General features: G+C 56.8%; 116 protein-coding genes, 1 tRNA gene and 3 pseudogenes (2 of these 120 running past the window's edge). 66 read left to right on the forward strand and 54 right to left on the reverse strand.

Annotation, left to right across the window (positions count from 1 at the left end):
- From mnmG to SynA1560_RS12870, 4 genes are all read left to right on the forward strand, one after another.
- Positions 1 to 53, forward strand: partial view of a tRNA uridine-5-carboxymethylaminomethyl(34) synthesis enzyme MnmG gene (gene mnmG / locus SynA1560_RS12855; protein ID WP_186500740.1) — the 3' end only. 1,924 nt of this gene lie to the left of the window's left edge; 53 of the gene's 1,977 nt are visible here — the last part of the coding sequence; its start codon lies beyond the left edge, outside the window; the stop codon is at positions 51 to 53.
- Between the two features lie 24 nt (positions 54 to 77).
- On the forward strand, positions 78 to 815 hold the full coding sequence (locus SynA1560_RS12860; protein ID WP_186500741.1) for a hypothetical protein: 738 nt from the start codon (positions 78 to 80) through the stop codon (positions 813 to 815).
- 32 nt (positions 816 to 847) lie between these two features.
- Positions 848 to 1,423, forward strand: a complete 576-nt coding sequence (locus SynA1560_RS12865) for a chorismate lyase (RefSeq protein WP_370523246.1) — start codon at positions 848 to 850, stop codon at positions 1,421 to 1,423.
- 87 nt (positions 1,424 to 1,510) lie between these two features.
- Positions 1,511 to 1,942: a hypothetical protein gene (locus SynA1560_RS12870; protein WP_186500742.1), complete on the forward strand. Its 432-nt coding sequence runs from the start codon at positions 1,511 to 1,513 to the stop codon at positions 1,940 to 1,942.
- Positions 1,943 to 1,972: 30 nt separating this feature from the next.
- On the opposite strand, the gene SynA1560_RS12875 is transcribed toward SynA1560_RS12870, so the two are convergent.
- The 3 genes from SynA1560_RS12875 to SynA1560_RS12885 all read right to left on the reverse strand — a co-directional run bounded on the left by SynA1560_RS12875 (position 1,973) and on the right by SynA1560_RS12885 (position 3,440).
- A complete protein-coding gene (locus SynA1560_RS12875) occupies positions 1,973 to 2,122 on the reverse strand; it encodes a hypothetical protein (RefSeq protein WP_186469625.1) in 150 nt (49 codons plus the stop codon).
- 50 nt (positions 2,123 to 2,172) lie between these two features.
- Complete coding sequence (locus SynA1560_RS12880; protein WP_186500743.1) at positions 2,173 to 2,781, reverse strand: RNA helicase; 609 nt, start codon at positions 2,779 to 2,781, stop codon at positions 2,173 to 2,175.
- 110 nt (positions 2,782 to 2,891) lie between these two features.
- On the reverse strand, positions 2,892 to 3,440 hold the full coding sequence (locus SynA1560_RS12885; protein WP_186469627.1) for a SprT family zinc-dependent metalloprotease: 549 nt from the start codon (positions 3,438 to 3,440) through the stop codon (positions 2,892 to 2,894).
- 92 nt (positions 3,441 to 3,532) lie between these two features.
- Here SynA1560_RS12885 and SynA1560_RS12890 point away from each other — a divergent pair, with 92 nt between their 5' ends.
- From SynA1560_RS12890 to SynA1560_RS12905, 4 genes are read left to right on the forward strand one after another with little or no spacing between them, the layout of a single operon-like run.
- Positions 3,533 to 3,952 (forward strand): hypothetical protein, encoded by a 420-nt coding sequence (locus SynA1560_RS12890; protein ID WP_186469628.1) that lies wholly within the window; start codon positions 3,533 to 3,535, stop codon positions 3,950 to 3,952.
- Positions 3,953 to 3,964: 12 nt separating this feature from the next.
- The gene (ligA, locus tag SynA1560_RS12895; protein ID WP_186500744.1) at positions 3,965 to 6,064 is read left to right on the forward strand and encodes an NAD-dependent DNA ligase LigA; all 2,100 of its coding nucleotides are present in this window, start codon (positions 3,965 to 3,967) and stop codon (positions 6,062 to 6,064) included.
- A 13-nt stretch (positions 6,065 to 6,077) separates the two neighbouring features.
- The gene (locus SynA1560_RS12900; protein ID WP_186500745.1) at positions 6,078 to 7,193 is read left to right on the forward strand and encodes a TIGR00341 family protein; all 1,116 of its coding nucleotides are present in this window, start codon (positions 6,078 to 6,080) and stop codon (positions 7,191 to 7,193) included.
- Positions 7,190 to 7,360, forward strand: a complete 171-nt coding sequence (locus tag SynA1560_RS12905; protein ID WP_186469631.1) for a hypothetical protein — start codon at positions 7,190 to 7,192, stop codon at positions 7,358 to 7,360. Before SynA1560_RS12900 ends, SynA1560_RS12905 begins: the two co-directional genes overlap by 4 nt.
- On the opposite strand, the gene SynA1560_RS12910 is transcribed toward SynA1560_RS12905, so the two are convergent.
- Positions 7,345 to 7,968 (reverse strand): TVP38/TMEM64 family protein, encoded by a 624-nt coding sequence (locus SynA1560_RS12910; RefSeq protein WP_186500746.1) that lies wholly within the window; start codon positions 7,966 to 7,968, stop codon positions 7,345 to 7,347. The genes SynA1560_RS12905 and SynA1560_RS12910 overlap by 16 nt on opposite strands.
- Before the next feature lie 250 nt (positions 7,969 to 8,218).
- On the opposite strand from SynA1560_RS12910, the gene SynA1560_RS12915 reads away from it, so the two are divergent.
- The 3 genes from SynA1560_RS12915 to SynA1560_RS12925 all read left to right on the forward strand — a co-directional run bounded on the left by SynA1560_RS12915 (position 8,219) and on the right by SynA1560_RS12925 (position 11,942).
- Positions 8,219 to 9,451 (forward strand): extracellular solute-binding protein, encoded by a 1,233-nt coding sequence (locus SynA1560_RS12915; protein WP_186500747.1) that lies wholly within the window; start codon positions 8,219 to 8,221, stop codon positions 9,449 to 9,451.
- Complete coding sequence (locus tag SynA1560_RS12920; RefSeq protein ID WP_186469634.1) at positions 9,448 to 10,806, forward strand: mechanosensitive ion channel family protein; 1,359 nt, start codon at positions 9,448 to 9,450, stop codon at positions 10,804 to 10,806. The genes SynA1560_RS12915 and SynA1560_RS12920 overlap by 4 nt, the downstream gene beginning before the upstream one ends.
- Positions 10,807 to 10,898: 92 nt before the next feature.
- Complete coding sequence (locus SynA1560_RS12925; RefSeq protein WP_186501686.1) at positions 10,899 to 11,942, forward strand: mechanosensitive ion channel family protein; 1,044 nt, start codon at positions 10,899 to 10,901, stop codon at positions 11,940 to 11,942.
- A gap of 89 nt (positions 11,943 to 12,031) precedes the next feature.
- On the opposite strand, the gene SynA1560_RS12930 is transcribed toward SynA1560_RS12925, so the two are convergent.
- The 4 genes from SynA1560_RS12930 to SynA1560_RS12945 are packed head-to-tail and all read right to left on the reverse strand — an operon-like array spanning position 12,032 to position 17,340.
- Positions 12,032 to 12,820 carry an ABC transporter permease gene (locus SynA1560_RS12930; RefSeq protein WP_186500748.1) on the reverse strand — a complete coding sequence of 263 codons (789 nt, stop codon included), beginning with the start codon at positions 12,818 to 12,820 and terminating at the stop codon, positions 12,032 to 12,034.
- A complete protein-coding gene (locus tag SynA1560_RS12935) occupies positions 12,820 to 13,617 on the reverse strand; it encodes an ABC-2 family transporter protein (RefSeq protein WP_186500749.1) in 798 nt (265 codons plus the stop codon). The genes SynA1560_RS12930 and SynA1560_RS12935 overlap by 1 nt, the downstream gene beginning before the upstream one ends.
- Positions 13,617 to 14,591: an ATP-binding cassette domain-containing protein gene (locus tag SynA1560_RS12940; RefSeq protein WP_186469637.1), complete on the reverse strand. Its 975-nt coding sequence runs from the start codon at positions 14,589 to 14,591 to the stop codon at positions 13,617 to 13,619. Before SynA1560_RS12940 ends, SynA1560_RS12935 begins: the two co-directional genes overlap by 1 nt.
- Positions 14,592 to 14,595: 4 nt before the next feature.
- Positions 14,596 to 17,340 carry a valine--tRNA ligase gene (locus tag SynA1560_RS12945; RefSeq protein ID WP_186501687.1) on the reverse strand — a complete coding sequence of 915 codons (2,745 nt, stop codon included), beginning with the start codon at positions 17,338 to 17,340 and terminating at the stop codon, positions 14,596 to 14,598.
- A gap of 327 nt (positions 17,341 to 17,667) precedes the next feature.
- On the opposite strand from SynA1560_RS12945, the gene SynA1560_RS12950 reads away from it, so the two are divergent.
- Complete coding sequence (locus SynA1560_RS12950) at positions 17,668 to 18,897, forward strand: ABC transporter substrate-binding protein (protein WP_186500750.1); 1,230 nt, start codon at positions 17,668 to 17,670, stop codon at positions 18,895 to 18,897.
- Positions 18,894 to 20,162, forward strand: a complete 1,269-nt coding sequence (locus tag SynA1560_RS12955) for a mechanosensitive ion channel family protein (protein WP_186500751.1) — start codon at positions 18,894 to 18,896, stop codon at positions 20,160 to 20,162. The genes SynA1560_RS12950 and SynA1560_RS12955 overlap by 4 nt, the downstream gene beginning before the upstream one ends.
- Before the next feature lie 18 nt (positions 20,163 to 20,180).
- Here SynA1560_RS12955 and SynA1560_RS12960 read toward each other — a convergent pair whose 3' ends face one another.
- Both SynA1560_RS12960 and SynA1560_RS12965 read right to left on the reverse strand, forming a co-directional pair.
- A complete protein-coding gene (locus SynA1560_RS12960) occupies positions 20,181 to 20,825 on the reverse strand; it encodes a 2OG-Fe(II) oxygenase (RefSeq protein WP_255476978.1) in 645 nt (214 codons plus the stop codon).
- A gap of 5 nt (positions 20,826 to 20,830) precedes the next feature.
- Positions 20,831 to 21,286, reverse strand: a complete 456-nt coding sequence (locus SynA1560_RS12965) for a protein phosphatase (RefSeq protein ID WP_186500752.1) — start codon at positions 21,284 to 21,286, stop codon at positions 20,831 to 20,833.
- A 68-nt stretch (positions 21,287 to 21,354) separates the two neighbouring features.
- On the opposite strand from SynA1560_RS12965, the gene SynA1560_RS12970 reads away from it, so the two are divergent.
- The 6 genes from SynA1560_RS12970 (at position 21,355) to SynA1560_RS12995 (ending at position 25,115) form a co-directional block, all read left to right on the forward strand.
- Positions 21,355 to 21,612: a hypothetical protein gene (locus SynA1560_RS12970; RefSeq protein ID WP_186471219.1), complete on the forward strand. Its 258-nt coding sequence runs from the start codon at positions 21,355 to 21,357 to the stop codon at positions 21,610 to 21,612.
- A 38-nt stretch (positions 21,613 to 21,650) separates the two neighbouring features.
- Complete coding sequence (locus SynA1560_RS12975; RefSeq protein WP_186500753.1) at positions 21,651 to 22,571, forward strand: oxidoreductase; 921 nt, start codon at positions 21,651 to 21,653, stop codon at positions 22,569 to 22,571.
- A gap of 7 nt (positions 22,572 to 22,578) precedes the next feature.
- Positions 22,579 to 22,974, forward strand: a complete 396-nt coding sequence (locus SynA1560_RS12980; RefSeq protein ID WP_186469643.1) for a transcriptional repressor — start codon at positions 22,579 to 22,581, stop codon at positions 22,972 to 22,974.
- A gap of 133 nt (positions 22,975 to 23,107) precedes the next feature.
- Positions 23,108 to 23,311: a hypothetical protein gene (locus SynA1560_RS12985; RefSeq protein ID WP_186469644.1), complete on the forward strand. Its 204-nt coding sequence runs from the start codon at positions 23,108 to 23,110 to the stop codon at positions 23,309 to 23,311.
- 629 nt (positions 23,312 to 23,940) lie between these two features.
- The gene (locus tag SynA1560_RS12990; protein ID WP_186469645.1) at positions 23,941 to 24,183 is read left to right on the forward strand and encodes a hypothetical protein; all 243 of its coding nucleotides are present in this window, start codon (positions 23,941 to 23,943) and stop codon (positions 24,181 to 24,183) included.
- A gap of 644 nt (positions 24,184 to 24,827) precedes the next feature.
- Entirely contained in the window at positions 24,828 to 25,115 is a 288-nt protein-coding gene (locus SynA1560_RS12995; RefSeq protein ID WP_186500754.1) for a hypothetical protein, read from the forward strand.
- Positions 25,116 to 25,278: 163 nt separating this feature from the next.
- Here SynA1560_RS12995 and SynA1560_RS13000 read toward each other — a convergent pair whose 3' ends face one another.
- Complete coding sequence (locus SynA1560_RS13000; RefSeq protein ID WP_186500755.1) at positions 25,279 to 25,584, reverse strand: Nif11-like leader peptide family natural product precursor; 306 nt, start codon at positions 25,582 to 25,584, stop codon at positions 25,279 to 25,281.
- Between the two features lie 71 nt (positions 25,585 to 25,655).
- Positions 25,656 to 26,246 (reverse strand): pentapeptide repeat-containing protein, encoded by a 591-nt coding sequence (locus SynA1560_RS13005; RefSeq protein WP_186501689.1) that lies wholly within the window; start codon positions 26,244 to 26,246, stop codon positions 25,656 to 25,658.
- A 365-nt stretch (positions 26,247 to 26,611) separates the two neighbouring features.
- Here SynA1560_RS13005 and SynA1560_RS13010 point away from each other — a divergent pair, with 365 nt between their 5' ends.
- On the forward strand, positions 26,612 to 27,040 hold the full coding sequence (locus SynA1560_RS13010) for a DUF3110 domain-containing protein (protein ID WP_255476979.1): 429 nt from the start codon (positions 26,612 to 26,614) through the stop codon (positions 27,038 to 27,040).
- A gap of 79 nt (positions 27,041 to 27,119) precedes the next feature.
- On the opposite strand, the gene SynA1560_RS13015 is transcribed toward SynA1560_RS13010, so the two are convergent.
- The 6 genes from SynA1560_RS13015 to SynA1560_RS13040 all read right to left on the reverse strand — a co-directional run bounded on the left by SynA1560_RS13015 (position 27,120) and on the right by SynA1560_RS13040 (position 30,330).
- Positions 27,120 to 27,485: a hypothetical protein gene (locus SynA1560_RS13015; protein WP_186500756.1), complete on the reverse strand. Its 366-nt coding sequence runs from the start codon at positions 27,483 to 27,485 to the stop codon at positions 27,120 to 27,122.
- Positions 27,485 to 27,754: a hypothetical protein gene (locus tag SynA1560_RS13020; protein WP_186500757.1), complete on the reverse strand. Its 270-nt coding sequence runs from the start codon at positions 27,752 to 27,754 to the stop codon at positions 27,485 to 27,487. Before SynA1560_RS13020 ends, SynA1560_RS13015 begins: the two co-directional genes overlap by 1 nt.
- 3 nt (positions 27,755 to 27,757) lie before the next feature.
- On the reverse strand, positions 27,758 to 28,027 hold the full coding sequence (locus SynA1560_RS13025; RefSeq protein ID WP_186500758.1) for a DUF1456 family protein: 270 nt from the start codon (positions 28,025 to 28,027) through the stop codon (positions 27,758 to 27,760).
- A 523-nt stretch (positions 28,028 to 28,550) separates the two neighbouring features.
- Positions 28,551 to 28,691 carry a hypothetical protein gene (locus SynA1560_RS13890; RefSeq protein ID WP_255476980.1) on the reverse strand — a complete coding sequence of 47 codons (141 nt, stop codon included), beginning with the start codon at positions 28,689 to 28,691 and terminating at the stop codon, positions 28,551 to 28,553.
- 163 nt (positions 28,692 to 28,854) lie between these two features.
- On the reverse strand, positions 28,855 to 29,214 hold the full coding sequence (locus SynA1560_RS13035) for a hypothetical protein (RefSeq protein ID WP_186500759.1): 360 nt from the start codon (positions 29,212 to 29,214) through the stop codon (positions 28,855 to 28,857).
- A gap of 1,044 nt (positions 29,215 to 30,258) precedes the next feature.
- Positions 30,259 to 30,330 (reverse strand) — tRNA-Val (locus tag SynA1560_RS13040).
- Between the two features lie 42 nt (positions 30,331 to 30,372).
- Between SynA1560_RS13040 and SynA1560_RS13045 the strand changes: the two genes are divergently transcribed.
- On the forward strand, positions 30,373 to 30,900 hold the full coding sequence (locus tag SynA1560_RS13045; protein ID WP_370523163.1) for a metal-binding protein: 528 nt from the start codon (positions 30,373 to 30,375) through the stop codon (positions 30,898 to 30,900).
- A 28-nt stretch (positions 30,901 to 30,928) separates the two neighbouring features.
- Positions 30,929 to 31,762 carry a nucleoside triphosphate pyrophosphohydrolase gene (gene mazG, locus SynA1560_RS13050; protein ID WP_255477151.1) on the forward strand — a complete coding sequence of 278 codons (834 nt, stop codon included), beginning with the start codon at positions 30,929 to 30,931 and terminating at the stop codon, positions 31,760 to 31,762.
- Positions 31,763 to 31,828: 66 nt separating this feature from the next.
- Here the strand turns inward: mazG and SynA1560_RS13895 are convergent, their stop codons facing one another.
- The 3 genes from SynA1560_RS13895 to SynA1560_RS13060 form a co-directional block, all read right to left on the reverse strand.
- Positions 31,829 to 31,957 carry a hypothetical protein gene (locus tag SynA1560_RS13895; protein WP_255476981.1) on the reverse strand — a complete coding sequence of 43 codons (129 nt, stop codon included), beginning with the start codon at positions 31,955 to 31,957 and terminating at the stop codon, positions 31,829 to 31,831.
- 126 nt (positions 31,958 to 32,083) lie between these two features.
- Positions 32,084 to 32,518, reverse strand: a complete 435-nt coding sequence (arfB, locus tag SynA1560_RS13055) for an alternative ribosome rescue aminoacyl-tRNA hydrolase ArfB (RefSeq protein ID WP_186469652.1) — start codon at positions 32,516 to 32,518, stop codon at positions 32,084 to 32,086.
- A gap of 21 nt (positions 32,519 to 32,539) precedes the next feature.
- Entirely contained in the window at positions 32,540 to 33,226 is a 687-nt protein-coding gene (locus SynA1560_RS13060) for a hypothetical protein (RefSeq protein ID WP_186500761.1), read from the reverse strand.
- A gap of 122 nt (positions 33,227 to 33,348) precedes the next feature.
- On the opposite strand from SynA1560_RS13060, the gene speE reads away from it, so the two are divergent.
- On the forward strand, positions 33,349 to 34,212 hold the full coding sequence (gene speE, locus SynA1560_RS13065; protein ID WP_186500762.1) for a polyamine aminopropyltransferase: 864 nt from the start codon (positions 33,349 to 33,351) through the stop codon (positions 34,210 to 34,212).
- Positions 34,209 to 35,075 (forward strand): agmatinase, encoded by an 867-nt coding sequence (speB, locus tag SynA1560_RS13070; RefSeq protein ID WP_186500763.1) that lies wholly within the window; start codon positions 34,209 to 34,211, stop codon positions 35,073 to 35,075. The genes speE and speB overlap by 4 nt, the downstream gene beginning before the upstream one ends.
- Here the strand turns inward: speB and SynA1560_RS13075 are convergent.
- Both SynA1560_RS13075 and SynA1560_RS13080 read right to left on the reverse strand, forming a co-directional pair.
- Positions 35,069 to 35,449 carry a cyclic nucleotide-binding domain-containing protein gene (locus tag SynA1560_RS13075; RefSeq protein WP_186469656.1) on the reverse strand — a complete coding sequence of 127 codons (381 nt, stop codon included), beginning with the start codon at positions 35,447 to 35,449 and terminating at the stop codon, positions 35,069 to 35,071. The two genes, speB and SynA1560_RS13075, sit on opposite strands and share 7 nt — an antisense overlap.
- Positions 35,450 to 35,544: 95 nt before the next feature.
- A complete protein-coding gene (locus SynA1560_RS13080) occupies positions 35,545 to 35,754 on the reverse strand; it encodes a hypothetical protein (RefSeq protein ID WP_186469657.1) in 210 nt (69 codons plus the stop codon).
- Positions 35,755 to 35,950: 196 nt separating this feature from the next.
- On the opposite strand from SynA1560_RS13080, the gene gcvT reads away from it, so the two are divergent.
- The gene (gcvT, locus tag SynA1560_RS13085) at positions 35,951 to 37,060 is read left to right on the forward strand and encodes a glycine cleavage system aminomethyltransferase GcvT (protein WP_186500764.1); all 1,110 of its coding nucleotides are present in this window, start codon (positions 35,951 to 35,953) and stop codon (positions 37,058 to 37,060) included.
- Between the two features lie 19 nt (positions 37,061 to 37,079).
- On the opposite strand, the gene SynA1560_RS13090 is transcribed toward gcvT, so the two are convergent.
- A complete protein-coding gene (locus SynA1560_RS13090; RefSeq protein ID WP_186500765.1) occupies positions 37,080 to 39,200 on the reverse strand; it encodes a PP2C family protein-serine/threonine phosphatase in 2,121 nt (706 codons plus the stop codon).
- Between the two features lie 85 nt (positions 39,201 to 39,285).
- The gene (locus SynA1560_RS13095) at positions 39,286 to 41,139 is read right to left on the reverse strand and encodes an alpha-amylase family glycosyl hydrolase (RefSeq protein WP_186469660.1); all 1,854 of its coding nucleotides are present in this window, start codon (positions 41,137 to 41,139) and stop codon (positions 39,286 to 39,288) included.
- Positions 41,140 to 41,548: 409 nt separating this feature from the next.
- Here SynA1560_RS13095 and SynA1560_RS13100 point away from each other — a divergent pair, with 409 nt between their 5' ends.
- The 7 genes from SynA1560_RS13100 (at position 41,549) to SynA1560_RS13130 (ending at position 49,707) form a co-directional block, all read left to right on the forward strand.
- Positions 41,549 to 42,145 (forward strand): DJ-1/PfpI family protein, encoded by a 597-nt coding sequence (locus SynA1560_RS13100; RefSeq protein WP_186500766.1) that lies wholly within the window; start codon positions 41,549 to 41,551, stop codon positions 42,143 to 42,145.
- A 39-nt stretch (positions 42,146 to 42,184) separates the two neighbouring features.
- Positions 42,185 to 44,014: an AGE family epimerase/isomerase gene (locus SynA1560_RS13105; RefSeq protein WP_186500767.1), complete on the forward strand. Its 1,830-nt coding sequence runs from the start codon at positions 42,185 to 42,187 to the stop codon at positions 44,012 to 44,014.
- Positions 44,015 to 44,027: 13 nt separating this feature from the next.
- Positions 44,028 to 44,354 (forward strand): STAS domain-containing protein, encoded by a 327-nt coding sequence (locus SynA1560_RS13110; protein WP_186469663.1) that lies wholly within the window; start codon positions 44,028 to 44,030, stop codon positions 44,352 to 44,354.
- 5 nt (positions 44,355 to 44,359) lie between these two features.
- The gene (gene glgX / locus SynA1560_RS13115) at positions 44,360 to 46,468 is read left to right on the forward strand and encodes a glycogen debranching protein GlgX (RefSeq protein ID WP_186500768.1); all 2,109 of its coding nucleotides are present in this window, start codon (positions 44,360 to 44,362) and stop codon (positions 46,466 to 46,468) included.
- A gap of 40 nt (positions 46,469 to 46,508) precedes the next feature.
- Complete coding sequence (locus SynA1560_RS13120) at positions 46,509 to 46,835, forward strand: STAS domain-containing protein (protein WP_186500769.1); 327 nt, start codon at positions 46,509 to 46,511, stop codon at positions 46,833 to 46,835.
- Between the two features lies 1 nt (position 46,836).
- Positions 46,837 to 47,307 (forward strand): ATP-binding protein, encoded by a 471-nt coding sequence (locus SynA1560_RS13125; RefSeq protein WP_186500770.1) that lies wholly within the window; start codon positions 46,837 to 46,839, stop codon positions 47,305 to 47,307.
- A gap of 294 nt (positions 47,308 to 47,601) precedes the next feature.
- Positions 47,602 to 49,707, forward strand: a complete 2,106-nt coding sequence (locus tag SynA1560_RS13130) for a PP2C family protein-serine/threonine phosphatase (protein WP_186500771.1) — start codon at positions 47,602 to 47,604, stop codon at positions 49,705 to 49,707.
- 136 nt (positions 49,708 to 49,843) lie between these two features.
- Here the strand turns inward: SynA1560_RS13130 and SynA1560_RS13135 are convergent, their stop codons facing one another.
- On the reverse strand, positions 49,844 to 51,469 hold the full coding sequence (locus tag SynA1560_RS13135; RefSeq protein WP_186500772.1) for a carbohydrate porin: 1,626 nt from the start codon (positions 51,467 to 51,469) through the stop codon (positions 49,844 to 49,846).
- Between the two features lie 241 nt (positions 51,470 to 51,710).
- On the opposite strand from SynA1560_RS13135, the gene aspS reads away from it, so the two are divergent.
- From aspS to SynA1560_RS13180, 9 genes are all read left to right on the forward strand, one after another.
- Positions 51,711 to 53,546, forward strand: coding sequence for an aspartate--tRNA ligase (aspS, locus tag SynA1560_RS13140; RefSeq protein WP_186500773.1), 1,836 nt, complete (start codon positions 51,711 to 51,713; stop codon positions 53,544 to 53,546).
- Positions 53,547 to 53,628: 82 nt separating this feature from the next.
- Positions 53,629 to 54,759 (forward strand): RNA polymerase sigma factor, RpoD/SigA family, encoded by a 1,131-nt coding sequence (locus SynA1560_RS13145; protein WP_186469670.1) that lies wholly within the window; start codon positions 53,629 to 53,631, stop codon positions 54,757 to 54,759.
- Positions 54,760 to 54,802: 43 nt separating this feature from the next.
- Positions 54,803 to 55,285: a Dps family protein gene (locus tag SynA1560_RS13150; RefSeq protein WP_186469671.1), complete on the forward strand. Its 483-nt coding sequence runs from the start codon at positions 54,803 to 54,805 to the stop codon at positions 55,283 to 55,285.
- 106 nt (positions 55,286 to 55,391) lie between these two features.
- Positions 55,392 to 57,071, forward strand: coding sequence for a CTP synthase (locus tag SynA1560_RS13155; protein WP_186469672.1), 1,680 nt, complete (start codon positions 55,392 to 55,394; stop codon positions 57,069 to 57,071).
- Positions 57,072 to 57,085: 14 nt separating this feature from the next.
- Positions 57,086 to 57,691 carry a 7-carboxy-7-deazaguanine synthase QueE gene (locus tag SynA1560_RS13160; protein ID WP_186469673.1) on the forward strand — a complete coding sequence of 202 codons (606 nt, stop codon included), beginning with the start codon at positions 57,086 to 57,088 and terminating at the stop codon, positions 57,689 to 57,691.
- A 34-nt stretch (positions 57,692 to 57,725) separates the two neighbouring features.
- Positions 57,726 to 58,373: a M23 family metallopeptidase gene (locus tag SynA1560_RS13165; protein WP_255476982.1), complete on the forward strand. Its 648-nt coding sequence runs from the start codon at positions 57,726 to 57,728 to the stop codon at positions 58,371 to 58,373.
- 9 nt (positions 58,374 to 58,382) lie between these two features.
- A complete protein-coding gene (locus SynA1560_RS13170) occupies positions 58,383 to 59,126 on the forward strand; it encodes a peptidylprolyl isomerase (RefSeq protein ID WP_186500774.1) in 744 nt (247 codons plus the stop codon).
- Positions 59,127 to 59,592: 466 nt separating this feature from the next.
- Positions 59,593 to 62,097, forward strand: coding sequence for a peptidase domain-containing ABC transporter (locus SynA1560_RS13175; RefSeq protein ID WP_255477152.1), 2,505 nt, complete (start codon positions 59,593 to 59,595; stop codon positions 62,095 to 62,097).
- A gap of 1 nt (position 62,098) precedes the next feature.
- Positions 62,099 to 63,379 carry an HlyD family secretion protein gene (locus SynA1560_RS13180; protein ID WP_186500775.1) on the forward strand — a complete coding sequence of 427 codons (1,281 nt, stop codon included), beginning with the start codon at positions 62,099 to 62,101 and terminating at the stop codon, positions 63,377 to 63,379.
- Between the two features lie 28 nt (positions 63,380 to 63,407).
- Here the strand turns inward: SynA1560_RS13180 and SynA1560_RS13185 are convergent, their stop codons facing one another.
- On the reverse strand, positions 63,408 to 63,953 hold the full coding sequence (locus SynA1560_RS13185) for an ecotin family protein (RefSeq protein ID WP_370523164.1): 546 nt from the start codon (positions 63,951 to 63,953) through the stop codon (positions 63,408 to 63,410).
- A 27-nt stretch (positions 63,954 to 63,980) separates the two neighbouring features.
- On the opposite strand from SynA1560_RS13185, the gene queC reads away from it, so the two are divergent.
- Genes queC through SynA1560_RS13200 form a run of 3 tightly spaced genes read left to right on the forward strand, consistent with a single transcriptional unit; the run spans position 63,981 to position 66,804 of the window.
- Entirely contained in the window at positions 63,981 to 64,661 is a 681-nt protein-coding gene (queC, locus tag SynA1560_RS13190; protein ID WP_186469676.1) for a 7-cyano-7-deazaguanine synthase QueC, read from the forward strand.
- Positions 64,658 to 65,971, forward strand: a complete 1,314-nt coding sequence (locus SynA1560_RS13195) for an anthranilate synthase component I family protein (RefSeq protein ID WP_186501694.1) — start codon at positions 64,658 to 64,660, stop codon at positions 65,969 to 65,971. Before queC ends, SynA1560_RS13195 begins: the two co-directional genes overlap by 4 nt.
- Complete coding sequence (locus SynA1560_RS13200; RefSeq protein WP_186469677.1) at positions 65,968 to 66,804, forward strand: aminotransferase class IV; 837 nt, start codon at positions 65,968 to 65,970, stop codon at positions 66,802 to 66,804. Before SynA1560_RS13195 ends, SynA1560_RS13200 begins: the two co-directional genes overlap by 4 nt.
- A gap of 98 nt (positions 66,805 to 66,902) precedes the next feature.
- Here the strand turns inward: SynA1560_RS13200 and SynA1560_RS13205 are convergent, their stop codons facing one another.
- From SynA1560_RS13205 to SynA1560_RS13215, 3 genes are read right to left on the reverse strand one after another with little or no spacing between them, the layout of a single operon-like run.
- Positions 66,903 to 68,561, reverse strand: a complete 1,659-nt coding sequence (locus SynA1560_RS13205; protein ID WP_255476983.1) for an alpha/beta hydrolase — start codon at positions 68,559 to 68,561, stop codon at positions 66,903 to 66,905.
- A 31-nt stretch (positions 68,562 to 68,592) separates the two neighbouring features.
- Positions 68,593 to 69,390 (reverse strand): HAD-IIB family hydrolase, encoded by a 798-nt coding sequence (locus SynA1560_RS13210; protein ID WP_186469678.1) that lies wholly within the window; start codon positions 69,388 to 69,390, stop codon positions 68,593 to 68,595.
- Complete coding sequence (locus tag SynA1560_RS13215) at positions 69,390 to 71,117, reverse strand: alpha-amylase family glycosyl hydrolase (RefSeq protein WP_186500776.1); 1,728 nt, start codon at positions 71,115 to 71,117, stop codon at positions 69,390 to 69,392. The genes SynA1560_RS13210 and SynA1560_RS13215 overlap by 1 nt, the downstream gene beginning before the upstream one ends.
- Before the next feature lie 69 nt (positions 71,118 to 71,186).
- Here SynA1560_RS13215 and SynA1560_RS13220 point away from each other — a divergent pair, with 69 nt between their 5' ends.
- Together SynA1560_RS13220 and SynA1560_RS13225 are read left to right on the forward strand one after the other, a co-directional pair.
- Positions 71,187 to 72,488 (forward strand): glycosyl transferase, encoded by a 1,302-nt coding sequence (locus SynA1560_RS13220; protein WP_186471229.1) that lies wholly within the window; start codon positions 71,187 to 71,189, stop codon positions 72,486 to 72,488.
- 163 nt (positions 72,489 to 72,651) lie between these two features.
- Entirely contained in the window at positions 72,652 to 72,891 is a 240-nt protein-coding gene (locus SynA1560_RS13225; protein WP_186469679.1) for a DUF1830 domain-containing protein, read from the forward strand.
- A 96-nt stretch (positions 72,892 to 72,987) separates the two neighbouring features.
- On the opposite strand, the gene urtE is transcribed toward SynA1560_RS13225, so the two are convergent.
- The 8 genes from urtE to ureE all read right to left on the reverse strand — a co-directional run bounded on the left by urtE (position 72,988) and on the right by ureE (position 80,114).
- Positions 72,988 to 73,698, reverse strand: coding sequence for an urea ABC transporter ATP-binding subunit UrtE (gene urtE / locus SynA1560_RS13230; protein ID WP_186500777.1), 711 nt, complete (start codon positions 73,696 to 73,698; stop codon positions 72,988 to 72,990).
- Positions 73,695 to 74,450 (reverse strand): urea ABC transporter ATP-binding protein UrtD, encoded by a 756-nt coding sequence (urtD, locus tag SynA1560_RS13235; RefSeq protein ID WP_186469681.1) that lies wholly within the window; start codon positions 74,448 to 74,450, stop codon positions 73,695 to 73,697. Before urtD ends, urtE begins: the two co-directional genes overlap by 4 nt.
- A complete protein-coding gene (gene urtC, locus SynA1560_RS13240; RefSeq protein WP_255476984.1) occupies positions 74,447 to 75,709 on the reverse strand; it encodes an urea ABC transporter permease subunit UrtC in 1,263 nt (420 codons plus the stop codon). Before urtC ends, urtD begins: the two co-directional genes overlap by 4 nt.
- A 4-nt stretch (positions 75,710 to 75,713) precedes the next feature.
- Positions 75,714 to 76,868 (reverse strand): branched-chain amino acid ABC transporter permease, encoded by a 1,155-nt coding sequence (locus SynA1560_RS13245; RefSeq protein ID WP_186469682.1) that lies wholly within the window; start codon positions 76,866 to 76,868, stop codon positions 75,714 to 75,716.
- Between the two features lie 93 nt (positions 76,869 to 76,961).
- Positions 76,962 to 78,272, reverse strand: coding sequence for an urea ABC transporter substrate-binding protein (urtA, locus tag SynA1560_RS13250; protein ID WP_186469683.1), 1,311 nt, complete (start codon positions 78,270 to 78,272; stop codon positions 76,962 to 76,964).
- A gap of 119 nt (positions 78,273 to 78,391) precedes the next feature.
- Positions 78,392 to 78,997 carry an urease accessory protein UreG gene (ureG, locus tag SynA1560_RS13255; RefSeq protein WP_186500778.1) on the reverse strand — a complete coding sequence of 202 codons (606 nt, stop codon included), beginning with the start codon at positions 78,995 to 78,997 and terminating at the stop codon, positions 78,392 to 78,394.
- Positions 78,997 to 79,665, reverse strand: a complete 669-nt coding sequence (locus SynA1560_RS13260) for an urease accessory protein UreF (RefSeq protein ID WP_186469685.1) — start codon at positions 79,663 to 79,665, stop codon at positions 78,997 to 78,999. Before SynA1560_RS13260 ends, ureG begins: the two co-directional genes overlap by 1 nt.
- The gene (gene ureE, locus SynA1560_RS13265) at positions 79,662 to 80,114 is read right to left on the reverse strand and encodes an urease accessory protein UreE (protein WP_186469686.1); all 453 of its coding nucleotides are present in this window, start codon (positions 80,112 to 80,114) and stop codon (positions 79,662 to 79,664) included. The genes SynA1560_RS13260 and ureE overlap by 4 nt, the downstream gene beginning before the upstream one ends.
- Before the next feature lie 99 nt (positions 80,115 to 80,213).
- Here ureE and SynA1560_RS13270 point away from each other — a divergent pair, with 99 nt between their 5' ends.
- The 7 genes from SynA1560_RS13270 to SynA1560_RS13300 all read left to right on the forward strand — a co-directional run bounded on the left by SynA1560_RS13270 (position 80,214) and on the right by SynA1560_RS13300 (position 84,940).
- A complete protein-coding gene (locus SynA1560_RS13270; RefSeq protein ID WP_186471230.1) occupies positions 80,214 to 81,152 on the forward strand; it encodes an urease accessory protein UreD in 939 nt (312 codons plus the stop codon).
- Between the two features lie 18 nt (positions 81,153 to 81,170).
- Positions 81,171 to 81,473 (forward strand): urease subunit gamma, encoded by a 303-nt coding sequence (locus SynA1560_RS13275; RefSeq protein WP_038552166.1) that lies wholly within the window; start codon positions 81,171 to 81,173, stop codon positions 81,471 to 81,473.
- 10 nt (positions 81,474 to 81,483) lie between these two features.
- Positions 81,484 to 81,804 (forward strand): urease subunit beta, encoded by a 321-nt coding sequence (locus SynA1560_RS13280; RefSeq protein ID WP_186469687.1) that lies wholly within the window; start codon positions 81,484 to 81,486, stop codon positions 81,802 to 81,804.
- Between the two features lie 3 nt (positions 81,805 to 81,807).
- Positions 81,808 to 83,517 carry an urease subunit alpha gene (ureC, locus tag SynA1560_RS13285; RefSeq protein ID WP_186469688.1) on the forward strand — a complete coding sequence of 570 codons (1,710 nt, stop codon included), beginning with the start codon at positions 81,808 to 81,810 and terminating at the stop codon, positions 83,515 to 83,517.
- Between the two features lie 14 nt (positions 83,518 to 83,531).
- A complete protein-coding gene (locus tag SynA1560_RS13290) occupies positions 83,532 to 84,284 on the forward strand; it encodes a type 1 glutamine amidotransferase (protein ID WP_255476985.1) in 753 nt (250 codons plus the stop codon).
- 188 nt (positions 84,285 to 84,472) lie between these two features.
- The gene (locus tag SynA1560_RS13295) at positions 84,473 to 84,640 is read left to right on the forward strand and encodes a DUF4278 domain-containing protein (RefSeq protein ID WP_186469690.1); all 168 of its coding nucleotides are present in this window, start codon (positions 84,473 to 84,475) and stop codon (positions 84,638 to 84,640) included.
- An 81-nt stretch (positions 84,641 to 84,721) separates the two neighbouring features.
- Positions 84,722 to 84,940 (forward strand): hypothetical protein, encoded by a 219-nt coding sequence (locus SynA1560_RS13300; protein ID WP_186500780.1) that lies wholly within the window; start codon positions 84,722 to 84,724, stop codon positions 84,938 to 84,940.
- 3 nt (positions 84,941 to 84,943) lie between these two features.
- Here SynA1560_RS13300 and SynA1560_RS13305 read toward each other — a convergent pair whose 3' ends face one another.
- From SynA1560_RS13305 to SynA1560_RS13330, 6 genes are all read right to left on the reverse strand, one after another.
- Positions 84,944 to 85,621, reverse strand: a complete 678-nt coding sequence (locus tag SynA1560_RS13305) for a DUF1028 domain-containing protein (protein WP_186469692.1) — start codon at positions 85,619 to 85,621, stop codon at positions 84,944 to 84,946.
- Positions 85,618 to 86,907 (reverse strand): Zn-dependent hydrolase, encoded by a 1,290-nt coding sequence (locus SynA1560_RS13310; RefSeq protein WP_370523165.1) that lies wholly within the window; start codon positions 86,905 to 86,907, stop codon positions 85,618 to 85,620. The genes SynA1560_RS13305 and SynA1560_RS13310 overlap by 4 nt, the downstream gene beginning before the upstream one ends.
- 95 nt (positions 86,908 to 87,002) lie before the next feature.
- Positions 87,003 to 89,027 carry an asparagine synthase (glutamine-hydrolyzing) gene (asnB, locus tag SynA1560_RS13315; RefSeq protein WP_186469694.1) on the reverse strand — a complete coding sequence of 675 codons (2,025 nt, stop codon included), beginning with the start codon at positions 89,025 to 89,027 and terminating at the stop codon, positions 87,003 to 87,005.
- A gap of 9 nt (positions 89,028 to 89,036) precedes the next feature.
- On the reverse strand, positions 89,037 to 90,107 hold the full coding sequence (locus tag SynA1560_RS13320; RefSeq protein WP_222930016.1) for an aspartate carbamoyltransferase: 1,071 nt from the start codon (positions 90,105 to 90,107) through the stop codon (positions 89,037 to 89,039).
- 188 nt (positions 90,108 to 90,295) lie between these two features.
- Positions 90,296 to 90,439 carry a hypothetical protein gene (locus tag SynA1560_RS13325; RefSeq protein ID WP_186469696.1) on the reverse strand — a complete coding sequence of 48 codons (144 nt, stop codon included), beginning with the start codon at positions 90,437 to 90,439 and terminating at the stop codon, positions 90,296 to 90,298.
- Positions 90,436 to 91,863, reverse strand: a complete 1,428-nt coding sequence (locus SynA1560_RS13330) for a sodium:solute symporter family protein (protein ID WP_186500781.1) — start codon at positions 91,861 to 91,863, stop codon at positions 90,436 to 90,438. Before SynA1560_RS13330 ends, SynA1560_RS13325 begins: the two co-directional genes overlap by 4 nt.
- A 318-nt stretch (positions 91,864 to 92,181) precedes the next feature.
- On the opposite strand from SynA1560_RS13330, the gene SynA1560_RS13335 reads away from it, so the two are divergent.
- The 3 genes from SynA1560_RS13335 to SynA1560_RS13345 are packed head-to-tail and all read left to right on the forward strand — an operon-like array spanning position 92,182 to position 95,512.
- Positions 92,182 to 93,657 (forward strand): circularly permuted type 2 ATP-grasp protein, encoded by a 1,476-nt coding sequence (locus tag SynA1560_RS13335; RefSeq protein WP_186501696.1) that lies wholly within the window; start codon positions 92,182 to 92,184, stop codon positions 93,655 to 93,657.
- Entirely contained in the window at positions 93,651 to 94,646 is a 996-nt protein-coding gene (locus tag SynA1560_RS13340) for an alpha-E domain-containing protein (protein WP_186469698.1), read from the forward strand. The genes SynA1560_RS13335 and SynA1560_RS13340 overlap by 7 nt, the downstream gene beginning before the upstream one ends.
- Positions 94,619 to 95,512 (forward strand): transglutaminase family protein, encoded by an 894-nt coding sequence (locus tag SynA1560_RS13345; RefSeq protein ID WP_186500782.1) that lies wholly within the window; start codon positions 94,619 to 94,621, stop codon positions 95,510 to 95,512. Before SynA1560_RS13340 ends, SynA1560_RS13345 begins: the two co-directional genes overlap by 28 nt.
- Here the strand turns inward: SynA1560_RS13345 and SynA1560_RS13350 are convergent.
- Positions 95,500 to 95,991: a redox protein gene (locus tag SynA1560_RS13350; RefSeq protein ID WP_186500783.1), complete on the reverse strand. Its 492-nt coding sequence runs from the start codon at positions 95,989 to 95,991 to the stop codon at positions 95,500 to 95,502. The two genes, SynA1560_RS13345 and SynA1560_RS13350, sit on opposite strands and share 13 nt — an antisense overlap.
- Positions 95,992 to 96,073: 82 nt before the next feature.
- Positions 96,074 to 96,658, reverse strand: a pseudogene (locus SynA1560_RS13355) (cyclic pyranopterin phosphate synthase MoaA); the annotation flags it as partial.
- Between the two features lie 104 nt (positions 96,659 to 96,762).
- Between SynA1560_RS13355 and SynA1560_RS13360 the strand changes: the two are divergent.
- Positions 96,763 to 97,602: a hypothetical protein gene (locus SynA1560_RS13360; RefSeq protein WP_186500784.1), complete on the forward strand. Its 840-nt coding sequence runs from the start codon at positions 96,763 to 96,765 to the stop codon at positions 97,600 to 97,602.
- Positions 97,603 to 97,612: 10 nt separating this feature from the next.
- Here SynA1560_RS13360 and SynA1560_RS13995 read toward each other — a convergent pair.
- Together SynA1560_RS13995 and SynA1560_RS13375 are read right to left on the reverse strand one after the other, a co-directional pair.
- Positions 97,613 to 98,765, reverse strand: a pseudogene (locus SynA1560_RS13995) (GTP 3',8-cyclase MoaA).
- The gene (locus SynA1560_RS13375; RefSeq protein ID WP_255476986.1) at positions 98,762 to 99,349 is read right to left on the reverse strand and encodes a molybdenum cofactor guanylyltransferase; all 588 of its coding nucleotides are present in this window, start codon (positions 99,347 to 99,349) and stop codon (positions 98,762 to 98,764) included. The pseudogene SynA1560_RS13995 and the gene SynA1560_RS13375 overlap by 4 nt, the downstream one beginning before the upstream one ends.
- A gap of 249 nt (positions 99,350 to 99,598) precedes the next feature.
- On the opposite strand from SynA1560_RS13375, the pseudogene SynA1560_RS13380 reads away from it, so the two are divergent.
- Positions 99,599 to 101,153, forward strand: a pseudogene (locus SynA1560_RS13380) (MFS transporter).
- A gap of 97 nt (positions 101,154 to 101,250) precedes the next feature.
- A complete protein-coding gene (locus tag SynA1560_RS13385; RefSeq protein ID WP_186469704.1) occupies positions 101,251 to 103,479 on the forward strand; it encodes a molybdopterin oxidoreductase family protein in 2,229 nt (742 codons plus the stop codon).
- Here SynA1560_RS13385 and SynA1560_RS13390 read toward each other — a convergent pair.
- On the reverse strand, positions 103,460 to 103,927 hold the full coding sequence (locus SynA1560_RS13390; RefSeq protein WP_186469705.1) for a nitrate reductase associated protein: 468 nt from the start codon (positions 103,925 to 103,927) through the stop codon (positions 103,460 to 103,462). The genes SynA1560_RS13385 and SynA1560_RS13390 overlap by 20 nt on opposite strands.
- Before the next feature lie 295 nt (positions 103,928 to 104,222).
- On the opposite strand from SynA1560_RS13390, the gene SynA1560_RS13395 reads away from it, so the two are divergent.
- Genes SynA1560_RS13395 through glp form a run of 3 tightly spaced genes read left to right on the forward strand, consistent with a single transcriptional unit; the run spans position 104,223 to position 106,182 of the window.
- Entirely contained in the window at positions 104,223 to 104,438 is a 216-nt protein-coding gene (locus SynA1560_RS13395; protein WP_186469706.1) for a hypothetical protein, read from the forward strand.
- Between the two features lie 33 nt (positions 104,439 to 104,471).
- A complete protein-coding gene (gene moaC, locus SynA1560_RS13400) occupies positions 104,472 to 104,948 on the forward strand; it encodes a cyclic pyranopterin monophosphate synthase MoaC (protein ID WP_186469707.1) in 477 nt (158 codons plus the stop codon).
- Positions 104,929 to 106,182, forward strand: a complete 1,254-nt coding sequence (gene glp, locus SynA1560_RS13405) for a gephyrin-like molybdotransferase Glp (RefSeq protein WP_186500787.1) — start codon at positions 104,929 to 104,931, stop codon at positions 106,180 to 106,182. Before moaC ends, glp begins: the two co-directional genes overlap by 20 nt.
- A gap of 9 nt (positions 106,183 to 106,191) precedes the next feature.
- On the opposite strand, the gene SynA1560_RS13410 is transcribed toward glp, so the two are convergent.
- A complete protein-coding gene (locus tag SynA1560_RS13410; protein ID WP_255476987.1) occupies positions 106,192 to 106,902 on the reverse strand; it encodes a hypothetical protein in 711 nt (236 codons plus the stop codon).
- A gap of 149 nt (positions 106,903 to 107,051) precedes the next feature.
- Between SynA1560_RS13410 and SynA1560_RS13415 the strand changes: the two genes are divergently transcribed.
- Entirely contained in the window at positions 107,052 to 107,915 is an 864-nt protein-coding gene (locus SynA1560_RS13415) for an NAD-dependent epimerase/dehydratase family protein (protein ID WP_186500789.1), read from the forward strand.
- Here SynA1560_RS13415 and SynA1560_RS13420 read toward each other — a convergent pair.
- Together SynA1560_RS13420 and SynA1560_RS13425 are read right to left on the reverse strand one after the other, a co-directional pair.
- Entirely contained in the window at positions 107,879 to 108,307 is a 429-nt protein-coding gene (locus SynA1560_RS13420) for a molybdenum cofactor biosynthesis protein MoaE (protein WP_186469711.1), read from the reverse strand. The two genes, SynA1560_RS13415 and SynA1560_RS13420, sit on opposite strands and share 37 nt — an antisense overlap.
- A 3-nt stretch (positions 108,308 to 108,310) precedes the next feature.
- Entirely contained in the window at positions 108,311 to 108,580 is a 270-nt protein-coding gene (locus SynA1560_RS13425; RefSeq protein WP_255476988.1) for a MoaD/ThiS family protein, read from the reverse strand.
- A gap of 12 nt (positions 108,581 to 108,592) precedes the next feature.
- Here SynA1560_RS13425 and moaB point away from each other — a divergent pair, with 12 nt between their 5' ends.
- Positions 108,593 to 109,090 carry a molybdenum cofactor biosynthesis protein B gene (gene moaB, locus SynA1560_RS13430; RefSeq protein ID WP_186500791.1) on the forward strand — a complete coding sequence of 166 codons (498 nt, stop codon included), beginning with the start codon at positions 108,593 to 108,595 and terminating at the stop codon, positions 109,088 to 109,090.
- 8 nt (positions 109,091 to 109,098) lie between these two features.
- Here the strand turns inward: moaB and cobA are convergent, their stop codons facing one another.
- Together cobA and SynA1560_RS13440 are read right to left on the reverse strand one after the other, a co-directional pair.
- The gene (gene cobA, locus SynA1560_RS13435) at positions 109,099 to 109,887 is read right to left on the reverse strand and encodes a uroporphyrinogen-III C-methyltransferase (RefSeq protein WP_186500792.1); all 789 of its coding nucleotides are present in this window, start codon (positions 109,885 to 109,887) and stop codon (positions 109,099 to 109,101) included.
- Positions 109,884 to 110,489 carry a DNA mismatch repair protein MutS gene (locus SynA1560_RS13440; RefSeq protein WP_370523166.1) on the reverse strand — a complete coding sequence of 202 codons (606 nt, stop codon included), beginning with the start codon at positions 110,487 to 110,489 and terminating at the stop codon, positions 109,884 to 109,886. The genes cobA and SynA1560_RS13440 overlap by 4 nt, the downstream gene beginning before the upstream one ends.
- An 81-nt stretch (positions 110,490 to 110,570) precedes the next feature.
- Between SynA1560_RS13440 and SynA1560_RS13445 the strand changes: the two genes are divergently transcribed.
- Together SynA1560_RS13445 and SynA1560_RS13450 are read left to right on the forward strand one after the other, a co-directional pair.
- Positions 110,571 to 110,819 (forward strand): hypothetical protein, encoded by a 249-nt coding sequence (locus SynA1560_RS13445; RefSeq protein WP_255476989.1) that lies wholly within the window; start codon positions 110,571 to 110,573, stop codon positions 110,817 to 110,819.
- Between the two features lie 252 nt (positions 110,820 to 111,071).
- Positions 111,072 to 111,699 carry the 5' end (the start) of a ferredoxin--nitrite reductase gene (locus SynA1560_RS13450; protein ID WP_186500793.1) on the forward strand. 914 nt of this gene lie beyond the right edge of the window, so the window shows 628 of its 1,542 coding nt (coding positions 1–628); it begins with the start codon at positions 111,072 to 111,074; the stop codon falls past the right edge of the window.

The raw sequence follows: 111,699 nt of genomic DNA on the forward strand, positions 1-111,699 counted from the left end.
AACGGCACGATCCTTCCGCAGCGGCCCTCGCTTCCAACGCCAGCGCTCGATAGCGTTGGGCGACTGCACAGGCTCTGGTGCCACCTCGCCTCTCCACTTCAAACGCCTACTGGAACCTGCGTGCGGAACAGGTGATGGATCGCGTCTTCACCGATGAGGACCTAACGCTCGAAGCCGTGCAAGTGCAGGTGGAGCCAACGGCTTCAGCACCAACAGCCCGCACCCCAACGAGCCAGATCAGATCCTTGACATGGCCGCAGGTGTGCTTATCAGCGGTTGGCGTAGTGGCCGTGCTGGGAAGCGCAAGCCTCACGCTGAACTGGCGACACAGCCAACAGGTTCTGGAACGCGACCGCAACCTTGCTCTGATCGAGCGATTGCAACAGCCGCCATCCACAACAACAGACGCCAGCACCATCGCTAGCCAGCCAAGCGTCGGGAAGCTCCCTGACGCTTCGAGCAGCGACGCTGACGTCGATCCTGAACACGCCCAGAGCAGCCTCACCATCACTCCCCTGCCCGGTACGCCACGGGCTCAGTTGGAGCCCATTACGCTCCCCATTCCAGTGGCTGCACTCGCGCCATCGACAACCGAGCCAGCGCCCATAGCCACAGAACCACTACTCGTCGGCGTCGTCCACAGTGGCAATGGCGGCGGATCAGCCATTTTTCAACTTGGAGACCTCTCGGTCTCGTCCTTCCCCGGCGAACCCATTGGCAACAGTGGCTGGACCCTGCGCAGCGTTAATGCCAATGGCGTTGTGATGGAACGCGAGGGATCCCAACGTTCCCTGAGTATTGGAGGTGCCTTCTGAGCCGTTCGAGCACGCTGACGCCATCACCAACCATCCTCTGGGAAGCACCCACGGCCTCGGTGCTGGCAGGAGAAGAACCGGGATGGCTGCCGGGACCGTGGCGATTGATGCTGCTCGGGGATGGCAGCCCGACCCGTCACCTGCGCCTGCTCACCGGGCACAGCGTGCAGGTGCGCCTCGTGGCCATGGCTGCAGACAACACAAGCGACGCAACGATCGGTGGCGCACGACCCATGGAAGTGCAGGAACTGAACCCGCCGCTGCTGCGCCGTCAGGTCTGGTTGGACTGCGGCGGCACCACCCTGGCCTGGGCCGAAAGCTGGTGGAATCAAGCCGAAGCCGAACAGAATCTGCGCAACAAAGAACAGCCCATCTGGCTGAGCCTCACCCAGGGCCGCTCAGAACTGTTTCGAGAAGTGGATGGATTAGCGCTTGTGAACGATCCCTGGCTGGAGGAAGGCTTCGGGGAACGCGGACCGTTCTGGAGCCGCCACTACCGCTTTTTCCGCCAAGGCCGCGAACTCACCGTGATCCGCGAGGTGTTCAGTCCGGCGCTAGAGCGCTGGCTGGGGGAAGCGCCGAGACGGCCGCTTCATGCAGCGTCATGAAGAAAACCAGCATTTGATGCGGATTCGCACTTGACAGCTTGCGGGGTGTTGTGCTCTGGCAATCATGATCGCATCGGCAACGGTTCTATGGCGAACTCCACCTGGGTGACCCTCCACGATTTGGGCCGCCGTTTCGGCATCTCTTCAATCCAATGCGGACGCACTCTCGAGCAGGAAGGCTGGAGAGACCGGCACGGCCAACCGACACCCGCAGCCCTTTTGGCCGGCGCGGTCGAACAGCGCACACCCCACAGCTACGGGCGCAGCTTCCTCTGGAATGCCGACGTCTGCGCACTAGCACTAGAGAGGCGTGGCTATCAGCCTGTGCCTCGCGCCGAGCACGTGGGGCAGTGGGTCGACTTGTTGGAGGCGATGGACCATGGGTCTCCGTCCATCACTACGACCGCTGATCAGATGGCGGAGGAGCTGCCACAGGAGCTGGTGGAGGACGTCAACCGTCAACTGAGCCGCCGCGGTTGCCGCTACCAGGTGAACCGGCCGCTCAGCGGCAGGCACTGAGAGGGATCAGCACAAGCACTATCAGCCCAATCACAGGTCTTCTGCCTGCTTGCGCACCCGCTTTAGCTGCTGTTTGAGCGTCTCTTCATCCCGATGACTGAGCTTCATCTGGATCAGCCGGGGGTGGGGTGCGTGAGGGCGCACCTCCTGGGCCTCTTCCACCGTGGGGGATCCCCCCACCAACCTGTAGTGGGGGGTGTTGCAGACAGCCGAGTTGAGCCAACAGCCGATCAGTCGCGGCGACGGCTGGAGCGCGGCAACGGTCGCCGGGCAGTGGTGCGTGGCGAAGCCGGAGACGCAGGGTCAGCCGACGCTGGACCCGATGGTCCGCGCCCCGAGCGCTTCCAGCGATCCACGCGGAAACTGTCATCGTCCGGCCAGGCATCATCCGCCTCGACCGCGACTGGATCAACGGGATCGGGCTCCATCCTTGGTGCAGGCTCCACTGCTGGCGGTGGTGGGAGCACAGGCTGCCGTCGCGAAAGGGCCTCGAGAGGACGCTTGCGGCCATCAGCCACGGGCCGCTCCATTCGACTGGAAGACGCCGACCTGGCCGACACAGATGGGCGCGATGGCGGCCGTGGGCTGTCCCAGCGCGAGGAAGGTTCGGGCGGTTCCCGCCAGTCGTCGTCTTCGTCCAACAACCAATCGATGCGGTCACCCACCCAGCGACCCACCGCATCCAATCGAGAGGCTCCATCAAAACGATCGACACTGCGTCGTCCAGGGCGAGCCCCAGACACGCCATCAACAAGCTGGCGGCCCGTGTCCAGCCATCGATCCAAGCGTCGATCGAAGGGATCAGGACTGCGCTGTGAGCGTGGTCGACGTGAATCCATGGACCGACGTTACCGACGCCTGTGCTGCAGCCAACGCTCCCGTTGCAGGCCGATCAAAACGATCGAGACTCCACTCAACTCCAGCACCCAGAAAAAAACCTCCATCGGGCTCAGCTCTGCTCCGGTGCCGGCTCGTAGCGAAGCAGACAACTGGCATGCCATCGACCCCCATGGTGCTGATTGCAACAGGTGCGGCATGCCGCCTGTCGCATCCGGCGGCGATAGGGCGTCCGCTTGCCGCATGAGGGGCAGACAGCCACCCAACGCGGGGGGCTCTGCGGCACTGGAAAGCGGTGGCGCACGCTCACTTCAAAACGCGACTGCGATGCGTTGATCGCTGCCATCCGCTCTCTGAAATGAGGACCATGCCCCTCGTCACGTTGGAGCACCAGATCCACCCAGGCATGAATCATTTCGTGGCACAGCGTGCTTTCTGTGGCTTCCCGGGGCAATGGATCCAGCAATGGCTTCGAGAGAACAATCTCCCTGCCAAAGGGTGGGGCGATCGCGGGCCCTCGGCGATAGAAACCCGCTGTCCTCCGTAGGCGTCCATCACTCCAGCGCACAGCCAACAAAGGCTGATGTCCGCTGGTGAGCGACCCCTCAAAATGCTCTCGGTTCAGGCGATGGAACAAAGGCAGCAGGGGCTCAAGCGGCATGGCTGGCTCAGGCCTTGCACAAAAACGTCGGCCCAGTCTGCCTCCATCCCGCAGTCCGTCAGTCAGACTCAGCACTCACTTGGAAGCGGCTGATGGATCTGGGTCTGGTACGAGAGATTGGAAGCAAGGCACTGCTGGCCGGTGGTGGCGCCCTGCTCCTGTATTGGACGATCACGGCCGTGAAGCTGGTGCTCAGCGCTCGCGGCATCAATCCGCTGATCAAACAGTTCTTCACGCAGGTGGCGGCAGGCCGCGTTGACGCTGCCTACCTGCTCACCACCAAAAACTACCGGCAGCATGTGAATCGCCAGCAGTTCATCCGCTATCTGGCTGGCCTGAAGCTCAACCGCTTCAGCAACCTCAAATCCGGACGTCCTCGCCTCCAGGAAGGCAGCATGATCCTCACCGTGAAGCTGATCGCGGAAAACAAAGAGGAAATGCCTCTCGACTTCACCTTCACCAAGGTCGAAGACAACTGGAAGATCGAGCGAATCGCCACTGTCCAGAGCTGAAACTGCTGACTTGTGAACGCATCAGCTCCGCCACCTGCCTCGCCCGACGATGACCAACGCGCCGCCGAGCTCAGGCGTTTGCTGACCAACGCAGCCCACGCGTATTACGTGCTGGATGCACCGGAGATGGAAGACGCGGTCTATGACCGCCTCTACCGCGAGCTGCTGGAGCTGGAGACAGCCCACCCTGAGCTGATCCTTGCCGAGAGTCCGACCCAGCGCGTGGGTGCGGCTCCGGCAGAGGGATTCAGCAGCATCGCCCATCGCATTCCCCTCTTCAGCCTCGATAACGCCTTCAGCACCGACGAGCTGCGCCATTGGTACGGGCGTCTTCTCAAAGTGCTCGATCGCGAGCCCGCAGCAGGCATGACGCCAGCGGCCCTGGCGATGGTCGGTGAACTGAAAATCGACGGCAACGCCTTAGCCCTGAGCTACGAAAACGGCGTCCTCGTCAGAGGAACCACGCGAGGCGATGGCGAACAGGGGGAAGACATCACCTCCAACGTGCGCACGATCACGTCGATTCCGCTCAAGCTGCACCTTGACGAACCGCCGGCCTGGGTGGAAGTGCGCGGCGAGGCCTTGATCCCGGACAGCACCTTTGCAGCCATCAACGCAGAGCGAGCTGCCAGGGATGAGGCGTTGTTCGCCAATCCACGCAACGCCTGTGCGGGAACCCTGCGACAACTCGACCCCAAAGTAGTCGCCGCGCGACGCCTCGATTTCTTCGCCTACACCTTGCATCTCCCCGATGACTGGCAGGGGGAACGACCGAAGGGTCAGTGGGAGTGCCTCATCTGGCTTCGCGACGCTGGCTTCCGCGTCAATCCCAACGCAGCGCTCCTGCCGGATCTCCAGGCGGTGGAAACCTTCTTCACCGATTGGGACAACCGCCGCCATAACCTCAATTACGCCACCGATGGCGTGGTGGTGAAACTGAACGACCTGCGCCTGCAGGATGCGGCCGGCTTCACCCAGAAAGCACCCCGCTGGGCCATCGCTCTCAAATACCCAGCCGAGGAAGCACCCAGCAAATTGCTACGACTCACCTGTCAGGTGGGACGCACGGGCGTGATTACACCCGTGGCCGAATTTGAACCGGTAGCGCTAGCCGGCACCAGCGTCAGTCGTGCCACGTTGCACAACGCCGACCGACTGGCGGAACTGGATCTGCACAGCGGCGACACCATCGTGGTGCGCAAGGCGGGGGAAATCATTCCCGAAGTGCTGCGGGTGCTGCCTGAACTCCGGCCTGCCGACGCGCAGAGACTGGAACTGCCACACCAATGCCCCAGCTGCGGCTCAGAACTGGTGCGCGAGCGCGGGGAGGCCGCCACTCGCTGCATCAATAGCAGCTGCCCGGCAATCCTCCGCGGAGCCTTACGCCATTGGGTGAGCAAAGGCGCCCTGGATGTGGATGGACTGGGGGGGAAGTTGATCGAACAATTGGTCGATCGCGGCTTGGTGCAATCGATTGCCGACCTCTACCGACTCGACGCGGCGCTGCTCAGCAGCCTCGAACGCATGGGTGAAAAGAGCGCAGAAAATCTGATCGTCGCCCTGGAGGCCTCCCGTCAACAGGGCTGGGCCCGTCAGCTCTACGGACTCGGAATTCATCACATCGGTGAGGTGAATGCCAAGGCTCTGGCCACCAGCTTTCCGGATGCGAGTGCTCTGCAAACCGCTGCCTGCAACGCGCCGGAGTCCATCACCGAGGTGTTCGGCATCGGCGCTGAAATTGCGCAAAGCCTTCAGCAATGGTTTGCCAACCCCTCCAACCTCCACTTGCTGGACGGTTTGCGCGACTGCGGCTTCAGCCTGGCCCTCAACGATGAAGAACTCAACCTTGTGGAAGCCAAGACCAGCGATCGACCGTTGAGCGGCAGCACCTTCGTGCTCACAGGGACCTTGCCGAACCTCACCCGCTCTCAGGCCAAGCAGCTGATCGAAGCCGCAGGTGGCAAGGTCAGTGGATCCGTGAGCAAAAAAACCAGCTACGTCGTTGCTGGTGATGAAGCCGGGAGCAAGCTGGCCAAAGCGGAGAGCCTGGGAGTGACAATTCTGGATGAAGCGGCGCTGCAGAATTTGGTGAACGCGCCACAATCGCGATAGCCAGATTCACCTCATGAGCGCCCTGCTCAGGCGTGCCCTCAACAACGTCACCGGCGAGTGGAAGCTAAACCTGGACAACCGGGTCCCACCAAAAGAGCTCTACGCAGCACGGATCGCCTCCTCGAAGCCTTCCCTTGGCTTTTTTGTGTTGCTGATCTGCTCAGCGGAAATCGCCACCCTTGGACTGATCTCTAACAGCACCGCAGTAGTGATCGGCGCCATGATCGTGGCCCCTCTGATGGACCCGATCCTTAGCCTCGCCTTTGGACTTTCGATTGCCGATAACCGCTTGGTGAAGCGATCGGCCATCACGGTTGTCATCGGCGTCGCCACCGTGGTGTTCACGTCATGGCTGTTGGCGATGGTGCTCGGCGCCAGCGAAGTGAACCGTGAGATGACGGCTCGGACGGCACCCAACCTGATCGATCTCATGATTGCGGTGGCGGCCGCCATCGCCGGTTCCTTCACGATCACTCGAGACAAGTTGTCGAACTCGATCGCTGGAGTTGCGATCGCAGTGGCTTTAGTGCCACCCCTCTGCGTGAGTGGCATCGGTCTCAGCCTCGGCCCCGAACTCGTCGCCGTGTTCGGAAGGGGCACAGTCGCTGGACTCACCAATCAGGTGGCAGAGGGTTCCTTTCTGCTCTTCCTGGCCAATCTGATCGGCATCACTGTTGCCAGCTTGGTGGTGTTCATGGTGCAGCGCTACGGCAGCATTCAAAAGGCCTGGCGCCATCTCCTCGTGTGGTTAGGTCTGCTGGGGTTGCTCTGCATTCCGTTGTCTTCAGCGCTGCACGATTTCAGCGTGCGTCAGCAGATCAACAGCAGATTCACCAATTTCAAAGCCGGCCTCATTCAGGAAAGCCGTTATTCAGGTCTCAATCTGAACAGCTTGCGACGGATTCGCATGCTCTACAGCAATGTGCGCGTGGTCAATAACCGCGCCACCATCGAAGTCGTGCTGAACGTTCCCACCAAGCTTGTTGGGAAAATTGAACTGACCGAATTTCAAAGGGAATTCCGCCGCGATGCCATCAAGGACTATGGCCTCGATGAGGTGGAAATCAATATCAGCGTGATTCCCACCCAGATCCTTCGCTACGACCCTGCAGCTAGCACCATCCCATGACTCAACAGCCCATCCACTCCTGGATCAAAACGGAATGCGGCCGTGCCAAATATCAAGAGCTTTCAGCCAAGCCCGGCGCGATCGCCAAGCTTCGCCTGCTTTGGTTTGTGTTGATCGCTGCTCTCCGCGACGCCCCCTTACCCAATCCCGATCAGCACTCAAGCTGATTCGATTCAGCCTCCAAGGCCCGCCGGGCCGCCCGGCCGACAAGCCACACCACAGCCACAGTGGCCAGAATCCCCACGACCCGCAAGGCCCATCCAGCGGGGCTCGTCTCGCCACTCAGCACGTCGCCGAAACGGGCCACATCCCCTGCCAAGGCACCAAGGGCACAAAACAGAATCGTTCCGGGGATGATGCCAATCAAACCCAGGTTGTAATCGCGCAAGCTCACCTCGCTCAGGCCATAGGCGAGGTTGAGTAGTGAGAAAGGAAACGCCGGTGACAGGCGCGTCAGCAGCACAAGTTTGAAACCTTCACGGCTGACCGCCCGTTCGATCGCCAACAATCTGGGAAACCCAACGAGACGGCGCCGGGACCAGTCTCTGATCCCGTATCGCCCAAGCAGAAAGGCTGCTTCAGCACCAAGACTCGCCCCAACAAACACGATCAGGCTTCCCCACCAGGTGCCGTACAAGACTCCAGCCAGCATGGAGGCCCAGATTCCCGGCAGCAGCAGAGTGACCCAGATCGCATATAGCGGCACGAACAGAACGGCCCCCAGAGGAGATGCCAACCAGACGATGAGCTCACTGGATCCCAGCCAATCCAACACGGTTCCGTTTCGGCTTGGGATCGTTTCTACTTCGGATGGTTGACCACCGAGTGCGCAGTCACCAGCTATCTGCTGCCTCTGCAGAAACCCACAAGCCAACCCTGGCGATCCTCAGAGTGCGGGTCTAAGCCGAGTTGGTTGCACTTCACGGCCAGTGCCCTAGACAACGGCAACGCTTTGCTCAGTGCCTGAGCATCCTCACGACTGGTCCATGCGTTGTCGAAGCCGTGATTCGAAATCTTCTCGGGCCTTGCGACGGATCGGACTCCTTGCCCTCGGCGTTCTTCTGACGGCATGCAGCAACAGAAACCGTCAGCAACCGACCTCGCTGCTGCGGGTGGCGCGGACATTGCCAAGCAGCAAAACCGTAACAACGGCCGACAGCGAACGGGATCGCACACTCCTGCGCCAATTCCAGACCAGTGTGCGCGAAGTGGTGCCAGGGCTACAGCTTCAGCCATCGCTCTACACCGAATCATCAATCGAAGCAGAACTACGTCGTCAGACCAACAGTGGACTCGGTCCCGATCTGGTCATCAGCGATGCACGCACGATTCACGCGCTATTCGAAGCCCGGTTGCTTGACCCCGTTCCTCTCACCAAGGACCAGCGGCAGGCCGTCGCTCCAACACTGCTCAAACGACTCACCAACGACCAAGGCCAGATCACAGGTCTGCCCGTGTCCCAATCGCTGCAACTGGCCTGCTACGACAAAAGCAAACTGAAAACTCCACCGGCTTCACTGTCAGAGCTCGCCAAAGCCAGCAGCGGTGAGTCCGTGTTCGGCATCGCGCAGAACTTCGAAGATCTCTACTGGAGCATGGGCAGCTTCGAGGCGGGGCCAGCCCTCGTGACGTCCTTGCGCGGACACACACCAACAGCTCCAGAAACGCATCAATTAGTGCGCTGGCTTGGCTGGCTGCAGGACACCAGCTTTCAGCAGAACGTGATCTTTCTACGCGATCAACCCACGCTAAGACGCCAACTGATCCAAGGCCGACTCAACTGGATCAGCTGCTGGAGCACGCAGCTGCCGCAGCTCAGAGAGGCCATGAAAGAGAAACTCGGGGTGAGTGTGTTGCCGGCTGGGCCTGTCGGTCAAGCCACTCCCGTCAGCAAACTGCAGGTGTGGGGCTTGGGTCGCAACTCCAGCCAGCGCCAACGCGCCAGCAGCGAAGAACTGATGCAATTCATCGTTCAACCCTGGGCTCAGAAAACCTGGTCACTGCGCTACCGAACCAGCTACCCGGTCAACCCCGTGGCAGCGGCGATCGTGAACAGTCAAATCCCGGGAACCGATGATCTTTATCTGATGAAATCCAGGGAAGGCATCCTGATTGGCGATGAAATCATGGCCAGCCTGGATGCCAATCCGGAACTGAACGAAGGCCTGCAAGACATCATCAATGACGTGATCTTCGGGACGGAATCGCCCGCACAAGCAGCCGGAAAGATCCACCAACTGCTGAAGCAAGCCTCATGAATTTCGTTCGTCCCACACACTTTGGAACCGTCTCTCCTGACGAGATTCTGGTGGAAATCCTGAGCTGGATGGCCTTCCTGCAGCGCTGGACCGTGCTGATCCAATTGCTGGTGGTCTTGGTGGTGATCGTGATCGCAAGAACCCGCAGCATGCAACTTGCGATCAGTCGCTATCGCTTTCATCAGCTGGTCCCTGAAGCGCTGCGCGTGCTGATTGGACCGGTCCTCATCTTGATCACAGCAGGTGGTTTCGCCCTGGCAAACGTCCCTTTTGGCCTGTTGCGTTATTTCGGACTTCTGTGGCTGGGATGGAACCTATTCACACCTCTCAAGCTGCTCGTGGAGCGGGTGAGCCCCCGCTTTCCAATTGGGGAAGTGGAGACCACGCTGTTCAAGCCGATTTATGTGTTCAGTGCCACCTTGTCTTTGCTGAGCCTGCTGGGAAGTAGGGAGAACCTCGCCAGAATTGGAGTCGCCAATTTATTTGGTGTAGAGATCACTCTGGGCAAGATTTATACCGCCATTGTTGCGATCTATCTGATCGTGACCGTTGCTTCAAGACCGGCGGCTCTGATGGCTTGGCTCAGCGGTGTGGTGTTCGGCGTCAAGCAACGGAACCAGCGCGGCCTCGAGTTGCTGTTCCGGTACAGCGTGATCGGCATCGGTGTGATCAGCGTCGCCTACTACATCGGGATCAATGGCAACGCTTTTATCGCCATCGCCGGTGGTTTGTCAGTGGGCATCGGCTTCGGGATCAAAGAAATCATCTCCAACTTCATCAGCAGCATCTGGCTGCTATTTGAAGGATCCGTGCGACCAGGAGAAATCCTGATGATCAACGGCGATCCTTGCACCGTGCGCAAACTCGGACTGCGCGCCACACAACTGCGTCGTGGGCGCGACGGCGCCGAGCTGTTGATTCCCAACCAAAACTTTTTCACCCAGGAGGCGGCGTCCTACACGGCAACTGAAACTTCACGCCGCGACAGCGTTGAGGTCGGTGCTGCCTATGACCACGACCCCGATCGCGTAATTGATGTACTGCTTCAAGTCGCAGCAGAACATTCAAAGGTGAAGACTTATCCACCGGCATCGGCCTTTGTCACCGAATTTGCCGACTCCTCGATCAACTACAAAATGCTGTTCTGGGTTGCCGATCCCCTCGATGCCTTTGCTGTTGGTAGCGATCTTCGTCGCGCCATCTGGAAACGCTTTGAGAAGGAGAGCATCACCATTCCTTTCCCACAGCGTCAGGTGTATCCCATGGAATGGCCGCCGAGCAATCAGCAGAGCTTGCGTCCCCAGCTACAGGCAGAGCTGAACATTGATGGAGATCTGGCAGACGACATGAGCTAGGTTCAAAAGGTCGGCAAGTGAGTCTCATACCTGGTCCTCATTCCGCCAACGGCTTCAACCTGGAGTTCCTGCAAACAAACATCGGTTTGCTGATGGGAACCCTGGCGCTTTTGGGTGCCTGGCTGTTGCTGCAACTGTTGAGCCGCCATGGGCGCAACATGGGCAGCCAACTTGCAGCGGCACTCAGGCGGCCTGTGCTGATTGGATTCGGCGTGTCGCTATACGCCAGCTGGATCATCCATCAGCTCAACAAAGACCTCCGACTCGGTCTGCTCGTGCAGGCGGAAGTCAACCGGATCTCCACCACTTTGGTTATCGCCAGCATCACCTGGGCCGTGATGAATGTCGGCCAGACGGTGTTGATGTCTGCATCCATGAAGCGATGGATTCAGATCAAGGATCAGCAGGATGAATCCATGCTGATTAATGTGTTGAGCAGGCTATACACCATCTCTGTACTGCTCATTGCGACAGCAGCACTGATGGTGAACTTTGGCGTTCCCTCCGGCGCCATTGCCACGATGCTTGGGGGCGCCGGAATTGGCTTCTCATTCGCAACACAGCAGATCAGCCAAAATTTTCTTTCCGGCTTCATGTTGTTTTTCAACCGCCCCTTCAGGGAAGGCGACTGGATCAACGCAAACAACTTGGAGGGGACTGTGGAAAAAATTGGCTGGTATTACACTCGAATTCGCACCTTTGATCGACGACCTCTCTACATTCCTAATTCAGTTTTTGCAATCAATCCGATTGAAAACCCTGGGGAAATGTACAACCGAAGAATCTTTGCCAATATCGGTCTTCGTTATGAAGATTTAAGCAAGATTGGCAATATCACGCAAGAAGTGCGCACCTATCTTGAGCAGCATCCAGACATCGACCAAAATCAAAGCATTGTTGTCAGTTTTAATGAATGGGATTCTTCATCAATCAACATGATGGTTTACTGCTTTACAAAAACAACTATCTGGAAAGATTGGCTCGAGATACAACAAGCTATCTTTCTTGAGATCGCTGGAATTGTTCAGCGCAGCGGTGCTGATTTTGCCTTTAATTGCACCACTCTCTATCCAGCACCTAATGCCAACGCAGACACACTCATCAAGTCACTCAATCAAGGTAAGCCTGCGTCTTAATAGACAAAGAATCTCACTACATTTTGGTTGTTTTCAAAACACACGGCAAAGTCATTCGAAGTACAAGTCATACCGGACGCCATAGCAGTTCAACTGGACGCGGATGTGTAAAAGCGCAGGGCAAACAACCAGAAAGTACGGGCAATCGCAAAGAACATCAGCGCCAGAGCCAAACCCGCCAGCAACATCGGCACCGCCGCCTCACCCAGCAACACCTGAGCGGGAACCGTCGTGAGAAAGGCCACCGGCAGCACGAAGGTGAACAACAGGCGCAGGGTCGGCGGATAGGCACTGAGCGGATAACGACCGGAGGCCAGCAGCGCCCGCAACACCTCAGTGGCATTCCAGGTTTTGACGAACCAAATACTGGTGGCAGCGATCAGAAACCAGAGCGAATAGAGGATCAGGCCACCGGCTATCAACATCACCAACACGGCGAAAAGGGCAGGCAAGCTGACCACCACACCGGCCTGATGACTGCCCCAGGCCAAAAGCCCCAGTCCCAGACCGATCTCCGGCAGCCCCGCTGGCGACAACGTGCGCAACGACAACCAGAACTGGCTGTCGATCGGTTTGAGCAGGACGAAATCCAAGGTGCCCTCGCGCACATGGGTGACGATCGCCCCGAGGTTGGGACGGAGCCAGGTGGTGGCCATGCCGTCGAACACCGTGTAGAGGCCCTGCACCATCAGCGCCTGAGCCCAGCTCCAGCCCCCCAACGTCTGATCGGGGCCATAAAACAGCGAGAGCAGCAGCAGGCTGCCACTGAGGCTCATCGCCACCGCCAGCAGCTCGATCAACACATTGGCTTGATATTCCAGTTGCACGGCCACGGCCGTGCCCCAGAAGCGTCGCAGGGTTCGCCAGTACCGTCCCATCAGGCCCCCATGGCGCTGTAACGCCGCACGCCAGCCCGCCAGAGCAGCAGCACCAGCGGCAACAACAAGGCGATCCAGGCCAATTGGGCCCCAAAGCCCGCCAACAGATCCACCGGTTGGCCCGCCAGCACCCTGGCCGGGAAATCGATCAGATAGGGGAACGGCGTCCACTCGGCGACGGCCCGAACCGCAGGCGGAAAGGCCGTGAGCGGCGCCAGCAGCCCAGACAGGAACAGAAAGGGAATGAACTGGAGACGCTCCAGGGCACTGGCCTTCTCACTCCAGAAACAGAGGGCTGCAATCAGGCTCTGAAACAGGAAGGCGATGGCAAAGGCCATCCAGGTGGCCAACCAGGCCATCAGGAACCCCCCGAACGACGGCAACCAGAAGGCCTGGGGCTGCACCGCAAAAAACACGGCCGCGATCAGGGCCGCGAAGGGCAGACGCGTGAGCTGCTCGCCGAGGTGGGCCGCCACATAACGCCAGAGCGGATGCAGTGGCTGCAGCAGATAGGGCGAGAGCCGGCCGAGCAGTGCGTCTTCCTCGAAGGCGTAGACAACCCACACCACCGAAAATTGGCGCACCAGAAAGGCACTGAGGAAATAGCGATCCAGGGCCACACCATCGAGACCAAGACCCGAGCGCGCATCGCTGCCGCTCCAGACGCTGAGCATGATGAACGGCAGCACTCCAGAGAGGGCCCAGAGGGCGATCTCAGCGCGGTACTCGAGCATGTGGGCGTACTGGGAGCCCAACAGCACCCGGATAATCCGCCGGTTCAAGCCGAAGATCCGCATCAGACACGCCCCTGGCGGAACAGACCACCGATCAGTTCTTCGATCGGAGGATCGGTCACGTCCAGATCGCGCACCGCAAAACGATCCAGCAGCTGCGCCACCACGGCAGTGAGCTGATCGCGGGGCACCAACAGCCGCACGTCACACCCCTCCACCAGCTCCAACCGCCCCAGACCGGCCAAAGCTTCCGGCGCCACAGGCGACTCCAACTCCAGCCGCACCTCTCGCTCCGGCGCCAGCTGATCCGCCAGAGCCTCGAGCGGACCGTCATGAAACAACCGACCCTGGTGGATCAGCAGCACTCGGGGGCACAAGGCCGTGATGTCGGCCATGTAATGGCTGGTGAGCAACACCGTTGCCCCCGTCCTGCGGTTGTATTCCGCCAGGAACTGGCGCACCCGTGCCTGAGCATTCACGTCCAACCCCAGAGTCGGTTCATCCAGGAACAACACATCCGGCTCGTGCAGTAGCGCCGCCAAAAGTTCGGCTTTCATCCGCTGGCCCAGGGAAAGCTTGCGCACCGGCCGGGTGAGCTCCTCCCCCAGCTCCAGCAGATCAGCCAGCTCCTTGATCCGCCTCCGGGCCACACCATCGGAGATGCCATACACCGCCGCGTTCACCCGCAGCGAATCCATGGGCGGCAGGTCCCAGAGCAGCTGCTGTTTCTGGCCCATCACCAAAGTGATCCGGCGCAGGAACTCCGCCTGACGCCGCTGGGGCCGGTGCCCCGCCACCTGCACCTCGCCAGCGCTGGGGTGGATCAAGCCGCAGAGCATCTTCAAGGTGGTGGTCTTGCCGGCGCCATTAGCGCCAAGAAAGCCCACCATCTCCCCCGGCTCAATCGCAAACGACACATCCTGCACCGCCGTCACATCCCGAGTGCGCCGGCGAATGAAATGGCGCAATGTGCCGGCCAGCCCAGGCTGCTTCTCGGCAACCCGGTAGGTCTTGCTCAGCCCCTCAACCTGTATCACTGCTTCAGCTCAGATCCACCAGGCGCTTGCGCGCCAGATCCGCCTGAGCCTGCTTCTCTGCCAGGTTGGCCTTGCATTCCGCCACCACCTCCGGGGGTGCCTTGTCGGCGAAGTTGGGATTGCCCAGCCGGCCCGCCAGGCCCTTGATTTCCTTCTCGGCCTTGGCAATGTCTTTTTCCAGGCGGCCCTTGAGCGCATCGAGATCGACGAGGCCTTCGATCGGCAGCAGCACCTGCAGCTCACCGCTCACCCCCGCCAGGGCCTTGGCCACCGGAGCCGCATCAGCTTCCGCCGGCGCCATCACCGCCACCGACTCCGCCCGAGTCAAGGCCGTGATGTCGGCCGTGGCCTGGTTGAGCACAGCTGCCAGCTCGCCGCGGCCGGTGACAAAGCGCACTGGCACCGATTGCGAGGGCTTCAGGCCCGCCACCGCGCGCAGGTTGCGCACCACACGGATGGCACCGATCAGCTCAGTAAAGGAGGCTTCCAACGCATCATCCAGAGCGCTCTCATCCAGTGCCGGCCAGGGCTGCAGGGCGAGGAAAGTGGTCTCCCGCTCGTTAGTGACGCTGTGCCAGAGCTCTTCGGTGAGGTGGGGCATCAACGGGTGCAGCATCAGATGCATCTGGCTAATCACCTTGGCCAGCACCTGCTTGGCCACCCGCTGATCAGCCAGGGCCTCCGCTGAAGGGTTCTCACCGGGATTAAGCCGGCGCTTGCTCAACTCCAAATACCAATCGCAAACGTCGTTCCAGGCGAACTCGTAAAGCCCCTTGGCCGCCTCACCCAGGCCATAGTTGCTGTAGCGCTCGGCCGTTTCCCGGTTCACCCGGGCCAGGCGGGAGAGGATCCAGCGGTCCGCCAGCTGCAGGGCAGCGGGATCGGTGTCACCGAGTTGGTCCGGCGTTTCACCGCCCAGGTTCATCAGGGCGAAACGGGTGGCGTTCCAGAGCTTGTTGGCGAAGTTGCGCGAGGCCTCCACCGTGGCGGAAGTGTCCTTCTTGCGGTCGTAGTCCAGGCGGATGTCCTGACCCGCACCGGCCACCTCCCGCACCAACGCAAAACGCAGGGCATCGGTGCCGTAACGGTCGATCAGCAGCAGCGGATCGATGCCGTTGCCGGCGCTCTTGCTCATCTTGCGGTTCTGCTCATCCCGCACCAGGCCGTGGATGTAGACGTCCTGGAAGGGCATCTCGCCGGTGAAGGCGCCGGCCATCATCGTCATCCGGGCCACCCAGAAAAAGATGATGTCGAAGCCCGTCACCAGGGTGCTGGTGGGGTACCAGCGCTGCAAGTCAGCGCTATCTGCATCCGGCCAACCCAGGGTGGAGAAGGGCCAGAGGCCGCTGGAGAACCAGGTGTCGAGCACGTCTTCGTCCTGCTCGATCTCCGCCGCCGCGCCGTACTCCGCCTTGGCCTTCTCCAGGGCTTCGGCTTCGTTGCGGGCCACCACATAGGGCGTGGTGTCGGTGTACTTGCCGCCGGTCTCGCTGATCACGAACCAGGCGGGGATGCGATGGCCCCACCAGAGCTGACGGCTGATGCACCAGTCGCGGATGTCGGTGAGCCAATCGCGGTAGACCTTTTCCCAGCGCTCCGGGATGAAGCGGGGATCCTTCTTCTCCAGAGCCTCGCGGCAGCGAGCCGCCAAAGGCTCGGTTTTGACAAACCACTGGGTGGAGAGCAGCGGCTCCACCGGCACCTTGCCGCGGTCGGAATAGGGAACGCTGTGGCGGTAGTCCTCCACCTTCACCAGCAGCCCCAGCTCCTCCAGGCCTGCCACCACGGCCTTGCGGGCCTCGAAGCGATCCAGCCCCTCGAACTGACCGGCCTCATTATTCATTGTGCCGTTCTTGCGCATCACCGTGATCTGGGGCAGACCGTGGCGCTGGCCGATGGCAAAGTCGTTGGGGTCGTGGGCCGGCGTCACCTTGACGCAGCCGGTGCCGAAGTCCTTCTCCACGTGGTCGTCGGCCACGATCGGAATCTCCCGCCCCACGAACGGCAGCGTGAGGGTCTGGCCCACCAGGTGGGCGTAGCGCTCGTCGGTGGGATTCACCGCCACCGCCGTATCGCCCAGCATCGTTTCGGGCCGGGTGGTGGCCACCTCCAGGTGACCGTCGCCGCTGCTGAGCGGATAGCGGAAATGCCAGAGGTGGCCATCCACCTCCTTCATCTCCACCTCCAGATCGCTGACCGCCGAACCGGAGGCGGGGCACCAGTTCACCAGGTATTCCCCGCGGTAGATCAGCCCCTGCTCATGCAGACGCACGAAGGCTTCCTTCACCGCCTCACTCAGGCCCTCATCGAGGGTGAAGCGCTGTCGCTTCCAATCCACGGAATAACCCAGGCGCCGCAGCTGGCCCACGATCCGGCCCCCGCTTTCGGCCTTCCACTGCCAGGCCCGCTCCAGGAAGGCTTCGCGGCCAAGGTCGTAGCGGGTCTTGCCCTCCTGCTTGAGCTGCTTCTCGAGAATCGTCTGCACCGCGATCGAAGCGTGGTCGGTGCCGGGCAGACAGAGCACGTTCTTTCCCGCTAAGCGCTGGTAGCGCACGATCGTGTCGATCAGGGCCGTATTGAAGGCATGGCCCATGTGCAGGCTGCCGGTCACGTTCGGCGGCGGGATCACCACCGAGAACGGTTCACCGGGGGCCTTCGGGTCGGGATGGAACGCTCCCAGGTCCTCCCAGGCCTGCTGCCAGCGGGCCTCCGTGCCAACCGGGTCGTAGGTCTTGGCCAGTTCGGGCACGGGAGGCATGCGCACACAGCCGCCCATGCTCGCAAAGGGGCGGAAGAGCGCATAACAACGAGGCACCAACCTCAATCCCCACAATCAACGCACTCACAAACACCGACTGGTGATTGATGGCATCGGCGTTGGTCGTCTGCTGAAGCGCCTGCTTCGTGACTGCAGTTTTCGGAAGTCGCGATGACCGGTGCTGCTGTGTTCCGCAAGATGCATTAGCGACAGCACATCCCGCCAACACAACGCCGAACTGGACAGTGGATTTGTTGCATCGATCAACTCACACCAAGAAAAAGAAATCACAATGTCTGCAAAGACGATCTCTGTCGCTTGATCCGAAAGCTCGCTGTCAGCCTGCTGATCACGTCGTGGCTTCTCACAAGCTGCGGGCGCATTGGCAGCGAGATGCCGGTGTTGCTTTATCTAGCCATCGCAATCGACAAGGACGCCAACATCGAGACCAGCACGCAGGCTGACTTCCGCAGAAGAGTCGAGCTCATTGCTGACGACTACCGCAAGATTCATCCGCATGTTCAATTGCAATTTGAGCTGTACGAGCACAGCAAGCTCCTCAGAGAGCTCAAACGTCGCGATGCCTCAGACCTGGGACCGGATCTGATCATCACCGACACACTGCAAGCCCATCAACTGTTCGCAGCTGGGCTCACAGATGCCGTTCCGTTGTCTGAAGCCAAACGTCTCGACACCGAAACCTCACTCTGGGAACGGGTGATGCTCAGCAATGGAGAGATCGTGGCGCAACCGATCGTGATTTTTCCCCAAATCGCCTGCTTCAACAAAACCGCCATCAACACTGCACCCGCCACGTTGAGCGCTTTGCAGCAATTAGGAACGGCCGGTGCGCGCGTCGGGCTGCCGGTGACCTTCACCGAATTGCTTTGGACCGCAGGCAGCCTTGGTGCCTTATCAAGCCTGGCGCGTGCCGGAGACGGAGACACCCTTTCCACGCAAAACATCCAATCGATCCAGAACTGGATCCAATGGCTGGAAAATGCCAGTGCGCAAAACAACATCACCTTCTTCAAAGATCAGGGCCAACTGGAAAAGCTGCTGAAAGAAGAGGAGCTGGACTGGGTGACCTGCAATGCCAACAGCCTCCCCCGACTTCGAGAAGTTTTAGGCGACAAGCTCGCCGTGTCTGCACTACCCGAGGGGCCAAGCGGTGCAGCAAGCCCGGTGAACGATGTGAGGGTGCTCGCACTGGGCTCCAACTCAAGCCCCCGGCAACGTGCCGTTGCCATCAACCTGACTTACTACATCACCAACGCCATGATCCAGCGCAATCTCTCTCTGCGCTCCTTGGCATTTCTTCCCGTCAATCCAAACGTCGACGTCACCGACTCAACCTCCACCACCCTGACAACACTCGCGGCTTCTAAAAAAGCAGCCACGCAGCATGAAGAGGATCTTGCCGGCCTCGTCCACCAAGTCGATCTGTCCAGCCAGATCAATCCAACCCTGATCCCCTTGATCTTCGGCGACTCCACGCCGCAATCGAGCGCCGATGCCCTGATTCAGAGCCTGCAACGCCGACCATGAACGAACTGCTCTGGGAAATCGTCGGGTGGTTCGGCTATTTGCAGCGAGGTGCTGTGATCAGCCAAGTCCTGCTCATCGCAGGCATCAGCGTGGCCTGGCGCCTTACCGCGCATCAACGATGGCGAGTCAAAGCACATCGCTCACTTCGCTTGATGGTGGGTCCGGTGGCCGTCTTGCTCACGGCATGGCTGATTGGAGCAGGTGGCGGCAAAACCGGATTGATCAGCTATGCCGGTTTCTGCTGGCTGGGCTGGAATCTACTGAGCCTGCTCAGAAAGGGATTGCAGCGATTTATCCCTACCGAACAAGTGCGTTCGCTGGAAAGCCGTTTACTCAGGCCTCTTTATCTTGTCGTCGCTGGCCTCAATCTGATCAGTCAATTCGATAACCCTGCCGATCTCGGCGTCATCAAACTTGGCAACTTATTCGGCGTTGCAATCAACTTAAACACGTTTGTCCTTTCTTTGTTGGTGACTTACTTGCTCTTAGTTGCCAACAAACCGCCCGCTGCTGGCCTGGCCTGGTTGCTCAAACAACTACTCGGTTATACAGAAAATAGCCGCAAAGCCGTCGAACTTATCATCCGCTACATGCTTGTGGGCATCGGCGCTTTAGCCGTGAGTTTTCAAATCGGATTGAACAGCACGGCTCTACTCACGATCGCCGGAGGGTTGTCCGTAGGCCTTGGCTTTGGCGTGAAAGAAGTATTCTCGAACTTCATCAGCGGAATCTGGCTGCTGTTCGAAGGATCCGTACGACCTGGAGAGATTCTTGTAGTCGATGGAGACCTTTGCGAGGTCCGCAAATTGGGCTTGCGCGCCACCTTGCTTTGGCGGGGAAAAGACAATGCCGAACTGCTGATTCCCAATCAGCAGTTCTTCACCGATCAAGCCACCAGTTACACCGCCACCGACCGCATGCGGCGGAGCCAAATCAGAGTGGGCGCGGCTTACCACCACGACCCTGAAAAGGTGATCGCCATCTTGGAACAATCGGCTCTTGGCATCACAAAGCTGCTGGACTACCCAAAACCCATGGCACGCCTCGTGAACTACGGGGAGTCCGCCATCGAATACTCCCTGAGCTTCTGGATGGAAGACCCCATGAGCAATGCGGGGATCAAAAGCGATCTCAATCGTGCGATCTGGGCAGCATTCCAACGCGAACAGATTGAGATCCCACTCCCGCAGCGCGTGGACTACATCCGAGAATGGCCACCTGGAGATCCTGCTGATCAACAGATGGACGATCAGCACGCGAGCTAAACGAACGCAAAACAGAATTCAGGTGTGCGAGAGCCGCTGAAGGTATCCCTCACGCGTGCCAGCATTGATCCAGCCCGTCGCGATGGTTTTGCTGAATTGGTGGTTCACACGACCACGATGAATATGGCTAGGTCCGGCGGGGAAAATCACTAATTTCCCGCGCTCAGCCTCTTCATGGTGCTGCTGCCAGTGAAACTCGGTACCGGCTTCTTCTACGGAGTTGCAATACAAAATCCAAGCCAGCACGCGATGCACAGGCTCCGTTGCTTCATCACTGATGGTCCAATCGCAATGCCATTGGCGAAAGCCCTCCCCGGGGGCGTAACGCTGGAGGTTGAAGATCGGCAGCACAAATAAGTCCCGGTCGGGACACACCTCGCGAAACAAAGGGCGCTCCTGCAGATAACGCTCCAGCCCAGCCGAGATGCCACGCATGATCACTTCAGAAAGAGCACAGGCTTCCGGATCACTACGGTCGATCGCTACGAGACTGATATCCGTGCTGACTTTGGCGGGCTCCTGGTCGTCGGCAGAGCCAAAGGCAATACCAGGACGCTGGAGATCCTGGCGACGATCAAAAAACGCCATCACGCCATCGGCCACGGAGACATAACCAGCATTGCTGTAGCGCCCGATCAAATTGGAACCATCCATCTCAGACATCGGTTTCAGGCTTCAGTCGAACTCCAGGGAATCGCGATCACCCCCTCCAGCTGTTGCCAGCGAGTGCGCTCCACCACGCGTCCACTCAAGCCCACCCGCTCCAGTGCCTTGGCCACCTGATCAGAGCTGAGCACGGAAGCATCCTGGGGCGCCTGCGACAGCACCAACACCTGCTGCTCAGCAGGATCCGCCAGCACCTGAAGCTCGAGATCTCCGAATTCGCGCTCAAAGAACACGCGCCTCAAGCGAGACCTCAGGGGGTCACCCAGCGCCTTGGCAAACCTCTCCAGGCTGTCGCGTTCGCCAGACAAACCGCAATTGAGCGCCAGCCAGATCAGCAATTTCGCCCAGCTATCGACCGTCCAAAGCGGTTGGAAACTCTCCCGATGCTGACGGATCAGCTCCATGAGAGCGAAATCAACCAACGTGCCCTGCAGCTGATCGGGATCGGGATGGCTCATGCTGATCCTTGCTTGAAGACATCCTCACCCCTGGGGGGCAGACTGTTGCTGCGCTTGTTCGCCTGACCATGACCCTGGATCTCAATGATCCCGAACTCGAGTTCTCCGATCTGGTGTACGCCTATCAGAGCTGGGTGATGGCGATCATCAACGACGAGAAGCTCGAGGGCGAGGACATTCTTCTCACCGATGAGATCGCTGAAGACGCTCTCAATGCAATGCGCTTCCTTCCCGGGGAGGTCACCAGCGCCATCGAAACCTCACTCGCACGCGTTTACGACGTGGATGCTGATGAGCTGGCTGCTTTGCTCTTCCCCGAAGACTGAGCTCACGCGCGAAACTGCACACGAGCTGCCATCGCCGCATGGGCTGGACCATCGACGACATGCCTGACCAACGGGGGCGAATCGCCCTTGTGACAGGAGCCAACAGCGGACTGGGCCTGGAGACAACCCGGGCCCTGCTCAAAGCTGGTGCCACGGTGTTGATGGCCTGCCGAAGCCGCCGGAAAGGGGAAGCAGCCCGCTCTCAATTGCTGGAACTGGGCTCCTCTGGCATTGACCTACTCCATCTGGATCTTGCAGACCTGTCCAACGTGGACGCCTGCAGCGACGAGGTGAAATCGCGTTACGGTCGGCTGGATTTGCTGATCAACAACGCGGGGGTCATGGCACCACCGCGCTTGCTGAGCCAACAGGGGCATGAGATGCAATGGGCTGTCAATCACCTCGGACACTTCGCGCTCACCAACGCCCTGTTGCCCCTGATGGAAGGCCGAGAGCAAGCGAGGGTGGTGACAGTCACGTCTGGGGCGCAGTATTTCGGCACGATTGGCTGGGATGACCTCAACGGTGAACGCCGCTACGACCGCTGGAAGGCTTACTGCCAGAGCAAACTTGCCAATGTGATGTTCGCGATCCAGCTGAACGAACGCCTGGAACAACGCGGGAGCTGCGTTCGCTCTCTGGCTGCCCATCCAGGACTCGCCAGAACAAATCTGCAACCCATGTCGGTGGCGGCGTCAGGTGCTTGGCAGGAAGCGATGGCCTATCGCCTCATGGATCCGTTGTTCCAGAGCGCTGCACAAGGTGCCTTACCTCAGTTGCATGCAGCGACAAGCCCCTCGGCGAAGGGAGGCGAGCACTACGGACCCGGACAGTTCGGCGGCATGCGTGGCGCTCCCAAACAACAACCCATCGCACCCAGCGCACGCAAGGCACAGGATCGCGAACGCCTTTGGCAAATCAGCGAAACGCTGATTGGAACCCGCAGCACTGCGGCCTGAGATGACCATGGAGCAGCAAGGATCCACAGCCACCCAGCGTCAGCAGCTGCTGCTGAACGAGCTGCGGCGCAGTGACAATGAGATGAGCGGGCAACAACTGCATCGGCAGCTGGAAGGCCGCCCCGGAGCGATGGGCCTGGCAACCGTTTACCGAAACCTGCGCAAGCTTCAACAATGCGGGAAGGTGAGGTGTCGACATTTGCCAAACGGCGAAGCGTTGTATGCGCCGGTGGATCGCGACGAGCACCATCTCACCTGTGTGAACTGCGGATCCACGCAAACACTTGAGCACTGCCCCATCCATGGCATTCGCGTGAACGCGCCGGAAACGAGCAATTTTCAACTGCTCTTTCACACCCTTGAATTTTTTGGACTGTGCGATGCCTGCCGCCAGGATCGCTAAAGCACACACCCACCGGGGAAGCCAGAACACACAACCGAGAAGCAGAACGAGACAAAACCGAGAAGCGTGAGATTAGATACGACATGGATTGCGCTTGATGGGCCATGACTAGGGGAACTTCCACCTCTCCCCGATGGCTTCTCAACCTGAACTGATCGCGCTGACACCACGAGGCTCCTCCATCCACAAACTTGAAAGCGGCGGATACAAAGCCTGCGATCAAGAGCACCACTGCCATTTCACCAACAGCCTTTACCGAGCCGAAGAAGTGGTTCGCGAGATGGAACAGGGTTACGACTACCCCTACGCAACGAGCTTTCATGAAATCGCGCACTGAAGACGCTGCTGCGAATTGATTTCTGCAGACAACCGTGCCCGCACGCTGGCTTCAAAGTGACTGCGGGCAACCGATATTGGCCGAGCGGCAGAGCGTTTTTGCCATGAAGGCAAGATTCAGCAGAGATTGGCAGGCAAGCCATTCATGAACGACTGTTGCATTTACGCAACAAGCCACTGGTTAAAGAAGGCATTCGCAGCCAACGGCGGCTGGCTACTGCGAAACAGAGAAGCCATGCATTGACCCGAATCTTGCCAGTGATGTAACTGAAGCTATTTGGCGAATAAAAGCTGCATCCAACCATCCGGTCGATGAAGAGCTAACAATGAAGAACTCCGCCTCAGCAGCTTTGCTGCAGAAGAGCCCGACGCCTCACTCGGTCGGCTCGCCCCGCCGCCAGAACAAGCAACAACCAAATCACCAACAAACCGAAAACGATGAGCGTTTTCATGTTCAGAAACAAGAGGCCTAAACCTTAAACATTCATCTGAAAAGGCAGGTTGAGATCATTTCAACATCTGACTAAGACCGGGTAATCACAGCGACCACGCCAGCCCACAAGTCGGTAGTCCAGAAGACCAAACCAGTGGTCATGCGCAGATAAAATAAGTTCACATGAGCACAAAACAATGTCCAAGGCTTCCAAGCTCATTAAAGCAATCGATGAGGCGTTGAACCGGTTTGACACCTTTGGCGACGACCCAGATGCTTTTGTGATCAACCTCATTCTTGAGCTTGAAGTGGAGATTGAAGAGGTTTTAAATAATGGAAAACCCAAACAGTTTCAAGCCATCTATGTTGAGCGTGACCGCGCAAGTATCAAAGAAAAAATTCTGAACCACGTGATGGCGCAAAACCATCCATCGAGCTAGTCATCTCTTAGGCCACCATATTTACCTGAACGAGAAGTGAGCTGGGTGCACGAGCCTCGACTCAACGTCAAATCAAAGTTCTCTAAAAAGTAGGCAAGGGAGGTTGACTGAGCATCCTTCTCATCGCCAGCGAGCATGACTTAAGCCAACGACGAACCCTCATTTAGGAGGCGAGACAGTTGGCACGTGGCCATAGAGCTTAACCCTGTGTTGACGTTGGTTTTCGAGGACCCTGCATCCCCGAAAGAGACCCAAATCAGGAACAAGAGGGCACATGTTGGAAAGCAGTTGTCCGCATCAACTCAGCCACCGTTGCAGGCAGCAGCTCCAGATTCGAAGGATCATGCGGGCAAGCGAGCTGCACCGATGTCAGGGCTCGAACCAACCATGGTGGTCTGCACCTGCCTGATCAAGCCAATTAAATCTAGATTGCAAACAACAGCTTCAATGCGTTGCGGCATCGCTTAGCAAGCCGCTGGGTGGCAGGTGAGGTTCGGCCAAGAAGTCTTGTCGTGACAGATAGGTGATCCTGGGATCGAACCAGTGACAATCTCCTTGTAAGTGAGGTGTCTGCTCTAGTTAGGGACTGAGTTCTCAGCGATTTCGAAGGGTGCTGTGCGCAAATGTGTGCGCAAATGTGACCCATGGCCATCTCTTTGCGTGCGCACAGTCCAGATCTCGACCAGCAGATCCCGCTGCAGGTGGAAAAGGCATCGCCCCATCGCGGTGGTGGCCTGCCCCAGGTCGTGCTCTCCGATCAGGGCTACGCATCGGGCCAGGTCGAGATGATCAGCCCAATGGTTCGGCATGCCGTAGCAGCTGCAGCGCTCAGTCTGATCAGGGTGCTCGCCAGAATTGTGGCATGCCCAACAAGGACCGCCCCCTCGTTGATCGTCATCCGCCCAAGCCTGGCGGAGAGGGCTGGCTGGTGAACGCTCAGGAGCAGCTTGTGGTGCAGTTCAAACCCGACAACCCATCGCCTCATGCGGAGTGGGTGTCAGTGCGCTAATTGATATTTAATGCAGGCAATGGTGCCAGGTATTGACTGCTGATTGATGGGGTTAGTCAGACGATTGAAGCAATAAATAGCTCATGTCAACACAGGGGAAGAGGCTTTATTGAGGGCGTAGGCTTAATACACACCGCCCCAGTATTCACAATCACTGGTCCTCTATGGTCAAAACACCGACCGTAACCGCCAGCTGCACTTTCCAGCTCCTCGTCTGACAATTCTGCCGTTGCCGATTGCTTTGATTGAATATCTTCTGCGGTAATTGCAAAGCCTGCGTCTTTAGCGATATCAAGAGCAGCTTCATTGGAGCGTGCTGCATTGAGCTTTACCTGAAGGCTGGTGTCACCTTGGACCTTCTCTAGAAAGGCTTTGAGTTGCTCTTCTGACATTGGAGTGACTGGAGCTACAGCCTGGTCATAGCAATGGTCGGCAGCAGTATTCAGTCCTAGTGCGTCAATGCTCAGGCAGGAATTAGCTGATCTCCAAAACAAGGTGAAGAGCCGATATTCATGCTGCCGTCCGGGCAGGTTGTTCGGAACCAAAACGCCCCGTTCACATTCCGTGCCGAATCCAAATTGATTGCTCCTGTCAGGTCCGCACGCAACAGGTCCGCACGCTGCAGGTCCGCACGCAACAGGTCCGCACCCCTCAGGTCCGCGTCCCTCAGGTCCGCACGCCTCAGGACCGCATCCCTCAGGACCGCATCCCTCAGGTCCGCACGCAACAAGACCGCATCCCTCAGGTCCGCACGCAACAGGTCCGTATCCCTCAGGTCCGCATCCCTCAGGTATGCATCAACGAGATTTCTCCCTCTGCCATCAGGAAACCATTCAGGGCGCCATCTCACACCCCATCCTTGAGGAGTTCTCGGAAGGCTTTCGGCGCCAATGATCTCGTCGTCTTGTGCCTCTTTGCCAAAGAAGCTTTCGAGAGACCCGATCAGAGAGTCGGTGAGGGTCCCTGGCTTATCGCAATCACAATCTTCTGGTTTCTCTATTGGCGTCTCCCAAGGGGACAAAAGGAGGTAGTCGTACCAGTTGGCATTTGCCATAACAGGCAACAGGCAATCAATAGCGATTTGATAGCAGTGTTGGATGACTGCTGAAGCCGATTGTCAGCTAACGGGCTTGGGTCTGGCTGGCAGCGGCATCGACTGCTCAAACGCTCTGGGGTGAGCCACCAAACAGCCACTTGCGCATGGGTCGCATGCCAGGTGCATGCAGTATCAATGATTGAACCAAGGTCTGGAAAGGTAGAGAGTGGCTTTACTGTTGTACCAACACTTGCTTTTGAATGCGAAAAGGGATATGCGAAAAGCCTCTGCGATGAGAGCGAGCAAGACCAAAAAATTTATGGACAACGCACTTCTTTATTGCCTGAATGAATTACGCTCTTGAAATGGAATAAAATGAACAAGTGAAACTACCCCTTTTTCTTATTGCTCTGACTCTCTCGTCAACACCAGCCGTTTCCGCAAATTCACTTAATTGGCATAAAATATATTTACCAAAGACGGCGCCAAGCCTGGCTCAAGAATATTCCAGCGAAATTGTATTCGTTCTTTTATACAATCCTGGGACTAATCAAGAAGGTATTCACAGCTTGGAGTATGACAGCGCAAGAACTGTAATTCTTTTATTTGAGAGTGAGAAGGACGCCTTGATTTATGCCAGCAGGCTTGAAAACCAGAACTTTCCTTCCCCAACCGTTGTGCAATTTTCAAGGCTTGATATTGAACAATTTATTATTGCAAATAACTATTTACGTCTCTTTGTTGAGTCGGGAAGTGGGATTGATGCGCCAATAGGGGCAGGAAGTCGCCTGCCCTCAAACCACATTTATTGATCGTAAAATCTCCATATCAGTTGACGTATTGAGGCCGCAAACTCCGCCTTGCGATGTGGCGAGCATCTTGTCGAAGTGATCAACTCTGAGCGACAGGCTGCCGACCGAATAACCACTTGCGCATTGGACGCATGCCAGGGCAACGACCCCATGGCTCGTCATGCGCTTCCTCTTGGCAGCAGTTGGCACGACGATGTTGTCCCCCAGCAACAGCCGCCAAAGCGACCAAATCCAGCTCAATATCGTCAAACTCACTCTCCTCATCCATCTGCTTGAGGAAGCCCTTCACCTCATCCACTGTGAGGGTGACGTCTTTCTCAGCAGCGAGTTCCACCATCCGCTGAAATGACGCTTCAGGGTCTGAGGTGAACAGTGAATACAGCTCGGTTTGCGTCTCAGCAGGCACTGAGGCGCGCAGCTGTTTGAAGTCGTTAAGGGTTGTCATCAGCAAGCAGCTGCGCCTGACCTACCACCAGCAATGGCAGCGAGAGCCACGGCATCCAGCTCGATGTCATCAAATTCGCTGTCCTCATTCATCTGCGTGAGGAACGTACGAACTTGATCAACGGTGAGCGTCACACCCTTTTCCGCTGCCAACTCGACCATCTTTTGACGGGCGGCGTCAGGGTCTGAGGAGAAGAGCGAATACAGCTCTTTCTGCACCTCAGCAGGAACTGAAGCGCGAAGAGCTTTGAACTCGTTGAGGGTTGTCATGGCTCAGCAACCCTTGAACCTGTCATAACCACCAGCAATGGCAGCGAGGGCAACCGCATCCAGCTCGAAATCATCGAATTCATCGTCGTCATCCATCTGACGCAGAAAGCCACGAACCTCTTCTGAGGTCACCGTCATCCCTTTCTCTGCTGCGATCTCCACCATGCGCTGGATCGAGGCATCAGGGTCTGAAGTCATCAGCTTGAACAGCTCCCCTTGCACCGCAGCGGGCACCGCATCACGCATTGCCTTGAACTCTTCCAGCGTTGCCATCAGGGGAATTGCAGCGTGACTCCGTTGTAGCCCTGATGCAACAACAGTTCAGCCAGCCGGTTCAACGCACTTGCACCTGAAGACCTTCCTCGATGCGGTTTAGAGATGTTTGCTCGGAGTGAGTCGCGAGCATGCCAATGACGGTGAAGGCGATAACAAGAGCGCAAGCCATGAGCTGAGAAGTGTGTGGTTTGGGGTCTCCCCCGTGTGTCCTCACCTTCTCGGCAATCCAAGCCTCTGCTGATGACCAGCATCAGTTCGACCTGTGATTTTGGTCACTGTTCAATCAGTGCTCTGACCCTCTGCCAGAAGCTTCGACCCTTTCTCGCGTTCCAAACGTGATGGGTTGAACAATGCGCAAACGAGCGAGCTAAGCCTTCTTTCCACAGGGAAGGGAGGCCTTCCTCTTGTGCAGTCATTGATCTCTCCAGAGCACGACAATTAGCCAAACCCACACTGCTACAGCCTCGGAATACCCCTCATCCGTTGTGATCGAGCAATCTTGTTAGCTGTGCTTGAAGCTTCAAAGCACCCACAGCATTGCTGTGTTGCTGCTTTCGATGCTGGCCTGAATGATCTTGTCGAGCAGGGCCAGGCGTGAGCCGAGGAAGTCAGATCGTTCGACTGGGTAGTCAGCCTTGATGATCTCTCGGGCACGTTTCATGTATCGCTCTGCTGTTGCCTGACTCACCCCCATTCATCCTGCGCGTAACTGCAGACGTAACTAGATGTCTTCGCAGACGACAACAGTTTCACGACGGTGTGAACCCGACGATCAATCTCTGCTTTGTCGCTCTTTCCCATATTCATATCTTAGGTGCTGCTAATCAATGAGCCTCTCCCCACGTCTCAGCGACGTTGCAATCCGCTTCGAGGGGAATGTCCCCCAGATATTGCTTTTGCAGCCTGTGCGAGGTCATGCAGGCCAATGCAATCTCTCTGACTTGATCCACTAAATCCCTGGGAACCTCGAGGAGGATCTCGTCATGGATCAGGCCAACGATGTGAACACCGGGGAACGGATCTAAGGCAGGCCAGAGGTCACCAAAAGCAGCAGCGCCAGAGCCGGCGCTTTGCGGACGAACTCCAGCAGCTGGGTGGACTTCACCGGTGCCCTCCATGGCCAAGCGCCTCAGTAGTCGGGAGGAAACCTTGAGAACGGAGTACCAGCGCCTCAGAGTGCTCATGGTGATGGAGTGGGTTTAAGCGTCGAGCTGCCCACTGGTTAGGGGATCGAGGACCATCTGGACTCTCCCCTGCAACCTCGGGGGATTGAGGGCCATCTGGACTCTCCCCCAAGGCTTTGAAAAGTGACCGACTGCTCTGCAAGCGACTGGTCTTCAGGGAAAGAAGCTGCTTGATCACAGGGCTTCCTCCTCCGCTGTGGAAGCTCACTTGCAGATTCACTTGCAATCGGGCTGATTTCGGCATCGATCACCGATGCCACCGACAGAACGTGGCTTTGCTGATTCCCAGCTTTGTGATGACCTCGCCCTTGCGATAACCCGCCACTAGGAGGTCAACGGCTACTCGCTGCTTCCTCGTCAGCGGCCGGAGCTTCAGATCGGGCTGGATCCTGGCCAAGCGGAGAATTATTGCGACTTGTTCGCATTAATTCTGGTTCTGCTTTTTGTTCGTGGCGGGTAGCTACAAACAGATCGATGAGGCGGCTCGATGAAAGTTTCCAGTAAATCTTTAGCGCTCTCGGTCTTTGCGTCGCTGTCCGCTTTCCTGGTGCCCCAGGCTCAAGCTGGTTGTGGTCCTGCGGAAGGATTAATGCAGGTCTGTTATCGGGACCGATGTGAGGTTCAGAAGCTTGTTAGGCAATGCTCCAGCGTTGTCGCAGGTAATCACTACGAATCAGATCTAGGCTGGTTTTACGGATACTCGGAATACATCGATGGCTATGCGACTCAAATGATCGTCAGATTTCAACCTCACAATAAAATCTTGTATCAGGGCCATCCTGAAGACTCCCCCTACACATTCGATATTTGTGGAGGCCGCATGACAGGTGGGCCCTGTTCAGAGAAGCCTTGGGCTAAGTGAATCCTGATCTAGTGAGCGTCACCCCAGTTGTCCGCCACCGAGGCATCCGCATTAAGAGGAACATCACCCATGTAGGTGTCCCGCAGCCGCTGTGACGTCATGGCCTCAAGCGCCACGGGCAGTTCTTATCAGGAACTTTCAAAAGCCTTTCCACAACTGCAGAAATGAGCTGTGGGCCGGAATGGGCGATACTGGGATCGAACCAGTGACAATCTCCTTGTAAGGGAGGTGCTCTACCGCTGAGCTAATCGCCCGTCGGGCTAATTCTGCCTGATCGCGGCAATCTGGATCTGTTGTTGATCGCTGCGTCAGTGGCCTGCGGCCGTGACCATGACCGCGCCACTGCGGCTTTCTGCATTCCCATCGGGATGATCATCAGCTGGTGGCTGGGCTGGAGGACTGGGAGCATCACTGCTGTCTCATTTCTGGTGGGCGGCCTCTGGCTGTCGCCGGATCTTGACGTTCAATCCCGTGCCTTGAAGCGCTGGGGCCTGCTGGCCTGGATCTGGTGGCCCTACCGGCGGCTAGTCCCGCATCGCTCCTTGTGGTCGCATGGTCCGTTGATCGGCATGACGGTGCGCCTGGCCTGGGTCCTGCTGCTGCTGGGGCTGGCATGGACTGGACTGGCTTGGTTCCTGCAACCCACCATCCCGACACCCCTGCAGGCATGGCCAGAACTTCTTGATGCCGCACGGCAACACCCGCGCGCACTGTGGGGAACCTTGCTGGGACTAGAGGCCAGCGTGTGGCTGCACTTGCTGCTCGATGGCGACCCTTTGCCCCCTGAATGGCCCAAACGATGGCGCCGGCGTCGCCAACGGTGAGAGGGTGGCGGCAACCTTTGGCTTCACCATGGCCCACGACGTGCCAGTCCCCGAACCCACGGATCCTCTACGCCGCCTTGAAGCCGTGGTGGCTCGCCTGCGCGATCCCAATGGTGGCTGCCCGTGGGACCTGGAACAGACCCATGCATCGTTGACGCCCTACGTGCTGGAGGAAGCCCACGAGGTAGCCGACGCCATCCGCCATGGCGATGACCAGCAGCTGCGGGAAGAACTGGGGGACCTGTTGCTGCAAGTGGTGCTGCATGCCCAGATCGCCACGGAACGCCAGGCCTTCAACCTGGATGCCGTCGCCGACGCCATCAGCGAGAAACTGATCCGTCGCCATCCCCATGTGTTTGCGGATGAAACAGCAGAAGACAGCGCAGCGGTTCGCGCCAGCTGGGAAGCGATCAAAGCGCAGGAGCGGGCCCAGAGCTCGGGGGTTACCAAGTCTGCAAGCCCACTGAGCGATCAACTCGGCAGCAAAGTTCGTGGTCAGCCCGCGTTGGCCGGCGCCATGACCATTTCCAAAAAAGCAGCCAAAGCCGGCTTCGAATGGGACGACATGGCCGGAGTGTGGGAGAAGGTGCACGAGGAGCTCGATGAACTCAAGGAGGCAGTCGCATCGGGAGACCGATCCCACGCCCAGGAGGAACTGGGGGATGTGTTGTTCACGCTTGTGAATGTGGCCCGGTGGTGCGAGATCGACCCTGAAGACGGATTGGCCGGCACCAACCACCGCTTTCTTGATCGCTTTTCCAGAGTGGAAGCCGCCCTGGGTGGAGACATTCAGGGCAAAAGCATTCGCGAGCTGGAAGCCCTCTGGCAACAGGCCAAAGCGGCAATCCGCGCAGAGTCCTGAACGCAAGCATCAAATCAGCGCAGATGCGGAGAGCACCGTGATCAGGAGATCACGCCAATCGCAGCATCACTCGTGGGAGACGATCGTGCCCTCAGTGGTGCCCCACAGGTGGCGCTTGACCTGATCGGCCTGACGGATGAATGCCCGCGCCTGCTCTCGCGATGTGCAACGACGAGCACCTTCCTCCAGACGCATCAGAGCAACAAGCTCTTCAGTTGGCGAATGCCAAGGCCTTGACGGGTTTTGCTTCATCACTCCACCTCCATGACACACTTGAATTAAACCTACCTTAACCAAAACTTCCACCCTTCTTAGTAATGGCTAATCGTCCAAAGAGGGGCGGCCCTGTCGACGTCGCTTGAGCTCGCTACGGCGACCTTTGGCATCCAGCCGTCGTTTCACAGCACCGCGTCCAGGACGGGTGGGTTTGCGTTTGGGCGGCGGTGATTTCAAGCCCTCCCTCAGCAGATCAGCCAGACGCGCCAAGGCCCGCTGGCGGTTCTGCCACTGCGAGCGTTCCTCCGCCGCGACCACCCGCAGACAGCCGCTCTGCAGACGCGTTGCCAGTTGTTCCCGCAACAGCCGTTGCCGAAACGGGCCAAGCGCCTTGGACTGCTCCAGATCGAAAAGCAGCTCAACGCGGGAGTCAGTGGTATTCACCCCCTGCCCGCCTGGACCAGAAGCCCGTGAGAACCGCCACTGCAGCTCAGCCGCAGGAATCACCAGCCGGTCATTGATGTGGAGATCTTGAACCATGACAACGCTCCGGCCGTTCTCCTAGCGGAAGAGATTCATGCCCAGCAGCTGCTGCTTGGCGTTGGGCGTCTGCAGATGCTCAGGAAGCCGCAGATCAATGGCATCCCAGATCGGCACCTCCAGATACGCAGCCAGGGTTCGGGCATCGTCACGAATGGCATGAAGCGAGCCGTGGTCCGTCACATTCAGCCGCCGGCCATCGCGACACACCAAATTGAGTTCAAAGCTGTCGTAAGAGCTTTTGTGGCCACGCACAAACTCCCGCAGCAACTGCAGGGCATGCACCTCCCGCAACGGCGTCGCGCGATCCCGCTGCACAAACACTCCCTTGGATTGATCGAAGCAAACCTGCTGACGACGGAGGTGCCAAAAGAACAATCCCCCCATCCCTGAAAACACCAGTGGCGCCAACGCCATCAGCGGAGCCTGAGCGACTGAGGGCGTGAACAACAGATGGCTGACGCTAACGACAACACCGAACAGCACGAGTGCGCCACATCCAAACGTCACCAGCGGCGTGACCACAAAAGTCAGCGTCGAAGCCATCAAGCCCTTACGCAGCTGCGCACGATGGGTGCAGACATTGGTGCCGCCGCGCACCAGCGGTGTCCAATCGACCTGCAAGGCCAAGGGATCGTCAAAGCAGGCAGGATCCAGCAGCTCCCGCTTGTCTGCGAACACCGACAAGGCCGATTGGATCCAGCCCATAGAAGCTCTGCAGGGATGGGTCCAGTCTGCTCCGAACAACAAACGCCGAACAGCAGCCGCCGATCAACAGAGCAGGTGAACCGACGCTGGTCTTAGCTGGAGGAGAACCCAAGCGTCCAGCCATGACCCAACCATCTCCAGCCGCGACAGGCTGGATTGATGAACCCCACCAGGGGGTGCGCTACGGCCTCGAGGGTCGCGTGCTGGTGGAAGAGCAGAGCGACTTCCAGCGCATCACCGTGATCGAAAGCACGCGCTACGGCAAAGGGCTGCTGCTCGACGGCTGCTGGATGACGGCTGAACGACAGGAACGCCACTACCACGAATCCCTGGTGCACCCGGCCCTCTGTGGTGCGGAAGGCATCGCCAAAGTGCTGGTGATCGGAGGTGGCGATGGCGGCACCGCACGCGAATGCCTGCGACACCCCGGTGTGCAACACCTCGACATGGTGGAGATCGACGGGCGAGTTGTGGCGCTCAGTCAGGAACATCTGAGCTCAATCGGCGGCGGCTGCTGGAACGACCCCCGCTTTCACCTCACCGTGGGCGACGGGATCGCCTGGGCAGCAGCCGCACCAGATGCCAGCTACGACGTGGTGATCGTGGACGGCTCTGACCCAACAGGCCCCGCCGAAGGCCTCTTCAACCGCACCTTCTTCCAGCACTGCCAACGCATTCTTAGACCGGGTGGTGTGTTTGCCACGCAGAGCGAATCACCGGAGGCCTTTCGGCACGTGCATATCGACCTGGTGCGACTGCTGCGGGAGGTGTTTGACCATGCCGATCCTCTCTATGGATGGGTTCCGATGTATCCCAGCGGTTGGTGGAGCTGGACCTTCGCTGCTCAGGGACAACCCCGCTACCGGCAAGCTGATCCCGCCCGTGTCGCAGCCATTGCAGCGGACTGCAAGATCTGGAGCCCCCGGTGGCAGTCGGGCGCCTTTGAAGCCATGCCCGTGTTCATGGAGCGGGAGCTGACGCCATGACGGACGAGCACAACAGCCTGTTTGACAAGGAGGGCGCCATCTTTATGGGAGCGCGGCGCGAACCAAAGAACTGCCAGGTCGGACTTTTTGGGGTGCCCTATGACGGCACCACATCATTCCGTCCTGGCACCCGCTTCGGGCCTGCCGCCGTGCGGGAGGTGAGCACAGGACTCGAGACCTATTGCCCGCAACTGGACCGTGACCTCGAAGCCATGGCCTACGCGGACCTGGGCGCTGTGGAGATTCCCTTTGGAGCACCGGAGCCAGTCGTGGACGCCGTGAGAAGGGCCACCGCCTTCATCCTCAGCCAGGGCCTCAAACCACTGATGCTGGGAGGGGAACACTCAATCACGTCCGGAGCCGTCGCTGCCGTTGCAACCCATCACGCCGATCTGGTGATGGTGCAGCTGGATGCCCATGCCGATCTGCGCGATGAATGGCTGGGGGCCCAGCACAGCCATGCCTGCGCCATGCGCCGCTGCCTGGAGGTGCTGCCCAGCCAAACGCTGCTGCAAATCGCCATTCGCAGTGGCACCAAGCAGGAGTTTTCAGAACTGACCTCCAGTGGGCGGTTCACCCCCTTCGAGCAGATCGCGCAACGACTCCATCCCCTCCGCGGCCAACCCCTCTATCTCACCGTGGATCTCGACTGGTTTGATCCAGCGGTGATGCCTGGAACGGGGACGCCCGAACCAGGGGGCTATCTCTGGCAGCACTTTGCGGAACTGGTCGATGAACTAAAACACCACAAGCTCGTTGGAGCGGATGTGGTGGAGCTGGCGCCTCAGCTCGACCCCAGCGGCATCAGCAGTGTGTTGGCGGCCAAGGTGACGCGAACCTTGCTGCTCCTGCTTGGTCAATAGAAATGTGTTGCATCCAGACGCTGCTCACGAAGACGACGGTGCTGAGTACTCAACAACGTCAGAACAAGCGTGGGATGCGAGTGGATCAGCTCAAGAAAACTCTTGCGGTCCAAACGCAACGCATGCACCGGTGTGATGGCCTTGGCAGTGCGGCTGTGACGCGCATTGTCCGCCACCAGATCCTCATAGAAAAACACCTCTCCGTCTTGATAGCGGAGGCGATCACGGCCATCAGAAGTCAACTCCACCAGGCCGCGCTGAATGGCGTACAGCGCATTCGCCGTCTCGCCGCGAGCAAACAGGATGCTTCCTGTGGGCAGCAACAGCTGATCCACGTTGCGATGTTCAGCGATCAGCTGGACAGCGGTCGGCATGGACGTCTGGGCCGGCAACGCGAGAAACCAAAGAACAACCTCATTGTTGCCAACGCGTCAACGCTCTGATGTGTTCAGAACAACGAGGTCAGGGGTTACAACAACCGGGCGGGTTCAGCCTGGGAATGAACAGATTCCACTGGATCGCCGAGATCCAACTGCCGGTCACCGCCAAGTAAGGCCTGATCGGTCGCTACCAGCGGAGGTAGCGCCGGTGAGCGGGGCATCCAGTGATGGCAAAAGAGAGCCCGTGCGAGCTCAGGGTGCACCTGCAAACGCCGCAGGCGACACCATCCGCCCGCCATCGCTGATGACGAGGCTACGCAGTGAAGGCAAGAGTGGCAGGAAGCCTGGGACAGAACTCTGATTTTGAGAGACTCTCAAGCTAAGAACGCCTGCCAACGCGGTCGAGACCAAAATCGCAATCTGCGGCTTTGCTTCCACTTCCAACAAAAAACTGAGAGACATTCATAGGATCCCGATCCAAGCAGACGTTCCGCCATGGGCAAACGAAAAACACCACTCCATGGCCGCTGCCTAGAAGCAGGCGCAAAAATGGTTGAGTTTGCTGGATGGGAAATGCCCATTCAGTTTGATGGGGTGCTACAAGAACACAAAGCAGTCCGACAGTCCTGCGGACTGTTTGACATCTCCCATATGGGTGTCATTACTTTGCGCGGTGAGCAAGCAAAAGAAGCCCTCCAAAATTTAGTCCCGTCAGACCTCTTCAGAATTGGGGCTGGCCAAGCCTGCTACACAGTACTAACCAATGAAAAGGGTGGAATCATCGACGATTTAATCGTTTACGACAACGGTTTCAACCAAGAGAACGTTCAAGAACTCCATCTTGTGATCAACGCAGCAACGGCCCAAAAAGATATTGAATGGATTACAGATCATTCAAGGAAATACAAAGCAGACGTAGTTGACAAGAAAGGAAATGGGGTTTTACTTGCACTTCAAGGCCCTGGGAGCGAACTAAAATTAGAAGCGGTCATAAAAAAGAACCTTAAAGAACTACCGTCATTTGGACATCAGACATTCATCACTGATCACTGTGGCGAGGTGATGATCAGCAGAACTGGATACACAGGTGAGGATGGATTTGAGTTGCTCATGGGAGAAGAAGAAGGAAAACATTTCTGGGATCTATGCCAGGCATCAGAAGTCCAACTTTGTGGACTAGCCGCTCGAGACATCCTGAGGCTAGAAGCAGGGATGCATCTTTATGGCAACGACATAACAGAAGAAACAACACCGTTCGAAGCAGGGTTAGGGTGGCTTGTTCACCTAGAAATGCCAAAAGACTTTATCGGTAGAAAATGCTTAGAAGAACAAGCAGAGGGGACGATCCAACAAAAACTTATCTGTATCAAAATGGACGAAAGGGCCATACCCCGCAGGGGCCATAACATCCAAGACAGTAACGGAAACGTGGTCGGGGAAGTCACAAGCGGAGGCTGGTCACCAACATTAGAAGCTGGAATCGCGTTTGCGTTCGTGAACCAACGAGAGAGCAAATGTGGAACCAGGTTGAGCGTAGACATTAGAGGTCAACAGATCCCCTGCAAGATTGTTAAACGACCATTTGTCAGAGGCCACAGGCTTTAAGAAAAGACAACCGCAAACCTTACGGACCAAGCCATTTCCAGACCATCACAGTAAGATCATCGAACTGCTCTTGTAGACCTTTGTATTGATCAACCGCACTGAGAATCGTACTCATAAGTGTGGATGCACTTTCGTCAGAGAAACGAATCAGTAATTGCTGAAGACGTTCACAACCCCAACCCTCCTCTGATGTTCCACGAGCATCAACAAGACCATCACTATAAATCACCAATGAGTCGCGGGGCTGAAGCTGTAAGGTGGACACAGAATATTGAGCAGAATCAAATAAACCAATCGCAGGACCACCCATTGAATCTAATTTAGACAGCTCAGATGTGCCAATTATCAGGGGTGGCTCATGACCTGCACTAATATATGAAACATATCCACTTGAAGTATTAATTGCCGCAATAAAGACTGTCGCAAACATCATTGATGAATTCTGGTTTAAAGCCATATATTGATTCGTTTGTTCAATCGCTAAACGAATACATTCAGAAGCAATCTGGTCAGCTTGAGGATCAGGAATACTGTTTAAAGTCTCATGATCGTCAAGACGAGATGAAAGATCAATCAACTTCGAACGAATTAAGCTTCGAAAAACAGACATGTACAAAGCCGAAGGGACTCCTTTATCACAAACATCAGCAACAACAATAAAAACATATTGACCAACTTTAACCATATCGTACCAATCAGCACCAATGGTTAATGCAGGACGTGAATACGCCTCGACTTCGTAAAGGGATGAATTGGGTAGATCAGTAAGCAAAAAGTCAGCCTGAATCGCCTTTGCCGTCTCAAGCTGCTTTTCTGTTACAGCAAAGGACGTCGCTTGCGCAAGAAAACGTTTCAGACGATTCGCCGCACTTTGAATATCATGAACAAGCCCTCCCATCTCATCATTACCTCCATCTGGCAACTCTAAATCAAAATCACCATCACTAATACGATGCAGAGCATTAGCAGCTAGCGATATGGGGGATGAAATTGCACATGCCATTGATCGTACAATAAAAACAGCCAACAAAATACTAATAACTCCTATTAACACGAACAGAAACCCCAGCTGACGTATAGTAGTCAAGGGACGATTTTCATTCAAAAGAAGAACAATTGACCAAGCAGAATCGACTTTATTCGTGAGCACAAAATATCGATCATCCGCGATATCAATCCTTCGATAAGATTTTGCACCTTCCATGGCACTGGAGATAACAGGATAAAGACTGGCATATTTTGAAAATTTTATATCGTCTATATTGGGAATTGAGTAAGAACTTGCTTTGTCACCAGGAAAAAGAAGTTGGCCGGTATTACTAACTAAAAACAATGCACTCTCCACACCGGAGGGATCATTGAGAAAATCATTCTGCTGAGTCTGGCCTGCCAACAACTCAAAACGTTGATCTGAAAACAATTCATCAAGACCAGTATCTTCAGCAAGTTTGTCAAGTGGAATACACATGACAAGAATACCTGCCAGATCAGTCCTGACAGGAACAGACAGAACAGATGTATGGTCAATAAGATCCTGGGCAGATGTAATGACAACTGAATTTTTTTGAACTGTGCCATACTTAAACACAGGCTTGGAAACGTTTAGGCATCCCTGATCTGTGGTTCGTGACAAAACACTCTGGTAAGTGGGATAGCCACGCAATGCAGCTTGAAAATAATAACGATTCAACTGATTCGCTTCAGCAGCAAGCTTTTGCTTTGATCTGATCGAAGCTGTATGAGCGAGCAATTCAGGTGCTTCTGAGCTTGCAGACCAGAAACGCCAAAACCGACCAGGCTCAGAAACGTTTAAACGATTAAAAATTTTCTGGATTTCATCGATATTGCCTTGACGAAGTGCAGGAGCCTGAGAAAGATAATTCAGCGAATAAGAAACGCCAATCCCCCATTCACGCAAACCATAAGAAATCAACTCTGCTTCAGCCTGGAGTCGACGCTCAACTGATTTATAAACTCTGGAAAAAACAACCTGGTTTAAAACAACAAAGCCAATTCCTAACGTGGGAACAAGAGCAATCGCAATTCCTAAAGTCAGCTGATCACGAACGGACAAAACGTGAAGCCGAGCAAAGAGACGATCAAGGAATCGAATAGATTTTTCTGACTGGGACTTTGTCATCCTCAGATTTTAAGAGGTGAACAAAAAGCACGCAATAGTTCCGTGTCATTATCACAGCATGAAAACAGAATGAAACGGCTCATCATTAACGATTCGACCAAAGTGCATCAAACTTCTGTCGACCTGATTCTGCAAGCAAAAAGCGCCTTGGAAGAATGCCCTCATATCTAGGCTGTGAGTATTCACTGATCACGACAAATTTAAATTGAATTTGCCGACCAACACTCTCATCAAATGCAACTTCACAGATCCAAGTATTTAGATTGACATATTCCATCCCATAAGCCTGATTAAGATCCCAATTGCCAAGTTCAAAACAATCGCCCAACAAAACGACAGATTGACCGGGTGACGTCTCCAGTCCATTAAGTTGAAATGTGACGACAAGGGTGCCAGCCACCCGTTCACCAGTCGAACTTAAAAGAAAAGCACCAGAACTAGGCACATTGAGATGAAGCTGCCCATCCACATCAAAGAATTCTTGATTAGTTAATGCACAACACAAAGACTTGGTGTGAAGAGATCCTGGCAAATCCAACGTTAGTGAGGTTTGGGGACCATTGTTCAAGACGCAGATCGCAAAAGAGTCTCGATAGGAGCGGAGAAAAGCGTAAATATTTTCTGAGACATAAAGCTGACGGTGTGACCCAAAAGTAAGGGCTTGGTTACCTCGTCGTGTCGTAATAAGTTTTTCAAGCAACGTGAAGCATGAACACGTCAGGTCCCAGGTTTCCATCATTGGTCTGTTGTATGGATCACCACCACCATCGGTTTGATTCACAAGATATTGCTCTGTGCCATAAAAAACGCAAGGAACACCTCGAAGGCAAAAAAGCAGTATCAATGCCTGATCCAATGCTTGTTGAGAATCACAGATAGATAGAAATCGCGGCATATCATGGTTATCGATAAAGGTCACAAGCTCATTCGCCCTGTGATAAACATGGTCATACGCCAAAACAGATTCAACTAAGTGGAAACCACCCGGCTCTTGTCCAGAAAACGCAAATCGAATTGCATCGCATAGACCAAAATCGAGAATAGACATCCCCGATTGGTTTGCATAATCAACAGTTCGCTGCTCCCAGGGCTTACCGAACCCGTATTCACCAAACATGAACAATTCTGGCTTATGAGCTTTCATATCAGCTGTAAATTCCTGCCAGAACCAAATTGGCATGTGTTTGATTGTGTCAATCCGCAAAGCATCAACTCCAACATCCAACCAATCAATAATTGCTGATTTTATATATTTCCGATAGCCAGGATTGCGCTCATTAAAAGTTGCAAGACCACACATTTCACCGTTAATTAATTGAAACTCATCCTCCCAATCGGTTATCTCAGCATTGTGATGGTAAAAGCCATGAACATCATCGTTAAAATCACACAGAAGTTTGCCATCATCAAACACCACTCCTTTTGATCCGTTCAAATCAGGAGAGCTATGATTGCAAACAACATCTAAAATGAGCTTGATATCATTAGCATGGAGTGAATCAACGAGTTGGCGCAATGTAGGGGAAGAATTAAGGCTATTAGGCTCATTGGTCGGCAAGAATCTTGGGTTAATACGCTTAAAGTCTTTTGTCCAGTAACCGTGCATTGGTGCACGATCATATTGCATATCATCAACCTGTTCAAACAAAGGGGAAAGCCACACTGCCGTAATGCCAAGCTGTTTAAGATACGGTATTTTTTCAATGATTCCCTGCAGATTACCACCCCAATACTTACCCCATTGGGTCCAAGTTTTGTCGTATAAACCTTGCTTAGAACCCCGATCCCAAACTCCTTGTCTCTCTTCTTCATCGCTCAATGCATCATAAAATCGATCAACAATGAGAAAGTAAATTACTTCCTCGCGAAATTCACGCTCTGTGATTGACCAACCGCGGGTCAACGGATCAGACTCAAGTGTTAAAAGATTAGGATTCATATCTACCGAGAATCAGTCGTGCAGTGGACAAAAATAAAAAGAAATCACAGATACAGGGCGATTCAAATCATGATGATGATGATGAAGGCCAAATTCATAGGTACAACGCCAAAGGAGATGAGAAGCAGGAAATCATCAGGACTAGTCAGACATCGGATGTGGGATGACAAACGAAAAAAGCGTAGCCCCCATAAAATTGCAGATGGTTTGATAGCTGCATAGTTACCAAAGCCATAGACATAAAACCAAAGACGGATGGATCTTGCTCTACTTTTTTTTAGATTCAAACAATCGAAACAACAACTTTGTATCGAAAAGAACACAGAAAGCAAGCACGATCATATCTATTAATTTTTCTTGCAATCAAGCGCGCGGGTAATGCCGTGGCTATGTTGACTCAGGATTGGTCATGCGGAGTATCAAATTGACCCAAAAGATTTTGGTGCTAATTGAAGAGCATTATGATGAAACTGAATACAATGTCTTCAATGACTTTTTCCCAAGCAACGGCATAGACGTTGAATATGCATCCTACCTATGGGGCAATGATTGCTTAACCTTCGAAGGGAACGACAAAACGAGCAAGGTTACGGTCAGCAAGTGCGTTAGTCAAACAAATTTGAACGATTACCAAGGCTTGATACTCATTGGCGGATACGCCATGGATCGACTCCGTTATGAAGAAACTTGCAGTGAAGTGAGTCAAGCGCCGGCTGTCGTTCTACTGCGCAAGGCTGTCGCTTTGATGGATCAAGGGTCCATCGCGATTGGAACAATTTGCCATTCACTATGGCTGTTTTGTGCTGATCCAAACCTGATCCAAGGAAGAGAGGTGACATGCGCACACAACATTATTTGCGATGTTGAAAATGCAGGTGCAAAAGTCATCAAGCAGTCTGGTGTCAACGTTGAACTTCATCAACAAGGTTTGCTCGTTACTGGAAAACATCCTGGATGCGTTGATGTCTTTGTTAGCGCATTTAAAAATGCACTCAACAAACTTTAATTTTAGTCAAGACGTCCAAACCTACTATCAACCAAAACCATGAACAACCTTACTTTCACATTCTCAGATCTAATCTCTGGATACGTAACCTCATACAACGAGGCCGAAAAGCTTATTGGTATCAAAACTTCTGACGGGAGAGAATTTGAAGCAAAACTAACAGGCAATACGTATGCCAAACTGAGCCAAAATCTTGGAGAAGACTGGCCAGACCGATCAGGTGAACTTCATAAGCTCTTAGTTCCAGGGCAGATGATCTTCGTCTATGGAACGTTTTTCCCGGAAAACAAAGTCAAGTTTGAAGTCAATTACATTGTATTCGCTGGTGATGGAAAAGATCAATACCGCTACGCTGATGAACCAGGCTGGTGGATCAAACAAATTGACCAAATTGCTTCGTCTTATTGTGAGTGGCAATTCAATGCTCCAACACAAGATATTGACTACAACAATTACCGAACAATCATTAACCTGACAGGGGGGAAAGAGCAGGAAGACTATCTCCAAGAAACTGACACAATTTCTAGGATGGTCTATGGAATGGCATGCGCGTACATGCTAACGGGTAAGGATTTATATCTAGATGCTGCTGAAAAGGGAACCGAATATTTACGGGATAAAATGCGATTCACAGATACTGATACAGGCTTGATTTACTGGTACCACGGTCAAAAAGTTGGCAGTGGTGGAGAAGAGCAAAAGCTATTAGTGTCAGAGTTCGGCGATGATTATGATTGCATTCCCGCCTATGAACAAATTTATGCATTAGCTGGCCCTGTTCAAACCTATCGAATCACAGGAGATCCTCAAATTCTCCATGACGCTGAAAAAACGGTGGATTTGTTCGACGAATGTTTTAAAGATAACGAAAAAGGGGGATATTACTCACATATTCATGCTGTGACCCTTAACGCGCATGAAGCAAGCCTTGGACGTAACCAAGCGAAAAAGAACTGGAATTCCGTAGGAGATCACGCTCCAGCCTACCTCATTAATCTTTGGCTCGCGACAGGAGAAGAACGATATAGGACAATGTTGGAGGACACATTCGATACAATTACAAGCCACTTTCCAGATTATGAGGAAAGCCCCTTTGTACAAGAAAAATTCTTTGACGATTGGAGTAAAGATCAAACTTGGGGGTGGCAACAAAATCGAGCCGTCGTGGGACACAATCTCAAAATCGCCTGGAATTTGATGAGATTTTATGCTGAGATGGGAAAAGACAAATACATCGATATCGCAAAAAAAATTGCTTCACTAATGCCTAAAGTGGGATACGACAGCCAAAGATTTGGATGGTATGACGTTGTCGAACGGGTGCTTGGAAAAGACGAAAAATATCATCGATATGCATGGCATGACCGGAAAGCATGGTGGCAGCAAGAACAGGGAATCCTTGCTTACTTGATTCTTCAAGGACATATGCCAGACAATCAGGAATACAAAAAATATGCAGAAGAGTCAGCGGCTTTCTACAACGCCTTTTTCTTGGACAATAACGATGGTGGCGTCTATTTTAATGTTCTTGCGAATGGTGTGCCCTATCTAGTTGGCACAGAAAGATACAAAGGTAGCCATTCAATGAGTGCTTATCACTCCACTGAGCTTTGCTTCCTTTCAACAATATATATCGATCTCATGATTAAGAAACGACCTCTTAATCTCTATTTCAAGCCAATGCCTAATGGGTTCAAAGACAGACTACTTAGAGTCGCACCTGACATTCTTCCCAAAGACTCTCTCTATATCAGCAAATGCGAAATTGATGGTAAAGAGCATTCTGATTACGATTCAAAAACAATGACCGTTCGGCTTCCAGAAGCTGATCAGCGACTGAAGGTCAAAGTCACAATTGAGACAAAGTAAGGAGCCTGCAAACATGGACGTTCAAAGCAGCACATTTAAAAACTGGCAAGTGATCAAAGTCAGTGGTCAGATCGATTCAAAGACTGTGATCAAGCTTCGAGATTTTATCGATTCAGAGCTAAAGCCAGATCAACCTGTGGCTCTCGAGCTCACAGATGTTCCATTCATGTCGAGTGCCGGCTTACGCACGCTGTTAACACTGCAAAGGAAAACGAAGGAACTGAACATCTCACTGGCCCTCATCGGACTTGGAGATGGAATAGCAGACACAATGAAAGTGACGGGCTTCTATCAGTTTTTCACGATCTATGAGTCACTTGAGGCGATCCCGGGGGTCTGACAGAAATGAATTATGAAAGAATTGACAATTTACCAACAGACACGCTGGAGGGATATCGGACAAGACCAGGCAAACCATTGCCATTCGGCGTTTCCCATGTTCCCGGTGGTCTAAATTTCTCGATCTATACCTCTGCGGGAACAGCCTGTTCACTAGTACTTTTTAGTCGAGAAAACAACACATGTCTAGCTGAAATTAAAATCCCCGATCACTATCGAATAGGAGATGTTTATGCCATCGTAGTCTATGGTCTTGATGATGAAGACATCGAATACGGATTTAAAGTAGATGGACCAAATGCGCCAGAACTTGGCTATCGATTTAATTCAAAAAATATCCTGATGGATCCATATGCAAAAGTTGTTTCGGGCAGGGATGTGTGGGGAGAAGAGCCAGATTGGAGCAATCCATACCAATATCGATCGCGAGTTGCATTTGATGATTTTGATTGGGAAGGTGATCATCCACTTGAGATAGATGATGCAGATCTTGTGATCTACGAACTGCACGTACGATCCTTCACGAAGAGTGAAACTTCAAATAATAAATTTAAGGGTACTTATGCAGGCATTGTGGAAAAGATTCCCTATCTCAAATCACTTGGGATCAATGCTGTTGAATTAATGCCCGTTTTTGAGTTTGACGAATTTGAAAACTCAAGAATTCATCCAGATACTGGTGAAAGACTCTACAACTATTGGGGCTATAGCACAGTAGGATTCTTTGCTCCTAAAGCAGGACTGGCAGAGTCAGGACGCTTTGGAATGCAGGTTGATGAATTCAAACAACTAGTGAAACAACTACATCAAGCGGGTATTGAAGTCATTCTTGACGTAGTTTTTAACCATACAGCTGAGGGTAACGAACGCGGGCCAACAATTTCGTTTAAAGGGTTAGACAACAAAATATACTATATGCTAACTCCTGAAGGATATTACTTTAATTTCAGCGGAACTGGAAATACCCTAAACTGCAATAACCCAGTAGTTAGAAATTTAGTTCTTGATTGCCTAAGGTATTGGACATCTGAATACCACATTGACGGATTTAGGTTTGACTTGGCAAGTATTTTGGGTCGTGATCCGTGGGGTGCACCCTTAAGTAACCCGCCACTCCTAGAATCACTTGCCTTTGATCCGATTCTGTCATCGTGCAAATTAATTGCTGAAGCCTGGGATGCTGGTGGCTTATATCAAGTCGGAACATTCCCTGCTTTTGGCCGCTGGTCTGAGTGGAATGGAAAATACAGAGACACCTTGAGACGATATCTAAAAGGAGATGACGGCCAACTTGGTGAAATGGCACAAAGAGTTCAAGGATCTCCTGATCTCTATCAATGGAATGGTCGATCACCAGCAACATCCATTAATTTTATTACCTGCCATGATGGATTTACATTGGCAGACTTGGTTTCATTCAATGGAAAACATAACGAAGCGAACGGCGAAAATAATCAAGATGGAGGCAATGACAACTACAGCTGGAACTGTGGTGTAGAAGGTTGGAGTGACGACAGCAATATCATCTCGCTACGCAGAAAACAATGCATGAATGCTCTTAGCATGCTGATGACAAGTAGAGGAACACCTATGTTGCTCATGGGTGATGAATTTGGACGATCTCAACAAGGAAACAACAATGCTTACTGTATTGATTCGCCACTCACATGGGTTGACTGGAATTTACTTGAAAGCAATAGCATGCTCTTTGAATTTACTCAACATTTAATTCGTTTTAGACATAATCATCCATGCTTACGCATCAACGACTTTGCACATCAGGGAAGCAAGTATTTCCCGAGCTGCAGCTTCCATGGCACATCGCCTTGGCAGGTCAATTGGTCAAATGAAACAAAACAACTTGCATGGCTTATGAGCTGTGAGCAATCCGAGAATGGTGACATTGATACCGTTTATGTTGCCACTAACACTGCTCACTATGCAACATGGTTTGATTTGCCATCATTGCCCAACGACTATGAATGGCAGCTCAATTTCAATACAGGTGATAGTCAGACTCCCGTTACTCAGGGATCTTCATCATTCACAGATCAAGGTATTTTAGTGGGTGAAAGGTCTGTCGTTATCTTTTCTGCGTCTCGCTCCGAGACGTAATCACCAACCAACTCATCCAACACGTTCAGGTTGATCCAACATGACACTTGCAATTGGCGTCACAAAAGCAGAGGATTGCGTCACCATGACACTGAGTGGTGAAGTGGACACAAAAACAGCCCCAGATCTTTTACAAGAACTTACCGGACTTGATTTAAATGCTCTCAGCCAATTACGCCTTAAGCTTGCGGAGGTTGGCTTCATGAGCAGTGCAGGACTCAGAGCTCTTGTTTTTGCAAAACAAAAAATGCCTCATAGTTCTAGCCTATATATCATTGGAGCCTCAGAAGTCATTCAAGATACCATCACAAAAACTGGGCTGGCCCAAGCAGTCGTCATGGTAGACAACGAGGGTGAAATTGAATGATATGAGCAATACGATAAGAGAGCAAAGTCTCGAAAAATATGAAGCGCCAGCCTCAATGGAATTCTGGGACAACTTTACCAATTTTGCAAGTGAACAAATTAATGATTTACTTGTGGATGAATCCCGTGCGTATAAGTTGAGGCTTGCCTATGAAGAATTAATCTCCAATATCATTCGATATGCAAATGATGGCAAGCAACAGAACAGTGAGGGCACCAAACTAGAGGTATCACTTGTTCTAAAAACTATTGATGCAGAGCGATGGCTTATTTTACAAACAAAAGATACGGGCACTCAATTCAATCCACACTTCTATCACCGATCGCCCGTTGATACAGATCAGCCAGTTGCTGAGAGACAAATTGGCGGTCTTGGACTGTTCCTGATTGAACAATCAGTCGACAAAGCAACATACGACTGGATCGACAACAAGAATATTTACCAACTAAAAATGTGCTGCTCCGCACATTAAAATAACAAAGCAGTAACGGTTAAGATGCCGACAAAACGATGGGCGTTCTTAATTAAAGGAAGAATCTTAAATCTTTCACAAGGCGTGTTAAAAGCCAGTGATCTATATAAACGCTTGCGAATTCAATATAGATCCCGAATGGTGATTATCTTCAAAAATAAATACTGACCTCCACAAAACCGTTTCAGACCATCTTGCAAAAGGTCCTAGATCGAAACGATGACGATTTTTGTGTGAGCAAACTAATATTTCAGCAACAAGTCAAACAAGCCTGAAGAGCAGTTTGTTACTAAGATGAAAATAAAGCCACGGGAAATGCTCTTTAAATCTGCCCCGTCCGTGCGCCAAAAGTATTGGCTTGTCATTGTGGCAGCCTGTCTAGGTGCACTTGCCAATTTGCATCCCTATGAGCTCTACGTCAATACGAGTTTGACGCTTGGCATGAGCATCGCTCTCTTCACGCTCTTCGTAGCAAGAGGCTGGTGGGGATTTGCTGTTGCAATCCCTGCAGGTTTCATGAACATGGATTATCTGGGTCGCTATTACTCATTTATAATTTACATGATTGAAATGCTATCTCTTACCTATTTCATTAACAGTCGTTCTGGAAATCGTCTTTTAGAAAAAGGGCACATTATTATTGTTGGGTTCCTATTTTGGTTATTGATCGGTGCACCACTCCATTACCTTGCGCATTACTTTCTAGTCGGCCTGACTCATATTGAAGCTTTTACGCTAGCAGAAAAGACCCTATTGAATGGAGTTGTCAACATATTGATCGCATTCATTGCTTATTCAGCTCTCGCCTTATTGCAGAATAAACGAGAGATGGAACGAGCGGCTGTCTCAATTCAAGCCTTAACGCTATCGACTGTTTACAGCCTGATTGTCTTTATTTCACTGTTTACGGCTTCTACGCTTTTCAAAAATGTAAACACAATGCAAGCTAAGAATCTTTCAGTATTTTTTCGCGATCAAGCTGCATACATTTTTGATACTTTAAGTCTAAGCAGCTCAGAGGAAGAGCAAAAGAAAATTATTGACTATATGGAGTCACAAAATGTGTTTTTCAGATGGGAGAATCTAAAATCTCCTAGTGAGGTTGTATCAACAGATAATCAAGATATCAATAAGGTCATCGAATCCTATCAACCGTCATCAGCTCGAACACCACTCTCACGTCTAGCTGCTGAACTGGCGGAGCCCCCGAACAGGATCAGATTATTAATGCCTCCGAGCATCGATAAAAAACGTTTGCTGAAAAAAATTGAGATGAGTTATTGGAGAGTACGACTCTTTAACGATGAAGAATCCGTAACTATCATTCAACGCGCTCTACCAAGTTTTAACGCTCTGATCGGCTTTTACCGAAGCATGTTAAATACTTTGATCATATGCCTGATGATCGGAATCATCATCAGTGTCCTCATATCATTAATAATCCACAAAGAATTCGTTTCTGTTTTAAAAACTAAACGGACAATTGCTGATTCCAAAGCCCAAAAAGACGACATTGATGAAGACGAAGACATCTACTTACAGTTATCCCCAATATGTGAAGTTCGAGAACTTGCAGATAAGGTCAATGAAAGAACATCGATCATCGAAGCTAGTAAAAAGAAGATTGAAGAGCTAAACAATATTGCACAACAGCAATTAAGCACGGCAGGCGAAATCCAACAATGCTTTCTTGGCAAGCGAGACGAGTTTTCTGAAAAACCAGATGTCAGTCTATTCATGCGCCCTGCATACAATGCAGGCGGAGATTGGTATGATATTTTTGAGGTGAATTCTAAAACCTATCTTGTTGTCGCAGATGTTTGCGACAAAGGTGTAGGTGCAGCATTATTTATGTCTGTGTTTCGGAGCCTCATTCGATATTCTGCAGAATCACTCTGCGCACAGAATCCTGAAACAAATGAACCCCTCGATGAAGTCATTGAAAGTGTCAATAATTACATGAGTACGAAACATGCAGATACAACTATGTTTGCCACTGTCTTTTTAGCATGCATAAATAGAGATCTTCAACAACTAGATTATATCCTGGCAGGGCACGAACATCCGATTCTACTTAGTTCGAAAGGAGAGAGCACCGAGTTTGAATTTTCAGGGCCGGCAATTGGCTTGTTCCCTGATGCAACGTATTCCATTGGAAGCATCAAATATGATCGTGGTTCAATCTTGGTGGGCTACTCCGACGGGGTTGTCGATGCTCGGAATACTAATAATGTTTCCTACGGTCATGAACGGCTGATGGAACTTATTTTAGACCTCAAAAAGAATGACCCTGATCTAAAAGCCAAAACCATTACAGATACCCTGATCAAAGAACTGGATGAGCATATTGGAGAAGCAGAACAATTTGACGACATTACTGTTGTAGCAGCAATCCTCTAAGCCTGTTGGTGAATGAATGGTCGTTAGCCACGTCTTCACCATGATGCGAAAAGAGTAGAGACTGACGGGAAATGTCATTCTTTTCCTTGATACAAACTACGATTAACCTTCACTTATATTAAAGTAATTCCAGTGACTAGAAAAAGAGCCAAACCTGAAATCCTGCAACGACGGCAGGCGAAACACCAGGATCGCCACCTGGATTAACAATAAACTGAATGTTAGGCATCAGTTTAAGACTTTGATTGAGATTAAAGCTATAATTTAGTTCAGTTGCCCATTCAGTTCCAGGAGCATATGTCTCTGGAACTAAGCCAGGCAAGAAATAATCACTGTTAAATGAAGCATAGCTAGTTCCAATGCTAAATGTATCAAAAGGTCGTTTAGGTAACAAACCCTCTATCACCAACCCAGCCTGTCCGCCTGAGTAAAACTTTTGCACATCAGGATTGAAACCCAAACCACCACTCAGAAAAATTCGATGATCCAAACCCAAAGAAAACCCTGGGATCCTCAAACTAAAGATCCCATAGGCACCGTTATTTGTAGAGTCGGCAGACTCTGAGTCTCCCACAGTTTGAAATGATCCGGACCCAAGCCATCCACCTAAAGTGATCGTCCCAGGAGGCAAGTTAGATTGGTAGATTGCATTCGCCTGGTCCCAAGAAGAAGCTTTTGAAATATGATTTTGCTGACTAACTTGTACAGGTATTTGCGCCTTGGTCAAAATCGGGACGCGCAGCTCTGCGAAATGCGCCACTCCGTTTCCCTGATTAAATCTAAAATCCAGACCATGATATTTAGGTGCGAATGTATCCGGTGCGATCTGGTAGATGCCATATCTTAAGTTAACATTGTTTGAATCGCCAAAAGCCACAACCGCGCCATAGCTATTAAAAGGATTGCCAGGTATATCAATCATTGAAGGAACCCCTTCTGCCCAACCACAAAGACCAAAATTAGAAAAATAACATTGAATCGGATTAACAGTAAAATCTTGGGCCTGCATTAATTTTCCTAATTTCACCATCGAAATTAACTCACCTTCGGATTTATATTCTAAATTTAAATAATTGAGGCGCGCTATTGGACCATTCCCGAAATTCCACTGCGTATTCAGTTGATTTGGTATCGATGAGGAAAGAATCTGTCCAGCGCGCTGCGTAAAAAGGGCATTGATAGCAATCTTCGATTGAAATGATTGATGAGCTTGCTGTTCAGGCGACGTTGAGTCCCGCTGCCAAGAAAAACCATTTCTCACCGCCTCTAGAGGCATCAAACGAAAGCCCAAATTAAAAAGATTTGACGAAGTCGGTTGAACCGGTGGGGAAGAAAACGACGCATTATTTTGGCTCAAAATCGAAGCATTAAGTTCAAACCACTCCGGCATTGATAATGCTTGATTTAAATTCCATCCCTCCTGCAATGAAATGGTCGGAAGTGCTTCAGCCGTATTGAGGTTATTTCTCTGTTGAGCGACATATTCAAGACGGAGATCACTGGCCTTCTTTTTAAGGCTTTTATGAGTATTGCTTTTTTCCGCTTGGAATTCTCTTGCAACCTGAACAGGTGGCTCGCGACCAGCATGGTCTTGTTGATCCCTCGTTTCAACAATTTCAGAACGAGCAGACTGCACTGTTGAAACAGTTCCCGCTGCCCCCAACACAACAAGACAAGCCACCAACCGACCTCGAAAATTGCTGGAAAGCTTCGTATCCTGTAAGCCGAAGGGAAACAAATCATTCTCCGGAGATTGCAGCAATTTTAAGCCGTTTATTGATCAAAAGGAAGGCTCAATTAAGCAAGTTCAAACTCTCTAATAGGAACGTTATTGATGTTTCAGGGTCGATCCCGGATCGGTCTCGGCACGTCCTTCTCCATGGGGCACCCAAATAAAGGGAAACCGTCCTGAGATGAACCACTCGACTGCTCAGCGACCAGCGCACTCCATCAAGCAGCCAGCAAGGTGGGACAATCGCCAACTAACTTCATCTGTTTTCACCATGCGCAGCAACGGTTGCGGCGACCTGCGAGAGCAGACCATCGACAAGCAGGTGCAACTGTGCGGCTGGGTGGATCGACGCCGCGATCACGGTGGGGTGATCTTCATTGACCTCAGAGACCGCAGCGGCACGGTGCAGATCACCGTTGACCCGGATCTGGGAGCCGAAGCGTTCGCTGTCGCCGAACATCTCCGCAGCGAAACCGTGTTGCAGGTTGAGGGAATAGTTCGAGCCCGCCCCGCTGAATCCCTCAACGACAAGCTCGCGACAGGCGCTGTGGAGGTGCTGGCCAGTGGCATCACTGTGCTGAACAGCGTCAAGGGCAACCTGCCGTTCCCCGTGTCGGTGCACGACGAGGAAAACACCCGCGAAGAGCTGCGTCTGCGTCACCGCTATCTGGATCTGCGCCGCAAGCGCATGAACGACAACCTGCGCCTGCGGGCCCAGACCATCCAGGCCGCTAGACGCTTTCTTGAGGACGAAGGTTTCATCGAGGTGGAGACGCCGGTGCTGACCCGCTCCACTCCTGAGGGCGCCCGTGACTACGTGCTGCCCAGCCGGGTCTGCGGCGGCGACTGGTTTGCTCTGCCCCAGTCCCCCCAGTTGTTCAAGCAGCTGCTGATGGTGGGCGGCATCGAGCGCTACTACCAGGTGGCCCGCTGTTTCCGCGACGAAGACCTGCGCGCCGACCGACAGCCGGAATTCACCCAGCTGGACATCGAGATGAGCTTTATGGATCAGGAGCAGATCCTGGAGCTGAACGAATCGCTGATCTGCGCGATCTGGAAAGCCGTGAAGGGCATCGAACTGCCGCGGCCCTTCCCCCGCATGACCTGGCATGACGCCATGGATCGCTACGGCACCGACAGACCCGACACCCGCTACGGCATGGAGCTCACCAACGTGAGTGACATCGTCAAAGACATGGGCTTCAAGGTGTTCAGCGGCGCCGTGAAATCCGGCGGCGCCGTGAAATGCATTGCGGTGCCCGGCGGCAACGATGCCCTCTCCAATGTGCGCATCAAACCCGGCGGCGATGTTTTCAGCGAAGCCCAGAAAGCCGGTGCCGGTGGCCTGGCTTTCATTCGCGTGCGTGACGGTGGCGAAATCGACACGATCGGCGCCATCAAGGACAATCTCAGCGATGAGCAGAAGCAGGAGCTGCTCAGCCGCACTGGCGCAGAACCCGGCACCCTGCTGCTCTTCGGCGCCGGCGACACCGACACGGTGAACAAGGCCCTCGATCGCATACGCCAGTACTTGGCCAAGGAGCTGGGCATGGTCAAAGCCGACCAAGACAACGATCAGTGGAATTTCCTCTGGGTGGTGGACTTCCCGATGTTCGAGTTCAACAACGACGAGAACCGTTATGAGGCCCTGCACCACCCCTTCTGTGCCCCCAACGACGAGGATCTCGGCAACGATGCATCGCAATGGGCCGACACCCTGCCCGGGGCTCGGGCCCTGGCTTACGACCTGGTGCTGAATGGCCTTGAGCTCGGCGGTGGCTCCCTGCGCATCCATGACTCCGCCCTACAGCGTCAGGTTTTGCAGACCGTTGGTCTGCCCCTCGAGGAGGCCCAAGAACAGTTCGGCTTCCTGATGGACGCATTGGATGTAGGCGCACCTCCCCACGGCGGCTTGGCCTTCGGTGTGGACCGCATGGTGATGCTGCTGGCGGGAGAGGAATCAATCCGCGACACCATTGCCTTCCCCAAGACCCAACAGGCGCGCTGCTTGATGACCAATGCCCCGGGGGGCGTGGCCGACAAGCAGCTGGAAGAGCTGCATGTGGCCAGCACCTGGGTGGATCCAAGCGAAGAAAAGCAGGACTAGATCCCGAACAGAAACAGGCGTTTCTGTGCACTGAAGCTCGGAAGGATCAACCCTGGAAGAGCAGTCAGCCTTCCAGGGTTTTTTGTCCGACAAACCACGATCGACGGGACATGCCCCGATCCGCTGGAGCGGCGGCAATGACCTGCTCCGCCTGTATCTGCAGGACATCGGTCGCGTGGACCTGCTCACCAGCGAGGAGGAGGTGACCCTCTCGCGCCTGGTGCAGCAGCGGGAGAAGCTGCTGGTGCAGGAACGTGATCTGAGCAATCGCCACGCGGCGATCCGGGTGCTCCTAGATCTGGAGGAACTGCAGCTGCGTGAAGCCAACCAGGTCAGCCACTGGCCCACCCGACAGGAATGGGCACGGGCTGCTGCACTGCCGCTGGAGGAACTGAACCAGCAACTGAACGAGGGCTACACCCTTTGGGCAGAGGAAGTGGGACTCGAGGCCAAAGAGCTGCAGCGGCGACTGCGGGATGGTCGCCGAGCCAGGGATCGCATGATCCAGGCCAATTTGCGCCTGGTGGTGGCTGTCGCCAAGAAGTATCAGCAACGGGGCATGGAGCTCCTTGACCTTGTGCAGGAAGGCACTCTCGGCCTCGAGCGGGCGGTGGAAAAATTCGATCCCACCCGCGGCTTCCGCTTCAGCACTTACGCCTATTGGTGGATCCGCCAAGGCATCACCCGAGCCATTGCCACCCAGAGCCGCACCATCCGCCTGCCGGTTCATGTCACGGAAAAGCTGAACCGAATCAAGCGGGCGCAGCAGGAAATCGCAGCTGAGAAAGGGCGCCTGGCCTCCGTGAGCGATCTGGCCAAGGAGCTGGGACTGAGCGAAGACACAGTGCGTCAGACCCTCGCGCGCGTTCCTCGGTCCATCTCACTCGAGACCCGCGTCGGCAAAGACCAGGACACCCAGCTGGGGGATCTGCTGGAAGACGGCAACGCCACACCAGAGCAAACCCTCACCCGTGATGCCCTCCACGACGATCTCGAGCTGCTGCTGGATGAACTCTCACCGCGGGAAGCGGAAGTAATCCGCAGTCGCTTCGGCCTGGAGGACGACCATCCCCGCACCCTGGCGCAGATTGGCGAAGCGATGGAACTGTCACGGGAACGGGTGCGTCAGATCGAGACACGCGCCCTCCTCAAGCTGCGGCAACCGCAGCGACGCTCCAAGGTGCGGGACTACATCCAGGGCCTTGATTCCTGAGCCCAATCCTCTCCCTTATCAGCTATCAGCACAGCCCACCACCATGTCCAGCGCACCCCAGATCGACATCGGCATCAACCAGACCGAACGTGAGCAGATCACGGCTGGGCTGAGCCGACTGCTCGCTGACACGTACGTGCTCTACGGCAACACCCACGGGTTCCATTGGAACGTCACCGGTCCGATGTTCAACACCCTGCATCTGATGTTCATGGACCAGTACACCGAACTCTGGAACGCGTTGGACGTGATTGCTGAACGGATTCGGTCCCTCGGCATGGTGGCGCCTCATGGTGGCTCCACACTGGCGGGCTTGGCCTCGATCAAGGAAGCTCCTCAGCAACCGGCCGCCCTCGACATGGTCCGTGAACTAGTGGCTGGCCATGAAGCCGTGGCTCGCACGGCCCGCGGGGTGTTTCCCCTGGCGGAGGCGGCCAGTGACGAACCGACGGCCGACCTGCTCACCCAACGGTTGCAGGTCCATGAGAAAACGGCCTGGATGCTGCGCAGCCTGCTGGAGAGCTGAAGCCTGGGCTCAACAAATCTCAAGTCAGATGCGATCGCCGTCTGGAGACTTTGAGCACCTCAAAGCAACTGAAGCCTCGGTAGATTGAACAGTCGCCCGGGGGTTCATGGCCAAGTTCGTCTTCGTCACCGGTGGAGTGGTCTCCAGCATCGGGAAGGGCATCGTGGCCGCAAGCCTGGGACGGCTGCTGAAGTCACGTGGATACAGCGTGTCCATCCTGAAACTGGATCCGTATCTCAACGTGGACCCGGGCACGATGAGTCCGTTCCAGCACGGCGAGGTGTTCGTCACTGAAGACGGCGCCGAGACCGATCTCGACCTAGGGCATTACGAACGTTTCACCGACACGGCGATGTCACGCCTGAACAGCGTGACCACGGGCTCGATCTATCAATCGGTGATTAATAAGGAACGCCGAGGCGATTACAACGGCGGCACCGTTCAGGTGATTCCGCACATCACAGGTGAGATCCGCGATCGCATTCACCGCGTAGCAGCCAACAGCAATGCCGACGTGGTGATTACCGAGATCGGCGGCACAGTCGGCGACATTGAATCGCTGCCATTTCTGGAAGCCATTCGTGAATTCCGGGGTGATGTCGGCCGCCATGACCTGGCCTACATCCACGTCACCCTGCTGCCTTACATCGGCACCTCCGGAGAACTGAAGACCAAGCCCACCCAGCACTCGGTGAAAGAGCTCCGTTCAATTGGCATCCAACCCGATGTTCTGGTGTGCCGCAGCGACCGAGAAATCAACGACGAGCTCAAGCGCAAGATCGGGGGCTTCTGCGGAGTGCCGGAGCGGGCTGTGATCCCGTCGCTCGATGCCGACAGCATCTATGCCGTACCACTCACCCTGGAAGACCAAGGGCTCTGCCGTGAAGTTCTGGATGTGCTCCAGCTACAGGATCACGACAGCGACATGACACGCTGGGCGCAGCTGGTGCACAAACTTCGCAACCCCGGCCCCACCGTCAAAGTGGCCCTGGTGGGCAAATATGTGCAGCTCAATGATGCCTACTTGTCGGTGGTGGAAGCGTTGCGGCATGCCTGCATCGCCCAGGACGCCTCCCTGGATCTGCACTGGATCTGTGCCGAGCAGATCGAAGCTGATGGAGCCGACACACTGCTAAAGGGCATGGATGCAGTGGTGGTGCCCGGAGGCTTCGGCAACCGCGGCGTCGATGGCAAGGTGGCGGCGATCCGCTGGGCCCGAGAGCAGCGGGTGCCCTTCCTTGGCCTCTGCCTGGGCATGCAGACAGCCGTCATCGAATGGGCCCGAAACCAGGCCGGCCTCACTGGTGCCTCCAGCGCAGAACTCGATCCCGACACGGCCCACCCGGTGATTCACCTGCTGCCAGAACAGCAGGATGTGGTCGACCTTGGCGGCACGATGCGCCTAGGGGTTTACCCCTGCAGGATCGCCGAGGGTTCCATGGCCGAACGGCTTTACGGCGATGAAGTGGTGTATGAGCGCCATCGTCATCGCTACGAGTTCAACAACGCGTACCGCAATCTGTTCCTGGAGTCGGGGTACCGCATCAGCGGCACCTCCCCTGACGGACGCCTGGTGGAACTGATTGAACTACCAGGCCATCCCTTCTTCACTGCCTGTCAGTACCACCCTGAATTCCTTTCAAGGCCCGGACAACCCCACCCACTGTTCCGGGGTCTGATCGAAGCGGCGCAGCAGCGCCTGCCCTCCAGCCCCAGCGAAGCGTTGCGGCAGCAAAGCAATTCCAGCGTTGTGAGCGGCTCCCCTCAAGGCAGCCTTAACTCTTGAGTGTTGAGCGATCCATGACCAGCTTGCCTGTGGTGGAGACCTTTCACTCGCTGCAGGGAGAAGGTTTGCATGCAGGCCGCAGTGCTTTTTTTATTCGACTCGGTGGCTGCCATGTGGGCTGCAGTTGGTGCGACACCAAACACTCTTGGCCGATGGAATCCCATCCCAAGCAAAGCGTCGACAGCCTCGCCACGAAAGCTGCGCAAGCTGAGCAGGCCGGTGCTGCCTTCGTGGTGATCACAGGTGGAGAGCCGCTGCATCACAACCTCAATGCCCTCACGGATGAAATTCGCCGCAGCTGCCATCTTCCTGTGCACATCGAGACCAGTGGCGTCGACCCACTCAGCGGAACGATCGACTGGGTCACACTCTCTCCGAAACGCCATCACCCACCACTCCCTGAGCTGCTGAGCGGCTGCCATGAGTTGAAGGTGGTGATCCATGAACCTGAGGATCTGCTGTTCGCTGACGTCGTCTCTGCTCAGGCCCCACAGGCGCAGTGGCTTCTACAACCGGGCTGGGACAGCCAGGAAGGTCAGCAACTGGCTGTCACCAAGGCACAAGGCGATGGCCGCTGGCGCTTGAGTTTGCAAAGCCATAAGTGGCTCGGCGTGCGCTGAATCGATACAACAGACGCGAGTCAGAGTCGTCGTCATGCAGGGCATCCACTGGCCGCTGTTCCCTGCTCTGGCGCTGACCATGGCCGTCGCAATCAGCCCTGCCATCGGAGGGCTAAACGCGCGACCGCTCCCACCGGAACGCATCCCAGAGCGCACGGGAGTCTCAAATCTGGCCTTGCTCAGCAGTTCCCGTGCCCGGCGGCTGCCGCCATCACACCAACCCGTCCGTCCCGGAGAGACCCTTCAACTGGTCTATCCACTGCCGATCCCAGCCGAGGAGGTGCAGCCCTACGGCTGGCGCTATTCCAACCATCGCCAACGCTGGCGCATGCATGTCGGACATGACCTGATCGCACCCGCCGGAACGCCAGTGTTAGCGATGCTCTCGGGACGCGCGCAGTTGGTGCAATCCATTGATGGCTATGGACTGACTGTGTTGCTAGAGCATGGTCGCGGCTGGCAAACGGTGTATGCCCATCTGCAATCCGCTGAGATCCGACCCGGTGCGCTGGTGAAGGCGGGCGAACCGATCGGACGCGTCGGACGCAGCGGCTCCGCCAGCACCAACCACTTGCACGTGGAGCTGCGCAGGCTGGATGGTCAGCAGGCCTACGCGTTGGACCTTGCACCGCTACTGCCCCTTGCATGGGATCCACAAGAGATCCCTCACAACACTCGCTAACTTCGGGCGATGGACGACTTCCGGCCCGCCGTACAGGCATCGCTTTCCGCTTTGGGTTCCGAAACCCTGGATTTGCTGCGACGCAGCGATCTGCTTCACAACCTGGTGCGTCGCCAGCTGATGGAGACAGCAACCGCCACGTTGACGCCTCCCCAGGAACTGATGCAGCAAGCCCTGACGAACCACTGTCGTCAGGAACAACTCAAGGACGAAGCTGCACTGAACAGCTGGCTAGAGGAACGCTGGCTCAGCCGTAAGGAGCTGCTCCACCAACTGAGCTTGCCTTTGAAACTCACCAAGTTCGCTCTCGATAGCTTCGGGATGCAAGCCGAAGCACGGTTCCTGCAACGCAAGGAAGCGCTCGACCAAGTGACCTACAGCCTGCTGCGGGTGAAGGATTCCGGCATGGCCCATGAGCTGTATTTGCAGCTTGAGGCGGGTGAAGCCGACTTTGAGAGCCTGGCCACTGATCACAGCGAGGGACCTGAGAAACAGAGCAGTGGCAAAGTTGGACCAGGCAGCTTGATGCGGGCTCACCCGCAGCTGCGCCAGCGCCTGCGCACGGCGACGCCAGGGCTAGTGATGGAGCCCTTGTTGATCGAGCAGTGGTGGGTGGTCACCCGCCTTGAAGAGCGCCATGAAGCCACATTTGACGCAGCTATGCGTCAACGAATGGCCACAGAACTACTCCAGAACTGGTTACAGATCGAGACGAAATCCGTGATGAAATTTCTTCTAAGCGAGCAAAAATAGGAGAACCGACGGCCGATCAATCCTGGAATCCGCAACGTCCAAAGGGCTGGAAGCCTTGCGCACCAGATTCCGCGAAAGTGGTGAAGCCCAGCGCTACGAACTGGGCCAACCACTCTGCGAGAGCCGTTTCATTCCGGGGCGCATCCTGCTGATCGACAGCGGAAGCGCCCGCCTTCTCGGCGAACAGGAGGGTCGATTGAGCACCCTCATCCGGCTGGAAGCCGGCAGCTTTGTGGGTGTCGCCTCTCTACTGCGCTGCGCCCCTTGTGAAGAAGTCCGCGCGGCATCAGAACTAGTGGCCTACAGCCTCAGTGACGATCAGTTGCTGGAACTGATCAACACCGACCCGACGATCGCGGAAGCTTGTCGCAACCACCTATGGGAGGCGGAACTGGCAGCACTGCTGAACAGTCGGCTCGAGAGGTCCCCACAGCAATCACGGCCCCTCAGCAGCTGGCTGAGCGAAATGCTCCCGAAAGCCCAAATGTTGGCGGCCTCAAACCAAGCCGCTATTCACAACGCCCTCAACAACGGCCAACGTCTGTTCCTGGCCAGCCAACCCACGGATCCCAGCACAGGATCGCCAGGGGACGAGGTCGCGAACGCTGACGCAATCGCCGCCCTTCCTCTCGACATGCATGGGATGACGATGCGCCTGATCGCACTCCCAACAGAGGCGATCCTCGCGCTCGAACCCGTCGATCAAGCGAAGTTGGTGGAGCCGGAGGTCGTGAACTCTGGTTCCGACAGCGCCCTGACACGCAGCGAGATCCCGCAGGCCCCACTCAGGCCGCCTGTGAGCCGCTACAACCAGCAAGGCGAGCAGAACCGCGACTTCTTTGTTGCAGCGGAAGGAGTGCTTGAGGAAACCCTGGCCTGCTTCCAGATGCTCACCAAGCTGATGAAGCTGCCCTTCCGGCGCGACGCGATCGAACGGGTCCTCCGTGATCAGCTCCGGCGCGGACAGACCCCGACCCTGCGTCTTTGCGGACAAATCGCAGCAGGCCTCGGTTTGCATGTGTCCGGAGCGAAAGTCGCAGCGCGAATGGGAATGCGACTGCAGACCCCCACACTGGTGCCCTGGGGGGAAGCCTTTGCCCTGGTCGTGCGCAGCGATCAACGCGGCCTGGTCCTGGCCTCCCCCAGCCAAGGGTTTGTGGAACTCGATGCCCAGCAGCTGGACACCGCTTTCCCTGAAGGCATCGATCTGCTCTTGATGGATCGCACCAGCACCACACCGGAGCAGACCTTCGGACCGTCATGGTTCTGGCCCGCCCTGAAGCGCTACAGGGGGGTACTGATTCAGGTACTACTGGCCAGTTTCGTGGTGCAACTGTTCACCCTGGCCAATCCCCTGCTGATCCAGGTGATTATCGACAAGGTGATTAACCAAAGGAGCCTCGACACGCTGCAAGTGCTTGGCTTTGCCCTCGTAGCCGTCACACTGCTGGAAGGGGTGCTGGGCAGTCTCAAGACCTACCTGTTCTCAGAGACCACCAACCGCATCGACCAACGCCTTGGCGCCGAGGTGATCGATCACCTGTTGCGTTTGCCGCTGGGCTACTTCGACCGGCGCCCAGTGGGTGAATTGGGCTCCAGGATCAGCGAATTGGAAAAGATCCGCAACTTCCTCACCGGTCAGGCCCTCACCACGGTTCTCGATGCGGCGTTCTCCGTCATCTACATCGTGGTGATGCTGTTCTACAGCTGGCTGCTGACCCTGATCGCCCTGGCCGTGCTGCCGATCCAGGTCGGCTTGACCCTGCTGGGTGCGCCGCTGTTCCGGCGCCAATACCGCAAGTCAGCTGAGGCCAATGCTTCCACCCAGAGTCACCTAGTGGAAGTGCTGACGGGCATTCAAACCGTGAAAAGCCAGAACGTGGAAATGATCAGCCGCTGGACCTGGCAAGAGCGCTACGGGAAATACATCAGCCGCAGTTTCGAAAAGACCATCACCGGCACGGCACTGAGCCAGACCTCCCAGGTTCTGCAAAAGATCTCCCAGCTTCTGGTGCTCTGGGTGGGCGCATCTCTGGTGCTCTCCGGTGACCTCACCCTTGGCCAGCTGATCGCCTTCCGGATCATCTCCGGCTATGTGACACAGCCTCTCCTGCGGTTGTCATCGATCTGGCAGACAATCCAGGAGCTGCGCGTCAGTTTCGAACGTCTGGCCGATGTCATCGACACGCCCCAGGAATCGGACGAACAAGACAAAGCCAAGGTGCCACTGCCACCGATCGAGGGAGCAGTGAGCTTCGACAATCTCACCTTTGGGTTCACTCCCGGCAGTGCACCCGTGCTGAACGATGTGTCACTGGCGGTGAAAGCCGGCACCTTCGTCGGGATCGTGGGGCAGAGCGGCAGTGGCAAAAGCACCCTGATGAAGCTGCTGCCTCGTCTCTACTCACCCGGCCAAGGACGCATCCTGATCGATGGCTATGACATCGACAAGGTGGAGCTGTATTCACTGCGCCGCCAAATCGGCATCGTGCCCCAGGACCCGCTGCTCTTCTCAGGCAACGTCAACGAGAACATCGCTCTGACCCAACCGGATGCCTCTAGCGAAGAGATCGTGATGGCCGCCAAGGTGGCGTGCGCCCACGACTTCATCATGGAACTGCCAGCGGGATACAGCACCCCAGTCGGCGAGCGGGGAACATCCCTCAGCGGTGGGCAGCGACAACGCATCGCCATTGCCCGAACGCTGCTAGCCAACCCCAAGCTGTTGGTGATGGATGAAGCCACCAGCGCGCTCGACTACGAAACAGAACGCAGGGTCTGCGACAACCTGATCCAGGCTCTGCATGACTGCACGGTCTTCTTCATCACCCACCGACTGTCCACCGTGCGCCGAGCCGATCTGATTGTGGTAATGCATCAGGGTGCCGTGGTGGAGCAGGGCACCCACGACGAACTCATGAGCCGACGCGGCCGTTATTACGCCCTATACCGCCAGCAGGAGGCCAGCTGAGATGACCATGGATCCGAACGTCAACAAGTCCCCGCAGGGCCCAGGTGGTCAGAACGCCAACCAGGAGCAGGTCAGTGCTGCCGGCAAGCTGGTGAAGCAGGCGCGCTCCGCACTGGAGAGCCGCATCACGACCATCTCCGAAGAGGAGAATGTGCTGCAGCAGAGCCGCTTCTGGATGAAAGCGGTCACCTGGAGCCTGATCGGCACCACCTTTTTGGGCATCGGCTGGCTAGCGGTGGCGCGCACCGAAGAAGTGGTGGTCGCCACCGGCAAGCTCGAACCTGTCGGCAACGTGAAAGACGTGCGCATTCCACCCGGCGGCGTGGTGGAGGAGATCTTGGTGAAGAACGGCCAGCGGGTCTCCAAAGGCGACCCGCTGATTCGCTTGGATCAGGAAAGCACCGCTGAACAGCTCAAGTCACTCACCCAGGGGTTGCAGGAAAAAGACACGCAGATTGCACAGAAGGAACAGCAGCTGCAGCTGAAGAAGCTGGAAAGGGAGAGGACGTTGGATCTCAACCGCGAACAGGTTGCCACCACCCGTGCCAACCTCAGCCTCGAGCAGGAGATCCTCACCCGCCTCGCCAGCCTCGCTCAGGAAGGCGGCATCCAAGACATTCAATATCTTCAGCAACGCAACAGGGTGCAGGAGCTCAAGGGCGAGCTCACCAAACTGGATCTTGAAGGACGTCGTCAGATCAACCAGATCGACCAGCAGATCGAACAACTGAGCGCCGAGCTCGCCGGCTTACGCAGCGAACGTGCGCAACTGAACGCCAACTTCACCGAAGTCAAAGTCACCAACAAGAACCAAACCCTGCGCGCGCCCGTGGATGGGATCGTGTTCGATCTGAAACTGAACAACCCCGGCTTCATCTCCCAGGCCTTGTCATCCGAAGTGGCCCTGAAGGTGGTGCCCTTCAGCACCCTGGAAGCCGATGTGGAGATCCCAAGCAACAAAATCGGTTTCGTGCGACCGGGGCAGCCGGCTGACATCAGCATCGACTCGTTCCCGGCTAGTGATTTCGGCGTTCTGGAGGGCACGGTGGCATCGGTGGGATCAGACGCGCTCCCCCCCGATCAGCAGCAGTTGCGTCAGGAATACAAATTCCCTGCCGTGATCAAGCTGAACAGCCAGCAACTGCAACTGAGCAGTGGAACAACTCTGCCTTTGCAAGTGGGCATGTCGCTAACCGCCAACATCAAGCTGCGAAGCGTCAGTTACCTGCAACTGCTGCTCAACACCTTCCAAAGCAAGACCGACTCCCTCAGAGAACTCTGATCGGCATCCTTCAGCGCTTCACCCGCTCCTAAAGCTCAACTGCCTCCTGTTGGCGCGTCTCCGCTCTCCAAAGACGCCAGCGCAACTGAGCACCCTTGGGCAGATCCACCACGATCGGCCAGGAGGCGTTGTACGGAACCAGATAGGGCTGCTTGCCCAAGGACAGGAAGGAACGCTTTGTGGGTTCGTCCGCCGGACAAGCCTCGCGCGTGCTGATCAGCGCCATCGGTCCCCGCACCTCAAAAAGCGCCTTGCCGGAGGCCTCTGGAAGCATGCGCATGGTCATTCCAGAGCCTGATAAGCGCTGCACGTTGCAATCCAGGTCAACCTCCTGGCCAACGATCAGCTGGATGCGCCAGTCAATCGGCCGAGCGGAAATGATCGGATCAGAACTGTTGGGCAGCAGACCCGAGGGCTGAATCACCCAACGCTGCAGACCCGGTGCGGGCGCGGGATAGCCGCTCAGATCGAGACGAGGAACCGCTGCGGCAACCGTCGGCATCATCAACAGCAGCGCCAGGCCAGATCCCACGGCGGTCATCGGCGTCAACGGAACACGCACGGACTTCGTCATCCCCTTTTGGGCAACAGAATGCACAGCATGACCGATTTCTCTGCGATCGCCCTGCTCTCCGGCGGGCTTGACTCCGCCACAGCAGCGGCTTTAGCGCAAGAAGCCGGAGGACGGGTGATCGGCTTGTCATTTGACTACGGCCAGCGACACCGGCGCGAATTGCAGTCGGCCGCGGCAATCGCTGAAGCCCTCAACCTGGTGGAACACCACACGGTCAGCGTCAACCTGGCCAGCTGGGGAGGGTCCTCACTCACCGACAACGCGCAAGCTTTGCCAGTTGATGGCGTGCAAGACGGGGTGATCCCCAGCACTTATGTCCCCGGGCGCAATACGGTATTCATCAGTATCGGGCTGAGCCTGGCCGAAGCCCGCGGCGCCGATCGCCTTGTGCTGGGCGTCAATGCCGTGGACTACTCCGGTTACCCCGACTGCCGACCGGACTACTTGGACGCTTTTCAGACCCTGGCGGATCTCAGCAGTAAGGTGGGCCGTGAAGGGCGTGGCCCACGGCTGTGGGCACCACTGGTAGAGTGGAGCAAGCTAAAAATCGTGGAAGAAGCGCTACGCCTAGGGGTCCCGATCGAACGCACCTGGAGCTGTTACAGCGGCGGTGATGACCCTTGCGGCGTGTGTGACAGCTGCCGAATCCGCGATGCCGCGCTGCGGGAAGCCGGTCGGCCTGATCTTTGCAGCATCGCCAGGCGATGAGAGTGCTGCGCAGGCGATTGCCATGGCGTGAACCCGCTGAGGTCGCGGCTGTTCTGGCCCATCTGCATGGAGAGCAGGGCCTCATCTGGCTGGACGGCGATGGCGGCGAACTGGGAGGGCGCATCACCCTGGCAGCGGATCCTTTGGAACAGCACTGCTGCCGCGGCCTACCTGGCGATCCTGATGCCACCAACCCCTTTTCCAGACTGCGGCAGCTGAGCCCAGGTCACTGGACCGGCTGGCTGAGTTACGACGCCGCGGCCTGGACAGAACCGACGAACCCCTGGCGTGCCGATGCCATGGCCAGCCTTTGGATTGCGCGTCACGATCCAGTGCTGCGCTTTGACCTGCAGGCCAAAGAACTTCACCTGGAAGGCATCGACCCCACCCGCCATGCTGCGGTAGGGCATCAGCTGGAAACCCATCTGATTGAGGCCATCGCGCCCGAAGTCACCGCGACGCAGCGGCTCAGTTGCCAATGGCACCGCCACAGCAACCGCGACGCGTTCATGGCTGGGGTAACGCGCATCCGTGAACTGATCGCCAGCGGAGATCTCTTTCAGGCGAACCTCACCGCCTGTGCGAGCGCAACGCTTCCGCACCACACAAGCAACCTGGCGCTCTATCAACGCCTGCGCCAACGATGCCCCGCCCCCTTCAGCGGTTTGCTAGTCGGCGGCGGCACCGCCGCAGGCGAAGCCGTGCTGTCTACCTCACCGGAGCGGTTCCTTGAAGTCATGCCAGGTGGAGCCGTGCAGACCCGACCGATCAAAGGCACCCGTCCACGCCATCCCGATCCGCGCATCGACGATGACCTGGCGGCCGAACTGGTGTGCAGCGCCAAAGACCGAGCCGAGAACGTGATGATCGTAGACCTGTTGCGCAATGACCTCGGCCGCGTTTGTGTTCCAGGCTCAGTGCAGGTGCCGGATCTGGTGCGCCTGGAAAGTTATGCACGCGTGCATCACCTCACCTCGGTGGTTACCGGCCAGCTGAAAGCGGGCACCACCTGGGTGGATCTGCTGGAAGCGAGCTGGCCGGGCGGCTCCATCACAGGAGCCCCCAAGCTGAGGGCATGCCAACGCCTGCAGGAGCTGGAACCGCTGGGACGTGGTCCCTATTGCGGATCGATCTTGCACATCGACTGGGATGGCCGCTTCGACAGCAACATCCTGATTCGCACCCTGCTGCGCAAAGACGCTGCTCTGCGCTTGCATGCCGGCTGCGGCATTGTCGCCGACTCGGATCCCGCCGCTGAGGCCGACGAATTGGACTGGAAACTGCTGCCGCTGCTGGAGGCGCTCGCATGACCTCGTCTGGGCTGGCGTGGCATGACGGCCAATGGGGAGACAGCCACAGCCTCCATCTACCGCTCTCCGATCGCGGCCTGCAGCTGGCGGATGGGCTGTTCGAAACCGTGCTGATCCTCAACGGCAAAGCCCAGCTGCTCGAGGCCCACCTGCAGCGCTGGCATCAGAGCGCACTGCTGCTGGGCATGGCCACGCCGCCAGATCGAGCCGCGCTGGACCACTTGATCGACGAAGCCATCGCGCGAGTCAACCTGAATCACAGCGGCAGCGCAGGCGCTTTGAGACTGAACTGGAGCCGTGGCCGCGTCGCCGGTCGAGGCATCGGAGTTCCCCATGAGACGCCGGATGCCACGCAGCATCGCTTCTGGTTCACCCTGCAGCCCCATCCGCTCTGCTTCGAGCCGACCAAAACCTGGATCTGCACGCAGGAGCAGCGCAACGATTGCAGCTTGCTCAGCCGTTGCAAGACCTTGGCCTACGGCCAATCGATCCAAGCCCGCCGGGAAGCGCAGCGCCATGGAGCCGAGCTAGCACTGCTGCGCAATACCCGTGGAAACCTCTGTTGCGGCGACAGTGCCAACCTGCTGGTGCTCCGTCAGGGCGAATGGATCACGCCACCGCTCAGCAGTGGCTGCCTGCCTGGTGTGATGCGCGCGCAACTGCTCCAGCGGGGGCTGGCCCGGGAAGCCACGCTGGGCGCTGAGCTGCAATCCGGCGATCAGGCGCTGCTCATCAACAGCCTCGGCTGCAGAGCACTGAAGGCAACGAATGACCAGCCGTTGCGCAGTGAACTCCAAGCGGAAACGCTGTGGCGCCAACTGCTCAGCTCCTGAACTCAAAGGGTTGCCCCCCTTGTCTGACCTCCACCTCGATCCATGATCTAGCGAAGGGACCCGTGAGCGGGCTGGAGGGTCAGCCTCCCCCCGTGCTCTCACAGACCTGACGCAGCGGCTTGATCCAGATCGAGGCCCGGTGCCACCCGTTCCAGCTGCTGGCGGCTGAGGCGGGGCATCACCAGCAACTTCAGGGGATCACGCCCCGCCGCCACCAACGGATCAGTCGGAGTCGGCAGCAACGAGGGCATCACCGGCTGCAAGCGCAGGAGTTGGTCAAAGAAACCGCGTGCCATCCCCTTGAGCTGCCTGCGAGCAAGCGGAAGATCGGGGCCAAGAACCTTAGGCGGAAGATCGGAAGTGCCCTCCAAGAACGACAGATGCGTGCCGTTGCGCTGGAGCACCAGAAGCGAGCCCGGCTGCTGAATCCAGCTGAAGGGGATCAACTGCTGGGAGATGGAGGGAGCAAAGATGTCGTTGCTGCCCGACACCATCAGGATCGGAACGGCCAGTGCCTGTATCGAAGTGGCACTGAAAATCGGATTGATCACAGGGTTAACGGCAACGGCAACCTTCACGCGCGGATCACGAAAGCTCTTGCGTTGCGACACCTGGTCATGCCCGGAACACTGCCAGACCATGGCGGGATTGAGCACCACGACCTTTGGATCCGACAGCTGGAGGCACTGACGGTCGAGGGCCGCCCAGTCGAGCTCAGCCCCCGCCAACGCCGTGACGGTGTATCCCCCCAGAGACTGGCCCAGCACGCCCACCCGTTGGGTGTCCACGCGAGCACCCCAACGCTGCTCCACCTGATCAATTAAGGCACTCACATCCAAGGGCTGAGCGAACCAGGCATTCACCGGTGGAATCAAGGCAGTGCCCTGAATCACAGCTTGAACAGCATCGGCGCTGGTGAATGGAAAATTCAGCGACGCCACCGCATAGCCATGGCTAGCTAAGTGACGCCCCACATACAGAAGCGCATTCATGTTGGAGTTGAGACCAGGGGCAATCGCTACCAGTGGAGCTGGGCTAGCGGCAGTCGACGACTCCGGTAAGTAGGCGATAGCGCTGATGCGCTCACCATCACGCCCCTGGAATTGAAAAGGGATCTGACGGAATGGGATCGAGCCCTCGACCGAAAGGGCGGTGAGCTCGGATCCTGCGACAGGAACCGTCTTGCCGCTGGTCAGGATGTCGAACATCGCCTCCTGTTGAGCCATGCCCAACGTCAGTGACTGCTCCAGGGACAGCACCGCAGCGACGTTCACAGGAAGCCGTTGCGTGGGATAAGCCTCCAACACGTTGATCAAACGCAGACCTCCGGGCTTGGCTGCGCCAAGCACCAGAGCAGACGACAAGGCCGGTTCCGCCACCGAAGCCGGTTGATCCAGCACCTTCACCAGCTGCTGAAGTGAACGGCGGCCTAATGGGGTGCTGAGCAGATTGGAGACAGAAACCTCATCCACCGGCAACGGCTGGCTGAGCACTCTGCGTAGTGCAAGTTGCTCCGCAGGTTTCAACCGCTGCAGGATCGGTTGCAACTCTGGAGCCACGGCTCCGGTCTCACTGAATTGGCGCAGCTCCGGCACAGAGACATCTCTGGCGAGCTCCCCGAAACGAAACACAATCCGTTCAGCCGCGACGGTCACTGACCCAGAACTGACAACCAGGCCGGTGATCAGAGAACCGAGCCAAAAACGCAGCCTTCCCATCGTGATGCCATCAATACCTGCATGATCGCCCGCATCCACGTGCGTGCCCCAGCAGTGAAGGATGAAGCGCCTAGAGCCCAGGGATGAGACGCAGCACAGCGGCCGACCAGCCGACCCCGTGAGGGGCTGGTGCCAACTGATAGAGGCCCGCGTCAAGTCCTGGTTTCAACGCAGGGTGCGGTCCATTGGCACCTGGAACCACCACCGCACAATCGCTGGCGTCCAGCAACGGCAGATCATTCGGGGAATCGCCGAGTCCAAGCACCTTCACATCCGGACATCCCAAGTGCTGCTTCAGCCGCTGCAATGCCTTGCCTTTGCTGACATCCAGACCCAACAGGTGCCCGAGACGATTGCCCTGCACCACAGACAGTCGCCGTTGGGCAGCAAGACTCAGAAGCTTGTCGCGTGACGCAGGATCCGTCGGCGACACAAAGGGAACACTGCATTGACGTCGCTGCGCCTGGCGTAACGCGTCTCCCTGGAGCCCTAATAAGCGGTGAGCATCATCGGCATTCAGATCATCCAGGGCTTGCAGCGGTTGCCCCAAGTCCTGCGCAAGCTGATCCAGCTGCGGTCGCAACTCTTGCCAGCTGGGACCCAAGGCCAGATGCCAGGGTTTGCCATCGGATGATTCACCGTGAATCGCCCCACCGTTTTCAACAATGAACGGGTCATGCAATCCGATCTGCTCCCGAAAACGCGACACCTCTTCGGCGGTCTTGCTGGTGCAAGGAATCACAGGCACACCACAACGCTGCAGTCGCTGAATGGCTGCTTTGGCAGGGGACCAGTCGTAGTGATGGTCCATCAAGGTGCCGTCCAGATCCGTAACGACCCACCAGAGGGATTGCGGAGTCTTGGTCATTACTGAACCAACCACAGCACTGCATAAGGCTCCAGGGCATGCAGCCTGCGTGGGTGGAGCACCTGACCGCTCAAACAATCGGTCCAATCCATTTCCGGATCACCGCCGAGCCGTGCTGGGTCCAAGGTCAGACGGGATGCAGTCATGTTGTGCACGGCCACAAGACTCTGACCATCGAGGGTGCGGCGCAACACCACGCGATCCACGCGGTCGGGACTGAGCAGCTCCATGTCGGCATCGGGATGGAGCGCTGGCAACTCCGCCCGTCGTGCTAGTGCCTGATTCATCACCGTCAGCACAGCCGTCGCATCACTTTCAGGATCCGCAAGACGGCGTTCCAGCGTCGAGGACTTGAACTGAGGCCGATTCAGATCACGGCGATGGCCACTAATGCGAAAGCGGGCCAGATCGTTGGGTGTGGCCAGGATGGCGGGAAGATAAAAAGCCGGCACTCCGGGCAGCACCAGCATCAGCAGATGGGTCAGCAGAAACCGTTCCCGCTGAAGGTAAGCGGGGTCGATCCCTCCATCAGCCATCGCACTCCACCAACTGATGTTGATCTCATAAGGAACCTCCTCTCCAGAGGCCAGGCGACGATGACTCACCAGACCACCACGCTGTTCACAATCGATCAACAGATTCAACAGTCGCTGCTGAGGCATCAATCCCTCCAAGGGTCTCAATCCCACCCCGTCGTGGCAGGCGGTGAAATTGAGCAATGAAGTGGAGTCCGGCAGCTCCGGCCAACGGGCCAACCAGCTGTTGAGTAGATCAGCAGAGCCGCTGATCGTTGCTTCAAGCAGCAGGGGTGGCAAGGGAAAGTTGTACGCCAGATGGGCCTCTCGACCACTGCGCAAATACGACAGATTCTCCTGTTCAGGAACGTTGGTCTCGGTCACGACGACACCACCGTCGCCACAGACATGAGACATCAAGTAGCGCAGCACTTCCACCAGCTGATGGGCCTCAGGGCGGTGGATGCAGTCGGTATGCGGCTCTTTCCAGACAAAACCCACGGCATCGAGACGAATCCAACGCACGCCATGGGACAACTTCTGTTTCAGCAAGCGGACGAATCCCAGCAGCACTTCTGGATGCCGCCAGTTCACATCCACCTGATCCGGGCCAAACGTGGTCCACACCTGACGATGACCGGATGGGCCTTGCAAGCGCGTGAACAACGCAGAACTGCGGGGACGCACAACTGAATCCCAACAGGGATGCGGCTCAGCCTCCAGCACACAGAACCGGCCGGGCGCCTCGTCGCGAAGGAACTGACGCACCCACGGGTGAGACGCCGACACATGGTTCAGCACCAGATCCGCCATCAAACGCCGCCCTTCAGCCAAGGCTGCGAGATCACTCCACTCGCCATGACGGGACTCAAGGCGCTCATGGCTGGCTACAGCAAACCCACCGTCACTCGTGGATTCCAGGAACGGAAGCACGTGGATCACCGGAGCAAAGAGCCGCAAATGGCGGTTCACAAACCTGCTTAACCCTTGCAGTCCAGGCTTTTGCTCATCGAGGACAGCATCGGCATAGGTGATTAGCACCACGTCATTGCCAAACCACGGCTCAACATCGAGGGATGGATCGGCATGAACAGCAGCGTGACCGAGAATTTGCAGCAATTGCGACGACAACTCTTCGAGATCACCGGAAGAATTGTCCGGGTAGAGATTTCTCAGCAGAGCTCGCAGCGTTTCATCACGCGGAGACTGCATCACGTTCCAGCTGAACACGTGTCAGGTATGGAGCAGGTCTCTCTCCTCTGTTGTCGCATTGGACACCGCATGGATTTTCAGCAGAGTCTGATCACCACGGTTCATGACTACAGCCTTGGCAACCTCGATGCCATTGCCTTCAACAAGGAACTCAAGCAGCGACCGACGGCCCTCTTGATTCCTTGCCTGATGGAGGAATTCAGCCGTCCGGCTCTGACGCTCATCCGCGACACCCTGGCATCACTCACCGAACTGACATCCCTCGTGATCGCACTCTCGGCAGAGAGCGCTGAGGATGTCGCAGAAGCGGAGCGCTTCTTCGCCGACATGCCATTCCCTGTGCGCGTGCATTGGACCAATGGCCCCGCCGTCGGAGAAGTGCTTTCGTCCATGGCAAGTCTTGGGCTGGAATTGACCGGGCCTCCCGGCAAGGGTTGGGCTGTGTGGCAAGGCCTGGGAGTTGCCTGCCAAGACGCGGAGGTGATCGGACTGTTCGACGCTGACATTCGCACCTTCGGTTCGGGCTATCCAGAACGGATGCTGCGGCCTTTGTTGGACCCCTCCCACGGCATGGCCTACGTCAAGGCCTTCTACAGCCGCCTCTCTCTGGAAACACAGGCACTTCAGGGTCGTGCCACACGCTTGTTTGTTGGACCGCTCCTAGCCAGTCTCGAGCAGATCTTTGGGCCCCTCCCTTACCTGCGCTATTTGCAAACCTTCCGTTATCCCCTTGCAGGTGAGTTCGCGTTTACGCGCGATCTGGCCATGAACCTACGCATCCCCTCCGACTGGGGGCTGGAAATGGGTCTCCTGTCTGAGGTCTACCGCCATGTGGCACCCAGCCGCATCACTCAAGTGGACCTGGGCCTGTTCGATCACAAACACAAAGACCTCGGACAGAAGCCCAATGAAGGTCTTCAACGCATGGCTAGCGAAATCTTCTGCACGGTTCTGCGTAGCCTGATGGAACATGAAGGTTGCGTGGTCTCCATGGATCAGCTCCCAACTCTCGAAGTGCTCTACCGACGAGTCGGAGAAGATCGCGTGCGCCAGTTTGGTCTCGACTCCGCCATTAATCGACTCCCCTATGACCGCCACGGAGAAGAGTTGGCCGTCCACCGATTCGCCGATCTGCTGCGGCCTGGTCTTGCCTCATTGATGGAATCCCCCATCGCCCATCAGCTGCCGAGTTGGTCGCGCCTGAACAGCTGCAATCCTTCCTTTGCAGATGACCTTGCGCAGGCAGGACAGGCTGGTCGTTCCTCGACTTACAGCTCCGCCATGATGCGCCGGCCTCGCCGACCGAACTGCGAAACCGTGAATCCTCGGCTGACCCGCCCCAGCCGACCGTCCACACCCACAGCTGCCTGAATCACTCCCTTCTGCGTTGCCGATGGATGCAGTCATCGCTACATAAATCGAGCGTTTGGTATCACCACAGAAAATTGGTTCTGAGTCAGTGCTGATTCGGTGACCAATCAGACATTGACCTTGTCGCCGGCTAGCGACATTGGGGACCTTGTCTTTACTTCCAATGCTTGAGTGCGTTTATCGCAACGACACCAACCGGATGGTGATCGTGAAGCTGATCGGCGATCAACAGTTTTATCGAGAAAAGGTCGTCATGCCCATGGAGGTGTTCTGGTTCGAAGCTCCGGAGCAAACGCGACTCGAGATCTGGCAGATGTCACCCCAGGGTCAGATGTTGCATGTGCGTGCTGATATCACCGACTATGTGTATGTGGAAGAGGCGGCGGCAGCGAAGAGTGCCTGAGCCTTCCAAGAACTACCTTGGCTGCTTCAGGAGCTTTGCCTAGACCGTGCAAACCCTTTGGTGCAACTCGGCCTTGAACACAGCACGAACCCAAGCTCAGACGCTGAGAAACTCATCCACCACCGATTGGCTGAGCTCACTGGTGGGACCGCTGGCAACGATTCCACCCCGCTGCATCGCGTAATAACGATCCGCTTGTCGCACGAAATTCAGGTGTTGCTCAACCAGCAGAACACCGATCCCCGTTTCAGCGATAATCCGCCGCACCGCCGACTCGATGTCCTGCACGATGTTGGGCTGAATGCCCTCCGTGGGTTCATCCAGTAACAGCAGCTTTGGCTTGCCGAGCAGGGCTCTGGCGATGGCGAGTTGCTGCTGTTGTCCGCCGCTCAAATCACCTCCCTTTCGCGGGAGGAACTCCTGCAGCACAGGAAAGAGCTCATAAACGATGGGATCGATCCGACGGCGGCTACTCAGCCCACCGGGCAAAGCTTCCATCCCGAGCAGCAGGTTTTCCTCAACCGTGAGCTGAGGAATGATTTCACGGCCCTGGGGGACATACCCCAACCCAGCCCGTGCCCGTTGATGTGGAGCCGCGCGGTCGAGTCCCTTGCCATCGAAGCTGATCTGACCGCTGCGCGGACGCAACAGACCGATCAAGGACTTCAGCAGGGTGGTCTTGCCGACACCATTGCGCCCAATCAGGCAAACCATCTCTCCAGCCTTCACCGTGAGATCCACATCCCGAAGGATGTGACTCTCGCCGTAGAAGGTATTGAGACCTCGAATCTCTAACAGCGTCGTCATGCGTTCTCCTCCTCAGTGCTGCCGAGATACACATCAATCACGCGTTGATCGACCTGAACTTGATCCATGGTTCCCTCACAGAGCACATGGCCCTGATGCAGAACCGTGACCGGACTCTCGAGGCGGCGGATGAACTCCATGTCGTGTTCGATCACCAGCACCGTGTGATCACCGGCCAGGGATTTGAGTAGATCCGCGGTGAGGTCAGTCTCCTCATCCGTTAGCCCTGCAACCGGCTCATCGACCAGCAACAAATCAGGGTCCTGACCGACGAGCATTGCAATCTCTAACCACTGCTTCTGTCCGTGGGACAGGGAACCTGCCTTCCAGTCGGAACGGTGCTGCAAATTGACGATGCCCATCAAGTGATGCACCCGGTCACGCTGCTCAGCACTTAGGCCTCCGAACAACAACGGCCAGGGTTGCTTGGGTCGACTCACCGCCAGGGCGAGATTTTCCTTCACCGTGAGCTTTTCAAACACCCGCGGGCTCTGGAACTTGCGACCGATCCCCAAGCGTGCGATGAGGTGCTCGCTGGTTCCGATCAGCGAACGACCCTTGAACACCACATCCCCTTCTGTGGGGGGCGTTTTACCAGTGATCACATCCAGGAAAGTGGTCTTCCCGGCTCCATTGGGTCCGATCACAGCCCGCAACTCACCAGGCTGCAAGGAAAGATTGAGATCACGAAGGGCCAGAAACCCATCGAAGCTGACGGTGATCTGACTCAGTTCCAACAAGGAATGGCTCATGGCTGCACCTCCTCCTGACCTTCAAATTCGAGCTGCGGATACGTCCCACTACGACGCACAATCCCCAGGTTGTTGAGTAACTGACCACATCGAACCAGCCAGATGCCGAGACGGTTCATCGCTGTTGAATCAACACTTTTGTCGATCAGCACATCGCCCCAGGCAATCGCTTGATTGCCCACTTGGTTGAGCAAGGAACCCAATCGGTTGAACCCGTTGCCAGGGCCTTCGCCACGGAACCAGCCGATCACACCCTCCGGCAGAACCGTCACCACCAGGATGAACAATCCGCCCTGAATGAACAGCCAGGTCTCCGGAAACACCTCACTCACCAGACTCTGGGCGTAGTTGATCACCACAGCGCCGAGAATCGCTCCCACCAAGGTGCCGCGTCCCCCGACCGCCACCCAGATCACCATGTCAATCGACATCGGCACCTCCATGAATTGCGGCGAGGCACTACCGGATTGGACGGTGTAGAGAGCTCCACCGATGCCCGCAAGGGCACCGGCCAAACCGAACACGATGGTCTTAAACAATGTGGGGTTGTATCCGGCAAAACGAAGACGCGGTTCGTCATCACGAATGGCGATCAACACATCACCAAAGCGACCGCGCACCACCCAACGCAAGAACGCCCAAACCACAATCACCACAACAGCGGTCACCCAGAAAAACCACCGCTGCATCAATTCAGAACCGACGAACTGACCAAACAATTTCGTCGCCGGCGTCTGCAATCCGTTGGTGCCGTTGATCAGTTTCTGCTGGCCATTGAAGAAGTTGTAGAAGACGAGCAGGGCAGCCTGAGTCAGGATCGAGAAATAGACCCCTTTGATCCGGTTGCGGAACACCAGACCACCCAAAACGGCTGCCAAAAGACCGGGAACCAACCAGATCGCGACCAAAGTGAACCATGGAGATGCAAAGGGATGCCAAAAAAACGGCAGCTCACTGACGCCATAAAGGCTGAAAAATTCGGGAATTCCATTGAGGAGATCGCCAGCACTGCTGAGTTGCAGATACATGGCAGCGGCATAACCACCCAACGCGAAGAAAATTCCCTGGCCAAGACTGAGGAGACCGGTGAAGCCCCAGATCAAATCGATGCCGAGAGCCACAATCGCCAAGGCCAGAAAACGACCCAACAGATTGAGCCTGAACTCAGACAGCACCGCAGGGGCCGCGACGATGGCGGCAAGAATCACCACCCAGAGAAGAAGCTGACGCCAACGAGGCTGTTGAAGGAGCTGCAACATCAGATCAAGCCTCCACCATGCGTCCCTTCTGGGGGAACATTCCCGCAGGGCGGAACTGCAAGAACACCACGATCAGAGCGAAGATCATCACTTGGGCCATGCTGGTGGTGGCAAAGAAGGTCACAGCACCAGCCAACGGGGCAGGCATGTCGGGCCAGAGCGTGAGTAATCGGCCGGCTCCGATCAGATCTGTCAACCAACCGATCGTGAAGGAGGCCAGCACCGTGCCAAACAAATTGCCAACGCCGCCCAGCACCACGACCATGAAACAGCCCACGATGTAAGAGTTGCCGACATTCGGGCCCACGGAACCCAGCAGGGAGACGGCCACACCGGCCACACCGGCCAAGCCTGAGCCAATGCCAAACGTCAGAACATCAACCGTGTCGGTCGCGATGCCCAAACAGTCACTCATGGATCGGTTCTGGGTCACGGCACGGATACGCATTCCCCAGACACTGCGGTTCAGGAACCAGGTGACCCCAAGCACCGCCACCACGGTGACCACGATGATCACCAAACGCGGCACCGGAACGGTCAAGCCAAGCAAGTCGATCCCGCCGCGCATCCATTGCGGAGCCGTGACATCCACATTTCGGGCATCCGCCTGAGCCAGTCGACTGATCTGAGACCCCAGGCCATTCGCCAGAACAACGCCCATGAGGGCTGCGACGCCCCAGCTCCCCGCGCGAACCAGCCGTGAGCGAGAACCATCCAGCCAACGATCTGGGAGAAACAACGGCAAACCGAAACCCACCACAAGCGCAAGAATCAAGCCCGACGCATTGGCCATCGGGACACTGCGCACGAACTGCTGGAGGATCAGACTGACTCCCCAGGTCGCCAACAACGTCTCCAAGGGATTGCCGTAAAGACGGCGAATCACCGTGCGTTCCAACAACACACCAACCACGCCGCTGACGAGAAACGCGATTGGAATCGAAACCAGGACGTAAAGGTCGTAGACGGGGGCCAACGCCGGCAACTTAAAAATCAACTGCACCACGAAAGTGGTGTACGCCCCCAGCATGATCAGCTCACCATGGGCGAGGTTGATCACCCCCATCAGGCCAAAAACAATCGCCAATCCAAGGGCGGCCATGAGCAGCACTGAGCCGATAGCCACGCCGTTGAACAGGCTTTCAAAAAGCAGTTGCACGACTGTCTGAAACGAAACGTTCAGGAAAACGACGAAAAAAGGAGCCCGAAAACGAGCTCCTCTGCAAGGAAAGATCGAGCTTGAATCAGCCGATCAGAGCTTGTACTTGCCGCCCTTGGAGGCATCGGTCCAGTCGCAGGCAAAGCCGGTGGAATCAGGGTGGATCTGGTTCCAGGCCTGGGGAGCGATCGGGCCATCGGTCTCCTCGAGGATGGCGAACTGTCCATCCTTGGTGATCTGACCGATGCGCACGGTTTGGGACAGGTGATGATTCGGCATCACAGTGACCTTGCCCTGAGGCGCATCAAATTCGATGCCGACGAGAGCTTCACGCACCTTGTCGTTCTCGAAGCTGTTGGCCTTCTCAACGGCAGCTTTCCAGAGATAAACCATGTTGTAGGCAGACTCCTGAGGGTCAGCCACCTGACGGTCTTCGCCGTACTTCGCCTTGAAGTCAGCCGCGAACTTCTTGGAAGCAGGCGTGTCGATTGACATCATGTAGTTCCAAGCGCCGTAGTGGCCCTCAAGGAACTCAGGTCCAATCGTGCTGATCTCCTCTTCCGCGATGGAGTAGCTCATCACGTAGTAACCGTTGGCGGGGGTGAGGCCAGCATCCTGAATCTGCTTGAAGAAGGCGACGTTTTGGTCACCATTCAGGGTGTTGATGATCACACCGCCGTCAGGCAGGGCCTCCTTGATCTTGGCGATGATCGGGGCGACTTCCGTGTTACCCAAGGGCAGGTAGTCCTCGCCGACCACCGTGCCGCCCAGCTGCTCCACCTGGGATTTGGTGATGGTGTTGGAGGTGCGGGGGAAGACGTAGTCCGAACCCACGAGGAAGAAGGGCTTGCCAGCGGCAGGCGACTTCTCATACATGAACTTGGTCGCAGGCTCAGACTGCTGGTTCGGAGTCGCACCGGTGTAGAAGATGTTGTTGGAGCACTCCTGACCCTCGTACTGGATCGGGTAGTAGAGGAAAGCGTCCTTGGACTCGTAAACCGGGAGCATTTCCTTGCGGCTGGCGGAGGTCCAACCACCAAAGACCACAGGCACATTGTCCTGGTCGATCAGCTTTTTGGACTTCTCAGCGAAGGTGGGCCAAGAAGAAGCACCGTCTTCAACGATGGTTTCGATCATGTATTTCTTGCCATCCACTTCAACGCCGCCGGCGGCGTTGATCTCTTCGATCGCCAACTCTTCGGTATCGACAAGCGTCTTCTCGGAGATCGCCATCGTGCCGGTTAAGGAGTGAAGGATGCCGACGGTGACAGTGCAGTTTTCGCCATTGGCGTCGCACTTGGCGTTGGTGGCGGCCTTCTCACCACCGCCGCAGGCGGTCACAGCCAGACCCAACGACGTTGCGGCCAGGCCGGCAAACAAACGCTTTGAGAGAGAGGAGCTCATGAAATGTGCAATACGGTGATGGACGGACGTCTGACGACGACCGAACCCTGACCATGGCCCTCACACTCACTACAAGAACGTATCAAGAGGAACATTTTTGCCCCCCAAGCGGGCGGCAATCAAAGATTAGGTAGCTGTCGATACACAAACTCAATGATGCGTTCGAGCCCCTCTCCGCTGTGGAGATTGGTGAAGCACCAAGGACGCTCCCCGCGCATCGCGAGCGTGTCGCGCTCCATCACCGCCAGATCGGCTCCAACCAATGGGGCCAGATCAATCTTGTTGATCACCAGCAGATCCGACCGCGTAATACCGGGCCCGCCTTTGCGCGGAATCTTGTCGCCAGCCGCCACATCGATGACATAAATGCAAAGGTCAACCAGCTCTGGACTGAAGCTGGCCGCGAGATTGTCACCACCGCTTTCCACCAGCACCAGATCCAGACCAGGGAACTGGCCCTCCAACTCAGCAACAGCCGCCCGATTAATCGAGCAGTCCTCACGAATCGCCGTGTGGGGGCAGCCACCGGTCTCCACTCCACGAATCCGCTCCGGCTCCAGAGCTCCAACACGCGTCAGGAATTGGGCATCCTCATGCGTATAAATATCGTTGGTTACCACAGCCAGCTGCAGTTGATCACGGAGGCGACGACAGAGCGCTTCCACCAGGGCCGTTTTCCCTGAACCCACCGGACCAGCCACCCCAAGACGCAGCTTGCTGCTCATCAGCTTCGAAACAGGCGGGAATACAACTCAGCATGGGCGAGCTGTGCCATCCCCGCACCCACGCCACCATTCCAGAGCGTTCGAGACCCACAGGCCAGCAATTGTTCCGCTTCACGCCTAATCAAGGGCTGCAAGCGGTGCTGCAGCACCTGAGCACGCGTCGGCCCCAGCGGCAGCAGCCGAACGGCAGCACTGAGCTGATTGGCAACCCAGCCGTAGAGATAACCCTCCACCATCTCCTCCTTGGAAACCTCTAACGCCGATGCCGCAGCGGCCCAGGCGCTTGGCCAGCTCAATGGCACCGCGTCGGGGAGCGGCCGGCCCATGTCAGCCAACAACTGAACCAAAGACAATCCCATCTGACGCAGTTGCGCACGGACCTCAGAAGCTTCACGGGTGGCCAGAAGCCATCCATCCAAATCGATCAAGCGCTGCTTTGCCGCAGCATCACCCCCGCACCAGGCCGCAACCTCCCGCGCTAATGAGGGAAGCGCGGAAGCCTCCAAGCGCAAGGCACCACGGCACAGCTCAGCCTCCAACCAACCCTGCAACTGAAAGTCATCCGCAATCGCCCCCGACTGAATCAGCACTTCCAGCCCCTCGGAATAACTGAAAGCGCCCACCGGAAGGGCAGGACTCACCAGCTGGAGCAAAGACAGCGACGTCATCCGTGGGAATGCTCCGCATAGGCCCCACGTTCAGGAGCGAAGGGCTGACAGCAGCGGCTCACCCGCAGCCCCAGGGTCTGCAACATGTCAGCCAGCACAGGATCGTCTGGCAATAGCAGCTGTTGCTCATGCAGCTCAAGAGCCACATGGCGATTACCCAGGTGATAAGCCGCTTTGAGCAATGCCAGAGCAGACCCCGCTTGCACTCGCAGCAAGGCTTCCGGTGCAGCGGTGACCTCCACCCGCACGGAACAGGCTTGATCCGTGAGGCAATCCCCGGGCTTCAAAGCACCATGCCTCGGCAGTTGGAGCAAAACCTGGCAACCGCAAGCCGTCTGACGCCTTCCTCGCAGCACAGTGCGCTCAGTCGCGGTCAGCGGCAGCTGCAAACCGACCATCGCACCGTCTGGCTCACAACGCTTCTCCAACACGATCACCGTGTCACTCACTAGCAACCCTCTTGCTGCTTGAAGACTGCCCAGCAACGTCCCCAAATTTGGTGTGCACTGCTACAAAACAATCGGTCCTTGCCATCCGAGCCTTCTCGAATGAGAGGTCTTGAGCCCTGGCACGGCCGTTGCCAGCTGCAATTCCACATGGATCAGCACGGCCGCACACGCCATCAAGGGGGCTGCAGTGCGCCCTTCAAACTGATGCGAGGCGAAATCGGCGGCGATGGCCGCTGCGATATCCCCCTTCTGCACACAGCGGGAGGGCTGGTGGGGGGTGACCGCCTCAGCATCGATCTGAACCTTTTAGATCACAGTCGCAGCCTGGTAACCAGTGTGGCCGCGCAGAAGGTGTATGGATCGATCGGCCTTAGCCGCATCCAGCCCCAAGGCTCTTGGGCACAGCAAACCGTGAAGGCACATCTCAGTGACCATGGGGATCTGGAGTGGCTCCCCCAGGAACTGGTGCTGTATGCCAACGCGCTCTATGAGCAGAACCTGAACGTGACCCTGCCTGACAACGCGTCGTTCCTCAGTGCCGAGATTGTGCGACTAGGACGGACCGCTGCGGGCGAACAGCTCGATCAGGGTCGATGGCGCTCCAGCTTGGAGATTCAACGTTGTGGCCCTGAAGGACGTCGCTGGGAACTCGTGGACCGAATCGAACTGGGGGGCGACAGCCTGAGTGACAACCACGGCATGGGCGGAGCCCCGGTGTTTGGATCCCTCGCATGGGCCGCCCCTCGCAAGCTGCAACCATCGGAAATCCAAGAGCTGCTGGACGGAGCACGGGCGGATCGTGAAGGCCTGGAGGGCACGATGCGCTGCAGTGCGCTGGCGCAAGGACTGGTGGCTCGCTATCTGGGCCACTCCAGCCGCGACGCTCGCTTCTGGTTCAGCCGTATCTGGGCCCGCACCCGCCATTTGAGGAACCTCAGTCAGCCCGAGATCCCACGGGTTTGGCCCTTACAGGAACAGCCCTTACAGCGATCAAAGTCCACGCTGAACACTGCGCCGGCGCCGGCAGAGACACACTGAACAAGACCGAGCTTCGCCATGCATCTCAGTCCCCAGGAAAAGGACAAGCTCCTAATCGTGACCGCAGCACTGCTGGCTGAGCGGCGCTTGAACCGTGGTCTGAAACTCAACCACCCCGAAGCGGTGGCCTGGCTCAGTTTTCTGGTGCTGGAAGGCGCCCGCGACGGCAAGAGCGTGGCGGAGCTGATGCAGGACGGCACCACCTGGCTGCGTCAAGACCAGGTGATGGAGGGCGTGCCCGAGCTCGTCCATGAGGTGCAGATCGAAGCGGTCTTTCCCGATGGCACCAAGCTCGTCACCCTGCACGACCCGATTCGCTGAGGCAGAACCCATGGCACCTCTCATACCAGGCGAACTGCTACCCGAACCGGGAGAACTCGAGCTGAATGCAGGCCGCCCCGTCACCACGCTGAGCGTCTCCAACAGCGGCGACCGGCCGGTGCAGGTGGGCTCCCATTTCCATTTCGCCGAAGCCAACGCCGCCCTGCAGTTCGACCGTGCCGCGGCCCGCGGTCAACGGCTCGACATCCCCGCTGGCACCGCCATCCGCTTCGAACCCGGCGACAGCCGCGACGTGCACCTGATTCCCTTCGCCGGTGCGCGACGCGTCATCGGCTTCAACGGCCAGATCAACGGACCCCTCGACGCCTGACCCATGCCCTACCGCATCTCCCGCCAGGCCTACGCCGAAACCTACGGACCCACCACCGGCGACCGGGTTCGCCTGGCCGACACCGATCTGATTCTGGAAGTCGAGAAGGACTACACCGTCTACGGCGATGAGGTGAAGTTCGGCGGCGGCAAGGTGATCCGCGACGGCATGGGCCAGTCCCAGACCCCGCGTGCCGAAGGCGCCGTCGATACGGTGATCACCAATGCCCTGATCCTCGACTGGTGGGGCATCGTGAAAGCGGATGTCGGCCTCAAGGACGGCCGCATCGTCGGCATCGGCAAAGCCGGTAACCCCGACACCCAGGAAGGGGTGACGATCGTGGTGGGCCCCGGCACGGAAGCCATCGCCGGCGAAGGACACATCCTCACGGCCGGTGGCATCGACACCCACATCCACTTCATCTGCCCCCAGCAGATCGAAACCGCCCTGGCCAGCGGGGTCACCACCCTGATGGGCGGTGGCACCGGACCGGCCACCGGCACCAATGCCACCACCTGCACGCCCGGCGCCTTCCACATCGGCCGGATGCTCCAAGCCGCCGAAGGCTTGCCAGTGAACCTGGGCTTCTTCGGCAAAGGCAACGCCAGCACCCCAGAAGCCCTGGAAGAGCAGGTGCGCGCAGGCGCCTGCGGCCTGAAGCTGCATGAAGACTGGGGCACTACCCCCGCCACGATCGATGCCTGCCTGTCGGTGGCCGACCGGATGGATGTACAAGTGTGCATCCACACCGACACCTTGAATGAAGCCGGCTTCGTGGAAGACACGATCGCCGCCATCAAAGGACGCACCATTCACACCTTCCACACCGAAGGTGCCGGCGGCGGCCATGCCCCCGACATCATCAAGATCTGCGGCGAGGCCAACGTGCTTCCGAGCAGCACCAACCCAACCCGGCCCTACACCCGCAACACGCTCGAGGAACACCTCGACATGCTGATGGTGTGCCACCACCTCGACCCGAAGATCCCCGAGGACGTGGCCTTCGCCGAATCAAGGATCCGGCGCGAAACGATCGCCGCCGAAGACATCCTTCACGACCTGGGCGCCTTCTCGATCATCGCCAGCGACTCCCAAGCCATGGGCCGCGTGGGCGAGGTGATCACACGCACCTTCCAGACCGCCCACAAGATGAAGGTGCAGCGCGGTGCCCTGCCGGAAGACTCCGCTCGCAACGACAACCACCGGCTGAAGCGCTACATCGCCAAGGTGACGATCAACCCGGCGTTGGCCCACGGCATCAGCAGCGAGGTGGGGTCGATCGAAACCGGCAAGCTCGCCGATCTCGTACTTTGGAAGCCGGGCTTCTTCGGCATTCGCCCGGAACTGGTGGTGAAGGGCGGTTCGATCGTCTGGGCCCAGATGGGCGATGCCAACGCCTCGATTCCCACCCCCGGCCCGGTGCACGGCCGACCGATGTTCGGTGCCTTCGGCAAGGCCCTCGCCCCCAGTTGTCTCACCTTCGTGAGCGCAGCGGCGATGGATGCCGACATTCAACGCCAGCTGGGGCTGGAACGCACCTGCAGGGCGGTAATGGAAACGCGCAGCGTGGGTAAGAGCGGACTCAAGCTGAATTCAGCGCTGCCGGAGGTGAGCGTGGACCCGCAGACCTATGAGGTATTCGCCGACGGTGAATTGCTCACCTGCGAGCCCGCTGAAGTGCTGCCCCTGGCCCAGCGCTATCTGCTGCTTTGAGCCCCACGCTGTTGGTGGTCCAACACGTGGACCACGAAGGGCCTGATTTGATCGGCCGTTTGGCAACCCAACAAGACCTCACCATCCGAATCCTGCGTCCCGACCTGGGTGATGCGCTACCCGCTCCGGGCGACTGCCCTAACTGCCTGGCTTTGGTGCTGGGGGGACCGATGGGCGTGAACGATCGACACAGCCCAGGACTGAACTGGCTCCAAGCAGAACTCGATTGGCTAACTGCCTGGCACCAGGCTGAAAAGCCGGTCATCGGCATCTGCCTGGGGGCACAGCTTCTGGCTGTTGCCGCAGGCGGTTCAGTGGAACCACTGCATGTAGGGGAACCACCTCAGCCCCTAAAAGAAGTCGGGCTTGGGGCGATTCACTGGCTGATCGGAGCCGACACCGAACCGTTGCTGAAGAACCTGGGCACAAGCACCACGGTGCTGCATTGGCACGGCGACCGGATTCATCTCCCAAAGCAGGCGACGCTGCTGGGCTCCTCACTGCACTGTGCAGAACAGGTGTTTCGAGTCGGTCGCCACGCTCTTGGCCTGCAATGCCACCTCGAAGTGAGCACGGCATCACTCCAGCAATGGATCGTGCAAGACGAGGCCTATGTGGTGAGCGCCATGGGCGCGGAAGGCCCTGCGCAGATCATGCGGATGTGGCATCGCGTGGGAGACGACTTGCAAACCCAAGGCTCACGTTTCTTCGAAGCCGCCCTGCGGCAGTTGCTGCCGCTCACGACCGGAAGCAGCGCAGGCAAATAAGGTTTCGCCAAGCAAAAATCAAACGCAAAAGTTTTCTAAAACTGTATCCATCTGAACAACCAAAGAAGAAATCCACAGCGGACAATTATTTAGTAGCAACTGCTACCAAGCGTTCACCACGCAAGACGCGTGGCGCAGTACGACTCAGGCCATGGAACGGGGACCTGAGCTTGCTTCGTTGAACAACCATGACCACACTCCTCTATCGCGGAAACACCTACAGCCCCAACCACGGCGCCGCACAAAAGCCCGTGATTCAGCTGACGTACCGCCGCAATGTGTACCAGTCCCGCCAGACCACTCCTCAAAGGGTCCCCGTGGAGTTGATTTATCGCGGCGTTCAGTACACACGCTGAGGAATTCGCAACTCGGTATCAAGAAAAACAACTGAGGCCAGGGCCTTGAGGAGTTAATGGACCCAGCGATGCATTGGGTGCGTGGATCTGATTGCACAACCTCACGACTCCGACCTGGTGCTGCTTCAACCAGCGAGCATCCACGGAGTGTTCTGGCTCCAATGCCACTTTCCCGAAAGTGAGTGGGATGCTCTGCTGTCCGGGCAGGCCGTGTTCGAAGTGAATTGCATGAAGCAACTTGCTCAAGATGCTCGCCAAGCCGGCGTCAGCCTGGATTGGGCAACATCAGTGGCCTCCTGAGAGTCAGCCCGCTATCAGACGGTTTAAGCGTGGCAATTCGGCAAACGAATCGCGCCACTCTTGAGCCCAGAGCTCCTGACTGCGTTCATAAACACGCATCAACTCTTCAACGGCAGAATCACGAAAGTCGACGCGCAAATCCAAAAGTGGAAAAGCGGCTTCCCCACTCACTTGAAGCGCAGCCGATGTTGATGTGTCAGAGCGTTGGTCTCCGCCTGCTGCTTCACCTGCCTGAAGAGCCAACATCAATCGACGGCCTAATTTCCACGTCGGGTCGCTGCAGAGGAAAGATTCTTCGATTGCTGCAAGTACTGCATTACTAGCCAAATAATTTCCCGCCACTGAAAGATTTGCGTGATGGCGGTGGCCTGCCCAGCCTCCACAAGACTGGCCAGTCCAACAGGCTGTACGACCAGTGGAATCAATGAGATGAAACTGGCGTTGATCACGGTGAGGGTCATCGGCGAGCAGGCTGCTCAAGACCTCATCGGCATCCGCACTTTGTTCAAGCCGTTCCAGCCCACAGATGCCGAGATAAGGATTGGTGTGTGCTTGCGTAGCCACAGCACCAACCCCCGCACGAATGTGAGGGACGGTGGATCCCACCGCCAAATGGCAAGTTGCCACTGCGACCCCAAACCGGCCGTTGCTTGGATCTCGCGCAACGATCGAAAAGGTCATGTGAGGGCACTGTCAAGCCGCTGAATGGTTTCCAGCAAAACAGCAGTGCCATCCACACACTGGCGGTCAGTGGTGAATTCGGCCGCTGAATGGCTGAGACCATCGCGGCTGGGAACAAAAATCATGCCCATCGGCCAGCGACGGCCAATCTCTTGGGCATCGTGACTGGCACGACTCGGCAGCCCACTCCAGCGGAGGCCGAGATCCGTGGCCACTGACGCGATGGTCGACATCACCATGGCATCAGCTGGGGTCGGCTCCACCTGAAACTGAGGCTCCAAACGAATGGGGCATCCCGTCGCAGTGGAAATCCGCTCGAGCTCCATCTCCAGGTTGGAGACCAATTGATCCAAGACAGCGGGGCTGAGATCCCGAATATCCACCGTCATCGAAACGGAGCCGGGCACCACGTTGGCGGCATTGGGCCAAACCTCCAGCCGACCCACCGTCGCCACAGGATCCCCTGGGTGAAGTTGGGCGATGGACTCGACCGCGAGCACCACTCTGGAGGCTGCAGCCAACGCGTCCTTGCGCAACGTCATCGGCGTCGTACCGGCATGGTTGGGCTGACCCTCCACCTGAATGGAAAAACGACGCTGGCCAACGATGCCTTCAACAACACCGATGGCATCACCGCGATGCTCCAGCACAGCACCCTGCTCAACGTGCAATTCCAGAAATGCTGCAATCGCCTGATCAGCACGACGGGCAGACGCCAAGGACGGCCAGTGCCCCCCGATGCGCTTCAGGTTGACGTCAATCGGCTCACCGTTGCTGGTGGCATAAGCCGTTGGCTCAGCAGAGGCAGTCCCAGCCATGCCCTTGCAACCGACCATCGTTGACTCTTCGTCAGCGAAGGCCACCACTTCAAAGGAATGACGCAATTCAAGGCCTGCATCCATAAGGGCACGAGCTGCCTCAAGGCCGGCCAACACGCCGAGAACGCCATCAAAACGGCCGCCGGTTGGCACCGTATCTAAGTGAGAGCCCGTCATCAGCACGGGCAAAGTGGGATCCTGCCCTTCCAAGCGGCCAATCAGATTGCCAGCCGTATCGACACGAACTTTCAAGCCGGACGCTTTCATCCAGGCCGCCAGCTGATCACGACCCTGCACATCAGTCGCACTGAAGCCGCGCCGACACACACTGCCATCGGCCTGCAGACCGATGGAGGCCATCTGATCAAGCGATTGAATGAGGCGAGCACGGTTGGGGGTTACCGCTGTTTTCCGAACCGTTGCCTCCACTGGAGTGGCTTGTGGACGATTGGAAAGCAGTTGTGGCAATGGTCGTGACCCTTAGTTCAAACCAACGGTCACTCTCGCCTGGGTTTTCGAAACTTCCTGTCGTCAATGCAACTGTTTAACCCTGATCAAAGAATTCAAACGGGCATCAAGACACGCCATCCCAACCGCTCCGCCTCCTCTCGTGCCAAAGCGGGAACATCAGCAGCCACGAACATGCGGTGCAACATCTGCACTCCCAGCAGGTGGTTGATCACAGCGTCCATCTGAACACGCTCGGAATCCGTGGTCTGCGGGTGGTCATGGCGATCAAAGAGAGCCCGTACGCCGTCTTTGCTCAACAGTCCAGCGGCATCAATCGCTTCATCACTGAGATAGTCATCCGCCAACTGTTTCATCTGCGCCCACTTCTCCGGCTCCGTGTGGGCAGGGGGCGCCATGAAGGCAAACTTCTCACGCTTGTAGAGCACCTCGGGTAGCAGCCCAGCCATCGCTTCCCGCAACACGTATTTCTCTGTTTTGCCTTTGATTCGCAACTCTGGCGGAACCCGCACCGCGGCGGCGGCGAGGTGGTGGTCCAAAAAAGCCGGACGGGCTTCCATCGAATTCGCCATATCGACACGATCACCACCCCAGGTCAAGATCTGACCCTCAAGCATGGTTTTGATCCAGACGTACTGGGCCTTGTCCAAGGCATGGCGACCCTCAAGTTGATCGGGATCGAGCTGATCGGCGATCGCCTGGCCAGGCGAGTACCCCTCGACCGCCTGGCGATGAGAGTCCGCCAGCAATGCCGGCACGAGAGGGGCACAGGCAAGCCAGGGTTGCAGGCAACTCGGTGTGAAACCCACCACATCCTCCAAAGCAGGATCATCCACTTGATCGGCGGCCAACATCGCCCCCTGAACCAGAGCATTCGACTGCTGCAAAAGCGACTCCCAGCTGCTGCGTTCCTCCTCCGGCAGATCATCAAGACCGTGCAGGAACATGTCGCGGCGGAACGCGGGGTAGCCACCGAACAACTCGTCGGAGCCTTCACCCGTCATCACCACCTTGTAGTCAACGTTGTTGACGTGGCGACTCATCAGATATTTGGCCACCGCCAGGGTGTTGTAAATCGTGCGCTCCGCATGCCAAAGGGTGCGCTCCATGAATCCATAGAGCTCACGTCCTGACAGGCGCATCACATCCTGCTCCGCTCCCGTGGCTTCCGCCATTTCCTGAGCGATCGGTGATTCGTCATATCGGGCATCATCAAAGCCGATGGTGAAGGCCCGCACTGGGGACTGACTCACTGCAGAAGCCAGACCAAGAATCGAACAACTGTCGATCCCGCCGGAGAGGTAACAACCGACCGGCACATCAGCAACCATGCGCAGTTCGACGGCCTCCAGCAGCGCTGCGCGCACGGCCGCAACATGATCAGCCTCGCTCAGGCTTTGATCGCGCTCATCCTTGCGCGGAAAGTTCAGATCCCAATACGACCACTCGGACACCTCGAGCTGACCCTGGGCACGCTGCACCTTCAGCACGTGCCCAGGCTTCACCTGGTGAACCCCTGCAAAGGCAGTGGTGCCCGGCACCATCGTTTGCATCAGCTGATGGAACAAGCCTTCCGAGGTGAAACGTCGCTCCACCGCAGGATGGGCGAACAACACCTTGAGCTCCGACCCGAACACCAATCCCTCGGATGTCATGGCCCAGTACTGGGGTTTGATCCCAAAACGATCCCGCACTAGATAGAGGCAATCCTCCTCGCGATCAAACAGAGCGAAAGCGAATTCCCCTCGTAGCAAGGGCAAGGTCGCGTTCAAGCCCTGGCGCTGATAAAGCCGCAGCAGAATCTCGGAATCGCTCTTGCTGCTGAAACGAACTCCCTGAGCGGTGAGATCGGCGCGAATGCGCTGAAAGTCATAGAACTCGCCGTTGTGGGCCATCAACACCTCACCGTCATCGGTAAGAAACGGCTGCCGCGCTCTTGACTCATTGAGATCAATGATCGACAGCCGGGCATGGCAGAAACCAACCCCTGCCTGATCGAGACACTCCACCCCGAAGCCATCCGGCCCGCGATGGGCTTGGATCGCTGCCATGTTGACCAGCAACTGCCGATCGACCGTCTGGTCACGATCAGCGTTAAACACACCTCCGATACCGCACATAACCCTGATTCAGACGACGTCCATGACCCGGTCAGCCCGGTTCACCATGCAGGTGAGGAGAGCCATACGCAGAAACACCGCACCTCGGGCCTGGCTGAAATACCAGTTGTGAGGTGTCTCATCCACGCAGGTGCTCAGTTCGGCTCCCCGAGCCAGCGGATGCAAAACAATGGAGCCGTCTTTGTAGGGGAGATCCTTGGTCAACCGGAACTGCGATCCATGCACCTCAAAACTGTCGCCCACCCAGGCGATGGCATTGATGTAGGTGACATCCAAATGTGGCAATTCCGTGAGTAAGTCTGTGCTGCAACGCAAGTTGAGACCAGCCTCCTGGAGCTCCTCACACTGACCGGCATCAAACAACGTGTCTTCAGGATCCGCCTCAGCGTGATGAATCACCACGACCTCCTCAACGATCTGAGGGAACTTGGCCAGAATCCTGAGTAGCGAACGCACCGTGCGCATCCTGGACGGCACACCGATCACGCCGATCCTGATTCTCTGGTCCGCTGAAACGATGGGCTGGGCCAGGCTCGGACGCCACTTGAAAATCGTGAAGAGATCCGCCATCGCCTGCGTCGGGTGCTCATCCAGGCCATTCCCGGCATTGATGATTGGAATGCGCAGGGTTTGCGACATGGCGTAAACCGCTCCGGGATCGCTGTCCCGCAACACCACGCAGTCGCCGTAGTTGTTGAACATGTGCGCCACATCCTCAAGCGATTCGCCTTTAGCAATCCCCGTGGTGGAGCGATCCGTGATGTTGATGGAGCTGCCACCGAGCCGATGCCAAGCACTGTCGAACGACAACCGAGTGCGCGTGCTGGGCTCATAGAAGGCGTTGATCAAGATCTTGCCCTGCAGCGGCATGTTGTGCGTGATGTAGCGCTCGGGATTGCTCTCGTACTTCGCCGCCAATCGAAACAACTGCAGCAGCGTTTGCGGACGAAACGACTGGATCGAGACCACGTGCTGATCCACGAGGTCGAGCAGGGGTTCCGCCTCCTCCTCAATGCAGGTCAGCAGCGACTGGGGGTGCGTACGGCCGTAGACGTCTGGGCCAAGGGGCGCGAATCGCATGGGCGCCTCCTCAACCTCCAGGGCAACTTGCTTGGTATTCAACATCGAGGCTCCTAGGCGCAATCCCGATGAAACGGAACTTGAGCAGCGCCATCCATGTGATTCAAATCACCCTCTAGCAACAGGGGACGCCGAAGCCAGTAAATCTGGGAGATCTTTGGAACTGATTCAGAATTCAGTCTTAATAACTACCAAACTCGTCCGTTTCGATACTCAAGCCACCAGATCAGCAGCAAGACCACCACTGACAGCACCAGCGCCAGCTGGCTACCCAGTAACACCAACTCAAACCCCTTCAGGCCAAGCACCACCGAAAACAAGGAAGTGATCATGGGTCCTCCTTCAAGAGTGCGAAATCAAACCGTTCCGGCCAAAGGTGGCTGCCCACCAGCATCACGAGAGCAGAAATGGCAGCTGAGAACACCGCAGCGCAGTAGGGCTCAATCAACACATAAGCGGCCAGGCCCACCAGGCTTCCGCTGAGCATCGCCAAGATGGCAGCGCCACGGCTAGCAGAGCGCCAGTACAAACCACAGGCCACAGGCCAGACGGTGGACGCCACCAAGGACCCCGTGAACAACAACACGGAGGCCAATGAATCGAGCTGAGGCCAAGACAAGGCCAGGGTCACCACAGCCAGTCCCACCACCATCATCCGTGCCGCTTGTTTGAGCTGTGCATCACTGGCCTGGGGCTGCAGCAGGCGGAAATAGACATCTTCTGCCAAAAGATCAGCTGTGGAGGCGAGCAGCGAATCCAAGGTGGAGGTGAGCGAGGCAAACACGACCACAAACACCAGCGCTGCACCACCGGCACCCAGAAGATCAGCGGCCATCACAGGAAACACCATGTTCACCTGCTGCAGAGGCAGATCACGGGCTAGGGCCACAAGGCCAATGGAACCGGTCACCAAGGGAACGCTCATCCAGGCGAGGCCCCCCAGAACGAACGACGTCATCACCACGCCTCGGCGACTGGCAAACACCCGAGACCACCAGATGTTGTTATGAAACACCTCCCCCATCGAGAACAAAGCTGAATTCCAGGCGAGCAGCAGGCCCGCAGGCAGCAGCAGATCCAGACGATCTGGGTGCTGGTTCACCAGAGCTGCATGCACCTCCGGCATCGGCGACTGGCGAAACGCCAGCACAGCCACCACCGCCAACAACACCATGATCAGCAACGACTGAATGAAGTCCGTGCCGATCACCGCACGCATGCCGCCATAGAGGGTGTAAAGGGTCGCGACGCCAATCACAACCACCATGCCGACGTGGTAGTCAAACCCTGAAAGCGCCTGCAACAACAGACCAGCACCCATCGCCTGGGTCATCAGAAAACCCAGGGTGTAGATGGCCGTGATCACCATGAACACCCACCAGGCCAACCGGCCATAGCGCAAGCGAATGAAGTCTCCACTGGTGCGGCCGTGGGGCATGAGCTGCTTGATCCGCAGCGCCAATGGCGCAAACAAAATCAATCCCAATCCGGCCAAGCCGTAGCTGAACATGCCCCAGAGGCCCGTTCTGTAGCCAAATTCCGGGGCTAGAAGGGTGGTGTTGCCGGTCACCCAGGAGGCCATCAACGTGGCCGTGCTCAAGGCCAGACCGATGTTGCGGCCGGCCAGCATGTAATCGTCAGCATCACCCTTGCCACGTCGCCCCCAGGCCACACCCAGGGCGACCCAGAGCACAGAAAACAGAACCACCAAAGCCCAGGCGATTCCAGGGGCCAAGAACGGAGTGGTACCAGCCATCAGTCAGCCCCCCGATCACGCCAATCCAGGTGGCCGCGCACGATCATCACCACAGTTGAACCTGTGACCAGTGCGCCAAGGGCGAAGATCAAGCGCGCCCAGAGCAGTTCATCCAAGACGAGAGATGGTGTTGGCTTCGCCCATCAGATAAGCAAACACCGCACGCGAGACCTAGGACTTCAAGCGATTCCGGTGCTCGGGACTACGCAAAACACCAAGCCCCCACGCATTCCCGAGTCAAATTGCGGAATGTGTAGCAACCACAACCAGACAGGTGACAGGCCGAGGTTTTGGATGCCATTACACCATGGTTTCGGGATGTTCACCGACTACAAACCCTCAGTCGGCTACGACGAATATTTTTGCAGCATTACGGAATCGCCTAGGGACGACCTCGCCCCTCTGCTCACATCTCTCGGCCAGATGGGATTGCAGGAACTGAACCGCAACCATGCCTCTGCGAGCAACCTTCTGCGTCGACTGGGAGCCACCTTCCGGCTGAATGATTCCGGACTCAACGGCAGTGAACGCATCCTTCCCTTCGATCCACTGCCACGATTGATCAGCCGCGGCCAGTGGCAGCGCCTGGAGCAAGGGCTGCTGCAGCGGCTGGAAGCGATTGATTGCTTTCTGGCCGACATCTATGGCCCCCAGACCATCCTCAACGACAAGGTGATTCCCAGGGAAGACGTGGAAAGCTCCTCGGGATGGAGACCACAAATGCAAGGAATCAACCTGCCGCTGAATCGTTGGTGCCATATCTCCGGACTGGATTTAATCCGTGATGGGCAGGGCACCTGGCGCGTTTTGGAAGACAACCTGCGTTGTCCCTCCGGCGTGGCCTACTTCTTGGAGAACCGGCGGGTGATGAAACGGTTGTTCCCCAGTTTGTTTGCGGGACGCACCGTCCAACCGATCGATGATTATCCCTCCCATCTGCTGCGCACGCTGCAGGATCTGGCGCCATGGAGTGATGCACCACGGGTCGTGATCCTGACGCCAGGGGTGTTCAACAGCGCTTATTTCGAACACAGCTACTTGGCGCAACAGATGGGCATTCCCCTGGTGGAAGGCCGGGATCTGATCTGTGTGGACGGCCGCACCTGGATGCAAAGCACCAATGGACGCACTCCTGTGGATGTGATCTACCGGCGCATCGACGATGACTTCCTCGACCCGACCGTGTTTCGCAGCGACTCGATGCTCGGCGTTCCTGGCCTCATCGATGTGCTTCGTCGGGGACGCGTCGCCATTGCCAATGCTCCTGGAACCGGCATCGCGGACGACAAATTGATCTACGCCCACGTGCCGACGATGATCCGCTACTACCTCAGTGAAGAACCGATCATCGAGAACGTTCCCACCTACCTCTGTGCTCGGCCCGACGACCGCGCCTATGTGCTGGAGAACCTTGAACAGCTGGTGGTGAAGTCAGTTGCTGAAGCAGGAGGCTACGGAATGCTGATCGGACCTCAGGCCAGCCGCACGGAGATCGCCGACTTCGACTCCAGGATTCGTGCCAATCCGCGCAACTTCATCGCCCAGCCGACCCTTCAGCTTTCCACTGTTCCTGCCCTCAGTGACGGGGAGCTTTACCCCTGCCATGTGGACCTGAGGCCCTACGTACTCCGAGGCAAAAGCAGCTGGGTTAGCCCCGGCGGCCTGACCAGGGTCGCTCTCAAACGCGGCTCACTCGTGGTGAACTCCTCTCAAGGTGGTGGCTGCAAAGACACCTGGATTGTCGATGAACAACAGGTGAGCGCAACGCATCCGATGGAGGCCGTGCCGTGCTGAGCCGGGTCGCCGACTCCCTCTACTGGATCAACCGCTATCTCGAACGTGCCGAAAATATTTCCCGCTTCCTGGAGGTGAGTGAGGCGATGGCCTTGGATTGCCCGCCGGGGAGCGCTGAGCCCTGGCTACCACTCGTGGATGCGACTGGTGACCGCCACAGCTTCGATCAAAACTATCCGGCTGGACAACCGCGCGATGTGAGCCGCTTCCTGCTCCTGGATCGCGAGAACCCCAACAGCATCGTGAGCTGCATCAGCATGGCTCGCGAAAACGCTCGGCAGATCCGGGACGTGATCACAACAGAGATGTGGGAACAGATCAATGATCTGCACTGGAGCCTTCAAGACGGGGAAGCGATCTGGCAGGAACCCACACAGGAGCGACTGCGCATCATCCGACGTGAATGTCAAATCTTTTACGGCATTACTGACACCACACTCAGCCGTGATCTGAGCTGGCTGTTCAGCCAACTGGGCCGCCTGATCGAACGGGCGGACAAAACCTCACGAATCCTGGATGTGAAGTACTACCTGCTGCTTCCAGCACCGGAAGAGGTGGGCGGGGTGCTCGATGAACTGCAGTGGATCGCTTTGTTGCGAACAGCCGGTGCTTACCAGATGTATCGGCAGAGCATGCAGCAGGCCATCAATCCCGTCTCCGTTGCAGGATTTCTCTTGCTCGATCCCATCTTTCCACGCTCTGTGCGTTACTGCCTGCAGGGGATCAATGACACCCTGAAGCAGATCCAGACCCAGCCCGTTCAGGCAGCACCCGATGACCTCGACTGCCTGCGCGGTCAGCTACTGGCGCGATGGAGCTACGTGCGCATCGACAGCTTGATTGAGGGCGGTCTTCATGAAGCGATCGATGGACTGCAACAAGATCTCAATCGTTTGCACAACCTGATTCAGAGCCGCTATTTCACCAGCACTGAGCTGCATTCCACCCCAACCGAAGTTCTATGCGCGCCCGAATCCTTCACCGCCTGACCTATCAATACGCGGCAGCGGTGAGCCTTGGGGAACACCGCCTCTGCCTCAAACCACGGGCCCAGGGCTTTCAGACCCTGATCGAGCATCAGCTCAGCGTGACACCAGAGCCCCATCAACGGCGAGAACTGCTGGCCGCTAGTGGTGATGAAATTCAGCGACTGATCTTTCTCGGTTGCACCGATCAGCTCTGCTTTGAAGCTTGCAGCCTGGTGGAAACGCGCCCTGCACCAGCTCTGGAAACCTGCTTTAACGGGCTGGAAGTTCCCTTGCCTTACCCGCGCGGCCAACTGAATGTTGACCTTCAAGGAGCACTGGAAAGCTGGCTGCCGAATGGACAACACGAACCTTCGGTGATCGATCTCACCCAAGAAGCACTCATGGGGAGCAACCAACACACGCTGGCATTTCTCAAGCAGCTCATGGCCTTGATTCAGGAGCGGGTCAAATACACCCAACGCCATGTGGGGCCGGCCTGGCCAGCGGGCCGCACCCTGCGAGAACGGATCGGATCCTGCCGTGACCTGGCCATGCTGATGGTGGCTAGTTGTCGCGTGGTGGGCTTGCCGGCCCGATTCGTCAGCGGGTATCAGCTACTGGAACCAGCACCCGATCAGTACGACCTGCACGCCTGGGCCGAGGTCTACCTCCCTGGCGCCGGCTGGCGAGGCTTTGATCCCAGCGCGGGCGGAGAAGTGACACAGCGCTACGTGGTTCTGGCCACATCATCCAAACCCGAACTCACTGCAGCAGTGAGCGGCAGTTTCAGTGGCCCACCTGATACACCCAGTGAACTCAGTTGGTCGATCACTGTCGAGGAAAACGAGCTCAGCGATTGTGCACCAGCCGTCGTTCATGCCGCTTGAAGCAATGGTTCAACACCATGGAGCCGCGGCTTCATCGCCGTGCTGACCGTGGCGGCCATCAGAGCAGGAATGCGAGCGCTGTTGTACACGCGGAATTCACGCAACAAAGACACTCCTGATTCGCGCACGGCTTGATTCAGAACCACTGATCCATCGGGATCAGAAATCGAACGATGGAACGTGCCCGGTGGAATGCGGAGGATGTCTCCACCGCTTTCCAGCCGCACGATATGGAAAGGCTGTTCCCAAGCCAGGTTGACCAAATAAAAGGTGCGGCCACCGCTAGCGGCGAGGAGATTGTCTTCTTGATGGGGATGCAAGTAAAACTGCCACGCACCGGAATCAGGATCGTTCGGAGGACTCACGGCCGGGCCGGAGTGAATGACCAGATCACGAGCGTTCGATGTACCAACCGTCACATCGAAAAACCGAACTGATGGCGTGTCGCGAAAGCGCTCGTATGACAACAGTTCGAACATCACCAATGGGCCGAAGGACGGCCCGAACTCTCAGACGTTTGTACCGAGCTTTTCGCTTAGAAACGGTGATATCGACGACGGTTCAACCACCCAGATAGGCCATTTCTGCTCGAGGGAGAGAATCAGCCGTGCAATGGCGCTCCTCGCTGTAGCGATCAGATCGTTTCTGCCAGAGAGAACGAATGGCATGCTCCAACTCCTGATCGGACCCCATGGCAGGGGTCAAATCAGTTCCTTGGGCAGCGAACAAACAAGTAAAAGCCTGACCATCGGCCGTAATGCGTAGACGGTTGCAATCACCGCAGAACGGCTCACTGATGGAAGCAACCACACCAACGTCACTCACTTCATCGTGATAACGCCAACGCCGAGCAGTGCCTCCAGGGTTCCGACCCAGTGATCTGAGGGGCCAATGCTCAGCAATGCGCTGCACCATCACCTCAGCCGGCAGCACCTGATCCATTCGCCAGCCATTGCGATTGCCCACATCCATGTATTCGATCAGGCGCAATTCCATCCTCTGACTGCGCGCCAGCTCCGCCAGGGGGATCAACTGATCGTCGTTCACACCCCGTTGAATCACCGCATTGAGCTTGAGGTCACCTGCAGCTGGATCGAACCCAGCAGCTCGTGCAGCGACCAGACCAGCCAGCACTTGCTGCACCAATCCATGTTCAAACCGATCTGCAAACGCTGAAACGCAACTCGAAGCCGCCAAACACGTGACAACCAGTTGTGAGGCAGTAAATTTAAACCAGATTTATTCTCCCGATGCTTACATCACAACAGCAACTGTTGGAAAGTGCTTATGCAAACCAGACACAAAGCGTTCGTGAAATCTATCCATTGACATACAGTCCAAAAATATTCTCCTTAAGCTTCCAAAACAAGATCCCACCAGTACAACGCTCCCTAATTCCCAACCACACAAGAGACAATGATGTAACGCTCCAATCGATAGCTCAAGACGTAACATTCACTTATACGCCCGAAGAATTTTTTCCAGGTTTCCCAAGGCCAGGTACCATGGAATTTGGGGAAGCCATTGTAAGCCTCGGATTAGACGAAAGCGGTAAAGTACTTTCATTCATCTGCCCTCAAGCCGAGCAAAATTTTACTCAGAATCTTGCTATTGGCTTAGTAGAACTTTCTGGAAAAGTAGAGGCTGAAATAGGCATGATTGGTGGAAGTGTCGATCCCATAACTGGTATTGGGACCGTCTATCTCGATGATGTGCAATTGTTGTTTTGGGGTGATATCACAATCGATCCACTGTTGGGTCGGACTATCAGTTTTTATCTCGACAAAGACGAAGCCGCATTCATCCCGCTCACCAATCTGCAGGGAGGCAGTGAACTGGTAGTGGACAGCTCAGGTGCTCCCAATGACAATACCTTCGCAAGACTCGAAATTTCGGCATTACAAGGCGTCAATCAAGGAGTTCAAGACGGCTTTTTACAGGAACTAATTATTGAAGGCATTAACCTTGAATTGCCAGGATTCGCAATCAAGGGGACCAGCCTTGAATGGACCGTCAATCTGCAAGATCCCCAGCCTATCTCTGGTGAGGCCTACGCGGAACAAGCTAACGACTTACACATGGGACATTGATTCAATTAATTCAACCGCCCAGATAGGCCATTTCTGCTCGAGGGAGAGAATCAGCCGTGCAATGGCGCTCCTCGCTGTAGCGATCAGATCGTTTCTGCCAGAGAGAACGAATGGCATGCTCCAACTCCTGATCGGACCCCATGGCAGGGGTCAAATCAGTTCCTTGGGCAGCGAACAAACAAGTAAAAGCCTGACCATCGGCCGTAATGCGTAGACGGTTGCAATCACCGCAGAACGGCTCACTGATGGAAGCAACCACACCAACGTCACTCACTTCATCGTGATAACGCCAACGCCGAGCAGTGCCTCCAGGGTTCCGACCCAGTGATCTGAGGGGCCAATGCTCAGCAATGCGCTGCACCATCACCTCAGCCGGCAGCACCTGATCCATTCGCCAGCCATTGCGATTGCCCACATCCATGTATTCGATCAGGCGCAATTCCATCCTCTGACTGCGCGCCAGCTCCGCCAGGGGGATCAACTGATCGTCGTTCACACCCCGTTGAATCACCGCATTGAGCTTGAGGTCACCTGCAGCTGGATCGAACCCAGCAGCTCGTGCAGCGACCAGACCAGCCAGCACTTGCTGCACCAATCTATGTTCAAACCGATCTGCAAACGCTGAAACGCAACTCGAAGCCGCCAAGCGTCTTTACGTCGGCAACCGATTCCCACCAGCCAGTGGTCGTCTGCACCAATCCATCACCGGCACTCCGTCCGCCACGCAGTCCGGCCATCGTTGCTGCCACGGCGCCGTCAACAGCATCCAAACTCACGGTGATGCGATCCAGGCCTGTGTTCTTCAAAGCCCTGGCGCGCCCCTCGGACAGCAACACCCCATTGGTGGTGAGCGCCACGTCACGCAAACCAACCAGAGGATCGCCAGGGGTGCATCTGCCGTCGGCAACCCCGGCCAACAATGGCATCAACCGATCACTAAGCAGGGGTTCACCACCGGTGAGGCGAAGGGTGCGCACACCGAGGCGAGCCGCAACGCGGATCAAACGCAACTGCTGATCCAGCGTCAACGTTCCCGGAGGATCGGCGGAATCCGGACAGCAATAGGGACACGCCAAATTGCAACGGGCGGTCAGTGAGAGCCTCAGCACCCCCAGCGGCCTGGTCCATTGATCAAGCGTCGACACTGGAGATGCGCAAGTCATCCAACCAACGCTGCCAGATCGGTTGGATCATTCACATTGCTGAGCTGCTGCGCAGGCAGTTGCAGGCTGTCGTAATCAATCCGCTGCAGCCAGCCAAGCCATCGCGCCTGTCCATCACACAATTCAGCATCCAGCGCCGCGCGATTGATGGCACTACACGGGTAGATGCCCAGCAAAGGCTGAAGACGTTGACCATCGTCGGCCACCAGCGCTCGCGATTCATTCCGACGCCAAGCGTCCAAAAGCGCTTGCAACGCCTCAATCTGCAACGCAGGCATGTCCACCGGCGAGGTCAGCAGAGCCTGGGTCTCATCGGCATTCAGCAGGCAACTGAGCGCACGAAGAGGCCCTGCGGGGCTCCATGGTTCGGCATGCACCGTGACCCCGAGCCAACCGGACAGACAGCGTCGATGGTTGGCATGAGCACTCATGACACACACCTCAAGCCCGAGGGAACGCAACAGCCGCACCTGCCGCTCCAACCAGGTGGATCCGTCCGCAGTGGTGATCAATGCTTTGTCGGTTCCCATCCGACGACTAGCACCGCCGGCAAACACCACTGCTCTGAGCGATCGCGAGCTCACAGGACCCTCAGAACGCCAGTTAATTAAAGACCGGCCAATACACGTAACAACCGCTACCAATCAATGCGTAGCAATGCTGAACTTTCAGCCGCCAGACCCCCGAGTGGGGGATTTCGGTAGCCAATGCAACGAATCACGTGCCCACCGAATGGTGCAATTATCCGGCGGTCTGCATGAGCGCCGCATTTTGAAATCCTGGGCGCCTTCGTTTCGACGCCGGGGTTTGACTCTCCATCCCAAACAAACCCCATGCTTGGCGAACTCTGGTCGTTCCAGGGGAGATACCGAACTCTTCATCTCACCTGGATCGCCTTTTTCCTGACCTTCGTGGTCTGGTTCAATCTGGCTCCTCTGGCCACCACCGTGAAAGCAGACCTTGACCTGACGGTGGGTCAAATCCGCACGGTGGCCATCTGCAACGTGGCTCTCACCATTCCCGCACGCGTGCTGATCGGCATGCTGCTCGACAAATTTGGGCCAAGAATTACGTATTCCTCGATTCTGGTCTTCTCAGCCATTCCCTGTTTGCTGTTTGCCGCAGCCCAGGATTTCAATTCCCTGGTGGTGGCTCGTCTGCTCCTCTCCATCGTTGGTGCGGGCTTCGTGATCGGCATCCGCATGGTGGCTGAGTGGTTCCCGCCCAAGGAAATCGGCCTGGCTGAAGGCATCTACGGCGGCTGGGGCAACTTCGGCTCTGCCTTCTCTGCCCTCACCATGGTGGCCATCGCTGGCTTCCTGTCCTTCTCCGGCGGTTTCGAACTGCCCACCGGCGCGATTCTCAATTGGCGTGGTGCCATCGCCCTGAGCGGCATTATTTCCGCCATTTACGGAGTCTTTTACTTCTTCAGCGTCACCGACACTCCTCCTGGAAAGGTGTACCAGCGCCCCGAGAGGACAGCAGTCCCCAGAAGTCACTTCCATGCGTGACTTCTGGGGACTGCTGGGAATGAACGTTCCTTTCGCAGCCATCCTGGCCGTGCTCTGCTGGCGCCTGCAAAAGGTTGGTTTCCTGACTGCCAGCACCTACCCATTGGCTCTCGGAGCTGTTGCCCTTTGGTTCATCTTCCAAACCTGGGGAATCATCCGCACCAACCGAGAATTGATCCTCGGCAACAAGGTGTACCCCAAGGAAGATCGCTATGAATTCCGCCAGGTGGCCATTCTTGAGCTCACCTACATCGTGAACTTCGGCTCCGAGCTTGCTGTGGTGTCGATGCTTCCCACCTTCTTCGAAACCACCTTCGATTTACCGAAGGCAACCGCGGGCATCCTCGCTTCCTGTTTCGCGTTCGTGAATCTGGTGGCTCGTCCCGCCGGCGGATTGATCTCCGACAAGGTCGGCAGCCGCAAAAACACCATGGCCTTCCTCACCGCTGGCCTTGGAATCGGCTATCTGGTGATGAGCATGATCAAACCCGGCACGTTCTCCGGCACATCTGGAATCTTCGTGGCTGTGGTGATCACCATGCTCGCCTCTTTCTTCGTGCAATCCGGCGAGGGTGCAACCTTCGCTTTGGTGCCTCTGGTGAAGCGCCGCGTCACCGGACAGGTGGCAGGTCTCGTCGGTGCCTACGGCAACGTTGGTGCCGTGACTTACCTCACCATCTTCAGCCTCCTGCCCATGTGGATGGGTGGTGGTGCCGAGCCCGATCCGACGGTGATCGCCAACTCCAACAGCCGCTTCTTCCAGATTCTTGGAATCGCTGGCCTGATCGTTGCTTTCTTCTGCTACTTCTTCCTCAAGGAACCCAAAGGTTCCTTTGCGGATCTGCATGAAGGCGAAACGGCAGAAGCGGTCGCCTAAGGATCAAAATCCACTTCTGATCGGAGTTTGCAGTTCGACTGCCATCCGAATGCCCGGGGGACTTCCCCCGGGTTTTTGAATTTCTGCCTCTCCGGATGTGACTGATTCCAGAGCTAACCCCACAAGCCAATGTCCTTACTGCGGCGTGGGCTGCGGCCTGGAACTGCTGCCTCCGGGCGAGGCAGGCAAATCCGTGAAGCGCGATGCTGAAGGCAATCCCATGTGGGCCGCACGCGGCGACCGCCAACACCCTTCCAGTCTCGGACAGGTCTGCATCAAAGGCGCCACGGTGGGTGAAACCCTGGCCCGCGGACGTTTAAATCGACCGCTGTACCGCCCCACACTCAACGACGACTTTCAACCGATTAGCTGGGACAGCGCTTTTGATCTACTGACCGGACGCATCCGCAGCACTCTGGCCAGCAAAGGACCCAACGCCATCGCCATGTATGGGTCAGGCCAGTTTCATACCGAGGATTACTACCTGGCTCAGAAACTCCTGAAAGGAGCGCTGGGAACCAACAATTTCGATGCCAACTCGCGGCTGTGTATGAGCTCCGCGGTGGCTGGATACACACGAAGCCTGGGATCGGATGGTCCTCCCTGTTGCTACGAAGATCTGGACCATTGCTCGGTGGCCTTCCTCATCGGCACCAACACGGCCGAGTGCCACCCTGTGTTGTTCCAGCGACTGCTGAAGCGGAAAAAACGTGACCCAAAAGGGCTCACCATCGTGGTGGTGGACCCGCGCAAGACCGACACCACCAAAATTGCTGACCACCATCTAGCGATCGCTCCAGGCACAGACCTCGCGCTCCTTCACGGCCTGGCACGACTGGTCATCCAAGACAACGGCTTTGATAGCGATTTCATCGATGCAGCCACCGAAGGCTTCGCGTCGTACACCCAGACCATCAATGCCTGGACCCCCGGCAAAACCGCCAAGTTCTGCGGAATCACTGAACAGGATCTGCGCGCCGTCGGCCGACTATGGAGTCGCAAAGAAGGTGTGCTTAGTCTCTGGTCGATGGGGGTCAACCAGCGCCGAGAAGGAACGGCAGTGGTCAGTGGACTGATCAATCTGCACCTGCTCACCGGAGAAATCGGCAAGCCAGGCGCCGGGCCCTTCTCGCTCACCGGTCAACCCAATGCCATGGGCGGCCGTGAAGCCGGAGGACTGGCACATCTGCTACCTGGATACAGGGTGGTGACCAACCCGGACCACAGGGCAGAGGTGGAGCAAGCCTGGGGGTTCGCCAAAGACTCCATTGCGGCAGCCCCAGGACTGAACGCCTGGCAGCAGGTGGAGGCCATGGAGCAGGGCGAGCTCGATCTGTGGTGGGTGGCAGCCACCAATCCATTGGTGAGCATGCCCGACCTGGAGAGAGTGAAAAGCGCCATGCAGCGTTGTCCGCTCGTGGTTGTCAGTGAGGCTTACGCCGACACGGAAACCTCCCACTACGCCCATCTGCTGCTGCCCGCATCGCAGTGGAGCGAAAAATCGGGAGCGATGACCAATTCAGAACGACGTGTCACCTACTGCCCGTCATTTCGACCACGCCACGGCGAAAGCCGTCCTGATTGGGAGGTGTTCGCTGAACTTGGACGTCGGCTGGGATTCGCCGAGCAGTTCACGTATGCGTCCTCAGCGGAGGTTTATGCAGAATTCGCAACTCTCACCGAAGGCCGCGTCTGTGATGTCTCCGGCCTCAGCCATGGCCTGCTTCACTCCCACGGGTCGCAGCAATGGCCCTTCCCCAAAGGACATGAGCCAACCCGCACCTCCAAGCGTCTTTACGTCGGCAAACGATTCCCAACAGCCAGTGGTCGTGCCCGGTTCCAATCAGAGGCTCCGCTCGGCCTAGCCGAACCACCCTGTGATGTTTACCCACTGGTACTCACCGTGGGCCGTTACCTCGGCCAATGGCACACCATGACCCGCACAGGCATGGTGCAACGACTCAACGACATGCATCCGCAACCACGCCTGGAAATGCATCCCGAGGATGCCAAGGTCTACGGCGTCGAAGACAACGGACTGGCCGCGATCACATCCCGTCGCGGAACCCTGACCTCCCGCGTCACGCTGACGGATCGAATTCGCCGCGGCTCTGTGTTTCTGCCAATGCACTGGGGCTTTACACAGGCCGAAGCCTGTGAAGCCAACACCCTGATGCATGAGGAATCCTGCCCGATCTCAAAACAGCCGGAACTCAAAGCCTCCGCCGTCGTGGTCGCCCCCGCGGTGTCGGTGAGGAAACCCACTGAACAGCAAACCGGACGGCTGGAAAGCCTGCGCCGACTGCTTATCCCAGCACTTCGGTAAAAGCCGCCTCAAGATTGTGATGATCGTGGCCAGGTCTGGCCAGCTTGCACAGGGCGAAGCGATCGAGCTCCCGCATCGCCTGCCAGGCCTGCAGTGTGAGCTGCACACCACGCGCCCGCGCTGCGTCTGAAAGATGATCCGGCAGATGATTCGGTTGCTGCCAGGGCTCATCCACCGCGTGGGGCAACTCTTTCACCACGCCATCCGCCATGGTCGCGGTCTTGACACGCAAATGCTCGCGCATCTGGTTGAGGTGTTCGGGTGAATCTCCCCAATCCACTAGCTGCTGACGCTGCTCCTGGGTCATCGCCAGCCAATGACTCAACTTCAGCTTGACACCAGCCAAATCCAACTTGCGGCGAACGCAGAGAGGAATGCATCGCCAAGATCCGATGAAGTCCTGCTCAAAGGCAAAACAATGTCGCGCCTGATCCAGCTGCGAATTCATTGGTAGCCAAAGCGACGATTTTTTTATCTCTAGCTGGAAACGGTGACAACAACGACCATCAGTTGCACCACGAACAAAGAGGCTCGTAGCAACTTTGGACGCGTTCATGCGCTTTGCTCTGACCTTGGGGTTGCTATTGGGATCCGCTCACGGATGGTTGGCATCCGAAGGATTAGCAACGGGTCTACTCGTTCTCAATCACCAGAGCAGCGTGTCAAATCTGCAGCATTTCAGTGCTTTTGGTAGCAATGAGTACATTTCATATCCATAGTGAGTGTCGTCAGACATTCGTTCAATGACCTTCAGCACCACCACAAGCCAGGTCCAGCGCAGCCCCCTGACCGTCGCCGCTGGCTTCGTTGGCGCCTTTATTGTGGCCTCCCTCGCCGTGCAGATGGTGTTGAGCCAAAAGGCAGCCAACACGTCATCCACCGCAGCAACGGCAACCCAGCAAGTGGAACCAGTGGTGACCTCTCAAGCGGCGATGTGGTCCGTGCTCGGCCAGCGCTGATCAACACTGGAGCGGTCAACAACCCGTTCACGCATGGCTGAAGAGCTCTCGCACCTCACCGGTCAAGGTGAGGTGCACATGGTGGAGGTTGGCGATCGCGCGATCACCAAACGTGAAGCAACGGCTGCCGGAATGCTGGTGATGCAGCCGTCCACGCTCAACATTGTGCTGAGTGGAGACACACCCAAAGGTGACCTGCTGGCCGTCGCGCGAATCGCTGCCATCCAAGCGGCGAAGCGCACATCCGAACTGATTCCCCTCTGTCACCCGCTGCCGATCAGCGGGATGGACATCAGCATCGAGCCCGATCCCTCTCTGCCAGGACTCAAGGTGCAGGCAAGCTGCCGCACCACAGGTCAAACCGGAGTCGAAATGGAAGCGATCACGGCGGTCTCTATCGGCCTGGTCACGCTCTACGACATGTTGAAATCCATAGAGCCCGGCATGACCATCAACGGCATCCAGCTGCTGCACAAGGACGGAGGTCGCCATGGCAGCTGGAGCTGCTGAGCCCTATGGCCGCGAGGGTCTCCCGCTCGATGAAGCGCGACGACGTGTTTTGTCAGCCATCACGCCGCTCAATCAGAGCGTCACCGTGCCCCTCAACGAGGCCTTGGGTCGTGTGAGTGCCGAAGCCGTGTTGGCCACAGATCCAGTCCCTGGGTTCCGCGCCTCGATCATGGACGGTTACGCGCTGGGGCAAACCCATCCACCGACCATGGGCGATCGGTGGATGCTGAAGGGACGCGCTTCCGCAGGTCGGCCGTTCAACGACAAGCTCTCAGCCGGTGAGTGCATTCGAATTCTGACGGGGGCACCGCTTCCAGAGGGCGCTGGTTGGGTCCTTCCTCAGGAACTCATCTCCGTTAACAACAACCAGATCCAACTCAACCAGGAGGCCTCTGACCGGCCCTGGATCCGCGCGGCAGATGAGGAATGTCAGCCTGGTGATCCACTGATGGTCACCGGACAGCGGCTGGGTCCCGCAGACCTGGCCCGGCTCGCCAGCTGTGGCGTGGCCCAGCTGACCGTGCGGAGAAGGCCGCGGATTGGCCTTTTGATCAGTGGCGATGAACTGGTGCCACCTGGGGCGCCGAGGCCGCCCGGCACCATCTGGGAAAGCAACGGCACATTGCTGGAGACGATGCTTCAGACCCTTGGACAAGAGGTCCATGAGCGCCGTGTGGTGGCCGATCAACCTGAGGCTTTACGCGTGACCCTTGGTGACCTCGCCGACTGCTGCGATGTGGTGGTCAGCACCGGGGGCGTCTCGGCGGGCGACAGCGACTGGATTCGTCCGCTCATGGCTGAACTGGGCTCGGTGGACTTCTGGAAACTGTTCCTACGGCCAGGGCGCCCCTTCGCCTTTGGTGCTCTCCGCGATGGCGTGCCCTTCTTCGGCTTACCGGGGAATCCTGTGGCAGCCGCAGTGACAGGATTGCAACTGCTTTGGCCAGCACTTCAAGTGCTAGAAGGCCAAAGCGAACCGGAACAATTCCCTCGGATTCAGGTCGAACTTGCCGATCCGTTAGCTCGACGGCCAGGGCGACCGGAACTGGCTCGCGCACGATTAGAAACCAGCCGTGACGGTGCCCTGGCAGCCCGCGTGGATGGCTCCCAGGCGTCATCACGCATCGGCTCCCTGCAAGGAGCCGATTTGCTCTTGGAACTGCCGGCGGATGCAGGCGATCTCAAGCCCGGCGAACGTGTTTGGGCCCAACTCATCCGCGGACGCCTGTTTTGAGCCGCCCCCTCAACTGACAGAAGCTGGTTGAAAGCTTGAACGGTCCCATCGCAGAAGCCGTCCATCGGCATCAAAACGGATGCTGACGTGCTGAAACCGATCAGCACCAAGCCGTGCACCAATCTCCAACGTGAAGGCTGCGTCGGGTAGACATTCAGGCACTGAAAACGCCAAACCGTCTGGCATCACTGCACTGCAGTCATGGCGAAGCAGCTGGTCTGGTTCAAACACCACAGACTGCGGATCACTGGCTCGTGCCATCACGCCCGGCTGTGGCCGAAGTGATTCGGCATAGCCCGACCAGCCCCGCAAGGGTTCCAGCAACGCCTCGGGTGTCCCGCACGTGGGACGCTCAGGTTCGAGATCTGCAGCATCGCGACAGCGAAAGGCCACCGCTCCCACAGCCTGCAAACGCCAAGCGTCGTCATGCGGCTCCCAGAGCAGCACCAACATCGAACGGGAGCGGCCTCTGAAGAGATTGATCTCGTGCCCGAAGCGACCGCGAGCCAAATCAAGCCGCAGGCTGGATTGACCGCCGGCGCCCTCAAACTGCCAGCATCCGCCGCCAGCGTTGTAACAGCTCCGGCTGATGTCATAGGTGGCTTGCCCACCCGGAGCGAAGGCCAGGCCAGAACCGTCCCAAACGCCATGATCAGCGTCACTGAATCGAATGACGTAGGTCGTGGGATCAATGACCCGTTGAGGCGAGGTCAAATCCAACCGATCCGAGCCATCACGCCCAAACCAAATGCCAGGTCCCTGCCAACAACCGGCGAAATTGCTTCGATTCAACATCCACTGATCCGTCATCGAAGTCACCGTGAAAACAAGCGAAGGTCTTTAAGGTCGAGCCATTGCTCACACCAGTGATGGGACTGACAATCATTGGTTGTGGCTATGTGGGTGAGACCCTGGCGCGGCGGCTGCAGCCACGCCGACCGTCGCTGGACTTGACCCTGACCACCACACGGCAAGAGCGGCAGGTCGCGCTGAGTCATCTGGCTGATGAGGTGATGATCTGCGATGCCACCGATCCTGAGCAATTGCTGAAGAGCCTGCAAAAGACGCACACCGCTGTGTTCTGCCTTGGTCCAAAAGGGAATCAACAGGTGGATGAAGAGGGCTACCGGCACACCTTCGTCGACAGCTTCCGCTGCCTGAGGTCGCTGTTGCCACAACTGCCGCAACTGCGTCAGATCCTCTACACAGGCAGCTGCTCGGTGTATGGCGATGCCAACGGCAATTGGGTGGATGAGACCACACCCGCATGCCCGGGCCCTGGGCATGGCTCCGTGCTCCTCGAGAGTGAACAGCTGCTGGGCGCCATCAACGACAGGACGGTCTGCATCCTGCGCTTGGGAGCCCTACATGGACCTGGACGTGATCTCGACAAGCGTCTCAAAAATTTGGCGGGCCAAGAACGACAAGGTGAAGGCAACACCTTCACCAACTGGGTGCATGTGGACGATGCCGCCGGTGCACTGGAGGCTGCTGTCGATGGGCAGTGGAGTGGTGTGGTGAATGTGGTCAATGACAAGCCCATCCGAGTACGGGAGCTCGTGGAACAGAGCCTGGCGCGTCAGGGGCTTTCACCCGTGCAATGGACAGGAGGGCTTGAACCGCAATCCAGTGGACGGCGCATCCGCAACCACCGGTTAAAGCAGCTGGGCTATCGATTGCTCCACCCCAACGTCCATCAGAGCGGCGTGTTCTCCACCAACCAGGTGCCCTGATCACTGCACCACTCCCGCTTCCAGAACGGCGCGTGATGTTTGAGCTCCTCCAAAAGCTCCGCAGAACAGCGCTGGGCTGCCCCCCGACGATCCGCCTCAACGGCCACCAACACGATGGGCTCACCCGGATGCAACAGCCCCACCCGATGCAGGACCAGCATCGCGCCTGCCTTGTGACGCTGCTGCAGCCGCTCTGCCATGGCGGTGAGCCGGCGCTCGCACAAACCGGGGTAGTGCTCCAACTCCAACGCTTGAAGAACCTGGCCATGAAGTGCGATCGGGCGCACGCGGCCGACAAATACCGCCACCGCTGCAGGATCGCCGCCCCATCGCATCAGCTCCTGCCAAGGATCAAAAGATGTCGAACGAATTTCAACCTGAATGCCATTCATCCCTCAACCTCCAGTGAACGGAGGCAGAAATGCCAACTCATCACCGGACTTCAGAGGCTGATCCAGCTCGACCAACTCCTGGTTAACGGCAACAGTGATGCCCTGCAGTGAGCCGAGATCCAACTGGTGCCAGACCTCACGGGCAGTGGTCACCTCTGACGACAGCGGGAGTGAGCGCTCAGCCCAACCGGCGCGTTCGCGCAGGGAAGCGAAAAGCAACACGTGCAGCACCACGGCCGTTGCAGCTGAAGAGGTTCTAGCGTCCGAGGTCACCGCCGCTGTTCCGTGGGCCTCGCGATTGCCTTGCTCACCATTTCCGACACACGCACTCTCGACGAGGACAGCAGCGGCGATCAGCTGCAACGCAGCATCGCAGACGCTGGCCATCAACTCCATGAGCGTGCACTCTGTGCGGACGATCGCTATCAAATCAGGGCGGAACTCAGCCGATGGATCGCTGACCCAACCGTTGACGTGGTGATCACCAGCGGCGGGACAGGCCTGACCGGTCGAGATGGGACACCAGAAGCCATTGAACCTCTGCTGGACAAAATCATCGACGGATTTGGTGAGCTGTTCCGTGTGATCTCCTTTGACAGCATCGGCACCAGCACCTTGCAAAGCCGTTGTCTGGCAGGCGTGGCCAATGGCACTTTTATCTTTGTGCTGCCGGGGTCCCTGGATGCCGTCACCACAGCTTGGCAACGGTTGATCCGAGCACAGCTTGATCCTGAAACTCGACCCTGCAACCTGGCGCAGCTACGGGCACGACTCAAGGAGTAAGGCTGCGATCAAAATGAAATCGGCATGGTGACCGCAGCAGGCGATGGCTTGCAGGCTTCAACCTGATGATCGATCACGTCACCGACGACAACGATGGACGGTGACTTGAACTCCTGAGCTCTGGTCTGATCAGCAACATCCGCAAGGGTGGCTTTCAGACAACGCTGGCCCGCCACCGTTCCCTGCTGAATCACAGCAACGGGGGTCTCCGGAACGAGCCCACCCGCCATCAGCTCTTCCGCAATGCGCGGCAGATTGTGCAGACCCATGTAGATCACCAGTCCATCGCTAGCAGCAGCGAGGGAGCGCCAGTTCACAGAAGGGCGCCGCTTGTCGATTTCCTCGTGACCGGTCACGAAGGTGACGGAGGAACCAGCACGACGGTGGGTGACCGGGATGCCGGCATAGGCCGGTGCAGCAATTCCTGCGGTCACTCCAGGAACCACCTGCACAGGGATCTGCCGTTGCGCCAAATAAGCCGCTTCCTCGCCACCTCGACCGAACAGAAAAGGATCCCCACCCTTAAGCCGAACCACGGTTTCATGCTTCTCGGCCATCTCCACCAACACCGCATTGGTGCTGGGCTGGGGAACGGAATGATGACCCCGACGTTTCCCCACAAACCGGCGCTCACAGGTTTCCGGCACCAGGTCCAGCACCTCTTCGGGCACGAGTGAGTCGTAAACAAGCGCATCACAACTGCGCAACAGGCGATGCGCCTTCACCGTGAGCAGTTCAGGATCACCCGGCCCAGCTCCCACCAGATAAACAGTTCCAGGTTGTTGAACAGTGGTCACGGCAGAGCGATCAGCAAATCAATCAGGCCCTGACGAATCAGGGAATGGTGCAGAAGCGGTTGCAAACCTCCAGTCTCGCTAAGCGTCTCCGTCATGCGATTGGGAGCAAGAGCGAGGGGGAGTGCCTGGGCTTGAGGGTGATGGAGGCGGTACTCCGCCCACCGGTCAGACGCGACCAAAGGAACGGAAAGACGCCGGCTCAATTGATGGAGAAAACGGTCAGCAACTCCAGGTCGGAGGGGATGGTGAAGGAGCACGACTTCACCTGTCAGCAAGGGATCGAGAGCCTCTACCACCAACGACCACCACCAAGACCAGGCCCCTAGAAACGGAAGGAGTGTGACATCAGCACCTTCTGAACGCATGCGCCGCCGAATGGCAGGCACATCATCACGAGCATGGGCTCCTGGCCATAACAGCAACGGCACCAACCAGCTCGGCGCGTCAGGGCAAGGTGGAGGAGAATCGGCCGTGAGCACCTCGAGCTGAACCGGAGCCGAACGATGCTGCTGGAGCTCCTGCCTCAGAGCCATCAGCGCCTTGGGCACCTCACCCCCCGAGCGACCATGCACCACCAAACGGATGGCCCGCTCGGACCGCAAGTTTCGATTCCGTAGCAATGGCCACGGATCGATGGCCGAACCGACTGCTGACATCACCTCATTCTGAAGGTTTTTCGTTTCATGTCCCGACGTCAATACTCCGAACGCGCGGCTTTGGAGGGACGATCCCGCAGAGAAGTCACCGATCAACGCTACCGGTCGAGACGTTTTGACGACCGCGGAAGATACGCCAGCAGAGAACCGAGACGTGCCGACAGCACTCGGTTCCAGAGCGAGCTTGAACGGGATTTCGCGGCGATGCAGCGCGTTTGGCAAATGCTCCGTCATGGAGCCGTACGCATGCTTGGCGAAGTTGGACGCCAATACTGAAGCCGCGGAAGGCAGCCTTCTACGGCTCAGCCAGGCACAACAGATGTAGCCACGGCGACAGTTTGCTCCATTCGACAGCCGTGAAGGATCAACAGACAAAACGGTTTGAACCACTACCGACAGGCGCACAACCGACCTGTTGACATACTCATCAAGCGCTCCCTTCATTCTGAAGCGCTGGTTTTAAAAAACCCCTTTTGATTGATCCTCGCTGGTTTTGAACGATCAATCCGTTCTATCCGTATCAAGATCATGACTCTCAGCTCTCCCTCCAGGCCTTATCTGGATGGCAAGAAGCTCAACAAGATCGAGCAAAACAAAGCAGACAAAGACGGTCTGCTTGTGGGCAGCGAGATTGAAAAATTTGCAGAAATGGGCTGGGAGCAGGTCGACGAAACGGACCTCCAGCTTCGCCTGAAGTGGTACGGCATGTTTTGGCGCCCGAAAACTCCGGGCAAATTCATGCTGCGTTTGAGAGTTCCAAATGGTGTGCTGTCCGCCGATCAACTCCGCGTGGTCGCCTCGATTGTTGAGCGATACGGCGAAGAAGGAAGTTGCGACATCACAACCCGCCAGAACCTGCAGTTACGAGGCGTGCTGCTTGGAGATTTGCCTGAAATCCTCCGTCGGCTTGAGGAGGCCGGTCTGAGCACCATCCAATCCGGCTTCGACAACCCTCGAAACGTCACCGGCAACCCCATTGCTGGCATCGATCCCCAAGAGATCGTCGACACCCGTCCTTACACGACAGAACTCCAGAACTTCCTGACCAACAACTGCAAGGGAAATCCTGAATATTCCAACCTGCCCAGAAAATGGAACACTGCTGTTGCAGGAGCCAAAGACAATTTCTTACTGCACAACGACATCGTCTTCCACC

Origin of the sequence: Synechococcus sp. A15-60 (assembly GCF_014280095.1) — a bacterium.
Taxonomy (GTDB): Bacteria; Cyanobacteriota; Cyanobacteriia; order PCC-6307; family Cyanobiaceae; genus Synechococcus_C.

What these genes read in the sequence shown, in the direction of transcription:
- SynA1560_RS12885 (WP_186469627.1), bottom strand. Translation starts at nt 3,440, where the DNA reads ATGCCGCTTGAGCCCCTGCTGCCTTTGTTCCATCGCCTGAACCGAGAG.
- urtA (WP_186469683.1), bottom strand. Translation starts at nt 78,272, where the DNA reads ATGAGCTCCTCTCTCTCAAAGCGTTTGTTTGCCGGCCTGGCCGCAACG.
- SynA1560_RS13020 (WP_186500757.1), bottom strand. Translation starts at nt 27,754, where the DNA reads ATGACAACCCTCAACGAGTTCAAAGCTCTTCGCGCTTCAGTTCCTGCT.
- SynA1560_RS13035 (WP_186500759.1), bottom strand. Translation starts at nt 29,214, where the DNA reads ATGAGCACTCTGAGGCGCTGGTACTCCGTTCTCAAGGTTTCCTCCCGA.
- SynA1560_RS13420 (WP_186469711.1), bottom strand. Translation starts at nt 108,307, where the DNA reads ATGAATGGCATTCAGGTTGAAATTCGTTCGACATCTTTTGATCCTTGG.
- SynA1560_RS13350 (WP_186500783.1), bottom strand. Translation starts at nt 95,991, where the DNA reads ATGTTCGAACTGTTGTCATACGAGCGCTTTCGCGACACGCCATCAGTT.
- SynA1560_RS13275 (WP_038552166.1), top strand. Translation starts at nt 81,171, where the DNA reads ATGCATCTCAGTCCCCAGGAAAAGGACAAGCTCCTAATCGTGACCGCA.
- moaC (WP_186469707.1), top strand. Translation starts at nt 104,472, where the DNA reads ATGGCTGAAGAGCTCTCGCACCTCACCGGTCAAGGTGAGGTGCACATG.
- queC (WP_186469676.1), top strand. Translation starts at nt 63,981, where the DNA reads ATGACCGATTTCTCTGCGATCGCCCTGCTCTCCGGCGGGCTTGACTCC.
- SynA1560_RS13090 (WP_186500765.1), bottom strand. Translation starts at nt 39,200, where the DNA reads ATGACAAAGTCCCAGTCAGAAAAATCTATTCGATTCCTTGATCGTCTC.
- ureG (WP_186500778.1), bottom strand. Translation starts at nt 78,997, where the DNA reads ATGAGCAGCAAGCTGCGTCTTGGGGTGGCTGGTCCGGTGGGTTCAGGG.
- SynA1560_RS13100 (WP_186500766.1), top strand. Translation starts at nt 41,549, where the DNA reads ATGCGGAGTATCAAATTGACCCAAAAGATTTTGGTGCTAATTGAAGAG.
- SynA1560_RS12900 (WP_186500745.1), top strand. Translation starts at nt 6,078, where the DNA reads ATGAGCGCCCTGCTCAGGCGTGCCCTCAACAACGTCACCGGCGAGTGG.
- SynA1560_RS12880 (WP_186500743.1), bottom strand. Translation starts at nt 2,781, where the DNA reads ATGGATTCACGTCGACCACGCTCACAGCGCAGTCCTGATCCCTTCGAT.
- SynA1560_RS13015 (WP_186500756.1), bottom strand. Translation starts at nt 27,485, where the DNA reads ATGACAACCCTTAACGACTTCAAACAGCTGCGCGCCTCAGTGCCTGCT.
- SynA1560_RS13150 (WP_186469671.1), top strand. Translation starts at nt 54,803, where the DNA reads ATGTCCAGCGCACCCCAGATCGACATCGGCATCAACCAGACCGAACGT.
- SynA1560_RS13195 (WP_186501694.1), top strand. Translation starts at nt 64,658, where the DNA reads ATGAGAGTGCTGCGCAGGCGATTGCCATGGCGTGAACCCGCTGAGGTC.
- SynA1560_RS12905 (WP_186469631.1), top strand. Translation starts at nt 7,190, where the DNA reads ATGACTCAACAGCCCATCCACTCCTGGATCAAAACGGAATGCGGCCGT.
- SynA1560_RS13060 (WP_186500761.1), bottom strand. Translation starts at nt 33,226, where the DNA reads ATGGGCTGGATCCAATCGGCCTTGTCGGTGTTCGCAGACAAGCGGGAG.
- speB (WP_186500763.1), top strand. Translation starts at nt 34,209, where the DNA reads ATGACGGACGAGCACAACAGCCTGTTTGACAAGGAGGGCGCCATCTTT.
- SynA1560_RS13320 (WP_222930016.1), bottom strand. Translation starts at nt 90,107, where the DNA reads ATGCGATTCGCGCCCCTTGGCCCAGACGTCTACGGCCGTACGCACCCC.
- SynA1560_RS12930 (WP_186500748.1), bottom strand. Translation starts at nt 12,820, where the DNA reads ATGGGACGGTACTGGCGAACCCTGCGACGCTTCTGGGGCACGGCCGTG.
- SynA1560_RS13155 (WP_186469672.1), top strand. Translation starts at nt 55,392, where the DNA reads ATGGCCAAGTTCGTCTTCGTCACCGGTGGAGTGGTCTCCAGCATCGGG.
- SynA1560_RS12925 (WP_186501686.1), top strand. Translation starts at nt 10,899, where the DNA reads ATGGGAACCCTGGCGCTTTTGGGTGCCTGGCTGTTGCTGCAACTGTTG.
- SynA1560_RS13200 (WP_186469677.1), top strand. Translation starts at nt 65,968, where the DNA reads ATGACCTCGTCTGGGCTGGCGTGGCATGACGGCCAATGGGGAGACAGC.
- SynA1560_RS12975 (WP_186500753.1), top strand. Translation starts at nt 21,651, where the DNA reads ATGGGCTGGACCATCGACGACATGCCTGACCAACGGGGGCGAATCGCC.
- SynA1560_RS12955 (WP_186500751.1), top strand. Translation starts at nt 18,894, where the DNA reads ATGAACGAACTGCTCTGGGAAATCGTCGGGTGGTTCGGCTATTTGCAG.
- SynA1560_RS12965 (WP_186500752.1), bottom strand. Translation starts at nt 21,286, where the DNA reads ATGAGCCATCCCGATCCCGATCAGCTGCAGGGCACGTTGGTTGATTTC.
- SynA1560_RS12890 (WP_186469628.1), top strand. Translation starts at nt 3,533, where the DNA reads ATGGATCTGGGTCTGGTACGAGAGATTGGAAGCAAGGCACTGCTGGCC.
- SynA1560_RS13095 (WP_186469660.1), bottom strand. Translation starts at nt 41,139, where the DNA reads ATGAATCCTAATCTTTTAACACTTGAGTCTGATCCGTTGACCCGCGGT.
- arfB (WP_186469652.1), bottom strand. Translation starts at nt 32,518, where the DNA reads ATGGTTCAAGATCTCCACATCAATGACCGGCTGGTGATTCCTGCGGCT.
- SynA1560_RS12870 (WP_186500742.1), top strand. Translation starts at nt 1,511, where the DNA reads ATGGCGAACTCCACCTGGGTGACCCTCCACGATTTGGGCCGCCGTTTC.
- SynA1560_RS13005 (WP_186501689.1), bottom strand. Translation starts at nt 26,246, where the DNA reads ATGGCAAATGCCAACTGGTACGACTACCTCCTTTTGTCCCCTTGGGAG.
- SynA1560_RS13390 (WP_186469705.1), bottom strand. Translation starts at nt 103,927, where the DNA reads ATGAATTCGCAGCTGGATCAGGCGCGACATTGTTTTGCCTTTGAGCAG.
- speE (WP_186500762.1), top strand. Translation starts at nt 33,349, where the DNA reads ATGACCCAACCATCTCCAGCCGCGACAGGCTGGATTGATGAACCCCAC.
- SynA1560_RS13890 (WP_255476980.1), bottom strand. Translation starts at nt 28,691, where the DNA reads ATGAAACGTGCCCGAGAGATCATCAAGGCTGACTACCCAGTCGAACGA.
- SynA1560_RS13125 (WP_186500770.1), top strand. Translation starts at nt 46,837, where the DNA reads ATGAGCAATACGATAAGAGAGCAAAGTCTCGAAAAATATGAAGCGCCA.
- SynA1560_RS13335 (WP_186501696.1), top strand. Translation starts at nt 92,182, where the DNA reads ATGTTCACCGACTACAAACCCTCAGTCGGCTACGACGAATATTTTTGC.
- SynA1560_RS12920 (WP_186469634.1), top strand. Translation starts at nt 9,448, where the DNA reads ATGAATTTCGTTCGTCCCACACACTTTGGAACCGTCTCTCCTGACGAG.
- SynA1560_RS13415 (WP_186500789.1), top strand. Translation starts at nt 107,052, where the DNA reads ATGGGACTGACAATCATTGGTTGTGGCTATGTGGGTGAGACCCTGGCG.
- SynA1560_RS13220 (WP_186471229.1), top strand. Translation starts at nt 71,187, where the DNA reads ATGGATTTTCAGCAGAGTCTGATCACCACGGTTCATGACTACAGCCTT.
- SynA1560_RS13215 (WP_186500776.1), bottom strand. Translation starts at nt 71,117, where the DNA reads ATGCAGTCTCCGCGTGATGAAACGCTGCGAGCTCTGCTGAGAAATCTC.
- SynA1560_RS13445 (WP_255476989.1), top strand. Translation starts at nt 110,571, where the DNA reads ATGTCCCGACGTCAATACTCCGAACGCGCGGCTTTGGAGGGACGATCC.
- ureC (WP_186469688.1), top strand. Translation starts at nt 81,808, where the DNA reads ATGCCCTACCGCATCTCCCGCCAGGCCTACGCCGAAACCTACGGACCC.
- SynA1560_RS13330 (WP_186500781.1), bottom strand. Translation starts at nt 91,863, where the DNA reads ATGGCTGGTACCACTCCGTTCTTGGCCCCTGGAATCGCCTGGGCTTTG.
- SynA1560_RS12970 (WP_186471219.1), top strand. Translation starts at nt 21,355, where the DNA reads ATGACCCTGGATCTCAATGATCCCGAACTCGAGTTCTCCGATCTGGTG.
- SynA1560_RS12990 (WP_186469645.1), top strand. Translation starts at nt 23,941, where the DNA reads ATGTCCAAGGCTTCCAAGCTCATTAAAGCAATCGATGAGGCGTTGAAC.
- SynA1560_RS13360 (WP_186500784.1), top strand. Translation starts at nt 96,763, where the DNA reads ATGCTTACATCACAACAGCAACTGTTGGAAAGTGCTTATGCAAACCAG.
- SynA1560_RS12980 (WP_186469643.1), top strand. Translation starts at nt 22,579, where the DNA reads ATGGAGCAGCAAGGATCCACAGCCACCCAGCGTCAGCAGCTGCTGCTG.
- SynA1560_RS13000 (WP_186500755.1), bottom strand. Translation starts at nt 25,584, where the DNA reads ATGTCAGAAGAGCAACTCAAAGCCTTTCTAGAGAAGGTCCAAGGTGAC.
- SynA1560_RS13260 (WP_186469685.1), bottom strand. Translation starts at nt 79,665, where the DNA reads ATGACGTCGCTGTCTTTGCTCCAGCTGGTGAGTCCTGCCCTTCCGGTG.
- SynA1560_RS13305 (WP_186469692.1), bottom strand. Translation starts at nt 85,621, where the DNA reads ATGACCTTTTCGATCGTTGCGCGAGATCCAAGCAACGGCCGGTTTGGG.
- SynA1560_RS13165 (WP_255476982.1), top strand. Translation starts at nt 57,726, where the DNA reads ATGCAGGGCATCCACTGGCCGCTGTTCCCTGCTCTGGCGCTGACCATG.
- SynA1560_RS13160 (WP_186469673.1), top strand. Translation starts at nt 57,086, where the DNA reads ATGACCAGCTTGCCTGTGGTGGAGACCTTTCACTCGCTGCAGGGAGAA.
- SynA1560_RS13120 (WP_186500769.1), top strand. Translation starts at nt 46,509, where the DNA reads ATGACACTTGCAATTGGCGTCACAAAAGCAGAGGATTGCGTCACCATG.
- SynA1560_RS13395 (WP_186469706.1), top strand. Translation starts at nt 104,223, where the DNA reads ATGACCTTCAGCACCACCACAAGCCAGGTCCAGCGCAGCCCCCTGACC.
- SynA1560_RS13280 (WP_186469687.1), top strand. Translation starts at nt 81,484, where the DNA reads ATGGCACCTCTCATACCAGGCGAACTGCTACCCGAACCGGGAGAACTC.
- urtE (WP_186500777.1), bottom strand. Translation starts at nt 73,698, where the DNA reads ATGACGACGCTGTTAGAGATTCGAGGTCTCAATACCTTCTACGGCGAG.
- glp (WP_186500787.1), top strand. Translation starts at nt 104,929, where the DNA reads ATGGCAGCTGGAGCTGCTGAGCCCTATGGCCGCGAGGGTCTCCCGCTC.
- SynA1560_RS13225 (WP_186469679.1), top strand. Translation starts at nt 72,652, where the DNA reads ATGCTTGAGTGCGTTTATCGCAACGACACCAACCGGATGGTGATCGTG.
- SynA1560_RS13175 (WP_255477152.1), top strand. Translation starts at nt 59,593, where the DNA reads ATGCTCCCGAAAGCCCAAATGTTGGCGGCCTCAAACCAAGCCGCTATT.
- SynA1560_RS12985 (WP_186469644.1), top strand. Translation starts at nt 23,108, where the DNA reads ATGGCTTCTCAACCTGAACTGATCGCGCTGACACCACGAGGCTCCTCC.
- SynA1560_RS13325 (WP_186469696.1), bottom strand. Translation starts at nt 90,439, where the DNA reads ATGATCACTTCCTTGTTTTCGGTGGTGCTTGGCCTGAAGGGGTTTGAG.
- SynA1560_RS13025 (WP_186500758.1), bottom strand. Translation starts at nt 28,027, where the DNA reads ATGGCAACGCTGGAAGAGTTCAAGGCAATGCGTGATGCGGTGCCCGCT.
- gcvT (WP_186500764.1), top strand. Translation starts at nt 35,951, where the DNA reads ATGGGCAAACGAAAAACACCACTCCATGGCCGCTGCCTAGAAGCAGGC.
- SynA1560_RS13295 (WP_186469690.1), top strand. Translation starts at nt 84,473, where the DNA reads ATGACCACACTCCTCTATCGCGGAAACACCTACAGCCCCAACCACGGC.
- SynA1560_RS13170 (WP_186500774.1), top strand. Translation starts at nt 58,383, where the DNA reads ATGGACGACTTCCGGCCCGCCGTACAGGCATCGCTTTCCGCTTTGGGT.
- SynA1560_RS13080 (WP_186469657.1), bottom strand. Translation starts at nt 35,754, where the DNA reads ATGGCGGGCGGATGGTGTCGCCTGCGGCGTTTGCAGGTGCACCCTGAG.
- SynA1560_RS13185 (WP_370523164.1), bottom strand. Translation starts at nt 63,953, where the DNA reads ATGACGAAGTCCGTGCGTGTTCCGTTGACGCCGATGACCGCCGTGGGA.
- glgX (WP_186500768.1), top strand. Translation starts at nt 44,360, where the DNA reads ATGAATTATGAAAGAATTGACAATTTACCAACAGACACGCTGGAGGGA.
- urtC (WP_255476984.1), bottom strand. Translation starts at nt 75,709, where the DNA reads ATGTTGCAGCTCCTTCAACAGCCTCGTTGGCGTCAGCTTCTTCTCTGG.
- SynA1560_RS12960 (WP_255476978.1), bottom strand. Translation starts at nt 20,825, where the DNA reads ATGTCTGAGATGGATGGTTCCAATTTGATCGGGCGCTACAGCAATGCT.
- SynA1560_RS13105 (WP_186500767.1), top strand. Translation starts at nt 42,185, where the DNA reads ATGAACAACCTTACTTTCACATTCTCAGATCTAATCTCTGGATACGTA.
- urtD (WP_186469681.1), bottom strand. Translation starts at nt 74,450, where the DNA reads ATGAGCCATTCCTTGTTGGAACTGAGTCAGATCACCGTCAGCTTCGAT.
- SynA1560_RS13110 (WP_186469663.1), top strand. Translation starts at nt 44,028, where the DNA reads ATGGACGTTCAAAGCAGCACATTTAAAAACTGGCAAGTGATCAAAGTC.
- mazG (WP_255477151.1), top strand. Translation starts at nt 30,929, where the DNA reads ATGGCCCACGACGTGCCAGTCCCCGAACCCACGGATCCTCTACGCCGC.
- SynA1560_RS13270 (WP_186471230.1), top strand. Translation starts at nt 80,214, where the DNA reads ATGAGAGGTCTTGAGCCCTGGCACGGCCGTTGCCAGCTGCAATTCCAC.
- SynA1560_RS12935 (WP_186500749.1), bottom strand. Translation starts at nt 13,617, where the DNA reads ATGCGGATCTTCGGCTTGAACCGGCGGATTATCCGGGTGCTGTTGGGC.
- SynA1560_RS13895 (WP_255476981.1), bottom strand. Translation starts at nt 31,957, where the DNA reads ATGCGTCTGGAGGAAGGTGCTCGTCGTTGCACATCGCGAGAGCAGGCG.
- SynA1560_RS12995 (WP_186500754.1), top strand. Translation starts at nt 24,828, where the DNA reads ATGGCCATCTCTTTGCGTGCGCACAGTCCAGATCTCGACCAGCAGATC.
- aspS (WP_186500773.1), top strand. Translation starts at nt 51,711, where the DNA reads ATGCGCAGCAACGGTTGCGGCGACCTGCGAGAGCAGACCATCGACAAG.
- SynA1560_RS13345 (WP_186500782.1), top strand. Translation starts at nt 94,619, where the DNA reads ATGCGCGCCCGAATCCTTCACCGCCTGACCTATCAATACGCGGCAGCG.
- SynA1560_RS13210 (WP_186469678.1), bottom strand. Translation starts at nt 69,390, where the DNA reads ATGACCAAGACTCCGCAATCCCTCTGGTGGGTCGTTACGGATCTGGAC.
- SynA1560_RS13130 (WP_186500771.1), top strand. Translation starts at nt 47,602, where the DNA reads ATGAAAATAAAGCCACGGGAAATGCTCTTTAAATCTGCCCCGTCCGTG.
- SynA1560_RS13180 (WP_186500775.1), top strand. Translation starts at nt 62,099, where the DNA reads ATGACCATGGATCCGAACGTCAACAAGTCCCCGCAGGGCCCAGGTGGT.
- SynA1560_RS13075 (WP_186469656.1), bottom strand. Translation starts at nt 35,449, where the DNA reads ATGCCGACCGCTGTCCAGCTGATCGCTGAACATCGCAACGTGGATCAG.
- asnB (WP_186469694.1), bottom strand. Translation starts at nt 89,027, where the DNA reads ATGTGCGGTATCGGAGGTGTGTTTAACGCTGATCGTGACCAGACGGTC.